Source organism: Hohaiivirga grylli, assembly GCF_039655745.1.
Taxonomy (GTDB): Bacteria; Pseudomonadota; Alphaproteobacteria; order Rhizobiales; family Beijerinckiaceae; genus Hohaiivirga; species Hohaiivirga grylli.
In genome coordinates this window covers 749,731-865,073 of record NZ_JBBYXI010000001.1, presented here as the reverse complement: position 1 = coordinate 865,073, position 115,343 = coordinate 749,731, and the positions used below count along the sequence as shown (strand labels likewise).

The following is a 115,343-nucleotide window of genomic DNA, read 5'->3' as shown; positions in this document are numbered from 1 at the left end:
AATAACCTTGGCGATACTACCATCTCCCCACTCAATCCCCTCAGGCGCGATGACCGTATAAACAGCCGTTTTACGAGCCATGAGACCAAGGGCATGCGGAATAGCAATACCATCCCCCAGCATCGTACTCAGGATGCTCTCACGTTCCCTGACGGAATCCGCAAATTCTTTATCAACATATCCTTCTGCCGCCAGTTTAGCGCAGACTTCACTGAAGAGCTCTTCCTGCGTCATTCCCTTTCTGGCGACCATGAAATGCTTGGCAGCAAAATAACGCTTGAGCATATAGGGGCGCGTTCTATCGACTGAAACAAGCTTTTCCAGCTGCTCTATCTGATAATCTGACGGAAATGGAGAAACCACGGCCACAGGCCTGTTTTTCTCCTGCAGACGTGACGTTGCAATCACGAAGTCAGCTGTCACAGCTTCAAGCTGATCATACTCCTGTCCGGTCATTGTCGCACAGATATCCATCTGCGGAAAACGCCGGTGCAACAAAGCCTCCAGTGTCCGAAGGGTTGCATTACCACCATCATTAACAAGAAGCGCCTGTGGTCTTCTCAAATAACCAATCTGGTAATGGCGCTCGAGCCCCACACCGATGTGTAAAACCAGATAACCGATCTCGTTTTCAGAGATACGGTAAGGCGAATGTTTCGCCCAGCTGCTAACCGCAGAGAGTGTGAAATCGAATGCCAGTGCGTAGTGCTGTTTAATATCAGCCAGCACAGGATTAGGTAGATTAATCTGATATCGTACCCTTGTAATCATTGTTTTTACATGGGTGATCATATCTGTTCTGAGCTGCTCATCATGGCGCAGGTCATAATGATAATGTCTATTGATATACTCAAGAATATAGCTGACCAAAGCCCCGGCATCATCCGCATTAATCTCGCTTGGCAGAATGCCCTGTACGCTTCTGGCTGCAATATTTACGCAGATAAAGGCTTCTTCAGATGCGGAAATATGTATCCCTGTCATACGCCGCATCATTGCAATTATATGGCTGGCAGCATGACGGATATCATCGACCGGCTCTTCCGCCTTAAAATCCTGAAGCGGGAATCCCTCCATGATACGGCAGACAGCAATGGCACAATAAAATGTCATAAACTGCGCCCCCTCATCTGTCAGCTTCAACCCGGCACGTGACAGACAATGAGGCAGTTCGGCCCTGACGATTGCCAGAGCAGCTGAAAGTTTGTGTTCATCCTGAAAGAGAGTCAGATCGGGGCTTTCAGATGAAATCTCTGACATCAGATCGGCGAGGCATACACGAATAGCCGTTTCCTCACCGATCAGCTTCATGCCGTAATGAGGCTTAACTTCAATTGAGAGCTGGTACCGTGCAAATCTCTCCCGCACATCTGCCATATCAGCCTGCAACGTTGCACGACTGACATTCCATTCATCAGCAAGGTCCTGAAGTTTCAGAGCATAAGCGGAGCTCAAAAAACGAATAAGCAGTTGTCTGACACGTTTTGCTGCACTTTGAGGAACCGGTGCAGCACTATCAAGCGTCCCTTTTATTGCTTCTTCAAACTTTGCGGGATCATCGATATTAAGGCTGTATCCCTTACCCCTTTTCAAAACAAACTGGGCACCATGTCCTGAAAGAATATCATTCAGGATATCAATATCACTACGAACTGTACGCGTTGACACAGATAGGCGGCGCGCAAGTTCTTCCTGCGGTAAGGACTCGGCATGCAACTCCGAGAACATCTGCGCCAGTCTCTGGTATGGGAACTTGACCATCCCACCTCTATCCATGCAATGACCATTACAACAAGGCACGGGAAGCTACTCAAAGCCTCCTCGTGCCTTATAATTCAGGTCCGCCCTCAAAAAATAATCAGAGCAGCTCTTTTACCATCTGTAACAGCTTTTCAACATCATCAGGACGAGTGTCTCCACTGGCCTCATCAATGATTGAGCTGTAGACATGCGGAATAACCTTTGACACGCCTGCTTCAAGAGCAATCTGAACGATCTCTTTAAAGTTGTCCAGCGTAATTCCGCCCGTTGGCTCCAGCCAGAAATCATCTTTAGCGCAGGCATCGGCAACAGCTTTATACTCATCACGATGCTTCAGACCACCCATTGGGAAGTACTTGATTGAGCTGCCGCCCATATCTTTGAGCATCGCAATGGCCGTCGAAACCGGCACGATTGCATCTTCAGCCTTTGAGCTTAGCGGCCCCGTCGAAATCTTGACCTTTCCAACCTGACCTGTCGGAGAAACAAGACCATTAACAACAGATTCATTCTGACCAAGCAGTGCACGACTTGCACCAACGCCTGTGAAAACCTGATTGACGTGCTGTGGCTGCAATTCTCCTGAAATGGCACTAACCATTTCAGACTGTTTGGGATCGCCTGCACCAAGGCCGACAGAGATCGCGTTTTCAATCAAACCGGCATAGTCACACATGTCAGCTACGGCACTGGCAACATCCGGGTAGTTCTTGGAAAGAACACCAACCAGAACGTGCCCCTGAGCAGCCTTGTAGACATCTACGGCGTTTTGCTTTGATCCGGCCAGCACATTGAGGCACACGCGATCAGCATAATAGTTGGGCTGTAGCTTCATTTTATTTATCTCCATTTACAACGCGACGGATATTTTGGCTGATTGTTTTCAGCTCTTCGTCGCTGACACTTCTGACATCAACTTCAACCTTGCCTTCATTGGCACGATATTCACGAAAGTAGATGGCAACATCACCTGATTTGAGGTCTTTGATCAGCTCTTTGGTTGTGCGGCCGATTTTCTTTTCATCAAAGCTCACTTCTCCGCGGGCGATATCACGACCGGCGGAATCCCAGACAACCCGAGCACTCACACCATCAATTTTACTGACATCTTCAATGAAAGGTGTCAGCTTGGCTTCCATTTCAGCGCCCGTTTCCTTGGCACGCTTAAGGTAACTTTCAATGGCAACGGTCAAGCCAAGGATACCTTCCTTGCCAACCTTCATCGCGCGGCCAATCCCCTGTCCCTGCAGCTTGACCCATTCGATAAAATCTTTCTTGCCGACAACCAGACCACTGGTTGGGCCTTCTATGGCCTTGGCGCCGCTATAGATCACAAGATCAGCACCCATATCGTAATAGCAGCGCAAATCTTCTTCAGCAGCCGCATCAACGATCAATGGCAGCTTATGCTTGCGGGCAACCTCAACAGCCTCTTTCACACTCAGTACACTCTTCTGAAGCGCATGATGCGATTTGATGTAGAGGATAGCGGCTGTATTAGACCCAACAGCGGCAGAGAGCTGCTCAGCCGAGCACTCATTACCCCAACCAGCCTCAACAGCCTTACCGCCGCCAAGCGCAATCATTGTACCAACAGGTGCGCCATAATTAACGTTATGCCCTTTCGGCAAAACAATCTCGCGTGGTCCCTCAACCGGTGTTGCATGAAGGTTAACCAGCATCCATGGATCATTTTTGACGATGACAGCAGCAACGGAAAGGGCAATACCGGCAGATGCAGATGAAACAACAGTCGCTGCTTCTGCTCCCAGCAATTTTGCAATGTAGTCACCGGTTTTATTGACCAGATCCTTCATCTCAAAATAGCTGCCCATGGCAAGCGTTACGGCATCAACAACATCCTGAGGCGGCGTGGAGACACCAAGAATGGTCATCCGACCGGATGCGTTGATAACGGGCTTGAGATTATAACGTTCATAGATTGAAGCCATTGGCTCTCTTCCTTAAATCTTGCCGGAACCGTGCTCGGTAACAAAAACCTCACCCGCAACAACCGCTGCCAATGGGATGAGATTTGGACTGCACATCTCAACACCACCTTCACAGTCATGTGCCTCAAGCGCAGTCTCATCAATATCGAAGAGTGTCAGATCAGCATCAGCACCTACTTCAAGACGGCCTTTGCCATCAAAGCCAAACATATCGGCAGCACGCGATGTCACGCGTTCAATAACCTGCGGCAATGTCATACCAAGATAGAGGAACTTGGACATAACAAGCGCCAGACTGATAACCGGGCCATTCATGCGGTTCTTGTAATAGATATCGGTACTGATGGTATCGGGCAGAATGCCCTCATTGATGGCCTGACGTGCAACCTCAAAACTGAAGCTCGCACTCCCATGGCCAACATCAAGCAACATACCGCGATTAACGGCCTGCTTAACGGCATCGCGAAGCCTGCCATCACCATCAAGAATTCTGTTTGGCTTGCCATTAAAGCAATGGGTCAGAATGTCGTTCTTACCCATCAGATCAACAATCTCTTCCAGAGTTGGTGGCGGGTTACCGACGTGAACCATCAGAGGCAAATCACCATTGGCGCTCTGAATATCCTTTGCCAGACGCAAGGGTTCAATACCATTTGAGCCAACAACACTGCCACTCATACGCGCCTTGATACCAACAATGAAATCACGGTGCTGGGCGATTGTCTCGGCATCCAGCTGCGCATTGATATCATCCATATTGGCAAGCTCATGCTGAACGATCATTCCAATTCTGGAGACATTCAGGAGAGCTTTGACGTTTGTCTTGCAGTTTGCGGCAATTCTTTTGAAATCAGCGATGTCTGTCGCACCTGTGCTGCCTGCATCAACGATTGTGGTCACACCACCTGCAATACCGATCAGATCAGGCTCATCATAATAAATTGGAGATGAGGGATAGGCATGAACGTGGTTATCAATCCAGCCTGCACTCAGATAATATTTCTGTTTCAGGTCAACTGTCTTTGCAGCGGCCCCTTCTCCCAACTGACCGAGCGCCGCTATCTTCCCATTCTTAACAGCAACATCCGCTGTCGTGTCATCAGCTAATCGCGCATTTCTAATCAGCAAGTCATACATAGTATTACCTCTTTTTTGGAAACCGGAGGCGAATTGTTCCGCCTCCGGCCGTTGCCCCCGGATTTTGCGTTTTTATAGGGCAACGGGGAAGAAGTATCCGAAGACCATCGCACCAAGAATGGCACCACCCGTAATCGGCTTATTCCACACGTAGAAGATCAAAGCACCAATCAGGGAACCTACACCGATCGGGATAGATGCGCTGATAGCAGACAGGATGATCAACGGGCCAAGGAAGCGGCCAGATGAATTACCAGCCCCCATCATCACGTCAGCGCCGTAGGTCACATTACCCTGATTGACCGTAAACTTACGGGCCAGAATAATGATGCCACCAATGACCAGACCAATAAGAAGGCCTGTGATAACGGCCGGAATGAAGTTCTCAACCGGATAGACCCAGCCAGCACCCAGTAAAAGCGCTGGAATACCAAGGCCGACACCTGTCATGATCGCGCCACCAATATCGAGAATACCAACGAGCGACCCTTCAATGATACGGGCGAAAAGGAAGCTGGCACCGAAGGCCGCAACCGCACCATACCCACCTGTATCAATGCCTGTACGCAGCATGGATACGAAGGCAACCTCGTTAAATGCACCGATCTTATAGACGTAGTACATATGGGTACCGGCAAAGACGCCAGCAGAGAGCAAACCGACGAAAATCGGGAAAGACCAATCTGCAAACCAGAAACCGGTGTTTTCTTTGGCTGTCTGTTCTTGTTCAACCATTGTCATATCTCCCCAATTACTTTCCACTCATGGAATTGTGGATCATTTCCAGCCAACCCGGCACACCGAGATTGAAGGATGTCAGGAATTTCATATCGAAGCCACGGAAGAAGGCACTGAGTACGAAGAGCAGAATAACTGCAGCCATCATACTCTGGGTAATCCGGTTCCAGCCGCTTTCATCAACGCCCTTACCGATCAGAATACCAAGAACGATACCCGGAACAGCGTTACCCATGATCATCTGGGCAAGACCACCAAAAATAGTACCCCAGAAACCGGCCGAACGACTAGCAGCAATAGCGGCAAGCCAGAAAATAACCGGCATCACTGTATTGACCAGAAGGTTTGCAGCAGGAACCAAAACCTTAACAGCGGTGATCTGCAAGGCTTCCGGAATGGCCGATGCTGTTGTATTCAGGAAGGCAACCAGTACCATACCGATGATACCACATACGATTGCCATCTTTTTAGGATCATGCATCGTCTCTCCGATATTGCGGTTCTTCATAAGCAGAACGGCAGCACCCCAGTTCGGGATAACACGGTGGTCGATGTCCTGCGTGAAAGAGCCCGCAGCAACAGAAGAAGCCCAGGCGTTAAAGAAGAAGCCCAGACCGAAAGAGAAGTGAGAGGCCGGATCGCCTTCACACGAGTTCATTTCACCAAGAGTACGGAACGCGCCCATACCTTGAACCGTCGGCGCATGGAACATACGAGCAGCGCCCGCCCCCACGGCAACGCCAACGAGCCCTCCAATCACCAAAGATTTGATTAGAATTATCAGCATCATTTCTTATCTTGCTCCCTCATCATCAAGACCAAGTGTCATAAAGACGTTAAATGTCATGCCTGACGAACATCGAACTGGACGGCATCCGCATCGATCCCCGTAACATTAACGACCACATCCAGCGTTACGGAGAACTTGCTCCGTATCCGCGGCAGGAACAGAAAAAGAAACCGCTCTTTAATCTGGACTTCTTCCGCCTGCACAACTTCAACGTTCTGCGGTTCAATCCGCAGCAAGACTTTCACGCCATCATTCATTACGGCGCGCTGAACGCCATTGAGCGCATCGGCAAATGCCTGTGCTCTCGTGGCTCCGCGCCCCTTAACTCTGACAGTAGTCTCAAAGCGCTTCAGCATGTCATTTACCGTGCTTTTTCTGGTAAGCCTCTACGAGTGCCTTGCCGAGCTCCTCAACATCCATGAAGCCGAAGCCAAGAACATTGTAGCCTTCGCCGATAGCAGCAACGCCTTCATCAATGGCGCGCATGCTGTGCTTTGCCTTGTAGCCGTATTTTGTCTGGGCTGTGATGGCACCAGCACCGCCACTACCGCAGAACGAAATACCGAAATCGGCATTCTCTGCCTTCATGACATCACCAAGCTTCATATCCGCAGCCACACCGGGGATAACCACAACGCGCGCACCTGCAGCCTCTGCGCCAGCAGCAACTTTCTGCCCCTTACCCAGACGGTCGCCGATTACAACGGTAATCTGTGACATAATATTCTCCTCTTTATGTATGCGCCGATATTCAACTCGGACAGCAGTCAGTAAAAATCAGTTCTTGGATTGTGCTGTTTCAAAATGGATGGACAGCAACAGAGCCTCTTCCACTGGCAGATTGCCAAAGAGATCTGTGACTTCCTGTGCCAAAGATTTTGAAATTGGAGACACTTCATCAAACAGGCTTGTGTCGAATTCAGGCAGACTTTCTGAAGTTAAAGAGCGACGTGCCATTGCCTGCATGTGGGATTCCAGCTTTTCCATCTGGACATCCGTCATGAACTTGTCAGCCTTATCAAGGATAGCTGGAATCTGCGCCATAACTTTTGCAGAAAGTGCGTTGATTGCAGCTTCATCAGGATTACCCTGGTTACTCATCGAGGACACCTCTTTGCTAAATTTACTAGCTGCCCCAAAGAGTATTCCCCTCTTAACGAGGTGTTGACCTGTTTTTTTTCCGCTTCGAAACGGAAATAATCTCAGCGCTGTGATTTCCAGCACACGTCACTTTTTTTTCAGGCTACATCAAATAAAAATCATCGAATAGTCTTATTTTTCAAGCCTGCCAGACCTATCAAATAATCGCAATTATCAACTTGCATAGTCCCGCCATGATAAAAAACCCTATTCCAACATTTCGCCCTATCGGAATGAGCCGCTTGTAGCCTTAAATTACACAGACAACTGCCCTAGATTTAATGACAAGCATGAGTGTTACACGCATTCATTCAGACAGTTTGAACAGGAGTATGAGCTATGCGTCATGGTGCTTTTATTTCAGCAGTTGTCGTTGGAGCCTCTTTGCTAGCCTCGACCTCTGCATTCGCAACGGCTGCCGATGAATTATCAATGCATGAATTCAGCAATGCTGCCTGTAAGCAGATGCCAAGTCAGGCCGGATGCTTTGGCTACACCAAAGCTCAACCTGCAATGCAAATGCATGATGAGCACTGGAACGCCCAAAAATCAAAGCAGCATCGGACACATTACAAGAAGAGAGAAATGCATAAGCAGATGATGAGCCACTGATTATATATCTATAGCGTACAAAAAACAAACGCCCGGAAACTCCGAGCGTTTTAATTTAATTTAGATATTGCATAACTCAAGCTATATTATGCAGGAATGCTTTCTGTATACTTCTTAATTGAAGACATTAATCTCTCTGAATATTGATAGATATCATCCAGAGATTCTATAAGCATTTTTTCCTCTTCAGCACCATCAAATAAGCCTATATATTTCTTCGATCGATTTAGATGGAGTCTTGCGATTGGCTTTCTATTATTATCATCCAAGAGGATTGCACAATAAGATTTGGCATCTCTAATTGCTATTCTGGCAGGAGATATTTCCTCACGAAGGATAGCCTTTATAATCATATATCCTTGGATTTCTTCTTCTGTTGGTTCAATTTCGTCATTAGTTTCAGCTGAAACCTTTTCTTCATCTGGAATTGGTAAAGATGGATCAACTAATGCACTTGATATCCGGAGTTTTACAATCTCAGATATCAATTCACGAAATGCTGTTTTTGTAACGCCTTGAAGCATTTCACGATTTGCAGCAGTTAGGCGACCTTCATAAACATTTGCAGAAATAAGCCTTACAAAATCCTCTGTTGGATTTTCCATCAAATTTTCAATAGCTTGTTTAATTCCTGATGTATATTTCAGTCGTTCAGCTGTCAGAAGAATATTTGGAATATCAAAACTATTTTTCTCGAACTTCTTAATTTCTATTAAATCAGAATTCTTTAATTCCATTAAATCAAACGTAAAAAATGGCTTCATATCCATTTTGTTTTTTTCTTCAAGATCAGTATAGAAATTAAACTGCCGCCCATTGGTTAGAATGCCAAACTTTGCCTTTGTAACACTGAAATACCGAAATAATTGGCCTGCATGCTTAGCCTCTAACTTAAAAGAGATAGGCTTACATTCTATCAAAATCTGGACATCATTTTCTAGAGAGATTGCATAATCAACTTTTTCACCTTTTTTACCAACAGTATCAGCAGTAAACTCTGGAATAACTTCTGAAGGATTGAATATATCATAACCTAAGGCACGTAAGACAGGCAGCACGATAGCTGTCTTAACTGCTTCTTCTGTAGCTAACAGATTAGCTTGTGCTTTGAGTTTTTCAGCTACAATTTTTAATGATTCTTCCAAACCGTTCATGCCACTCACCCAGTAAAAAAGTTAGGTTATCTGACACTAGAAAACTGTCAACGCGGGGGAGATTGTCACAATTTGAGAAAGTAAAATAAAAACCTAAATCTCTTCACGTATGAAGAAAAAAATCTCCAAAGAATAGCAACAACTTCGGATTAAAAATATTAAACACACACAATAAAATAACGCCCAATTTTATTGTGTGTGTTATTCATCTAATTCGTACTATATAGAACTACAGCAATGGAACGATTGCGAAACCCGTCATGGAACGCTTGCTGCTGCCTATTTTGGTAATCTTGACCTTCATGACACCATCTGCACCCGCAGGTTCCAGAATGTCATATTCAGATTCACTTCCAATCGAATAGCACTTGCCAGTCATTTCACCGACCTTGACTTTATCCATGGCGGTGACAACAGCATCTTTATATACCTGCACCTGCTCCTTTGCAGTGCAGAATGCCATTCCACCTGCCGGTACAACTTCAGCAGAAACAGAAGAAGCGACAAGCAATACGACAGAAGCAATAGACAGCTTTGCAAGCATTATAAACCTCACGAGCGGCGTGCTTTAAGAGCCTTAACGAAGCCCCATACACCAATACCGAGCAACACTGCACCAAAACCGAACTGGATCATGGTTGCAGTTTCAAATTCAACTGCATCGTACAGAAAGCTCAGGATTTTAGGAATACGGACATTTACGCTACCGCCTTCAGCGGCAGCTGCCCACTTGAAATAATTATCGATTGTATATGCTAAAATACCACCGCCGATCAGCACCCAATAAAGAGGAGAAATCAGAGACGGCTTCGCCTGTTCAGAAACATTCTGAGCGTCAGCATTAATTTTATCAGACATTGCACCCAACTTGTATAAATTATAGGAGAATTTTGTATTACAAAAACCACCTCATATTACCAAGCCCAGCTAAAATCAAGGCAGGTCCACTGGTCTACACAAGTAAAACGCTAATTTTGATGGAAGAGAATGGTGCTGCGAGAGAGGATTGAACTCTCGACCTCTCCCTTACCAAGGGAGTGCTCTACCACTGAGCTACCGCAGCATCTGGTCATCCGGTGCGAAGGTTGTGCGCATCTGGAGATTGGCGGTTAGTGCCACAAGGCGGCGGACTAAGCAAGACGGCAAATGTGGAGAAATCAAAAAAAGATCAGATTCAGCGAAGAATAATGTCATTCGCTCATGACTTATGGTTCCGACGCCGCATTGCCGGATCCAGCATGTCCCGTAAACCATCCCCAAGCAGATTAAGTCCAAGAACAGCAAAAGCGATAGCGCAACCCGGTACAAGAATAAGATGCGGAGCAATACCGATATAGGTCTGGGCTTCTTTCAGCATCCGGCCCCAGCTCGGATCAGGTGGCGCAAAACCAATACCGACATAACTGAAGCCTGCTTCCATAATAATGGCCATAGCCAGCTGCACCATCAGCTGAATGATGATGACACCGGCAATATTAGGCAGGACATCTTCAATTGCGATAGCCCACCTGCTTTTCCCAAGCGCCTTAGCCGCAAGGATATAATCCATCGCCCAGATTTTCTGGGCAGCGCCGCGGGTCACACGCGCGAATACCGGCACATTAAACAGAGCAATAGCCCAGATAGCAGCCAGAGGTCCGCCCCCGTAAACTGCACCAATCATGATAGCGATTAATAAAGCAGGAAATGCGAATGTCACATCACAGACACGCATAATAATACGGTCAACCCTGCCACGACGACTGGCAGCAAAGGAACCCAGCAAAATGCCGACACAGGCCCCGGCAAGAACCGCAGGCCATGCCACAATCAATGTATTACGTGCACCGATCATAACGAGTGAAGCCATATCTCGTCCCAGTTGATCGGCACCCAACAGCCCAGCTTCAAGTGGCGCTTTCAACCGCAAAGCAATTCGCAGACGAACAGGGTCTCCGGGCGTCCAGACGAATGAAACCAGAGCTGCAGCAATAAGCAACACCGTCAGCACCAGCCCACAAAGCAGCGTCGGATGTTTACGGATACGGGATAAAGCTATCATCACCGTGCCCTCAATCGTGGATCAAGAGCTAACTGCACCAGCTCAATCAAGGCGTTGATAATAATGACCCCACCGGCCAGCAGTAAGGCAAGGGCGCGAATGACAACAAAATCACGCTGCATCATGGCATTGATGATCAGCTGCCCGATACCCGGGAGGTCAAAAACGCTTTCAATCAGAACCGTACCTGCCACCAGCAGAGAAATCTGCAATCCAAGAACTGTCAGAATTGGATGGAGACTATTCGGCAAGGCATGGCGCCACATAATACGAAATCGCGAGACACCTTTTGCAAAAGCCGTACGTACAAAATCTGCCCGGATCACATCAATCATCACAGATCGGGATACGCGAAACAGAACAGAGGCAAGAGAGGCTGCAAGTGCAAGTGCCGGTAACAGCAAGGCGTATAACGCAGGCATAAATCCAGCGGACCATCCGGGAAAGCCACCGGGTTGTAATGAACTGAAATGCCGGGATACCGTCAAAATCAGGACAAGCCCTAAACAGAACCCCGGAATAGCAAGGCCAGCATGGGCAAAAATGCGGGATAGACGATCAAACAGGCCATTGCGATAAAAGGCGGCAATTGCCCCACTACCAATGCCAATAATACCGGCAATTACAACCGCCAGAAATGTTAAGGGCAGTGTAACACCAAAACGCTCAGCTACGAGTGTCGAAACCGGAATATGGTAGATCAGGGAAGTCCCCATATCTCCTCGAAGCACATCCCCGACCCAATTCAGATAACGTGTTATCAGCGGCAGATCGAGGCCCATCTGCTGGCGTAAAGCCGCCAGTGTATCTTCCTGTGCAGCCGTTCCCAAAAGAATGGCTGCCGGGTCACCAGGCAGAAGATCAAGAATGAGGAAAATCACAACAGAGACCACAAGCAGACTTATGGTAACTGAGACCACCTTCCCGGCTAACAAACGAAGCATGGGCTTTTCAAATCACATACTGCGTACGACCAACATGCCGCCCGCTTTCGATTATGCAATACCCGCAAATCTCATTCGCTCCAATAGGCTTCACTCATATCGTTCACGGGAATCGGCGCAGTTTTCCATAAACCTTTCAGCTTAGCGTTCCAAACACCAAGTTTTGGCCATTGATACAGAAACAGCGCGGGCACGTCATCAGCCAGCATCTCCTGAGCCTGACGGTAAAAAGAGAAGCGTTCTTTTTCATCTGTTGTCTGGTCAATTTTATGCATCAGCTCACGAAAGGCCGGGTTATTATAATTGAAGTAATACCCCTCACGCGCATAAATTCCGATATCAAGCGGCTCGGCATGCGCGATAATCGTCATGTCGTAGTCTTTCTTCTGGAAGACGTCTGATATCCACTTTGCCGGATACTCCGTAATCTCAATTCGTGCTTTCACACCAATGTCCGCAAAGAAAGCTACCAGTAATTCGGCTGGACGGCTGGCATATGCCATCTGTGGTGTCTTGAGTGTGAAAGAGAAACCATCTGGGTACCCAGCTTCTTTCAGCAATGCACGTGCCTTCACCGGGTCATAGGGTATACGATCAGCCAAATTCTCATAAGCTGGATGATTGGGCGAGAAATGGCTGCCAATTGGTATGCTGTAGCCGTTATATGCCCCTTCAATCAAAGCATTACGATCAACCGCATGCATCAGTGCCTTACGGACGCGGACATCATCGAATGGTTTACGGGCATTATTCATGCCTGCCACAACCTCACCCTCGGTATAACCAATGGCCGTTGTGAACCGTTTATCCTTACGCCACTGATCAAACAGCTCCGGTGTCGTAATATTGGGGAAAGCATCAACCGTTCCGGCATTGATTGCAGAAACCTGTGCCTGCGGGTCAGCAATAAAACGAAAAGTCAGGCTCTCAAGCTTAGGCTTACCCTTTTGCCAGTAGCTCTCATTTTGGACCATTTCAACCTGACTTCCCCGACTCCAGCTTTTGAATTTGAATGGGCCCGTCCCGACCGGATGAGAGCGATTATCAGCAGCAGTATTGGGAGCAACCATCACCGCATCACCCCAGCCAAGATAATATATAAAATTACCGGAGGGCTCTTTCAGGTGAATGACAACTTCTGTTGGCGAAGGCGTATCAATTTTCGTAATTGGCGCAAATATCTGTTTCTGCGCATTTGTTGAATCTGGTGAAGATGCACGCTCAAAAGCATATTTCACCATAGAAGAATTAAACGGCGTCCCGTCATGGAACTGAACATTCTCCTGAAGAGTAAATGTATAGGTCAGCCCATCTGGCGACACTGTCCAGCTTTTGGCCAGTAACGGCTCGGTTTTACCCTGCTCGTTAATGCGAACAAGCCCTTCAAAAATATTGAGGTGAACCACATCCCGAATAACCGTTGGCGCAGCAATTGTCGGATCAAGCCCAGGTGGCTCAACAGCAACTCCAACAATAAGATTGCTTCGTGGCATAGCCATCGCCACATTCCAGAAACCAAGACCTGCAAGCAAAACAGCAAGAACCCTGAAGATACGTAACCCCATATTTTAAAACCCTATTGTCTGATCATTCAGGCGATCATTTTTCAAAAAAACGTGCACGGGTTACCGCCAGATTGACGGGAGCCCCAATCTCAATGGTCGACCATAACGGCAAATCTATCTCAACCGCATTATTATCATCGAGGGAGACCTGTGCACGACGGACGTTCCCGACGCGACGGCTTGAGCGGATTATTCCTTCAAGATGAGCAGGTTCATCTAAACCAACGGGGCGTAAATCCCATGGGCGAATATAAAGCTCAACATCACCAGTAAGCGTATCAGGCGGGGAAATTGGCACTTTACCACCATTGACCCAGACGGCACCTTCATGCACCTCAGCCTTGATTTTAGCGGTTTCCCCAATAAAAGACATAACAAAAGCGGTTTCTGGATCGTCATAGACTTCGTCTGGTGTTCCAACCTGCTCCAGAAGCCCCTTATTCAGAATGGCAACCCTGTCAGCCAGTTCAATCGCCTCATCCTGATCATGGGTGACGAAAATGGTTGTCTGTCCTGTACGTTCATGGATTTCTCGCAGCCATCGCCGCAAATCCTTACGAACCTTTGCATCAAGCGCCCCAAACGGCTCATCAAGCAGAAGAACATCCGGCTCAACGGCCAGAGCCCGAGCCAGCGCAACACGCTGACGCTGACCGCCCGATAGCTGTGTTGGGAAACGTTTCTCAAGCCCTTCGAGCTGAACGAGTTCCAGAAGTTTCAAAACGCGCCCACGAATATCTTTGGCAGAAGGGCGCAGACTACGTGGCCGGCAGCGCAAACCATAAGCGATATTATCAAATACGCTCAGGTGGCGAAACAGTGCATAGTGCTGAAATACAAAACCAACATTGCGTTTCTGGACAGGAAGACTGGTGGCATCCTGCCCTCCAAATAGTACATTGCCCCTATCCGCAGCCTCAAGCCCGGCAATGACACGCAACAACGTCGTCTTGCCAGACCCCGAAGGGCCAAGCAGGGCCATAAGCTCACCTGAGCGGATATCCAGATCAATACCACGTAGAGCGGGCGTTGCGCCGTAGTTTCTGGTGACACCGGAAATTTTAATTTCCACGACTACTCCTTCATTACCAAACCGACAGACACAATCAATGCGCCCCCCGACCAGATAACTCATTCCCATAATGCCATTCCAGCAAAGCCTTAGCGACCAGCGTCAATATGGCCAGCATCGCAAGTAATGAGGCCATGGAAAATGCTGCAACAGCATTATACTCGTTGTATAATATCTCAACATTCAGGGGCATGGTATTGGTTAATCCGCGAATATGCCCAGAGACAACAGAGACAGCTCCAAACTCACCCATTGCCCGGGCATTACAGAGTAAAACTCCATAAAGTAAAGCCCACCGAGCATTGGGTAATGTAACAGTAAAGAACATGCGCCACCCCGATGCCCCCAATGTCAGTGCCGCTTCCTCTTCAGAGGTCCCCTGCTCCTGCATCAGGGGAATAAGCTCACGTGCTACAAACGGGAAAGTCACGAAGATGGTAGCCAGCACAATGCCCGGCAGCGCAAAGATAATCTGGATATTATAAGCGGAAAGCCACTTTCCAAACACGCCCTGAGCCCCAAACAGCAGAATATAGATAAGCCCAGCCACCACAGGAGAAACTGAAAACGGCAGATCAATCAAAGTGATGAGCAGACTTTTCCCGCGAAACTCAAATTTGGCAACGGCCCATGCCGCTGCAACCCCAAAGATCAGATTAAGGGGTACGGAAATACCGGCAACCACCAGCGTCAGCCAGATAGCGGCCTGCGCATCCGGATCAGCAAAGCTTTCCCAGTAAGCATTCCATCCCCGGGACAATGCTTCAAAGAACACCAAAGCCAGTGGTAAAAGTAAAACGAGAGCCAAAAACATAACCGTAATGGCAATCAGAAGCCGCCGTATGAGTGTCGTCTCTTCAACAACACGATGGAATTTTTTAGAAATCTGTTCAGACATCACCAAACCTCCTGCGGCTGTATGCCTGCAACAGATTGATGAAGAGCAGAGTGAAGAAGGACAACATCAACATGATTGTTGCAATCGCCATAGCTCCCGGCAGGTTATATTCTTCTAATCGGATAACAATCAGCAATGGAGCAATCTCTGAAACATAAGGCTTGTTTCCGGCAATAAAGATAACCGACCCATACTCACCAACAGCGCGTGCAAAAGCCAGAGCGAACCCTGTTAGAATTGCAGGAATCATCGGTGGAATAAGAACCGTCCAGATTGTGCGCGCACGACTGGCACCAAGTGTTGCGGCCGCCTCTTCCTGCTCGCGGTCAATCTCGGCAATCAGTGGCTGCACAGTACGAACGGAAAACGGAAGCCCGACAAAAACCAGCGCAATAAAGATACCCAGTCGCGTATAGGCAACCTCTATTCCGAGAGGAGATAACAGGCTGCCAATCCAGCCATTGGCACTATACAATGTAACTAAAGCAATACCGGCCACAGCTGTCGGCAGGGCAAAGGGCAGATCTACAACTGCATCAAGCAGCTTGTGCCCCGGGAATTTATAACGGGTCAGAACCCAGGCAATCAGAAATCCAACAATTGCATCAACCAGAGCAGCTGCCAGAGAAATACCAAAAGACACCCTAAGTGCCGCCACGGTCCGCTCATCCGTCAAAGCCTGCCACATCACCTGCCACCCGGACAGGGAAACCTGTGTGATCAGAACAGCGAGAGGAATGAGGACAATCAGGCTGAGATATAAAATCGTATAGCCAAAAGCCAGTCCGAACCCGGGCAAGGCACTGGGCTGCACCAGAGACTTACGCTTTTTCATAACGGGGGGGCTTGTCCCGATTGTATCTGGTAACTGCGCTGTCACGTAATTCCCTGCGAATGAACGATGGACACAATCATCTACGACGAATGCACTTGTAACCGCACAAACTCTATCTGGAAAGTTGAAAATTAAATACAAGGAGGTGCCAAGCCCGACCTTCGCCCTATGTAAATGAACAAATGTCACTTTGTCGTAAAATATAACAGATAGGGGTTGACATTAACTGGGAACGAGATCACTTTCGCCCTGCTTTTGCAACAAGATTTCCCTCCTTGCAAAAGCTTCATCAACCCGGAGTTCTCAACCCCATGCCAAGCGACAGTTACAGTCGATTGTTTAAGCCGTCTCAGGCGATCATGGTCTAGCCCCGGTGGCTCGCATGATCTGCGTAAGACGGCAGATCGAAATAAAGGCGAGCCCATGAATACCGACCGTTTCAATATGGAAGCTGCAGCTCTTGCCGGTTACACCAGTGCCGACGCAGTTGAGCATCTTAATACATTTGAGCCAGCAGATGCTGCTTCCCTTCTGGCTGTTCTGCCCCAAGAACAGGCTATCGAAATTCTCGAACAGCCTGAACTTCAGAATGCTCCCGAAATTATTAACGAGATGCGCCCGAACGTTGCTGTGCGTCTCCTTAATGAAGTCGCGAACGACCGTCTGACAGATATTTTTCAGGAACTGGATGAGACAAGCCGTGCCCGGCTGATCTCCGGCCTTGACCATAAAGTCCGCATCGCAATTCAAAAGCTGATGCGCTACCCGGAACGAACAGCGGGTAGTCTTATGACAACCGAGTTTGTGTCTGTTCCCGGTGACTGGACTGTTGGCCAGACTCTCGATCTGGTTAAACGTGTACAGGGAACGCGCGAAACTGTTTACGCGATTTATGTCCTTGATCCGGATAACGGCACACTTCAAACCGTTGTGACCTTGCGTCGTCTGATTACGGGCGAACCGGATGATCCTGTACTCAGCGTTGCCCAGACCGATACACTTGTGACCGTCTCACCTCTGGAAGATCAGGCAGATGTGGCTCACGAAATTCGCCGCCATAACATGCTGGCATTACCTGTTGTCGATGAGAGCCGCCATATTCTCGGCATTGTCACCGTCGACGATATGATCGATGCGATGATTGAGGACAGCACCGATGATGCCCTCAAATTCGGTGGTATGGAAACGCTCGACAAGCCTTACATGAAGATTGGCTTCTTCAGCATGATCAGGAAGCGGGCTGGCTGGCTGGCTGCACTCTTTCTGGGTGAAATGCTGACGGCAAGCGCCATGCAGCATTATGAGATCGCTCTGGAAAAAGCGATTGTTCTGACCCTCTTCATTCCCCTGATCATGAGCTCAGGTGGTAACTCGGGCTCACAGGCAACATCCTTGCTGATCCGCAGCTTAGCCCTCCAGGAAATTCGCTTACGCGACTGGTGGCGCGTTGCCTTAAGGGAAATTCCAACGGGTATAACTCTTGGCGCCATTCTTGGTGCTATTGGCGTTATCCGTATCATCATCTGGCAAAAAGCCGGATTCTATGATTACGGTGAGCACTGGGTTCTGATTGCCATTACAGTTGGCTTTGCCTTGGTCGGAATTGTTACGTTCGGCTCATTTACAGGCTCAATGCTGCCGTTCATTCTGCAAAGGATAGGTTTTGACCCGGCCAGCGCTTCGGCACCATTCGTCGCAACCCTTGTCGATGTCACCGGCCTCATCATCTATTTCAGCGTCGCTGTTGCGGTCTTGAGCGGGACCCTTCTATAGGCCCCGCCCTCTCTGGTTAAACTGGTGTTTCTATCCCGACAACTCCGTTATCGGGATAGCGTGCACCTATCACTTTATCAGGGGTAAATATCTGATCCAGAGCAGCAATATCCTCTGCTGTGAGCATGACATCTGCTGCACCAATATTTTCCAAAAGACGATCTTTATTTCGCGTTCCGGGAATAGGAACAACATTGTCGTGTTTGGCTAATAACCAGGCCAGCGCCAACTGAGCTTCGGTCGCCTTTTTCTGTTCAGCAACCTCTTTCAACTGCTCTGCCAAGGCAAAATTCTGCTTAAGGGCTTCTTCCGAGAACCTTGGATTAAAGCGCCTGAAATCACCGGCTTCCAGTGCATTGATATTTGGGATCTTCCCACTCAGAAAACCTCTCCCAAGCGGGGAATAGGCAACGAAGGTCACCCCTAGTTCACGGCATGTCGGCAAAACATCGTCTTCAGCGACACGGCTCCACAAGGAGTACTCACTCTGAATGACGGAAACCGGGTGTACAGCATGCGCACGCCGCAATGTCTCAGCAGTCACTTCAGACAAGCCAATTCCCTTGATTTTACCGGCCTTAACCAAGCCAGCTAAAGCCTCCATCATTTCTTCGATAGGGGTGTCCTGATTACGGCGATGGCAATAATAAAGGTCAATGTAATCCGTTCCCAATCGTTTAAGAGACGCTTCACAAGCCTGTTTGATATAGGCGGGGCTATTATCAACAGTTCGCTCATAAGCATCCGGCTTTCGGACAATGCCAAACTTTGTTCCCATAACAAGCTGTTCTCGCTTCCCCTTTATAAATTTTGCGAGCAGCTCTTCATTATGACCTGTGCCATACATATCCGCAGTATCAAAGAAGTTGATGCCATTTTCAAAAGCGAACTCCAGCGTATCTAAGGACTGGGCATCATCAGAAGTGCCGTAGAATTCTGACATTCCCATACATCCCAAACCGATGGCAGAGACATCCTGTTCGAGCGCTTCAATTTTTCTTTTCTGCATAACCAACTCCTGCTTCCCAGATAAACGCCCTTTGCGACATCCGAAGAGTTACTATGCACCACTCAGGATTGTGCTATAATCCGCACAATTATTCATGACCTATTGAGAAATTTTCATCAATGAAAAGTGAGAACCTAACCAATCTGGTGGCCTTCTCAAGTATTGCAACTCATCTTAATTTCAGAAGAGCTGCAATCGAACTGCAAATTTCACCCTCAGCCCTGAGCCATCGTATTCGTAATTTAGAAGAACATCTGGACATCAGACTTCTCAATCGCACCACCAGAAGTGTTTCTCTGACGGAAGCTGGTGAGACCCTGTTAAAAAAACTACAGCCTGCCCTTCTGGATATAAATAATGCTCTTGAAGCAACGAATGCATTCAAGAATACGCCCTCCGGACATATACGTATTTCTGCCCCACAGTCTGCAATACAGTTGGTTCTTGCGCCCTTAATCCGAGATTTCAGAAGGCAGTTTCCATCCATAACCCTAGAACTCGTCTCTGATGCAGAGCTGGTGGATATCGTTCAAAAAGGTTTTGATGCAGGCATACGGTTCAGTGAAAGGCTGGAACAGGATATGATTGCAGTTCCAATAGATATGGGGCAGCGGTTTACTGTTGTCGGTTCGCCGGATTATTTAGAAAAGAATGGCATCCCCCAGACACCGCATGATCTGTTAAAGCACGACTGCATCAGAATGCGTTTTCCCAGCGGTAAAATCTATCAATGGGAATTTTCGAAGGATGGTCGGGATATTCAGATTGCAGTCAAAGGGTCTATCACATTATCTCATAACCATCCGGCCATGCTTAAACTTGCAGACGATGGGATTGGTTTGGCTTATACATTTGAAGACTATGCCAAACCGTATCTTGAGCAGGGTTCACTCATCAGAGTGTTGGAAGACTGGACCACACAATCATCCAGTTTTTATCTGTACTACCCAAGTCGCAACCGGATATCCGCAGCATTGCGAGCTTTTATTGATACGGTCAAAGTTAAACGATAATATAAAAAACCCCGCTGAAAAGCGGGGTTCAATCTCTTAGCCTTGAAGGGATTAACGCCCCATTGACATCAATGGCTTCATGGCCTGCAACAGTGCCATAGCTGACTGATTATAAGTGTTCATCAATGTCTGAAGCTCAGCTCTCAGCTTATTGTCGTTTGTATTCACTGTCATACCAGAAATTGTGAGCTTGCTCTTATTGTCATCAAGGAACTTACCCAGCGCTTCCAGAGCCTGCATTGTCGTATCAATTGCAGGGGCAGCATTTGCAAACAGGCTAGCTGGCATTTCAACTGACTTACTAAAGGCTTCAGCAAAAACTGGCTTCAGATCATCAGGCTGCTTCAAAGCAGCGACTTGTCCCTTGATCTTCTCAAGGTTCACTTTCAGATCAGCAATAACCTTATTCATCAGAACATTGCGGAGCTCGGAAATTTCTTTCCAGTTCTGCTGAATACCCTGCATATTTGTCATTTTGCTACGCAAGGCGCTGAACTTGTTCATCACGCTTGTCGTTTCATTCTGGGTCGTGTTGAAATCAAGAATCAGCTGATAATGATCAGCATAAGGACCAAAAGCTTTTTTCTGCTCGTCCTTCATATAAATGACATTAGGCGCACGCGGAATAACATCCTTTTGCAAGAACTCAATGAAAGCCTTACGCTGTTCTGGTTCCTTGTCGCCACATGCTGTCAGTGCACCGACCGATAAAAAAACAGTTGCGACGATTAACAGACGCCGAGAAATGAAAGAAAACACAATAATACCCCTATGTAGAGTTTAAAAAATATACTTATCTACCCTTTAATAACGAAATCACCATTGAACTCAAAACTTACTCAGTCAATGGAAAATACAACCTGTTGATAGCCACTCAATGAAAACTTAAGGCAAGAAATAACAATCCTAAAAATTCTTCAACAAGAACGATTGTTCTTTATTACGAACGGCGTTATATAGTTGAGTGAAGACAACACCAAAGGAAATGTCATCATGTCGTGTCGTAAAACTTATCGTCCAGAAACGGCTCTTATTCACGATGGAACTTCACGTTCTCAGTTTGGAGAAACGAGTGAAGCTCTCTATATGACTCAGGGTTTCATTTATGAAACGGCAGAACAGGCAGAACGCCGTTTCCTAAATGAAGAACCGGGTTATAGTTATTCGCGTTACGCAAACCCCACAGTCACCATATTTGAAGAACGTATGGCTGCTCTTGAAGGTGCAGAAGCCGCCCAAGCTACCGCAACAGGTATGGCAGCTGTTACCGCCGCATTGGTCGCACAGGTTAAAGCAGGTGACCATATCGTGGCTGCCAGAGCCATGTTTGGTTCAAACCGCAATGTCATTACCGATCTTCTGGCCCGTTTTGGTGTAACCTCAACACTGGTTGACGGCAGAGATATCAATGCCTGGAAGGCAGCTGTACGACCTGAGACAAAAGTCTTCTTTTTGGAAAGCCCTGCAAATCCGACACTTGAAATCATTGATATTCAAGCCGTTGCCGATATTGCCCATGCTGCCGGTGCCACACTGACAGTTGATAATGTTTTCGCAACACCGCTCTTTCAGAAGCCCCTTAAACTAGGTGCTGATTGTGTGGTTTACTCTGCAACCAAACACATTGATGGACAAGGTCGCTGTCTGGGCGGTGTGATCCTTGGCACCAGGACATTCATTGAGGAAACCATCTGGCCTTTTGTTCGTCTCACCGGGCCAACGATTTCACCATTTAATGCATGGGTTTTACTCAAAGGACTTGAGACACTTGCAGTCCGTGTAGAACGGCAGTCTCAAAATGCGGCAAGAGTGGCTGACGCTCTGGCAGCACATCCTAAAATTAAGCGCATCGTCTATCCCGGGCGGGCTGATCACCCACAGGCTGACCTCATCAGGCAGCAAATGAGCGGTCATTCAACAATGATTGGTTTGGAAGTGAAGGGTGGACGTGCAGAAGCATTCCGTTTTCTGAATGCGCTCAAACTGATCCGCATTTCAAATAATCTGGGTGATGCAAAAAGCATTATCACTCATCCGGCAACGACAACACATATGAGCTTTAAGCCGGAAGAAAGAGAAGTTCTTGGTATTTCAGAAGGGTTTTTACGACTTTCTATTGGACTTGAACATTTTGAGGACCAGATAGAAGATATCGTACAGGCATTGGAAGCCATCTGAAGTTTGAACAAAATCAGGAGAAAAACCATGTTACGTCGCGGGATTAAACTTTTTACGACATCTGCTCTCCTGTTTTGCATGGGTACGGCAGCAGCTTTTGCCCAGACACAACTTCTAAACGTCTCTTACGACCCGACCCGTGAGCTTTACAAAGAAATCAATCAGATTTTCACGGAAAAATGGAAGAAGGAAACGGGTGAAACAATCAATATCCGTACCTCTCACGGAGGCTCTGGCAAACAGGCACGCTCCGTGATTGACGGGTTGGAGGCCGATGTGGTCACATTGGCCCTTGCTGCAGATATTGACGAGATTGCAAAAGCGACTGGCAAGCTGCCTGCTGAGTGGCAAAAGCGTCTTCCGCATAACTCATCCCCTTACACATCAACCATTGTTTTTCTGGTCCGCAAAGATAATCCCCAAGCGATCAAGGATTGGGATGATCTCGCGAAACCCGGCATTCAGGTTATTACCCCAAATCCCAAAACTTCAGGCGGTGCCCGATGGAATTATCTGGCAGCCTGGGGCTATTCAATGAAGAAATTAAATGATGAGGGACAGGCAAAGGAATTCCTTAAAGCCATCTTCAAAAACGTTCCTGTGCTTGATACGGGCGCAAGAGGTGCAACCACAACCTTTGCTCAGCGTAATATGGGAGATGTTCTGATTGCATGGGAGAATGAGGCTTTGCTTGCGCTCAATGAGTTTGGCAAAGATAAGTTTGAAATTGTTGCTCCCTCCATATCAATTCTGGCTGAGCCCCCGGTTGCCATCGTCGACGGGAATGCTGAAAAGCATAAGACAGGTAAAATCGCACAGGCCTATCTGGAGTTTCTCTACACCCCTGAAGCACAAAAAATCATTGCAAAACATCATTATCGTCCCTCTTCACCGGAGGGTATAGATCCAACCGTTCTTTCCCAGTTCCCGAAAGTTGAGCTGCTGACAATAGACAAAGATTTTGGTGGCTGGGCCGCAGCCCAGCAAAAACACTTTGCAGACGGTGCGATATTTGACGCAATTCTTAAAGAGAATGCAGGCAGATAAACGGAAAAGACAACATCTGAGAACCATGTCACAATCCAGATTAAAAACACTCTTGCCAGATATTGAGAAACGCGTTCTCGTCATGGGCATATTAAACGTCACGCCGGATTCATTCTCGGATGGCGGCTTGCATGACAGTATTCTCGCAGCAGAAGCTCACGCACGCCTTATGATTGAGCAAGAAGTCGATATTATTGATATTGGCGGAGAATCCACGCGCCCAGGCTTTAGCCCTATCAGCGCAGAAGAAGAGATCAGGCGGATTGAGCCAATCATTTCCCGTATCGCACAAATAACGGACAAGCCTATTTCAATTGATACTTATAAATCAGAGACTGCCCGCACTGCCTTGAAAGCCGGTGCACATATTATCAATGATGTTTGTGGCTTGCAGCATGACCCTGTCATTGCAGATGTTGCAGCTGAATTTGGTGCCCCTGTCATCATTATGCATAACCGGGCAGAAGAAGACCCCGATCTGGATATTCTTGATGATATGCGATATTTCTTTGATCGCTCCCTCAGCATTGCTTATAAGGCTGGCATTGCCGAGCATAATATTATTCTGGATCCAGGTATCGGATTTGGAAAGACAGATAAACAGCATTTTGAAATCATCCAGAGACTGCCGGAGCTCCGTGCCTTTGGCTTTCCCATGCTGGTTGGAGCATCGCGAAAACGGATGATCGCCAAAATAGTCAATCGCCCTCCTCAGGAACGAATGGCTGGGACACTTGCAGTTCATACACTTGCTGCGATAAATGGGGCTTCTATTATCAGAGCTCATGATGTTGCAGAACACGTTGATGCCATGCGGGTTACTGATACTTACAAGTGTTTTGCAAATGAAAGTGCCCAAGAGTGACCGATCTGATCAAAGTTCAGCGTATCGCCGTTTATGCCTTCCATGGCGTGATGGAAGAAGAAGCGAAATTAGGGCAGAAGTTCTTTATCTCACTGACAGTTGAAGCGGACCTTTCCAAGGCCGGAACGACTGACAATCTGGACTACACAATCAACTATGCCAAACTGACAGAGCTGGCTATTCATATTGCAACCCAACAGCGCTTTCAGCTGGTCGAAGCCTTGGCAGAAGCCATCGCAACACAGGTTCTTGACGCTTTTCCACTGGCGCATAGCATTGGCGTTGAGATTGAGAAACCCTCTGCACCAATTCAGGCAACATTTGATACTGTCAGTGTAACAATCTTCAGAAAACGTACAGGCTCATGATTCCAGAAGACAAGATGGATGGCATCTGCACAGCCTATCTTGGGCTGGGCTCCAATATGGGTGATAAAGCCGCCAATATTTTTGAAGCGCGTAACAGACTGAATGATACGGACGGTATATCCGTCAGTCAGGTCTCTCATCTCTACAGAACTGCCCCATGGGGAAATACCGATCAGGACTGGTTCATCAATGCCTGCCTGAGAATCGAAACCACTCTGGAAGCTCATCAGCTTTTAACAAGCTGTCTGGATATTGAACATGCAATGGGGCGCAAACGCCTGCAAAAGTGGGGCCCCAGACTGATTGATATTGATGTACTCGTCTATGAAGGCATGGAGCTTGAGAGTGAAAGGCTAACCCTCCCCCATCCATATATTCTAAACCGGTCTTTCGTACTTGCTCCGCTCAGCGAAATTGCCCCTGATTTATGCATAAAAGGGGAGATGGTCAGCACAGCTCTTGCCAGACTTGATACCAGCGATATCAGTATCTTTAAATGCTGAAGCCCGGATACTGCCGGGCTCCAGATAAATTAAAGTAATTAATCTTTCTCAGGATCAGCTTTTCTTGGCAAGAATATCCTTGATCTCGCCAAGCAGCTTTACATCAGCGGGAACCTCAGCAGGCTTTGGAGCACCCTGAACCTTGTTGATGGCCTTGATCACCATGAACAAAATCCAGGCAATAATCATGAAGTTAATGAATATTGTCAGGAAGTTACCCCATGCAATGACAGCTCCCTGAGCTTTGGCCGCAGCCAGCGAAGGCGCCGTAACATTTGAGGACAGAGCAATAAAGTAGTTTGAAAAATCAAGACCGCCTGTCAGGGCACCAATAATTGGCATCAACAGGTCATTCACAATAGAATCCACAAGCTTGCTGAACGCTGCGCCAATAATCACACCGATTGCCAGATCCAGCATATTGCCACGCAGGGCAAATTTCTTAAATTCTTCCAACATACTATCACTCCCATACTAAAAGCTGTTTCCGCAAAGTAGCATATTTTCCAAATACGCTGACTGCAGAGCAAGGATTTCCCACTTAAACTATATCGTGAAGAAAAATTGACTAGTGGTGGTGTATATAAATACAGGCTAAGCTATAAGAATAAATCTGTGTAGCAAGCATCACGAGATGACAGAGCGAGGCAACATTTTATGATTGAAAAATGGTTTGTACTTCTTGCTGCATCCGTTTACCTTATTGTGCTTCTTGGTATCGCGTACTGGGCTAACTCCAAAAATTTCAAACTTCTTCGTGGTTCCTCTCGCTCAACCATTTATGCGTTGTCTTTAGGAATTTATACGACAGGCGGGATTTTTTATGGCTCAGTCAGCCTAGCGAGCTGGGAAGGGCTGGATTTTATCGCCATTTACTTTGGCCCTGCTTTTCTGGTTTGTTTTGGCAGCCCGCTTATCAGACGCGTCATCCATATTGCAAAAGCACAGAACGTCACGTCTATCGCCGACTTTATCGCAGCCCGTTACGGGAAAAGCGTTCCCATTGCGGCCTTAACATCAGCCGTCGTCTTTATAGGTTCCATTCCCTACATCAGTTATCAGCTGCGTATGGTCGCCGCTTCATATGAAGCCCTCGTTATTCCAAGAACCTCTAACCTATTACCACCCAGCTTCCCCTCATCTCATGTATCCCTTTCGATCGTAACTTTAGCGATCATTATCGTTACAATACTGATCAACATTAAGAGGGCAACGCAAGGGGAGAAGAACGACGGCCTCCTCACGATTGCAGCTTTTGATTCACTCATTAAGCTGGCTGCATTTCTGACGGTTGGAATTTACGTTACATACGGTCTTTTCAATGGCTTTACGTCAATTGTTACGGCGGCTGAAAGGCTTGGGTTTGACCCAACACTCACGAAGCGAACTTCCAATTTTTCCAACTATATTATTCTGTTCGCATTCTCGGCACTGTGCGCCTTATTGCAACCGCGCAACTTCCATATGCTTATCGTCGAAAATAGAGACGAAAGGGATATTCGCAAAGCTGCCTGGCTGACGCCCCTTTATTGTATTCTTCTGCTTCTTTTCATTCTGCCTATTACGCTCGTTTCACTGATAACCTTCGGCTACCCGTCCAACTCAGGCAGCATGGCGCTCGTTTCCCTGCCTCTGCTCAGTGGCAACATTCCCATTGCCATGATTGCATTCATTGGCGGTCTTTCAGCTGCAACTCTCATGGTTGTCGTTGAAGCAACAGCACTAGCAATCATGGTATCCAACCACATCATATTGCCAATGTTGCTACGGGATACCCTCATCACGGAGGCGGCATCGTCTTCAAAGCAAAGAAGCTTAAGCACGCTTGTGCAGCTGATCCGCTATTTTGCAATCATTCTTGTGATTGGGCTGGCATTTATCTACCAGCTTAACCCGGTAAGTATTCCCCTATCGCAATCAACCTATTTTGTTTTCGGGGTATTTGCTCAGCTTTTCCCTGCATTCATCCTTGGGCTTTTCTGGGCGAGAGGCACGGCTCTTGGAACGGTCGCAGGCATCGTGGCCGGCACTATCACTAATTTCTATATGATGTTTCTACCCAACCTCATCCGCGATTCCAGTCATTGGAAATTCATATTGGATGAGGGGCCTTTCGGGATCAGCCTGCTTAAACCCATTCCGTTACTAGGCCCTGGTTTCTCACTTTTAAACAGCGCACTCCTCTGGGGGCTCGCAGTTAATACGCTGTTCTATATTGTCTTCTCTCTGGTGAGAGCTCCAAGACCAATGGAGAAGATTCAGGCCAACGCCTTTGTTGGGATTCAGGAAACAGCCTCGCCACTGAGCTTCCGGTTTTTCAGATCCAGTATCACGGTTGGGGAGATCAGAGCAGCCGTTGCCCGCTATCTTGGCAATGAGAGAACAGATCGTTCATTCAAAAGCTTTGCACATAGCCAGAACATGATTCTGGATGACCGTGAAGAAGCTGACCTCCACCTTTTACGATTTGCAGAGCATCTGCTTGCATCTGTTATCGGAGCCGCCTCCTCCCGGCTGGCACTATCACTTGTTCTGCGCCGACGAACCGTCTCAACCAATGCTGCACTCAAACTGCTTGATGATGCCTCAGCTGCTCTTCAATATAGCCGGGATCTTCTACAGCACGCAGTTGACCATGCACGTCAGGGAATTACCGTTCTTGATAAAGACATGACGGTTTTGACCTGGAACCATGCCTTCGTGGAACTTTATGAACTGCCCCCAAGCATGATGCACATCGGGATCGGGCTTGATGAGATCATACGCTTTAATGCAGAGCGCGGATCATATGGCCCCGGATCAGTAGAAGAGCTTGTCTCCCAGCGCATGCGCAGCTTCATCTATGATATGGAGCCTGTTCGCCTTAAGCTGCTTCCGTTTGGCAAAGTTATCGAAATCAGAACCAACCAGCTTCCGGAAGGTGGTTACGTCACAACCTATACCGACATTACCGATACGGTTACTCAGGAAGAAGAGCGTAAAAAAGCGAATGAAACTCTGGAACTACGCGTCAAAGAAAGAACAGAAGAGCTGACCCGCCTAAATGCGGAACTGACACATGCCAAATCTGAGGCAGATGAAGCAAACATCTCGAAGACACGCTTTCTTGCCGCTGCCGGACATGATATTTTGCAGCCCCTCAATGCAGCACGCCTTTATTCAACATCACTTATCGAAAGGGCGAAAGGTGGTGAGATTGAATCACTGGCTGAAAACGTCAATGCTTCACTGGATGCCGTTGAAGAAATTCTAACAGCACTGCTTGATATTTCCCGCCTTGATACCGGTGCCTTACGGGCTCAGCTTTCTGATTTCCGAATTGAAGAGATACTGGTTCAGCTTCAAAGAGAGTTTGAGCCTGTTGCCAAAGTTAAAAATCTCAAACTTCACTTTGTGAAGAGCTCTTTGACCGTCCGCTCAGACCGCCGCCTGCTACGCAGATTGTTACAGAACCTTATTTCTAATGCCATCAAATATACGCCATCAGGAAGCGTTCTGGTTGGTGTTAAACGAAATAAGGGTAGGATGTCGCTTCAGGTCTGGGATACGGGCCTCGGCATTCCAGAAACGCAGCAGAAAATTGTCTTCCACGAGTTCAAACGCCTTGATCAGGGAGCCAAGGTCGCACGCGGACTAGGGCTTGGGTTGTCTATTGTAGAGCGCATATCCCGCGTTCTGGATCATCGTATTGATTTGTTTTCAGAGCCGGGAAAGGGTTCTGTCTTTCGCGTTGACATACCGATTGTTGCAAATGTTCCGGTATTGCAGCAGCAGGATGAACCAAAGCAAGCTCCAGCAACGCCTCTGGCCGGCATGAAAGTTCTGGCTATTGATAACGAGCCTGTCATTTTGGAAGGAATGAAAGTTCTGCTTCAGGGCTGGGGATGTAAAATCATTACCGCGGCCGGTGTTGAAGAAGCCCTTAGCATTGCGGAGAATGATCCAACCATCATTGACGCTGTTATTGCGGATTACCACCTTGATGATGGTGATGGACTGCAGGCCATAAAAGTCGTCAGAGAAGCGTATCAGGATGATATACTGGCTGTTCTCATTACAGCTGACCGCTCACCAGCTGTGCGGGAAATGGCGGCAGCTGCAGAAGTTCATTTGCTCAATAAACCCCTAAAACCTGCGGTTCTCAGAGCACTTCTCGGTCAATGGAAATTGACACACGTCCCATCATAACGGACGTGTGTCATAAAGAGATAACTTAGCAGAACTCCATTTTGTATTTCTGCAGCTCTTCTATGGCCATTTCAACTTCTGCCTTTTGCGTCTCCAGAAACTGCAGCTGTTTATCAACCAGCCGTACAGGTATTTTAAGCTCGGCAGATTTATCGACATTCTTTGGGGACCGAGCAAGCATTTCGCTGATTTCTGTCAACGTAAAACCCAACTGTTTGCCCTGTAAGATTGCAGATAAACGCTGGCGATCATTTTCACTATAAAGTCTGTTTAGACCATCGCGATAAGGCGAGATTAATCCACGGCTCTCATAGAAACGTAACGTTCGCAAAGAAACAGAGAATTCTGTTGCCAGATCTTTAATGGAATATAGCTTTTTACTTCCAACTAGATTTTTATTTTCATCCATGACCCTAAACTCATCCCATGGTTTTAAACACACCACGAATTTGGCAGTGACATGCCAACAATCAAATATGTTTTTGTGATTATATTTTTTTATAAATTACATTGCAAATATTAATGAATAGAATTTTTCGATGTATTAAAAACAAACTATCTCAATGATTATAAAAGTTAATTTATAACCTATTAGAAAAAAATCTTACCAAATCTAAGAAAATAATTTTATCACGGTAATTTTCATAATGTTTAACGCCTTATTTACCCTGATGAGGCATCGTTTAGATGGAATTCCACCAGAAGCGAATGTTGTCATGAGCAACATTTCGTTTCTCATTGAGTATGTAAGCGGCGATGAAATCCCAAATGCGGGCCAGGACAGTCAAAACGCCCATCAGGCGCTCCAATTTGATGAAGCCCGTGGCAGCAGCCGCGAAGGTTGGAAAAAACGAATTCTCCACCAATATCCGTGTATCCTCTATCCCTTCAAACAAGATCGACCGATTGCTTTATGCCATCGCCAGTAAGGATGATTCTTTCAAAGAAACCCTGTCACATCAATCGGGGAACACAGCTGTTGCACTTGATAGTATTACCCGCTGGATGAACAAGACCGAGACAAGACTCTCCTCAATCCAGCACGTCATGGGGCAACACCAAAAGCTGCTGGTGGCTCTGTGTGATTTCCTGACTGAAAAACGGGCAGCCCCCGTAAACACGCGTGCACAAAAACGGCCCATAGCAGCTAATGCTGTACGATTAAATTCACTTACTCATGCAATCAGTGTTTTAGAAAGTGGGATTACCAGACTAGAGCAGCGCACCCGCACGCACTCTATTCTTATACCCCTTTCACCAGTTACCGCTTTACCAAACACTGTTTCAGTTCATCCCTCAACAAAGGTTGAGCCATCTCAGGCACCTGCGCATTATTTCGCCAGGATGACAGCACAGCTGGAAATTGTTGGGCAGGAACTTCAGCGTATTAAAGCAGCCCGAGCCGTTAATAAGCAGGCAGAACAGGCCATACCTCTTCTCCTTTCAAAGATAGAAGCACTCGCCTCTGCACAGTCTCCAAATAATCTGAACAAACATCTTTCGGAAATTGTACACCTTAGCGATACAGTTGGTGGAAAGCTGCAATCTGTCATTGAAACCATCAATCAGATATCAGTTCGTTTTTCAGATACCCAGAAAGCTGAAGAAGCTTTAAAAGCTGATATCGCCGCACTTAAAGAGCATATCACAGCTCTTGACCAACGTTCTGATAATCGCCCAGATAAGGCAGTGCTACCACAACCTGAGCTTCCCTCGTCAACATCTCAGAATGTAGACAGTGCTGATCATGTTGTTCTGAATGATTTTATTACGGCCGCCCGCTACGCCAATCACCAGACAACACCTCGACACAGCCGTTTCCTGCGATCAGAAGTTTCTCATCAAAATACCTAAAGTATATTATTGTCTGGAAACTACTGCCTGGACAAGAAATTAAGACTTTCAATAGAAAAGCTTAGCTACTAAGCTCAAGTACGGCTTGAACTAGGGAAGTAGCGTGCAGATTTACCTGCCCATAGCAGAAATGCCTGTCGATGTGCTGTTTGTTCTTGGAATGAGCGCTATCGTCGGCTTCATTTCTGGCATGTTTGGAATTGGCGGCGGTTTCTTGATGACCCCGCTTCTGATCTTTATCGGTATCCCGCCAGCTATTGCCGTCGCAAGCCAGACCGCACAGATTGTTGCTTCTTCAACAACCAGCTCCATAACTGCTTTTCACCGACAATCCATCGACTTCAAATTGGGCAGCGTACTGGTTGCAGGTGGTTTTATCGGTTCAATCCTTGGTATTTTCATGTTTGCGGCGGCACGTAGAGCCGGACAGCTTGATCTGGTTATCGTCGTTTCATACGTGCTGCTGTTCCTGATTGTCGGCAGTCTGATGCTGAGAGAAAGCATCAAGGATCTTTGGTTCAAATATTCAGGCCGTCCGAGACAACTCAGTACAGCTTCACATCACGCCTCTTATCTGGGCTGGCCTCTCCGGATGCGGTTTCCGCGTTCTAAGCTTTATTGCAGTGTTATCCCAGTTGTAGGCCTTGCCTTCTTTATTGGCTTCATTGGTGCACTGCTTGGCGTCGGGGGTGGTTTCATTCTCGTCCCTGCATTGCTCTATCTGTTTCGTGTTCCAACCAGCGTTGTTGTTGGAACTTCACAGTTCCAGATTGTCTGCACATCTCTTGTTGCCCTCATACTCCATGCCCTGACCAATCAGGCGGTTGATATCATTCTTGCTCTTTTGCTGATCATTGGTGGTGTTTTTGGCGCTCAGATAGGAGCACGCATTGCAAAACATCTAAAGGCGGAAATGTTTCGGCTGTTACTGGCCTTACTTCTGCTTGCAGTTGGTATCCAGTTTGCCTTTGATCTGTTTGTGCCTCCTAAAGAGCCGTTCTCAATCAGTGCTTCGGAGCGACTGCCATGAGAACGTCCCTCTCAATCAGAAACCTGATTATTGGTATTCTCTTCTGCCTTGGGACAAACCCTGCACAGGCAGAGAAGATCATTGCGGCCCTTTCAAATACACGTGTTGAAATTTCTTCTGAATATACGGGTTCTTCAATCACGGTTTTCGGAACAATTGAACGGGATGCTCAAACCGTACCACGCGTTGGCCCCTATAATCTGGTTGTAACAGTTCGTGGCCCTCGCCAGACAATGACAGTTCGTGAACGTCAACGCCTTGGCTTCATATGGCTTAATCGTGATCAGCAGAAATTTCAGCTAATGCCGGCTTTTCTAAGTGTTCTTTCTTCCCATCCGTTAGAAGAAATTACCAGTGATGCCCTCCGTCTCAAATTCAGAATCGGGATGGATGCCATTGCAACGGCTCAGGACATAAATCAGTTTCAGAACCCCAATCAGGAAAATCTTTTCCGCACGGCATTGCTACGCCTGAAGAAACAGGAAAACCTGTACCATCAAAGCACGCAAGGGGTAACCTTCCTGTCGCCCAGCCTCTTCAGTGCTCCGGTTATCCTACCTGCAACTGCTCCCACGGGCATCTATGATGTTGAAGTCGCGCTATTTGTCGACAACACCTTGCTTGACCGCCATTACTCAAATTTTGAGCTGATAAAAACCGGCTTCCAGCAAGAGGTTGGAGATATGTCTAAGGATTATCCTCTGTACTATGGCCTCGCGACAGCTCTGGCAGCTCTCTTTTTTGGCTGGCTTGCCAATATCCTTTTCCGACGCGACTGATAGATAATGATGACCCGTATTACGAATATTCATAAATCAGATGTAAAAATACAGCTGACCGCACAGATGTCGCTGAAAACGACTGGAACAGGGCTGTTTGAATTCACAGATGACATTAGACAATGGGCTAAGAGCCATAGTCTAAACAATGGACTTTTATGTGTCTTTTGCCAGCACACTTCCGCCTCTCTGACAATTCAGGAGAACGCCGATCCTGATGTCCAAAAAGATATTCTGACATCACTGGATTATCTTGCCCCACGTCATAACCATTATATTCATAGCTATGAAGGCCCTGATGACATGCCGGCGCATATAAAAACAATGCTGACCGGGTCAAGCCTGACACTACCAGTTATCGATGGCAAACTGGCACTGGGCACTTGGCAAGGGGTCTATCTGCTTGAGCATCGTGATGCTGGACATAGTCGATATATCCTATTGCACTATATTGGTAATTAGCTGATTTAGTTCTATAATATGAGCGTTATGTAGTTAGTAACTGCCGCACCTCTATGCGAAATTGGTCGGATAAGGACTTTTTTCTCATTGGGAAATAAGGCACAGTCCGATGTGCTCTATGCCGTGACAGTTCGCCGATTGCAGCATTACTGTGCATGGAAGACAATTCCTGATACTGATGGTATAACAACCAAACACGCAGGGTTCCTTCCGAAACTGAAACTGGGGGAGATGTAAATTGCCTACCACGATTATAATAGCTGACGACCATCCGCTTTTTAGAGGCGCCCTTCATCAGGCCCTTGCGTCCCTCATGCCCTCAGCCAGTATTATTCAGACCAATGGGATGGACGCGCTCTCCAAAACACTTGGAGAGGAACGCGAAGTTGATCTCGTTCTGCTTGATCTTTCAATGCCGGGCGTTCAGGGCTTTTCTGGCCTGATGTACTTAAGAGCTCAATACCCCGGCGTTCCGGTTGCCATTGTTTCTGCAACAGAAGATGGCAATATCATTCGTCGGGCGATGGATTTTGGTGCATCAGCCTTTATCCCGAAATCTCTTGATATCGAAACAATCGGCAATGCCATCAAGGTTGTTCTTTCAGGAGATTCATGGACACCACCAGATATTGATCTGAACGCGACAGAAGATAAAGAAACCGCCAATCTGGTTCGCCGCCTGTCAACTTTGACACCTCAGCAGGTTCGCGTCCTCATGATGCTGTCAGAAGGCTTGCTGAATAAACAGATCGCTTATGAACTCAGCGTTTCAGAAGCAACCGTGAAGGCTCACGTTTCTGCTATTCTTGATAAGCTTGGTGTTGATAGCCGCACACAGGCTGTGATTGTGGCCTCCAAGTTCGCGATTGGTAGCCGACAGACAGGCCACATTGACTGATAGATTGCCATTACGGCAATGTTCAAAAGCGTATCATCTCAGGATGATACGCTTTTTTATTATCTGCTGCGCTATACCTTCATCAAGTATGCGTCGATACTGGCATAACGCGCTAAAATCGATTATCCAGAGTTCTGATTTTTAAAAAGGTTTGAGGTTCAACATGTCCATGCAGCGTTTTCTGGGAGGTTCTCTCGGTTCAGTTTTGGTTAAACTGATTTTTGTATCGCTGCTGGTTGGGGCCTTTATGGCAGCTCTCGGCATTACACCAATGGGCTTAATTGATCGTCTGGGTAACATGCTTCAGGGCATACTCAACCTTGGCTGGGGAACTGTTAAGCAGGTCGGGCTTTGGCTGATCTATGGTGCCATGATTGTTATTCCAATCTGGCTCATATTACGAATTATCGGCTACTTCCGCTGATCAGATATAATTTGGCAGATATGCGACTGTAATCTTATGCGCGTTATCGAGATAACGAATAAGCGGGTCATTCTGGTGGCCCTACCCATGGTTTTATCCCATATAACCACTCCCCTTCTTGGTGTGGTCGCAACCGCAGTTATTGGGCAGCTTGGCTCTGCTGAGCTTCTTGGAGCCATTGCTCTGGGGGCTATTGTTTTTGATTTTTTATTCTGGGGTTTTGGTGCTTTCCGGATGACCACTGCTGGCCTGACAGCTCAGGCCACAGGCGCGAAGAACAAGCCTCAGATAGACCTGATCCTTGCCCGCTCTTTTCTGATTGCCATTACCGCAGGAGCCTTTCTCATCCTCAGCCAGTCCCCCATTAAAATACTGGCAGGGTGGTTTTATAGTGATGCAAGCCCTGCCGTTATGGAAGCAATGTTCACTTACTTCAGTGTACGCATCTGGGCGGCCCCTCTTACGTTATCTAATTACGTCATTCTTGGTTCAATTCTGGGACGTGCAAGAACCGACATCGGCCTTTGCCTTCAGATTGCGATTAACCTCAGCAACATCGCACTTTCACTACTACTAGTGCTGGTTCTGGATTTTGGCATTAAGGGCGTTGCGCTAGCCTCAGTACTCGCAGAAGCAACCGGCGTTCTGCTTGGTATTATTGCCCTCAAATATCTGGGCTCAAACCCATTCAATACACTCTGGAAAAATGTCATCAACAAAACCGAGCTCTGGCATATGCTGGCGGTCAATCGTGATATCATGATCCGGACAGCATGCCTTCTAATGGCTTTTGCATTATTCTCCCGACAAGGTGTAAAATTCGGAGCGGTTGCACTGGCTGCAAATGCCATACTCTATAATATGTTTCTGGTTGGCAGTTATTTTCTTGATGGTTTTGCAACGGCAGCAGAAACCCTTGGCGGTCAGTCCATCGGCGCCAGAAACCGGGCTGCATTTGAGCGTGTTACAAGGCTGTGTCTCATCTGGTGTATGAGCATAAGTCTCTGTATTGCAGCATTCTTCATGATCATCAGCCCCTGGTTCATTGATATGCTCTCAACCAATGAAGATATCCGGACCTTTGCCCGTTCTTACGTTATATTTGCCGCCTTTGCCCCACTGATCGGGTCGGCCGCTTTCGTCTTCGATGGAATATTCATTGGAGCAACATGGAGCGCAGCCATGAGAGATCTCATGGCTATATCATTCGGGATATTTGTCGCGGTACTCTTACTGGGCCAGTCACTTGGCAATACCGGACTGTGGATTGCATTCGTGACATTTCTGGGAGCGCGAGGTCTGGGGCAGGCCCTACTCTATCCGAAGCTAACCAATCGAACATTCAACAGGCTAACTTCAGAAAAGCCTTAAACATCAAAACCAAAGTTGCCCTTGGCGATCTCTTCAGCACCAGAACCAATGACCTCAGAGAGAGATTGGGAGCCAAGATTGTGCAAGATGCCCTGCTTAATCTCCTCAATCAAATCTGGCCCCTTATAGACCAGCCCCGTCATCAGTTGGATCAGTGTTGCGCCAGCCCGAACCTTGGCCCAAGCGGTCTGTGCGGAATCGATACCACCGACACCAATGATTGGTATTGTTTTGCCAACCCGCAAATAAGCCTCTGCCAGCAGTTTGGTTGATGGTACAAAGAGCGGCTGGCCAGACAAACCACCTGTCTCATTTTTTCGGGTCGTATTTTTAAGTGTCTCCGGCCGAGCAACAGTTGTATTTGCAATCACCAAACCATGAATCTTTCTGCGTTCCACTGTTGCAATAATCCGGTCAAGGAATGGCAAATCAATATCCGGAGAAATTTTAAGTAAGATCGCCGTATCTTTACAGACAGCCCCCTTTGATTTCTCAGCCAGTACGGTTGAGCGAATATTCATAACTCGTGCCAGCAGATCATCAAGGAAAGCCTCGCCCTGCAAATCGCGCAGGCCCGGAGTATTTGGGGACGATACGTTGATTGTCAGAAAATCGACCAAACCGCTTAACGCACTGGTACATGTTATATAGTCGGCAATCCGATCTTCTGAGTCTTTGTTTGCGCTGATATTAACGGCAACAATACCTGGCTTTTGCGCTCTTTGCTCCAGCCTGCTTACGACCGCATCCAGCCCATGGCTATTCAGCCCCATGCGATTGATAACAGCCTGATCTTGCGGCAGTCGAAATATACGGGGTTTAGGATTTCCAGCCTGGGGTCTTGGTACTACACCACCCACTTCAACAAATCCGAAACCGACATTCAGGAGGGGGTCAACAACCTCAGCCTGCTTATCGAAACCAGCAGCAATACCAATCGGGTTAGAGAACTGAATACCGAATGTCTCAATCGATAATGATGGGGCATCAGCTATTTTACATTTTCCGGGAGCATACTTTAAAGCCTGAATAGCCAGACTGTGCATATATTCGGAATCCATGCTGTTCAAGAAAGGGCGTGATAACGAGAACAACATGGACTGCATTATAATCCTCCAGGAAATATGTGAACACCATCCTCCCCCATGGGGAGAGGCTGAACCCAAACAACAGCCGCGAGAGATAGCGGCTCATAAAGATGAGGAAACAGATCACCGTTCCGTGCAGGCTCATAACGCAGCTGCTCGGATAGACGGGATTCATCAATTGCAATCAGGAGAAGATCGGTTTCGCCAGAGAAATGCTTGGCTGCTGTCTCACGGGCCTGAGACGCTGTTGAGAAATGGATGAATCCATCCTGCAAATCAATGGGGGCGCCGAAGAAGCAGCCCTGCTTCTCGGCTTCCTGCCATAAATCCTGCGGACAGATTTTATAAATCATCCATTTCCCTTCGTAAGAATTTTAAAGGCTGCCAGCCTCTTTGCGTTCTGCAAGGAACGCCTCATGTTCTGTTATCAACTCTCCGGCCAAAGCCTTGGAAATAAGGGCACGTGTCTCAGCAACTCCATAAAGAGCAGCAAACGAGCCAAAACGTGGTCCTCGTTCCTGACCAAGAAGAATTTGATAAAGCGTTGCAAACCATGTCTGCGAAACACCCGGGCGACCATCCGGACTTTTGGATTTACCGGAGAGATCAGGGAAGTGGCTGCGGCCAATCTCGTAAACAACATTCTGCAATGCTTCAGCATCTGTTGAGCCTTCCATAGGCTGCAAAGCACTTAGCAATTCTTCCAGAGCTTTTCGTTCTTCAGGCGTAGCCGGACGATAAACCTTGGCAGGGCGAACGAAATCGCGGAAATAGCGGATCGCATAACCAACAAGCTGATCCAGTCTTGGATGCGTCTCAGGAGAAACACCCGGCGCATAACGACGAATGAAACCCCACAGAACAGCTGGCTCTTCAGAGTTTGCCACAGCAACCAGGTTCATCAGCATTGAAAAGGAAAGCGTTGTTGCTTTCTCGCTATCAGCAGATACCAGAACCTCTGGTGCAGGCGGATTACCAGAGTGGATATGCCAGACCGGGTTCATCAGCTTCTGTTTCTCATCCTGCCCCGGGAACTTCTCAAGGAAGGTGAGATAATCATCCATGTGACGTGGGATCACATCAAAATAAAGGCGCTTCGCTTCGCGCGGCTTATTATACATGAACAGAGCAAGGCTCTCTGGCATGCCGTATGACAGCCATTCATCAATTGTCAGGCCATTGCCCTTGGACTTGGAAATCTTCTGTCCCTTGTCATCAAGGAAGAGCTCATAGTTGAAGCCTTCTGGTGGTTCGGCATCAAGAGCACGGGCAATCTGTCCGGAAAGCTTGACGGAATCGATCAGGTCCTTCCCGGACATTTCATAATCCACGCCAAGAGCAACCCAGCGCATAGCCCAATCTGGCTTCCACTGGAGCTTAACCTGCCCGCCTGTTACAGGCGTCTCAAAATGTTCACCTGTTTCAGGGTCACGCCAGATAATCGTGCCAGCATCAACATTACGTTCTTCAACCGGAACCTGCATCACCATGCCTGTTTTTGGATGGATCGGCATGAATGGTGAGTAGCTCTGACGACGCTCCTCACGCAGAGACGGGAGCATGATGGACATGACTTTATCGAAACGCTCAAGAATTTTCAGAAGCGTCGCATCAAAATCTCCAGCCTTGTAGCAATCGGTAGAAGAACGGAATTCATACTCAAACCCGAAAGCGTCAAGGAAGCTACGTAGACGGGCGTTGTTATGACGTCCAAAACTGTCATGTGTTCCAAACGGGTCTGGCACAGCGGTCAAAGGATAGCCGATATATTTCTCCAGCATTTCCTTGTTGGGCACATTATCTGGAACCTTACGCAGACCATCCATATCATCGGAAAAGGCAATAAGACGTGTTGGTATCTTATCATCCGTCAGCAAACGAAATGCCTGACGAACCATGGTTGTGCGTGCGACCTCACCAAAGGTGCCAATGTGCGGCAATCCTGACGGACCGTAACCAGTTTCAAATAAAGCTTCTTTTTTGCCAGTCCGTTTTAACCGCTCAACGATTTTACGAGCCTCTTCAAAAGGCCATGCGGTTGCAGTCTGGGCGGCAGTTATCAAAGCTTGATTAGTCACGGTCATTCTGTCTGGTGGTAAGTTTCCCGACATCCAGCAAAACAGAATGTCGAAAAATTGAGGTTTCTATAATCTGACGCAACTCACGCCAGCAGTTAAAACTGCGGCAACTTAAGAACTTCCTGAGCTGCGGTCAATGCATATCCGTATAATACATGAAAGACACTAAAACCATATCCTGAGGCTCAAGATTCCCGGGCAAATTTATTGTTATCCGTATTTTTAGACTAATTATGGATTTTTCAACAAATTGATTGTCAAACGACTTCCAGGGTGAAAAACAGCCCTTCTCACCCAAATAACAAATATATCAATATAGCTTACAGTTATTTACTGCCATTTTTCACTTGCTTTTTCAAAAGTGATATATTAGTATCAATTAACTTATGAAGAATACGCATAAGCCCTGCTTCATTTGAGGCTGGTAGTTTCGAGACCATTTCAATAGAGCTTTCAGTAAGGCAAATATGAATTGCTGATGGGGAAAAATTGAGGCTACGAATGCTAAAACCAGTTCAGAAACAAATGAAAAGACGCAGGGCAACAAAGCTGACGGAAACTCTTCTGTCGACCAAAGCTAAACCCAAACGCATTACATCCGCGGTACGAATTCTGGGAAACCTTCGTCAGGAAATTATGACTCTCCAGAGACCACCCGGATCAGCAATCAACGAAAAGGAAATTGCAACAGCCTATAGTGTCAGCCGTACACCGGTTCGCGAGGCCTTGCTGAAACTTTCCGAAGAAGGACTGGTTGATATCTTCCCTCAGTCAGGGACATTCGTCTCACGCATCCCTCTTTTTGCATTGCGTGAAAACATTGTGGTCAGACAAGCACTTGAAATGATGAGTGCACGCCTTGCTGCGGCAAATGCCAATGAAGAAACGTGCCTTCAACTGGATGAAACCATGCGTCAGATCAAGCTTGCTGCAGAAACAGCTGACAACAATATGTTCCATGAGGCGGATGAGGCGTTCCACGCCATCATCGCGGATATCGCCGGCTACCCGGCACTCTGGCGGATAAGCCAATCTGTAAAATCACAGATGGATCGTTGCCGTCGTCTGACCTTGCCACAAGCTGGTCGACTGCAGCGCATTATCTCAGAGCACCAGAGTGTTGTTGATGCAATCAGGAAAAAAGACGCCGAAGCAGCCTCCAGACAAATGGCGGAGCACCTTGAGAAGCTCATCGCTGATCTGGACGGTATTCGGGATCTCGACCCTGATTATTTTATCAGTGATCCGCAATAACCGCAGGAAAGAGGAACATCATGGCAATAGAAGTCAGACAGGTCTGTCATCCAGATGCAGTCAAACGTTTCGATACAGATGAACTGCGTAAGCATTTTCTGATCGAAAAGGTTTTCGTCAAAGACGAAGTCAAACTGACCTATAGCCATATTGACCGTATTGTTGTCGGTGGTGCTATGCCGGTTAACTCAAAACTTGAATTAACCGCTCCCTTCTCTGCCATCGGCACCAACTCCTTTATGGACAGAAGGGAACTTGGCATCATTAATATTGGCAATACAGGCAAAGTAACGGTTGGCAATGACACTTTTGAGATTGGCAACCGCGAAGCTCTGTATGTTGGCATGAAAGCTGGCGAAGTCAGCTTTGCAAGTAATGACCCGGCAAAGCCAGCTAAGTTCTATCTTGTCTCCACACCGGCTCATCATACCTATCCAACCAAAAAGGTTGGCATGGCAGAAGCTAAGAAGATGGCTGTCGGTGATCAGGAACATGCCAACAAGCGTGTTATCAATCAGCTCATTCATCCTAATGTTCTGGAAACCTGCCAGCTTGTTATGGGCCTGACCTATTTTGAAGCAGGCAGTATGTGGAACACCATGCCATGCCATACCCATGACCGCCGTTGTGAAGCATACCTTTACTTTGACATGGATGCAGAAACCCGTGTCGTTCACCTTATGGGTGAACCAACAGAGACGCGTCATCTCATGATTTCAAATGAAGATGCCATTCTCTGCCCGGGCTGGTCCATTCACTCGGGTGTTGGCACAGCAAGCTATGCCTTCATCTGGGCTATGGGCGGCGACAACATCGATTACAATGACATGGACATGGTTCCAATGCAGACACTGCGTTGAGGAGTGATGAGAATGACAACGAATCCATTTAATCTTTCTGGAAAAACTGCCCTCGTTACAGGAGCGGATACTGGCCTTGGTCAGGGAATGGCTCTGGCCCTTGCTGAAGCTGGCGCAAATATTGTCGGCGTGTCCATTGTTTCCATGGATGAGACAGCTAAACTTATTGAAAAGACAGGCCAGAAATTCCACGGCATTCAGGCAAACCTGATTTCGCAGGAACCAATTGACGGTATTATCGCGGAAACCCTCAAACATGGCCCACGCATTGATATTCTCGTCAACAATGCCGGCATTATCCGTCGCAATGATGCAATTGATTTCTCAGAGCAGGATTGGGATGATGTCATCAACATCAACCTGAAAACGGTCTTCTTTCTGTCGCAGGCAGTAGCCCGCAACATGATGGCAGACGGCAAGGGCGGCAAGATTATCAACATTGCCTCCATGCTATCCTATCAGGGTGGTATTCGTGTTCCATCCTATACCGCTTCAAAAAGCGGTGTTGCCGGCCTGACCAAGCTGATGGCCAATGAATGGGCATCGAAGAGCATCAACGTTAATGCGATTGCCCCCGGCTATATGGCCACGAATAATACGCAGGCCCTTCGTCAGGATGAGGCCCGCAGTTCCGAGATTCTTGGCCGTATTCCAGCAGCGCGCTGGGGTAAGCCATCTGATCTTGGTGGCGCTGTCGTCTTTCTGGCCTCGGCTGCATCAGATTACGTGCAGGGCATAACATTACCTGTCGATGGTGGCTGGCTCGCCCGCTAATCCAAAAAAGGCCCGGTTAACCGGGCCTTTTCTTTTATGCCTATTTATTTTTCGGACATAACATCCCACATCGCCTTTAGCCCATCTCTATAGGTTGGATATCTCAATTCAACTCCAAGCTCTTCTTTGATGCGTTTGTTACAAATACGTTTGTTTTCTGAATAAAAACTACGTCCCATCGGGCTTAGCTCTGCCTTATCGAACGGAACCTCAGCAGGGGCATTCACATCCATCAATTCAGCAGCATAGCGAATAACATCCTGCATGGGCGCAGGCTCATCATCAGAGACATTATAAATCCGTCCGGCATTCGGCCGTTTGATGGAGGCCATCAATGTCCCACAGATATCCTCAACGTGGATACGGTTAAAAACCTGCCCTTCCTTGATAATGTTTTGCGCACGGCCGCGTAACAAATTTTCTAGCGGATTGCGTCCCGGACCATAAATTCCGGTCAGTCTGAAAATATGAACAGCCTTATGGTGTTTTGCGCCCCAATCCAGCCAAAGCTGCTCGATCTGAGCCCTGTCTTTGGAATGCGCAGAAACGGGACTGATCTCAGTCTCCTCATCAGTCCATTCTCCGTCCCGATCTCCGTAGACACCTGTTGTTGAGAGATAGCCGAACCAATGCCCCTGCTTGAGCTGAGCCATCTCACTACCAAACTGCTCAAGGACGGGATCATGACCCTCCAAGGGAGGGATTGATGACAGAACAACTCCGGCATCAGCCAATTCCGTACTGACCATCGGATCATCGAACGATAAAGCCCTGATACCAAACCGCTGCAGCTGTTGCGCCTTCTCTACAGAGCGAACGGTCCCTGCAATTTCAGAGAACAGATGCCCGTAAAGTTCAATGAAACAAAGGCTGGAATACCCCATGCCAAAAATAAAAAGCTTAGGTGGGTCAATCGTCATGACAACATCGTTCCTATTAAAGAATCTGGATATTTATTTCCAAACTCAAAAAAGCATTTTTACTTCTGGAAATTCGTTTCTGCTAACCTAATTAACGGTGAGACTCATTAGAAAACTTAAAAACAAGCATTCCCCGCAACGATCATAAGAAAGAATGCCATGCATTACGAAGCAGCATTTCTATCTGCAATCCAGAAAGTCAAATCAGAGGGACGTTATCGCGTCTTTGCACGGCTGGAAAGGGATAAGGATATTTATCCTCTTGCACGTAACCATGGCCCCGGACCCGAGCATGTCGTTATCTGGTGCGGGAATGACTACCTGGGGCAAGGCTTGAGACCAGAAGTTATTGATGCCGGCAAATCTGCTCTTGATCGTATGGGGGCAGGCTCTGGTGGCACACGCAACATATCAGGAACGCACCAGCTCCATATTGCTTTAGAAAAAGAGTTATCTTCTTTACATAACAAGGAAGCAGCCCTGCTCTTCACATCCGGCTATGTATCCAACAGCGCAACACTTTCAACGCTTGGTAAAATCTTTCCGGATCTGATCATCTTCTCGGATGAAAATAACCATGCCTCAATGATTGAGGGCATTCGTTTTTCCGGAAGTGAACGCAAGATATTCCGTCATAATGACCTTGATCATCTGGAAGAGCTGCTCAAAGCAGAACGTTATGACAGACCAAAGCTCATTGCCTTTGAATCTCTGTACTCAATGGATGGTGATTTCGGCCCCATCAACGAAATCTGTGATCTGGCTGATCAATATGGCGCGATGACATATCTTGATGAAGTCCATGCTGTCGGCATGTATGGCCATAACGGGGGCGGTGTCTCCCAACAGGATCATGCAGAGAAAAGGCTGACAATTATTGAAGGTACGCTTGCCAAGGCTTTTGGATGCCATGGTGGTTATATCGCAGCTTCAAAAGCCGTTATTGATGCAATCCGCAGTTATGCGGCCGGCTTTATTTTCACGACTTCCCTGCCACCTGCAACGGTTTCAGCTGCAATTGCAAGTATCCGTTCCCTCACACAGGACAACAAAATCAGATTACGCCATCAGGAACGTGCAGCGCGTCTGAAAAGAATGTTGCGTGAAGCAGAGCTTCCCCTGATGGACAGCCCATCACATATTGTTCCGGTCAAAGTGGGCTGTCCGGTACTGACCAAAAAGATATCTGATACTCTGATGGTTGAATACGGAATATACGTTCAACCGATCAATTACCCAACAGTGCCGAAGGGAACAGAGAGATTACGTCTCACACCGAACCCGTTTCACACGGACAAGATGATGGATGATCTGGTCTTAGCTCTGGGAGAAACCTTTGCACGCTATCGCGTTGCCAATGACAGACAGCAGGTTCAACCAGCCCAATGCCCTTTTGGTGGCAAGCTATGAGCCTGATCACCCTTCGTAATCAACACCAATGAGATAAAGCCCGGTGGATGGGGCCATTGGGCCGCAGCGGCTGCGGTCTCTGGCATCGAGGGCAGCTCTGACATCTGCAACACTCCAGCGACCTGCTCCAGCTTTGGCTATCGTCCCGACCATAGAGCGAACCTGATGGTGCAGGAACGAACGTGCAGACGCGAAGATACGGATTTCATCACCGATGCGCTCAACATCTAACCGATCCAACGTCTTGATCGGACTCTTTGCCTGGCACTCAGAAGACCGGAAAGTTGAAAAATCATGATGCCCCAGCAGAGTCTGCGCAGCCTCATGCATAATATCAGCATCCAGCTGCCACGGCACATGCCAGACACGGTTGGCATCAAGAGCAGGCAAGGAGCGGCGATTAAGAATGCGATAAAGGTAATGCCGTTTCCGTGCGGAAATGCGTGCATTGAAGCTTTCGTCAACCAGTTCTGCCGATAACACAGAAACCAGTTCCCGGGCATTTTTTAGGTGCGCGTTGCAAGCATCACGTACCGTATCGGCACGCATATCCTTTTCCAGATCAACATTAACGACCTGACTGGTCGCATGGACACCAGCATCTGTCCGGCCTGCACATTGTACCCTGACAGGGTGACCTGAGAACTTTTCAATCGCGGCTTCAAGTGCCCCCTGAACAGAAGGGTGTTCAGCCTGAAGCTGCCAGCCATAGTAAGGCGTGCCATCATATTCGATGACCAGTTTATAACGTGGCATCGGATAACTCCGTTAAAGCCTTCAACCTGCTCATACGAAAAAACGTGTACCGGCACCAATACGTGCCCCACGCGCAAACTCATCAAAAGCCATGGGCGATTTACCGGAACGCTGCACCTGAACCAGCTTCAAGGCACCATTTGCACAACCAACGGTTCCATGCTCATCCAGCAAAACACCAGCCTCACCCTTGGCATCGACAAGCTGTGTCCGCAGAACTTTGACACGCTCCTTACCCTTCCCGAAATCAGCCTCAAAGAAAGCACCGGGAAAAGGAGACAGTCCACGGATATGATCATGTAACTGTTGCGCAGGCATAGCCCAGTCAATGCGTGCCTCAGCATTGGTGATCTTCTGGGCGTATGTCACGCCTTCCTCAGGCTGAGGTGTAAAACCAAGAGCATTACGCGAGAGTGCAGCCAGAGCCCGTACCATAAGGTCGGCTCCCAGCACCATCATACGGTCATGGAGCTCTGAAGCCGTCATATCCTGTGTAATGGCAATACGCTCAACCATGGCAACGGGGCCCGTATCCAGTCCCTCTTCCATTTTCATGACAGCAACGCCACTTTCGGCATCTCCAGCCATGATGGAACGCTGAATAGGGGCCGCTCCTCGCCAGCGTGGCAGCAATGATCCATGAAGATTGAGACAACCTAAAGTCGGCGTATCAAGAATAGCTTTTGGCAGCAACATTCCATAAGCCACGACAACAGCAACATCGGCATTATGGGAGCGGAAAAGCGCCTGCTCTTCCTCTGTCCTGAGCGTACTCGGCGTAAAAACAGGAATACCGTATCTGTCAGCCATTTCATGTACAGGAGAGCGGCGCAGCTCCATACCACGTCCCGCGGCAGCAGGCTGACGGGTATAGGAGGCGACCACTTCATAACCCTGCCCGACAATCTCGGAGAGCGTCGGAACGGCAAAATCGGGTGTTCCCATAAAAACGACGCGCAGGCTCATCAGAGATTTCCCTCACGTTTGGCAATTTTAGTGAACTTGCGAATGACCAGCTCACGCTTAAGACGAGACAGGTGATCAATGAACAGCACGCCATTCAGATGATCAAGCTCATGCTGAACACAGACAGCCAGCAAGCCATCAGCCTCGCGCTCAATTATTTTGCCATCCAGATCCATATAGCGGAAAGTCACTTCAGCCGGACGCTCAACCTCGGCATAATACTCCGGAATAGACAGGCACCCTTCCTGATAAAGCTTTGTTTCTTCTGAAGAAGCAATAATCTCAGGATTGATGAGAACCAGAGGTTCCGGCTTTTCTTCCTCATCGGCCACATCAATCGTGACGACACGTTTTGGCACGCCAATCTGGATTGCGGCCAGACCAACACCCGGCGCATCGTACATCGTCTCCAGCATATCTTCTGCCAGAGTACGGATTTCGTCAGTAATTGTCTCAACAGGCTGCGATTTCAGCCGCAGCTGCGAGTCCGGTAAAATAACAAGAGGTCTGATAGCCATAATGAAATGCACATAAGCGTTTATGAAAGCCCGGTCAAACAGGACCGTCGAAAACAGATAAACCAGTCTGCCATAAATGCAAAAGATATCTGTTCTAAATATATTTTAAATACCCCATTAATACGCATAAGGCTGTTACCCTGTTATCTGATATTAGATATTACAGTAGGCGGGATGTGGTGGGTAAGTGTTGAGAGATAAGGCATTCGGGCGCGCGGTAACCGGGTGCTTTTTTATTATCCCATTTTTACAGTGGCACACAGTATCAGGAAATACTGCCACTTGGATTTACAGTTAGGAAGATTGTCCCGGACGGGCTTCAAAAGGCTTTCGAAAGCGCCTCGAATAATCTTATCAATCAGATACTGAAATTACAGATAATGAATCCTGCTTTTTCTCAGAAAAATAACGGAAATCGCCAAATCAGACTTTTGTATACTGTCAAATATGACTGGGTCTTTTCATTTCGCTAGGACGCAAGATCAATAAGTCAATAGCTGATTTAAACTTCAAGTCTTGATTAGTTTCAAGCCGAGGCTTTGCTATTGTTTGAACTGCTGGCCGTTGTGGAGATATCCTTTTCAAGCCACGCCTTTAACAGAGAGAGAAGCGCTAAGCGCTCATCTTCTGTTCCTGTCACAGAGATTGCCCGCAGGCGGTCGTAGTAAGGCACCCCAATGCGTATGACATCAGACATGGACAGGTTGATGCCGTTAATTCTGTAAACGCTTTCAACCATGCCTGTCGTGCGCACCATCAATTCAGGGTCGGTACCTGTCACAGTCACAGTTTCACGCATAGCCTCGTGCGGGCTTTGGGATGTTTCGGAAGGCTTAGGATCCTTGTTTTTAAAGGATTCGATAGCCTGCACGTAAGGATTGAACTCTGTTCCCAGTTCCTGCCCAGCTTCGAGAAGCACGCCATCATCAAAGCGCATTGAGCCTTGCCCTGTCAGTATCCAGTCAGCACTAAACCCAAGCTCTGTAAGCTTTGTGAGTGTTTGAGCACTAGGAGCAGCCTTTGGTGTTTCAAGCAGTTGCCACCCCTTAACACTCATGAACATATGTGCAGCCATTTCAGCCTGCTTAAGCGCAAGCTGTTTTCGGATGCTTCTTAAGCGCTCACCAACAGAAGAACCCATTACACTTCTCCATACCCTATGAAACTCTTTTTACCATTAAACGTATTAGGGGTGGCGTATGAAAGATAACAAGAGTACATTTCGTGAACATTCTTGAGAGCACGATTCGAACAGATGAATGAAATAATTGTTACAATAGGTTCCCATCCCCTCACCTGGGGGCAGCTGACGCTTTATGGCGGACTGGCAATTATCATCCTGCTCATTACGCTCATCATTATGCAGAGCCGCTCCCGGCGTGAACAGGCCTTTACGCAGGCTATGGAAGTTGAACGCACGCGAGAAATGGAACAGCACGTTAATGAACTTAATCGCCTGCAAATGGAAATGAGCGGGCGGATGCAGACCATTGCCGAGGTTTTCGGTTCGCGCCAGAGTGATATGGTTCGCGCTCTCGCTGAGCGACTGGATGGCTTGCAGCATCGCGTTGGCCAGAGTTTAGAAAGCACCAGCCGTCATCAGAACGAGAACCTTGCAAAACTAAATGAACGCCTTGCTCTGATTGATGCAGCCCAAAAGAACCTCTCAAACCTGACTGGCGAAATTGTCGGCCTGAAGGATGTTCTGTCCAACAAGCAAACCCGTGGTGCCTACGGGCAGGGACGCATGGAAGCGATTATCAGGGACGGGTTGCCCATCGGCTCCTATCAGTTTCAGGTCACCCTCTCCAATGGCAAGCGGCCAGATTGCCTTGTTCATTTACCCGGTGATGAACGGGGTCTCGTTATTGATGCAAAGTTCCCGCTCGAAGCGTTTAATCTACTTCGGGAAGCAAAAACCGATGACGCACGCAAACTTGCCTCTGCACAGGTACGTAATGACCTCAACACACATATCAAGGCCATTTCGGAACGCTACTTCATTGCCGGAGAAACACAGGATATTGCCCTGCTCTTCGTTCCGGCAGAGTCCATTTACGCCGATATTGCAGAATATTTTGATGATATCGTCCAGAAGGCCCACAAAGCCCGGATTATGATTGTCTCACCTTCCCTGCTGACCTTAGCCATTCAGGTCATGCAGTCACTGGTGAAGGACGCCCGTATCCGTGAAGAAGCACATATCATCCAGACAGAAGTCCAGCATCTTTTGGTGGACGTCACACGCCTGTCTGACCGTGTTGCCAAACTTGATACACACTTCCGTCAGGCACAGGATGATGTTGCGATGATCCGCACATCAACCGACAAGATCACCAAACGCGGCCAGAAAATTGAAGCGCTTGAGTTTGAAGAAAAGCCCAGCATAGCTAAACATCCGGAGCCGGATACAGAGAGACTACCGGTTCAGCAAAGTTTGCGGATTGTCGATTGATTATTGGTCTATTACCCAGATAGGAAGTGTTTCCCAATCTTTTGGAAAGCCTGCGTCAGAAAGAGACAAGCAAGATCCAGCTGGAAAACTCTGCATATGCAAGATAAAATCTTTCAGCCAATCTGCTCCGAAAGACATACTTCTCATAAAATAAGCGATACATAAAAAAGTACTATAAATTTTACGACAAGACACTTTATTCATTAATATGTGACACAAAAATTCATTGTCGGAAAGCTGTTCCCATTCTGGATAATTTACGACTCCGCGATCCCATAACCTTCCATGATGAGCACAAATATTACGACAATCATTTAGACTCCGTATCCACTTGGAAAGTAAAAGTCCATTTGGAATTTTATACTTTAAAGCTATATTATTTTGATCTTCAGGTTTCATTCCTTGGAAAAATACTGACAACAAACCAAAGTCCCAAGCCTCAACAGCAATCCAAATAGGTGGATGGGCATCTGAATTGTATTTAGTTTTAAAATGCTGGGCAAATATCTCTTTTGATCTTAAGAATAAGTGATCTTGCCTCTCTAACCATTCAAAATGTCTTGTATTATTTTTTTCTTTTGGAATATGCCTTGTAAAGTTACCATTTAAGTATTGTTGATGTCTATGCGCAACAGGACTCAATTTTCCTAAAAGCAATGCAACATCAGTACGCAATGCAATCTCAATTCTCTCTAAAGCATCTAAGATTATTAGTCGTAATTTTCTATCAAAATTATAAATATCTATAATATTTTGAAAATTTGCATCCTCAACAAATTCATCTAAAACCATATACCGACCTGTTATACTCGGAGCAGGCACTGGAGAACTTGGGATTTTCTTCCTAAAAGGAAACCAATAGGCACTTAACCTATAATATCCTATCCCCACCAAATATTGCTGGGCTACATCCGTATCTTGAACATGCATACCACGGCTAACAAGAAGCTCAATTTGTTCAGATGGAGATAAATAAGGTTTAGAGTATTTCATTATGCCCTACGACAAAACCGCCCCGTACAAATAGACTGATACCAACGAAGGGCTGCTACTTGAAGAGAGGGCGGTCATGTCATTGACAACTATCTACTAGCTTCAAAATTTTGCAACAAGTAAGTTTTTTGACATTAAAACATGATAAGAAAAGATAAATCTTTTCTTATCATGTTTTACCTAATATTTCAACACACTATATCATTGATTTTTAAAATTTATTTTTTATAAGTAATTTCATTAATGTTTCAAAAAAGAGAAATGAAACAAAATGAATACCATTGAAGGCCATGCTTACGAAAAACGTCTCTTAGAAGAAATTGAAAAAATAGGACATCAAATTTTAGAACTGGAGCAGGAGAAACATGCTTTAGAAAGGCAACTTATTAAAGCTAGACATGAAAGCTATGCCTTAAGAGATGTTAAACGTAAAAATAGCATCACCCGTGCTTTAGTTGAGGATATTATTATTAAAGAGCTCTCTAGCTCAAAAAAACCTATGAAATCGCAAGAATTATTTCATGCAGCTCAATATGCAAACTTACACATGAAGAACAATACTTTCAGGACATACCTACATCGAATGCTAGAGAAAGGTATGATTAAACGCATTAAGACAGCTACATGGGTCTTATCAGGTTATGAAAAGACAAAATAAAAAAGGCGCCGCAAGCGGCGCCTTAGTTTTATAAGGAGACACTTATTCCGCGTCTGCCTGAATAGCTGTCAGGGCAATGGTATAGACGATATCGTCGACCAGAGCACCGCGAGACAGATCGTTGACTGGCTTGCGCAGGCCCTGAAGCATCGGGCCAACCGATACAACATTGGCAGAACGCTGAACGGCCTTATAGGTCGTGTTGCCTGTGTTCAGATCAGGGAAGATGAACACATTGGCGCGACCGGCAACCTGACTGTCCGGAGCCTTCTGCTTGCCAACGCTGAGAACGCTGGCAGCATCATACTGCATCGGGCCATCGATCAGGAGATCAGGGCGCTTTTCTTTAGCCAGAGCCGTTGCCTGACGCACCTTCTCAACGTCATCACCACTACCGGATGAACCTGTTGAATAGGAGATCATGGCAATGCGTGGCTCAATGCCAAACTGCTTTGCTGAATCGGCCGACTGAATGGCAATATCTGCCAGCTGCTCAGCTGTCGGATCAGGATTAACGGCACAGTCACCGTAAACCAGAACCTGATCAGGCATCAGCATGAAGAACACGCTTGATACGATGCTGGAACCCGGAGCTGTCTTGATCAGCTGCAGAGCTGGACGGATTGTGTTGGCTGTCGTGTGAACAGCACCAGACACAAGACCATCAACATCACCATTTGCGAGCATCATGGTGCCGAGAACAACGGTATCCTCAAGCTCTTTTTCAGCCTGCGGTTCTGTCATGCCTTTTGCCTTGCGCAGTTCCACCATTGGCGGAATGTACTTGGCTTTAGCCTTGTTCGGATCAACAATCTCGATATCGGCTGGCAGCTCAACACCCTGAGCGGCAGCGATATCGCGGATACGATCTTCATCACCAATCAGAACGCAATGAGCGATCTTCTTTTCGTGACAGATAGCAGCAGCCTGCAATGTGCGTGGCTCGTCACCTTCTGGCAAAACAATACGCTTGTTAGCCTTACGGGCACTTTCCACCAGACGATGGCGGAAGGCTGGAGGTGGCATACGCAGTTCAGAAGGCTCACCGATCTTCTTACGCAGACGATCTGTCTTGACGTATTCTGATACGAAATCAAGCACCTGCTCGGCACGCTCTACGTCATCGGCACCAAGATGGGCGCGATAAGCGGCAATGCGGGCACTGGTGTCGAATGTATCACCATCGCTGGACAGAATTGGCAGACCGGCCAGACGGGCAGACTGCATCAGTGGTTCAATCTTTGGTGAGATTGTATGACCACATGTCAGCAGAAGCCCAGCGAGTGGCACACCACGCAGAACCGACAGAGCGGTTGCCAGCATGACATCAGAACGATCGTTCGGTGCAACAACAAGTGCACCCGGACGCAGGCGGTCAATCAGGTTTTCGACAGCACGGGCTGCAACAACAACCTCATGAACGCGGCTGCGGGACATATTACCGGCATGTTCAACACGCAGGTTCAGAGCCGTTGCAACGTCCAGAAGACGCGGTGCATTCAAGCGATCTTCTGTCGGCGCAGCAGCCAGAACCGGGGCAGCTGAATAGAGACGACGGAAGTCAGACATGAACTGCTCGCCTTCCGCACCAGACGGAATGCGATTGATCAGAATGCCAACGACATCACTTGGCTTGAGATCATCACCAAACTGCTGCGTTGTCAGCTCAATGCTTTCAACCAGTTCACTCGGTGTATGACGGCTGGCATTAACAACCAGAATAAGCTCTGATGCCAAACCGCGAGCCATCTCAACATTGACGCGCGCATCAAACTGGCGATCGCCATCAGGCAGAAGACCTTCAATAATAACAACATCATTGTCATTACGGGTCGGTTCAACAATATTGACGACCTCTTCCATCAACTGAGACATCCGACCTGTCCGCAGCAATGTTTCCATATGTGCGGAAGGAAGTGGGGATGGAGCATCAATATGACAAATGGTGCGTGCAAAATGTGTCGAGAAAACCGAACGGCCGAGGCCAACGCGCTGGGCGATCGGTTTGACAAAACCAGCCTTGATACCATCTCTCTGCAGAGCCCGGACAAGACCGAGGCCCATGGAGGTCAGAGGCGCATCGCTACCAACCGGAACAAGGAAGAATGTCTTTGCTTTCTTTACCATTCTGGTGTGCCTTAAGTTTGGCCTCCCGATTAACGGGAGGCGTTGGCAATCGCGAGGGTATCGCGTGCAATCATCAGCTCTTCATTGGTTGCAACAACAAGTGCCTTAGGACCTGTTGCACCACTGATGACACCTGAAGTACCACGAACACACTTTTCGTTAGCAGCATCATCAAGAACGATACCAAATGGCTTCAGACGTTCAATTGTCATCTTGCGGAGCAGTGAGGAGTTTTCACCAATACCACCTGTGAATGTCACGGCATCCAGACGATCAAGAGACATGGCCAGACCACCGATCAGGCGGGCAAGACGGTGAGCAAAAACGTCAAGAGCAATCTTGGCACCCGGATGACCCTTTGCAGCTTCTTCTTCCAGTGTACGGCAGTCATTCGAAAGCTCAGACAAACCAAGCAGACCACTCTTGCGGTTCAGCATGTTGTCGAGGTCATTGATTGACATATTGGCGCGGTTAGCAAGGTAAACCAGTGCACCTGGATCAACGTCACCGGAACGGGTACCCATGACCAGACCTTCGAGAGGTGTCAGGCCCATTGTTGTGTCAACGCTTTCGCCATTCTTGACGGCTGTTGCTGATGCACCATTACCGAGGTGGGCAATTACGATGCCGTGATCTTTTGGATCAAGAGCCAGCATGCGACGTGTTTCGTCAGAAACGAAGCGATGGCTTGTGCCATGGAAACCATAACGACGTACACCGTATTCACGGTAGTATTCCATTGGCAGGGCATAGAGGTAAGCCTGTGGCTCCATTGTCTGATGGAAAGCTGTATCAAACACGGCAACCTGTGGCAGAGCTGGCAGCTTTTCACGGGCAACGCGAATACCAAGCAGGTTTGGTGGGTTATGCAGAGGAGCCAGTGGGCTGCAACGCTCAATTGCTGCAATGACCTTATCGTCGATCAGAACAGACTTATGGAACTCTTCACCACCATGAACGACGCGGTGGCCAACAGCAGTAACAGAAGCCAGAAGGCCTTTCTGATCAATATGGTTGATCAGGGCTTCAAGAGCAGTGGCATGATCACCACCATTCAGGCTCTCTTCTTTTTTGCCTTCTGAAGACTTGTAGGTAATTGAAGCATCAGAATCGCCAAGGCGTTCGGCAAGACCGCTCAATACCGGATCTTCACCGCTTTCATTCGGCATAAGGGCAAATTTGAGAGAGGAACTACCACAGTTGATGACCAGCGTCAGAGTTTTATTCATCGTTCTACACTTTTCTTCCAGTGATTGCCCTAATGACAGAGCATCAAATACATACGACCTCTCCCAGAACAGGATCAGTCATTTTCCAATTCACACCCCAAAGGGAAAATCTGCAGAGCACTTACGTATCAAATTACTATAATTTTGTACAAGTGTCCAATTTTCTAACATTATGAGTCGGTGCTTCTATAGCACCTCTACTAAAGTTAGAGGAGTCCAACCTCACTGCACCAAAAAGCCGCGGTCTGCAAACTGCTTTTTCACACGATCGACAAGTTCTGGCGTTGGTGTTGGCGTATCTTTCAGCGCGTATTCCATTCCCACCTCTTCCCATTTATGGGCACCGAGCTGGTGGAATGGCAGGACATCGACACGGGTGACAGCTTTTCCAAGCGTCTCAACGAAATCAACCAGCCTCTCAACATCATCGACATCATCGGTCCAGCCGGGAACCAGCACATAACGTATCCAGATTTCTTTGCCGAGACGCACCATACGATTGGCAAAATCAAGGGTTGGCTGCAGCTCCTGGGCTGTCAGTTCCTTGTATTTAACCGGATCACTATGCTTGATATCCAGCATGACAAGATCGACAGCATCATAGAAACTGTCATCTGTATCGTGATGCAGGAAGCCCTGAGTATCGAGTGCCGTATGCAGGCCCAGTTCTTTAACCTTCCGGAAAAGCGCTCCAACAAATTCCGGCTGCATGAGTGGTTCACCACCCGAAATGGTGACCCCGCCAGCAAATTTAAAGAAACCGGCCAAAGGTTTCAGCTCTGCAAGTGCCTCATCAACCGTCACCTTGCGGCCACGATGGAGTTTCCACGTATCAGGATTATGGCAGTACAGGCAGCGAAACTGGCAGCCAGAGGTAAAGAAGACAAAACGCACACCGGGGCCATCAGCCGCAGCGCCCGTTTCAACGGAATGGAGATACCCGACCACATCACCGTCAGCGATGCTGCCTGCGGCGGCCTCTTTACGCTCGGGAGATGTATCCGGGGTATTTGCCATTCTTACCACTCCTCAAAATCAACGGCCGGATAAACCGGCCGTCAATATTATATCATAGAACCGTCAGGTGCTCCATTACATGGAGGCATGGAACGTACGGCTGATAACGTCAAGCTGCTGTTCACGGGTCAACTTGATGAAGTTGACAGCATAACCAGACACACGAACTGTCAACTGCGGATAGAGCTCTGGATGCTCCATGGCATCAATAAGCGTCTCGCGGTTGAAAACGTTGACGTTAACGTGGAAGCCACCGCCACCCGAGAAGCCATCAAGGCAATTTGCCAGGTTACGGCTACGCTCTGGAAGTGAGCGACCAAGGGCATCAGGTGTTGCCGAAGCTGTCCAGCTGATACCATCAAGGGCACATTCGTAAGGGATCTTGGCAACCGAAGCACCGGCAGCTACGAAGCCCTTCACGTCACGACCATTCATTGGGTTTGCACCCGGAGCGAACGGCTCACCAGCACGACGACCATCAGGTGTATTACCTGTCTTCTTACCATAGACCACGTTGGATGTGATCGTCAGGACAGACTGGGTCGGCATGGAGTTACGGTAGAAATATGGCTGAGCCTTGATCTTCTCCATGAAGGAAGAAGCCAGAGACACGGCAATATCATCTGCACGGTCATCGTTATTACCATAAGCAGGGTAATCGCCTTCGATTTCGAAGTCTGTTGCCAGACCTTCTTCGTTACGAATAACCTTTACCTTGGCAAACTTGATGGCTGACAGGGAGTCAGCAGCAACCGAGAGACCGGCGATACCGCAAGCCATGGTGCGCAGGATATCACGATCATGCAGCGCCATCTCAATACGCTCGTAGGAATATCTGTCGTGCATATAGTGAATGCAGTTCAGAGCCTTAACATAGGTAGCGGCAAGCCAGTCCATGAGCGGATCGAACTTCTTCATGACGGTATCATAATCGAGCACGTCATCTGTGATTGGTTCGAAACCATGGGCAACCTTTGTGCCTGTCTTTTCATCAACGCCACCGTTGATTGCGTAAAGAAGGGCCTTGGCAAGGTTTGCACGAGCGCCGAAGAACTGCATCTGCTTACCGATACGCATCGCAGAGACACAGCAGGCAATGCCGTAGTCATCACCCCACTTAGGACGCATCACATCATCGCTCTCATACTGGATCGATGATGTTTCGATTGAGACCTGAGCCGCATAATCCTTAAAACCCTGTGGCAGCTCTGTGCTCCACAGAACAGTCAGGTTTGGCTCTGGTGCTGGGCCAAGATTGTAAAGCGTCTGCAGGAAGCGGAAGCTGTTCTTTGTAACCAGAGGACGACCGTCTTCACCGACACCGGCGATGGATTCTGTAACCCAGGTTGGATCGCCAGAGAACAGCTGATCGTAATCAGGTGTACGCAGGAAGCGAACGATACGCAGCTTAATGACCAGATCGTCAATCAGTTCCTGAGCTTCAGTTTCTGTCAGAACGCCAGCGTTCAGATCGCGCTGAATGTAGACATCAAGGAATGTCGAAACACGGCCGAAGGACATGGCAGCGCCATTCTGTTCCTTCACAGCTGCGAGATAGGCAAAGTAAACCCACTGGACAGCTTCACGAGCATTTGTTGCAGGACGGCTGACATCATAGCCATACTTTGCAGCCATCTGCTTCAGCTCATCAAGAGCGCGCCACTGTTCGGAAAGCTCTTCACGTAGACGCATGACGTCTTCGGTGAATACGCCGTTATCAAGCTCATGGAATTCACGCTGTTTGTCTTTACGGAGGAAATCAACACCATAAAGAGCAACACGACGGTAGTCACCGATAATTCGACCACGGCCATAAGCATCTGGTAGACCGGTGATCACACCAGACTTACGAGCAGCCAGAATTTCTGGAGAGTAAACATCGAAGACGCCCTGATTGTGGCTCTTACGGTAATGTGTCCAGATTTCATCAACAGCAGGGTCAGACTTGAAGCCATAAGCTTCGAGACCATTCTGCACCATGCGCAGACCGCCGTTTGGCATGATTGCGCGTTTCAAAGGTGCATCGGTCTGAAGACCGACGATTAATTCAAGATCACGATCAATATAGCCAGCATCATGTGCTGTGATTGTTGAACCGCGATCAGCGGAAACATCAAGTACGCCGCGCTTGCGTTCTTCAGCAAGCAACTTGGAAAGCTTCTCCCAAACGGCTTTTGTGCGCTCTGTTGCGCCGGCAAGGAAGGCGCTATCGCCTTCATAAGGAGTGTAGTTCTTCTGGATGAAGTCGCGTACATCGACGCTTGTATTCCAGTCACCTGCATTAAAGCCGCGCCATGGATCAATGACGACATCAGGCTTATTTACGGTAGCATCCATTTCAGTAGCCTCCTGAGGAAACACGTATGCTTCTTAATGTGCCTAATATAGGACATTTTCACGCAGCCCGCACTTTAAATTATACTCAAAATCAGGCCCAAAACCTTTGCAGCGCAACGATTCTTGCCTTAACAGCGCTATCATCAAAACACATACCAACTACTACGAAAGCACAACCCATTACGTAGCTTAGAGTTCAGAGAATTTCCGAAAATTTCGCAGCGCTATTTATGTCAACACATATATGTGCGACAAAATAGCACAACGTCAAGACTTATTGGTGAAGAGATCTGAATACAGAAAGGAATTTCATACAATATTGGGCGGAATAATCACATTACTCCACCCAATATTGTATATGGCTATATGAGTAAAATCAGGGTCTCTTAGAATCGCGTCCGCTGCTTGATAGCAGCAGAAAGAGTTCCCTCATCCAGATAATCAAGTTCACCACCAACCGGTACCCCATGGGCCAGTTTGGTGACATTCACATCACAATGAGAGAGTAGCTCAGTCACATAATGGGCTGTGGTCTGTCCATCCACTGTCGCACTGAGAGCCAGAATGACTTCTGTTACGGAAGTATCAGCCGCACGCATCACAAGCTTGTCGAGATTGAGATGTTCCGGCCGGACACCATCGAGCGGCGATAATACGCCTCCCAGAACATGATAGCGTGCATTGAGAGCCCCTGCACGTTCAAGCGCCCAAAGATCGGATACGTCCTCAACCACAACCAGAATTGAGTTATCACGGCTGGTATCACAACAGAGCGTGCAAGGATTAGCCGTATCAATATTTCCGCAGTTATCGCAGACCATAACGCGCTCACATGCCACCTGCATTGCCTCACCAAGTGGCTGCAGGAGCTGCTCACGTTTCTTGATCAGGTGTAAAGCAGCACGACGTGCAGACCGCGGCCCCAGCCCGGGAAGTCGGGCTAAAAGCTGGATCAATCTTTCGATTTCCGGTCCTGCAACAGAGCGCGCCATAATCTAAGCCTTAGAACAGCTTCATACCGGGAGGGAGCTGTAAGCCACCTGTGACATCGGCCATACGTTCCTGCATAATGCGCTCAGCTTTTGTACGAGCATCAGCCATTGCGGCAACGATCAGGTCTTCGAGAATTTCCTTTTCATCAGGAACCATCAGAGTTGGGTCAATAGCAATGCCTTTCATGTCACCTTTGACAGAAAGGGTTACTTTAACCGCACCACCACCAGACGTTCCTTCAACGGTCATCTGTTCGATTTCGGCCTGCATATCCTGCATTTTCTTCTGCATGGCCTGAGCCTGTTTCATCAAACCCATCATATCGCGCATGGCTTTATCTCCTGAAGGATGTATCTGTTTTATAGTTCGTCGAAATCGCTGCCTGTATCAGGCTCATTATCGATTTCCGGATCAGCAGTCGGAGCGATTTCTTCACGACGGTCTCTCACGTCTGTAATCTGCGCACCGGGAAACTGAGATAAAATTGTCTGAACCAGCGGATGCGCCGTCACGGTATTGCGACGTTCGGTAGCTTTCTGCTCACGGACATTTCTGACCGTTTCCTGACCATCATTTGAAGATAAGGCAACAATCCAGCGCTGACCTGTCCAGTCATGCAGCAAACGGGCCAGCTCATTGGCAAGTGTCTGGCTACCCCCCTCTGCCAAACGAAACTCTATGCGGCCTTCTTCAAAATGAACCAGATGAACATCACTCTCGAGAGCAACCTTAATGCGCATCTCCCGCTGTTCACCAGCATAAGCTATGACATCTTCAAAGCGACGCAACCGGACGCCACCCATTGGCTGAGCCTGTTCGGCTTGAGCCACAGGCACAGGTGTAGGAGCAGACATCGGTACAGGCATTGGAGCTGGTCTGCCACCACCGGAAACCGCCATCATTGTTGGCGCACCGCCCATGGGTGGGGGAGATTGAACAGGCACCGACTGAGCAGAAGCAGACGGTGTAATCTGACCAGCATTCACTGGTGCACTATTGTTACTGACAGCACTATTACGGGCACTTTGCCCATTCGTCGAAACTGATGCAGCCGTGCTTCGGCCATTATTGCGTAAAGCACGGATAGCCTCATCAGGTGTCGGCAGATCTGCTACATAGGCAAGGCGCACAAGAACCATCTCAGCTGCGGCAACCGGACGGGCAGCATTCTGAACCTCAGGAATACCCTTGAGCAGAATCTGCCATGCACGGGAAAGAACACGGACAGAAAGCTTCTCAGCGAATTCCAGCCCTCTTGTTCTCTCAATTTCCGTCACAGACGGATCTTTAGCCGTATCAGGCACCAGCTTGAGGCGCGTAACCAGATGAATGAATGATGCAAGATCGGACATAATGACAACCGGATCAGCACCTGAATTATACTGGTTACGCAGTGCTGCAAAACTGGCCGGCATATCACCACGCATAACGGCTTCGAACAGATCAATCACCTGCGTACGATCTGCCAGGCCAAGCATATCGCGCACAGTATCTGCCACGATATTACCACCACCATGAGAAATCGCCTGATCGAGCAGCGAAAGGCTGTCACGAACCGAGCCTTCTGCAGCCAAGGCGATTGCACTTAAAGCGGCAGGCTCTGCGCTGACACTTTCCTTCTCACAGATACGGCCCAGATGATTCACCAGCTGGTCTGCCTCGACACGTCTCAGATCAAACCGCTGACAGCGGGAGAGAATCGTGATTGGAACTTTACGAATTTCAGTTGTTGCAAAAATAAATTTGGCGTGTGGCGGCGGCTCTTCCAGAGTTTTCAGAAAAGCATTGAATGCCTTTTCCGACAACATGTGGACTTCGTCGATGATGTAGACTTTATAGCGCGCTGACACCGGAGAGTACCGGATACCATCAATAATCTGACGAACGTCCTCAATACCCGTATGCGACGCCGCATCCATCTCCAGCACGTCAACATGACGCGATTCCATAATCGCTTCACAGTGAACGCCAAGGTTTGGCATATGAATTGTTGGCGCACCTGTGCCATCAGCCAGTTGATAATTGAGTGCACGCGCAAGAATGCGGGCTGTCGTGGTTTTACCGACCCCACGAACACCTGTCAGCATCCAGGCCTGAGGAATGCGTCCCGTATCAAAAGCATTTGAGAGTGTACGAACCATTGCCTCCTGACCGATGAGATCCTCAAAGGTCAATGGTCGATATTTACGGGCCAGAACACGATAGCCACTGGCACTCTGCTGTTGAGGTGCAGGTGCAGCAGGTTCTCCCATCAGAGACAACTGATTAGGATCATCAAAATGATTTACGCCTGTTTCGGTATCTTCCATCGGGCCAGTTCAACGGGGTTTCAGTATTGGAGCGTTATAATAGCCCCTAGCCACGAATTCGCAATCTTTCAAAGAATGGCCCGAACCCCAAGGGTACCATTGCAAGAAAGGTGGGAAGCTGGACGAAGACCCGCTCGAATTCGTTGGGGCTGCTTCCTTCCGGACCTGACCCGGTTGGCGAATGAAACGTCCCTCGCCAGCCTCCCGTCGCTTATATGGGGGTTTGTGCAAACAAACGCAAGTATCTTTGGGATGATGTGGGGAATTTCACACAAACACGACACAGTTTTTCAGGGAAACATTTCAATATTTATCAGGACACTTTAGTTATCATCATCATGATTGTGCCTAGGCTCACATCCTCTGGCCCCCACATATGTACAAACATCAGTGATTTCGTTTTTGAGGTTCTTTATGGCACCGCTTGGTTTTTCTTCTCGTCCGTCACTTGTGCGCCACACCGTACAGCAGGACCCGCTGGCGCTTGAGCATACCTTAAAAGCAGGTTCCTATATTTCGATCTTATGTGCAGAAGACAAAGTTATTGCCCGTAAAGGCCCACCACTAACAGCTTTGCTCAGTCGCCATGATTTCGAAATGCCAGACGACCATAAAGAGCAGGTTTTACTCGGCGACTACAATGATGTCCCCGTGATTGCGACGCTGATTTCCAACGAAAAAGCAGAAGTATTTGCGGCAAACACCTCATTTATCGTCAACGATCTGCGCAGTCTGGCAACAGATATGCTTTTGCCGGAAGCCGAACTTGGCCTGCTGGCCTCTGCCAAATCAATATTGACCTGGCATAACCGCAATCGTTTCTGCGCAAATTGCGGCCACCCAACCTCTCATGCGTCATCAGGCTTCAGGCGGGATTGCTCCTTCTGCAATGCCCAGCATTTTCCGCGAACAGATCCTGTCGTAATCATGTTGATTACAAAAGGCGACCAGTGTCTGCTTGGGCGCTCACCCCATTTCCCACCCGGACGCTTTTCGTGCCTTGCAGGCTTTATTGAACCGGGCGAAACCGTTGAAGCGGCGGTCCGCCGTGAAGTCTTTGAGGAAACAGGGGTTCGTGTCGGAGAAGTCCGTTATCTGCAATCCCAGCCATGGCCCTTTCCATCAAGCCTGATGATCGGCATGCATGGCATCGCCGATAGCTCAGATATTGTGATTGATGAAGAAGAGATTGAAGAGGCTCACTGGTTCTCAAAAGAAGAGGTGCGTCAACTCTTTGAAGGCAATCATCCGGAAGGGCGAAGCGCCCCTCCTCCCGTTGCGATTGCGCATCATCTGTTGCGCATCTTTCTGGAAAACTGATTGTTTTTTATTCAGCTGGTCCGAGATCCAGACGCTCCCGAAATGGATGCGCTGCATAAACACCCAGAACACGCAGTTCCTTTGAGAAGTAGTCCAGCTCCTCAAGGGCACGCTTGAGAGCTGGTTCTTCAGGGTGTCCATCGACTTCAGCATAGAACTGCGTCGCCGTGAACTGTCCGTCAACCATGTAACTTTCAAGCTTAGTCATGTTCACGCCATTAGTGGCAAAACCACCAAGCGCTTTATAAAGAGCCGCCGGAATATTGCGGACCCGGAACACAAAACTTGTTACCGTCGGCCCTTTGCCAACCGGCACCCAATCAGGTGTTCTGGACAGAATAACGAAGCGTGTTGTGTTGTAGACCTCGTCTTCGACATCTTCGAGAAGAATCTTCAACCCGTACAGGTCAGCCGCCATGCGTGGTGACAATGAAGCACGAGTGATATCCTGCGCATCACGAATTTCGCGCGCTGCACCCGCCGTATCACCAGCGATAACAGCCTTGAAACCAAGCTTGCGAATAATCTTACGGCATTGTCCAAGCGCATGAATATGGCTGTGAACCGACTTGATCGTTGACAGATCAGCCCCGGGCAATCCCATCAGCTGGAAGTGGATGGGCAGAAAATGTTCGCCAATGATATGAAAACCGGATGTTGGCAGCAGATTATGGATATCAGCGACACGCCCTGCAATTGAGTTTTCAATCGGGATCATAGCCAGTTGGACAGTATCATCAGCAAGGGCTGCAAAAGCATCCTCAAAAGTCGGGCAAGGCACGGCTTCCCACTTAGGAAAGACTTCCTGACAGGCACTATGTGAGTTAGCGCCGGGTTCCCCCTGGAATGATATTCTTAGTGGCATATTCAAAACCCGTATTTAAAATACTCTCAAGACTTATATCAAGCGAACAGCTTACTTTGCAGTCTGACGTTCGGCAATAATCTGTCGAGCCCGTTCAAGATCGGCAGGTGTATCCACCCCTAAAGGTACATCATCAACAACCATCGCATCAATCCTCATGCCTGCCTCAATTGCGCGAAGCTGTTCAAGCTTTTCGCGAATCTCAAGCTGTGAAGGCGACATCGTTACAAAACGCTCAAGCGCCATACGGCGATAGGCATAGAGACCAATGTGATGATAAAGCGGCCCATCACCATATGGAGCGGTTGCCCGTGTAAAATACAAAGCCCGATAACGGTTTGGCGCAAACAGTTTGGTGCCAACCATTTTCACGACATTGGGATTGCTGCGCTCTTCATCAACCTTGATCTCGGCAACCAGTGTCGCAATAGAAACAGCAGTATCGTCAAGTGGCTGAATGGATGCAGCAATCGCCTTAGGATCAATTGTTGGCAAATCACCCTGAACATTCACAACCACATCATATTCACGAGCAGGATCAAGCTTCTGCAAAGCTTCGTGAATACGATCAGAGCCTGTTGTATGATTAGCGCTTGTCATCACAACCTGCGCACCAGCCTTGGTTACAACCTCCGCAATCTCTTCAGCATCCGTTGCGATGGCAACCGGGCCGATATCAGCCTCACAGGCGCGGCGCCAGACATGAACAATCATTGGGTCACCGGCAATATCTGCCAATGGCTTATTGGGAAGACGCGTTGCAGCAAGACGGGATGGGATAAGAACAAGCGGTTTCATTGTGATTCCAGAACACATAATTGTAATGATCTCGCAGAAAACACATTTATGTGTCGTTATCACTGCAAAAATCAGACTTTCAGTATCTCTGCCCTTAGAGAACAGTTTTTCAGATAAATCTCCTTAGCAATAAACTACCTGCTTGTCATTCAAGGTTTTTTCAGGCTGCATCAGGCATTCACACGATTGTTGGCAGAGCGGTTTATACAAATTTACGAGAAGATAGATTTGGCAATTATGCCAAATTGCCGCATTAGCCATTGTCAATTTTTTCTGGAAGAGGTAAGCAACGCTTCCATATGGCATGTGGTCGCGCAACCCGCTGTTCGGGGAAACGTAGCTACATGAGTTTGCCCAACAGCCGGAACAGATTTCCTACCTGTTACCGCCTTTGCAGACAAAACGGGGAGAACCCTTACGATGGTTATGGAAATCAATAAATTCCTCGGGGCACTCTTTGGTTGCCTTCTTGTGGTCGTTATCATCCACCTGACGGGTCAGTTTATCTTTACATCTGCCCCACCTGCAGTTGCAGGCTATAACCTGCCAACAGTTGCCGGTGAAGTCGTTGAAGATCCAAACAAGCCCGCAGATATTCCTCTGCCAACCCTTCTGGCCAGTGCAGATGCCGATAAGGGTAAGACAATCGCCAAGCAGTGTGTCTCCTGCCATACCTTTGACAAGGGCGGCAAGAATGGTATTGGCCCGAATCTCTGGGGTATTGTTGATCGCGTACCTGGCTCCCACGAGGGCTTTGCCTATTCCAAGGTCGTTAAGGAAAAGGGCGGAAAATGGACTTACGAAGACATTGATCACATGATCAATACACCAGCAAAATACCTTAAAGGTACAAAGATGACCTTTGCTGGTCTCAAGAATGCCAAGGATCGTGCAGACGTTCTGGCTTACCTGCGCACTCTGTCTGACAATCCTGTTCCATTCCCTGAAGCTCCTCCTGCTGAAGGCGCAACAGAACAGAAGTAATCAAACCGATTACATTCAAGAATATGAAGACCGGGGTTTCTCCGGTCTTTTCTTTTTGTCCCAACAGATCGACTGTCACCAGCATCTTTTCGGCAAGAGCAAGAATAGGGTTCCTATTTCTTCAAAACAGAATAAATTCACTTTCAAAGTCACAAAATGGGAGATGCGTGTGTTTCGCCAGCTTATAATCCTTGCCTTTTCTGCAGCTCTTTTGCTTCCCGCACAGGCTCAGGCACAGAAAGACCTGCTCAGACACGGATTGGCTCTGGTTGGTGAACCCAAGCTTCCAAAAGATTTCAAGCATTTTGATTATGTAAATCCTCAAGCTCCAAAAGTCGGAACCGTCCGACTGGCAACACAGGGAACGTTCGACAGCCTCAATATTGTCGTTGCAGGTGTCAAAGGGCAGGTGCTTGGTGGCATTGGGCTTATTTATGAAAGCCTGATGACGTCATCTCAGGACGAAGTTGATGCGATGTATGGACAGCTGGCTGAAACTGTCAGCTATCCGGATGATTACTCTGGTGTCACATACACTCTGCGCGAAGGTGCCAAATGGCATGATGGCACACCAATTACTTCTGATGATGTTATCTTTTCATTTGAAGCTTTCAAGCAATACAGCCCAATGTATAGCTCCTATTATGCAAATGTCGACAAGGTCATAAAAAACGGCCAACGCAGCATTACCTTTACTTTTAAAGAGAAGGGAAATCGAGAGCTTCCCTTCATTGTCGGGCAGCTGACAATCCTACCCAAACACTGGTGGGAAGGAGCAGATGCCAATGGTAAAAAGCGTGACATTTCCCAGACAACCCTTGAAATACCGCTGGGGTCTGGCCCTTATAAACTGAAATCCTTTGAAACCGGGCGTTCAGCCGTCTTTGAACGCGTTGAGGATTATTGGGGCAAAGACCTGCCCGTAAATGTGGGCCAGTATAACTTTGATGAAATCCGGTATGAGTACTATCGGGATGCCACTGTTCTGGTCGAGGCCTTCAAGGCAGACAAGTATGATTTCCGGGCAGAGAACATCGCAAGAAACTGGTCAACTGCTTATAATTTCCCAGCCCTTGAACAGGGACGTGTCATCAAGGAAGAGTTTGCGATGCGCAATATCGGCATCATGCAGGCTTCTGTCTTCAATCTGCGCCGTGACAAGTTCAAGGATGAGCGCGTACGCCGCGCTTTTAATCTTGCCTTTAACTTTGAAGAAACAAACAAGAACCTGTTCTATGGCTTGTATTCCCGCATCAATTCCTACTTCTTCGGAACAGAGCTTGCCTCTTCCGGCCTGCCACAAGGACGAGAACTGGAAATATTAGAAAGCCTCCGCGGGCAGGTTCCGGACAGCGTGTTTACAGCTCCCTATCGTAACCCGGTCAACGCCACAGCGGATCAGGTCAGAGAGAACCTTCGTCAGGCTTTGGGCTTACTGAAAGAAGCTGGTTATGAACTAAAAGGCCGAACACTTGTCAGCACCAAAACAGGTGAACCTTTCAAGGTGGAATTTCTATCTGATAACGCAAGCTTTGAAGCTTATGCCCTGACTTACAAACAGGCCCTTGAGAAGCTTGGCATAACGGTCACAATCCGAACAGTTGACCCGGCTCAGTATAAAAACCGCACGCGCAACTTTGACTTCGATATCCTGACTGCCGAGAACTGGGTACAGACATTATCACCAGGCAACGAACAGCGCAGCTATTGGGGCTCCGCATCAGCTGATGAGCAGGGTAGCCGTAATCTTGCTGGCATTAAGAACCCAGCGATTGATACCCTGATTGATAAAATAGTCTTTGCCAAAGACCGGGATGAACTGGTCGCCACAACCCGCGCCCTTGATCGTGTCTTGATGGCAAACAATTATGTAATGCCACAATGGTCCTCAGCCACCTCACGGACATTGCGCTGGAACCGTTTTGGTCGCCCAGACAAGCTGCCCAACTATGGCAGTTCAGGCTTCCCGATTATCTGGTGGTACGATAATACCTTGGCAGAGAAAACAGGAGCTGCTCGATAATGCCCGTCTCACGTCGCGACCTCCTTCTGACAGCAAGCGCTGCCGGAGTCCTGGCTCAACTACCGTTTAAAGCCGCTTATGCAGCCTCCACCACAACTCATGGTCTTTCAAGTTTTGGAGACCTCGCACTCCCGGCTGACTTCAAACATTTTCCATACGTAAATCCCAATGCTCCCAAAGGCGGTCAGCTGACCCTGCAAATTACTTCAACAGGCGGAAATCAGGCATTTGATACCTTCAATACCCTGAATATTTTTGCCTTCCGTGGGCAAGGTGCTGCCGGCATGGGCATGGTCTACGACAGCCTGATGTCATCATCGAGCGATGAACCCGACTCCGCTTACGGGCTCGTTGCGCAATCAGTATCAATCTCAAACGATAAAAATACTTTCCGATTTCGCCTGCGTCCGGAAGCACGTTTCCATGATGGCTCAGAACTAACTGCGGAAGATGTCGCTTTTTCACTAAATACACTCAAAAATGATGAGCAGGTTTATCCAACCTACCGCCTCATTTTGAAGGATATGGTTTCAGCAGAAGCAGAAGCCAAACATATCCTGAAAGTTACACTCTCCCCTCAACGTGCACGCGACTTGCATCTGACGGTTGCTGCAATGCCCATTTTCTCAAAAGCCTATTACACTGGACGGGAATTTGGTGCTGCTTCACTGGAGGCCCCACTTACATCAGGGGCCTATAAAGTCTCCCGCTTTGAGCAGGGCCGGTTTATAGAATTTGAGCGTGTCACTGACTATTGGGGTAAAGACCTCCCCGTGAATGTCGGCCTCAATAATTTCGACCGTATTCGTTACGAATATTTCCGCGATCGACAGGTTGCCTTTGAGGCCTTCAAGGGTGGGATCCTGAGCTATCAGGCAGAATATACCTCGCGCATCTGGGCCACCGGGTATGATTTCCCTGCTATCAAGGATGGGCGCGTTCTCAGAGACAGCATTGAAACTGAAGCCCCCGTTTCAGCTCAAGGATGGCGTTTCAATCTGCGCAGGGATAAATTTAAAGATGCACGCATTCGCGAAGCCATCGGTCTTGCTTTTGACTTCGAGTGGACGAATGCCACGATCATGTATGGCTCCTACCAGCGTGTAACATCTTATTTTGAGAACTCAGTCATGAAGGCGAAAGGAAAGCCTTCACCTGAGGAACTGGCGTTACTGGAACCATTCCGCAAGGATATCACGGAAAGCGTTTTTGACGAGGCCTATCTGCCTCCTGTATCTGACGGTTCAGGACAGGACAGAAACCTTTTGCGAAGAGCCGACCAACTGCTGATGGAGGCAGGCTGCACACGTAAAGGGCGCTCACTCCTCTTACCAGACGGCTCAGCATTTGAGATTGAGTTTCTGGATTTTCAGCCGACACTGCAACCCCATACCCAGCCATTCATTGCCAACCTTGGCCGGCTTGGCATTAATGCCCGGTCACGGATCGTTGATGCTTCACAATACCAGCAGCGGCTGAATTCTTTTGATTTTGATATTATCAGCCTAAATGCAGGCGGCTCATTAACACCCGGGGACAGCCTCCGCCTTGTCTATGGTTCTCAGGCGGCGAAAACACCAAGTTCACTGAACTATTGCGGCATTAGCAACCCGGCCATTGATGCCATGATTGAGCATATCTCAGCAGCCAAAAGCCGGGAGGAACTGAATATTGCCTGCCGTGCTCTTGATCGTATCCTGCGTGCAGAAAAATACTGGGTCCCCATGTGGTACAATAACAAAAGCTGGGTTGCCTGGTGGAATATGTACTCACGACCAGACAAACGCCCCCGCTTTGATACCGGTGCCCCAATGACATGGTGGTATGATGCCGAGAAGGCGAAGAAAATCGGTAAAGGCTGACAGAAATTTTGCACAATCCGTTTACGGTAAACAATCCGTTAAGGCTTTCAGCTTAAACCTGAAGCTGAAATGCATTCTGAACGGCTTGATTAATGGCTTCATACATCCTGCGCCGCCTGATCCTCATGGTCTTCACCATATGGGGTGTTCTGACGGTTACATTTGCAATTGCCCAGTTTGTGCCCGGTGGCCCGGTTGAGCGCGTCATTGCGCAGTTACAGGGGCAAAATCTGGGTGCAACTTCCCGTATATCGGGAGGTGGCGGTGATATCGGCAGCGCGGCTATGAGCGGCAGCGAAGGCGGCTCATCTTATCGCGGTGCGCAGGGCCTCGACCCGAAGTTTATCAAAAGCCTTGAAAAACAGTTTGGTCTCGATAAGCCATGGGACGAACGCTACGTCAAAATGCTTTCGGACTATGCCCGTTTTGATTTCGGCAAGAGCTACTTCCGCGATATTGACGTCCTCTCACTCATCAAAGAGAAATTGCCGGTTTCCATTTCGCTCGGGATATGGATGACCCTTCTCTCATATCTCATCTCTATTCCGCTTGGGATCAAGAAAGCAGTCAGGGACGGCACCAGTTTTGACAGCTGGACCTCCATGGCAATTATTATCGCCTATGCCGTTCCGGGCTTCATGGTCGCAATCTTTGGGCTTATTCTGTTTGCGGGTGGTTCATTCAATATGAGCTTCCTGCCAATGCGCGGCCTGACCAGTGAAAACTTTGCCCAACTATCGTTGTTTGGTAAAATTCTGGATTACTTCCACCACCTCATCCTGCCATTGTTTGCCATGTCATTATCGGCCTTTGCGACACTGACACTGCTGACCAAGAACTCCTTTCTTGATGAAATTCGCAAGCAATACGTTCTGACAGCCCGGATGAAGGGGCTTAAGGAAAACCAGATTCTGTACGGACACGTTTTCCGCAACGCCATGCTGATCGTGATTGCCAGTTTTCCCTCAACCTTTATCTCGGCATTCTTTACCGGCTCACTGCTGATTGAAATGATCTTCTCACTGGATGGGCTGGGGCTCTTGTCCTATGAGTCAATTGTTGGCCGTGATTACCCTGTTGTCTTCGCCAACCTCTTCATTTTCTCGCTGCTTGGCCTCATCGCCAATCTGGTCTCCGATCTTGCCTATACCTGGATCGACCCGCGCATCGACTTCGAGAGCAGGAAGGTGTGATATGACCAGCGATATTCAATCCGTTCATTCAGCCTCAACAGCTGCACCGGTTGCACCACCAATCGACAAGTCCGGCTTCCTGAGGCTCTCACCAATCACGCGCAGACGCTGGAACAACTTTAAATCCAACCGTCGCGGGTACTGGTCTCTCTGGGTCTTTATGATCCTGTTTATTGGCAGCCTGTTCGCAGAGTTCATTGCCAATGACCGACCAATTATTGCCTATTACAAAGGCGAAGTTCTGTTTCCTGTCCTGATTGACTATCCGGAAGAGAAATTCGGCGGCTTTCTGGCTGAAACCTATTATCGCGACAAGGCAATCTCGGATGAGATCAATGCCAACGGCTGGATGGTCTGGCCACCAATCCGTTTCTCGTATTTCACCAACAATTACGACATCCCGGTTCCGGCTCCCTCACCGCCCACATGGATGCTGAGCGATGAACAGTGCAAAACCGTTGCTGAACGCAAAGGTGGCTCAACCTGCAGGGATCTTGAATGGAACTGGCTGGGCACAGATGATCAGGCCAGAGATCTTCTCGCCCGTCTGATATATGGCTTCCGCCTCTCTGTTTTATTCGGTCTGATACTGGCTGCCCTTTCGTCTGTCATCGGTATTGCGGCCGGTGCGGTACAGGGGTACTTCGGCGGCTGGGTTGATCTGATATTCCAGCGCGTCATTGAAATATGGACAGCCATTCCATCGCTTTATCTGCTGCTGGTTGTTTCCTCATTCATTGCACCAAGCTTCTTTGTCCTGCTCTTCATCCTGCTACTGTTCTCGTGGACAGCTCTGGTTGGTGTTGTCAGAGCAGAGTTTCTGCGTGGCCGCAATTTTGAATATGTACGTGCCGCACGCGCCCTTGGCCTGCGTGACCGGACCATCATGTTCAAACACCTGCTGCCCAACGCCATGGTTGCGACCCTGACCTTCATGCCCTTCATTCTGAATGGCGCCATTTCCACCCTAACATCGCTCGACTTCTTAGGCTTCGGTTTACCGCCCGGTTCACCATCACTTGGTGAAGTTCTGGCACAGGGTAAGGCCAATCTTCAGGCTCCTTGGCTTGGTTTGTCCGGCTTCTTTACAATTGCTGTTATGCTGAGTTTGCTGATCTTTATTGGTGAGGCTGTCCGCGACGCCCTTGATCCGAGGAAGACATTCCGATGAATAGCCCTCTCCTCTCCATCAATAATCTCTCCGTTGCTTTCCATCAGGATGGCAAGGATCAGCTGGCTGTCGACAATATCTCATTCCATATCAACAAGGGAGAGACGGTTGCGCTGGTTGGAGAATCCGGCTCAGGCAAATCTGTCTCATCGCTCTCAATCCTGCGGCTTCTTCCCTATCCATCAGCAAGCCACCCCTCTGGTGAAATTCTCTTTAAAGGCAAAGACCTGCTCAAAGCCTCAGAGAATGATCTCCTGAAGGTTCGCGGTAATGACATCACAATGGTGTTTCAGGAGCCGATGACATCCCTTAACCCGCTTCACACCATTGAGAAGCAGGTTGGTGAAATCCTGAAAATCCATAAGGGTCTGAATGACCAACAGGCCCGGAAAAGAACACTGGAACTGTTGAATCTTGTTGGCCTGCGCGATGCAGAAAGCCGTCTTGGCGCCTATCCGCACCAGCTCTCGGGCGGTCAGCGCCAGCGTGTTATGATTGCAGTTGCCCTCGCCAATGAGCCGGAACTGCTGATTGCGGATGAGCCAACCACAGCCCTTGATGTCACCATTCAGGCCCAGATTCTGGAACTGATGGCAGATCTCAAAAAACGGCTCAACATGTCGATGCTGTTTATCACCCATGATCTCGGCACCGTCCGCAAGATTGCCGACCGCGTCTGTGTGATGCTCAAAGGCAAGATTATTGAAGAAGGGCCTGTCTCAGAAGTCTTCAACAACCCGCAACATGAATATACCAAGCGCCTGCTGGCTGCCGAGCCCAAAGGTCGGGCTAATCCGATAGAGGATAATGCCCCGACAATTGTTGAGGCTGGGCCACTCAGGGTCTGGTTCCCAATCAAAAAGGGCTTCTGGCGCCGCACCGTCGGGCACGTTAAAGCCGTCAATGATATCTCCCTCAGCATCCGCGAAGGTGAGACGCTTGGCATTGTTGGAGAATCCGGCTCCGGTAAAACAACCCTTGGTCTGGCAATCCTGCGCCTGATTTCATCAGAAGGCCCGGTTGCATTTCTTGGCAACCGCATTGACAGCCTGACAGCCAAACAAATCCGCCCCCTACGCAAAGACCTGCAAATCGTCTTTCAGGATCCATACGGCTCACTCTCCCCACGTATGTCAGTTGCCGAGATTGTTGCCGAAGGCCTGAGCGTCCAGCAGCGTAACCTCTCTTATGAAGAGCAGCGGAATATCGTTGCACAGGCTCTGCATGACGTAGGGATTGATCCAAAAGTCATGGATCGGTACCCTCATGAATTTTCAGGCGGCCAGCGCCAGCGCATTTCCATTGCCCGCGCAGTCGTCCTCGAACCACGCTTCATCATGCTGGACGAGCCAACCTCAGCGCTTGATATGTCTGTTCAGGCCCAGATCATTGAGCTCCTGCGTGAGCTGCAACTCAAACGCAAACTCACCTATATGTTCATCAGCCATGACCTCAAGGTCGTCCGCGCCATCTCCAACCGCATTATCGTGATGCGCAATGGTGATATTGTTGAGCAAGGTGATGCTGAAAGCATCTTCTCAAATCCGCAGGAAGATTACACCAAGGCTTTGTTTGCTGCGGCGTTTAATCTGGAAACGGTGAAGTGAAATCAACTATATAGCCGTGTGCTTAAAACATGGATTATATAGCAGCATCCAGTTTCATGTCTCTCTTGAGTACTTAGCAAGCAAGAGGGGCATGATCGAATACTACTCTAACGGCTAGTTCCTCAAAAGAGAGTTGTTGTGAAAAACAGCCTATGTGCTTACTTCAAGTCTATGGAATTTGCTTTTTGAATCAGTTCAACAAGCGCCTTTATTTTCTGTCTTAAATCAAGCACATCCAAATTAGCTTCTTCTTCACACACCAAACGGGCAATATCGACTTTATCTACTTCCTTTTGCAGCTCTTTTTCCTGAGATTTTCCAATTTTCTTATAGAAGAAAAGTGAATGATCATATTTTCCACCATCTGCTGGGTGTGAATATTTTGAATGATATTTCTTAGCTACAACCCTTTGAAGTTGAGTGTGTTCAATATAGTTTTCAATTTCACGCCCATCTGTAATCCAGCACATACCATGACCATCACCAAATTCAGCTTTAATGCGTTTCTTTGTATCATTAATATGCTGTCTAGAGTTTGGTTTATCACTATCAATAACTATAGCAATATTTCGATTTAATGCCCTTAAATCGATAAACTCATTAATTTCTTCATCGTTTGCAGACAGATGGCTTAATAGCCGTCCCCCATAAAACATTATGGAATAATGCATTCCTTCAATGAGATCTGGAGCATAAGCTTTTATCCAGTGATTAAGATAAATTCTATCAGATGGTCCTTCGACCCATATCACCATATTTGCCTGTAAGATATCAGAAGCCCGGTAGCCTAACTGTCTACATATTTCAAAACGTTCAGCCTTAAGCGCACTGTTACGAACTGTTGTTTGCTTACCATCATTTTGAACGTGGAAGATCGCAGCGCCTTGAGTATCTATAAAACTCGCTGAATGTGTTGCAATAAAATACTGGTTTTTAGTATTCTCTTGAAGATACTTAATTAGTTTTTTCTGCAAAACAGGGTGTAAATGCAGTTCAGGCTCTTCAATGCACATTATACACTCAGAACTAAGAGTACAAAATGCAGCAATCATAATAACTTGATGAATACCAGTACCTAATGAGGTAAGCGGCAGCTCCTTATTATCCATTTTTACTAAGATATATTCTCGATCATGAGGAATTTCTATTTCTGCATCCATTTTCCCTGTAACATTCTTGAGAAAATTATTTATTTTATTAAAAATATAACGTTTTTCTCGCTCTTCAAGAGAAGGATTTTGAAATTGCGCCAGTCTTTTAATTAAACCATTCCCGCTATAGTCTGAAAATTCTGTTTCTTTTTCACCTACTTTCCTAATTGCCGGTATAAACTCAACAATTGGCACCTGAAAATTCTGTGCTTCAAATATCCAATCTAATATTTTAAAAATCCAACTCTCAACATCCCCCCCCTGAATAGTTAGGATACAATTCTCTATACAATGATTGCCATTTCCAATGTTTCAAAACTGATTTCAACTCATTAAAATCATGGAAAATGCCAATACTTTTATTATATCTAAATAAAAACTCAAACCATATATTATTATTCTCATCTGAAATTAGATCAACAACTTCATTAAAATACAAAACATCTTTAATATTTATTCTTTTATTCTTACCATATTCTATACAATTCGAAATTAATTTAGATTTTGAAATACAGAACTTTGCTAAAAAATTACCTGTAACTTGCCCTTGATGAATATCAAGAAATGTTAAATTTAAAGTCTTTTGAGGATTTGCTAAACACTGATGAAGGAAATGCAATAAGGTTGATTTACCAGAATTATTTTCACCTATAAAAAAATTAAAATCTTTAAAACCAAATATTTTTTGCTCATCAGCTCCGATTGATTTGTAAAATTGTATAGCAATACCATCAATATAAACTGACATCTTTACCCCACCACAATTCAAAAAAGAGAATATATTACTAATACAATAAAAACGCTTAATATTTCAAAGCTTATTATTGATATCTAAGATTCTTCGCATGTATCGCAGCCTCACAGAGCAGCTTTCCACCTCTGTGGAGCTATCGCGACAAAAAGACAGTTTCTTTAAGTGAGAATCGCGATAAAGTCCGCCAGTTCATTTTTAAAGGGAGAGGCCTATGTCCGGTGTCGTTGTTGTCGACCATCCGTTGGTTCAGCACAAGCTAACACTCATGCGTGAGAAGGAGTGTTCGACCCAGGTATTCAGATCCCTCGCCAATGAAATCGGTATGCTGATCTGCTATGAAGTCACACGCGATCTGCCAACAGAACTGGTCACCATTGAGACACCAATCACCGAGATGAGTGCTCCAAAGCTGGCTGGCAAGAAGCTTGTGCTTGCCCCTATCCTGCGCGCAGGCGTTGCTTTTCTTGATGGCATGCTTGATCTCGTTCCATCTGCACGTGTTGCGCACATCGGGCTCTATCGTGACCCGAATTCGCTTCAGGCTGTTGAATATTACTTCAAGGCCCCTTCCGATATTGCAGATCGTCTGACACTCGTCCTCGACCCAATGCTGGCAACCGGAAATTCCGCCGTTGCTGCGATTGATCTTCTGAAGAAGCGCGGCGCAAAAGATATCCGCTTCGTCTGCCTGCTGGCAGCTCCTGAAGGTATTGAAGTCATCCGCAAAGCCCATCCGGATGTCATGATCTGGACAGCCTCCATCGACAGCCATCTTGATGACCACGGCTATATTGTCCCGGGTCTTGGAGATGCCGGCGACAGAATGTTTGGTACACGCTGATAATTCCACGGGCATGGCATAAATATACGCCATGCCCGATTAATTTTATTTTGTTCATCTGGCATTAAACTGCGCCGGTGTTATGTGCTATTAAGCAGCAGGTATTCTGTTCGCCTGCTACTCCCTTGAAGAATAAAATTTTGCTATAGTTGTGAAGCATCTTTGCATAGCCAGCGAGAGATTGATCATGCTCCCTAAACCACAGTCTTCCCTTCAGCCAAATACATACGAATATGAAAGCCAGCCGCTTGTTAAGCCAACAGGTTTTCGTGAGTATGATGCGCGTTGGCTTTTTGAAAAAGAAATCAACCTTATGGGCATTCAGGCCCTTGGCATGGGTATCGGTACGCTGATCCATGAAATGGGCGTGCGTCCGGATATCGTCACGGGTCATGACTTCCGTGGTTATTCATCCTCCATCAAATATGCCCTGATCTCTGGCATGATGGCCGCAGGCATGCGCGTAAAAGACGTTGGCCTCTCCCTCTCTCCAATGGCCTATTTCGGGCAGTTTGCTCTTGATTGCCCATGCGTTGCCATGGTCACGGCCTCCCACAATGACAACGGCTGGACAGGCGTAAAGATGGGCGCCAATCGCCCAATGACTTTCGGCCCCGACGAAATGGGACGACTGCGCGATATCGTTCTCAATGGCGAATTTAAAACCCGTGAGGGTGGTTCCTATACCTATGTTGATGGCTTCCGCGAAACATATCTTGCAGACCTCACAAACCGTCCAAAACTGAAGCGTAAGCTAAAGGTTGTTGCTGCCTGCGGTAACGGCACGGCAGGTGCTTTTGCACCTCAGGTTCTGGAAGCGATTGGCTGTGAAGTCATTCCGATGGATACAAACCTTGATTTTACATTCCCACGCTATAACCCGAACCCGGAAGACATGAAGATGCTTCATGCCATCGCTGAAAAGGTTCGTGAAACAGGCGCCGATGTTGGCCTTGGTTTTGATGGCGACGGTGACCGTTGCGGTGTTGTCGACAATAACGGTGAAGAAATCTTTGCTGATAAAATCGGCGTGATGCTGGCCCGTGATCTTTCCAAGTTGCACCCGAATGCAACCTTTGTGGTGGACGTGAAGTCAACAGGCCTGTTCACAACAGACCCGGTTCTGAAGGCACAGGGCGTCAAGGCAGATTACTGGAAGACCGGTCACTCCTATATCAAGCGCCGCGTTAATGAGCTTAATGCTCTTGCAGGCTTTGAAAAATCCGGCCACTTCTTTTTCAACCAGCCGGTTGGCCGTGGTTATGACGACGGTATTCTCACCGCTCTCGCCGTATGTGACATGCTGGATCGTAACCCTGATAAATCGATGGCTGATCTCTACAATGATCTGCCAAAGACATGGGGCACCCCAACGATGGCACCACATTGCCCGGACGAAGTTAAATACGAAGTCGTTGATCGTGTCGTAAAACGCTTCACCGAGATGAAAGACAAGGGCGAACAGGTTGGCGGTCAGGCTATTGATAGCCTTGTGACAGTCAACGGTGTCCGTGTCACCACATCCGATGGCACATGGGGCCTCGTTCGTGCATCTTCCAACAAGCCAGAGCTGGTTGTCGTGGTTGAAAGCCCGGTCTCAGAAGCCCGCATGCGCGAAATGTTCCATGCTGTTGACAGCATCCTGCGCGAGAACAAGGAAGTCGGCGCCTATAATCAGACGATCTGATTTTGATCTGAACGTATAAAAAAGGCCCGGTTTTAACCGGGCCTTTTCATTAAAAATGACGAAGTACTTACTTCGCACCATCCAGACCAATACGCAGGTTCTTGCGGGCAGTCTGCAGGCTCTTACCCATACCTGTGATCATGCGGACTTCATTGCCGTTAATACCGACACGGGAAACACTGTAGTATTTACCCTTGCGACCTGTATAGGAAGATACGGTTTCAAAGCCGGCAGCTTCTTTGTTTGTCAGATTACGCACATTCAGCTGACGATACTGGCCATCTGTCATATCGGAAACAGTATCGCCAATTTCCTGGACGAGTTCTGAACTGACAACCTTTTCACGAACCAGATATTCTGCATCCGCATTAACACGTGCCACGGAATAACCAATAGCACCGGGTTCACGGCAGCGGCTTGCGGGGCAGATATAGGCAATGGAACCACCTCTGGAAACAACAGCCCGCCAGTTATCAGACACGGCTGGCTGCACGTTGCCATAAACTTCCTGCGTGATATTCACGGGGCCATTGGTTGTCTGACAACCAGCAGCGAGAAGGGCCAGAGCAGCAGGAGCAAAAACTTTTAAGAGTGACATTGCATATCCCTTTCTAAGGTTCGAGGCCAAATAATCGGTAGCAGCTGTCTGCTATTCAGCAGACATAATGCATAATTGGTAATTTAATTATGCAGGCTGACTATAGGCTACATAAAATAAGATGCCAATAACCGCGCGCTAACGCACTTCCACTTCTCTATAATTTCTGGCACAACATTCCCGCTCAATTTCTGGATCATGGTCTTTAAAAATGCCTCACCACCTTATTGCTCCTGCTGGTTTTCCTGCTATCCCTGTCTGGCTTGTTCATGCGCATAATTGGGAGCAGGTCTTCCATGACCTGCCGGAAACAGGCAAAAACTTTGCTCAGGCTCAGGGTTTCAAACCCAAGGCCGGACAGCTTTGCCTGCTCCCGGGCACAACCGGGAAACTGGAAGCTGTCCTCTTTGGTATTGGTGAGCCAGACCTGTCTGATCCATTTCTGATTGGAAAACTGCCTGCGGTTCTTCCAGAAAACAGTTATCGCTTTGCAACTGCCGTCGAAAAACCGGATCTTGCATTATTAGCATGGCTGCTTGGCTCCTATGTCTTTGACCGGTATACATCCAAGCCGGAACGAACAGCTAAAATCGTTCCGCCACAGGGCGCTAATATTGATGAAGTGACCCGCATTTACGAGTCCGTTGCACTTGGCCGTGATCTGATCAATACCCCTACCAATGACCTTGGCCCGGATGGTATTGAACTTGCAGCACGAAAGCTTGCGGAAAAATATGGAGCAACCATCAATGTCATAACAGGTGATGATCTGCTGGCCCAGAACTTCCCGATGGTTCACGCTGTTGGCCGTGCATCAGCGGTTGCACCACGGTTGATTGATATCGTATGGGGCAAACAGGATGCACCTCTGGTGACCCTCGTTGGCAAAGGCGTTGCTTTTGATACCGGCGGCCTGAATATCAAACCAGGCAACTCCATGACCCTGATGAAAAAGGACATGGGTGGCGCAGCAACAGCCATGGCAGCCGCAGATATGATCATGGGTTCTAACCTGCCTGTCCGTCTGCGCGTAATTATCCCGGCTGTCGAAAATTCCATTTCGGCAAATGCCTTCCGCCCCGGAGATATCCTGCCGAGCCGTAAGGGCATCAGTGTTGAAATTGGCAATACGGATGCCGAGGGGCGGCTCATTCTCGGTGATGCACTGGCGCTTGCTGATGAAGAGAAACCAGAGCTGATCATTGACTTCGCGACCCTGACAGGTGCTGCACGGGTTGCAACAGGGCCAGATTTGCCGCCATTTTACACCGACAATGATACGCTTGCCGCAGATATCTCCCGTATAGGCATGGCAGAGAATGATCCGGTCTGGCGCCTGCCATTCTGGCAACCTTATACGCCCTGGCTCGATTCCAAGATTGCCGATATCAATCATACGGCAAGCCAGCCTTTTGCCGGCTCAATTACAGCAGCTCTGTTTTTGAAACGTTTTGTTGAGCACGCAACCGACTATGTCCATTTTGACATCTATGGCTGGACAGCATCCGACAAGCCGGCCCGACCCACAGGTGGCGAGGTTCAGGCAGCACGTCTTGTCCACAAACTGTTGAAAGAACGCTTCGCCCCTTAAGACTCTGTAAAGCATGTTGCCAAAAGCAGGTTTGTCAGCACAGGTTCGGCATTACAATGGCTGGACTTGTTCTGAACCGGAGTGGCTATGTCCACCGATCTGCGCCCTATACAGGCTATAAAGCTGTGGCATGATGTTAATCTGTCTCTTGTCCATGACGAGGGACAGAACTTCTCTGCACGTCAATGGGCCATTCTCCTGACAATTTATCTGGAGCCCCCACCCCATACGGTCAGAGGACTGGCCCACAAACTAAACGTGACCAAACCGGTGATTACACGTGCTCTTGATACGTTAGGCGCAGCAGACCTCGTCTCCCGCCGTCGTGATAAAGAAGATGGTCGAAACGTTATTATCCAACGGACTGTGAAAGGCGCTCTTGCCGTTGAGCGTCTGGCGGATATCATAGTTTCAAAGAGCAGGACCCTCTCGGTCTGATTTGTCATCTGCAGGAAGCTTGAAATGTCTCTTGATCCACGCCGCAACGCCTATCGTGCAGATCTGGCAGATGAACGCCTGAAAGGCCATGTTGAAGCAGCGCGGTTCATCAAGGGAACAGCAGGATCCATTTCAGCACCCGTCTCATCACTGCATCGCTCCGCATCCTACGACAGTGGTGTCGATACACAGGCCCTGTCTGGTGAAAGCATTCTGATTTTTGAGCAGAAGGATGACTGGGCCTGGATCCAGCTGACGACTGATAATTATGTTGGCTATGTCCCACGAAGTGATATCAGCACTGCAATTTCTGACATTACCCATAAGGTTCATGCCCTGCGGACATTCGTTTACCCCGATGCAAGTTTGAAAACACCGACTGACAGATACCTCAGCATGGGTAGCCTTGTCTCAGTTACAGGGCATGAGGGTGATTATTCTGCACTTTCCAATGGTGGTTATGTCTACACCAGGCATCTGGCCGCAATTGATACGCATGCTGCTGATTTTGTAACGGTTGCAGAAAGCCTGCTGAACACGCCGTACCTCTGGGGCGGCAAATCCAGTCTCGGCATAGACTGTTCCGGCCTTGTCCAGCTTTCTCTTGCTCAGGCCGGTATTCAAAGCCCACGCGACAGCAGCATGCAGGAAGAAGAACTGGGTAGTGAAATCACTATTCCGGATAATCTCTATGGTCTGAAGCGGGGTGACTTTGTTTTCTGGAAAGGACACGTCGGAATCATGATCAATCCGCGTCGGATGATTCATGCCAATGGCTGGACAATGTCTGTTGCCGTGGAAGAACTCGCAGCAGCTGCCTTACGCATCCGGGAAAGTGGTGGTGGGCCAATTACCCGGATACGGCGTCTTAAAGATTACTGACGGTAAGTAAGGCCGAGCTTTTTACCAAATCTGGATGCATAAAACTCACCGACGATACCACGGCGGAAGATCAGCACGCAGACCATGAAGACCAGCCCGGTAATAATGGTTACCGGAAACTCAGATGTTGCCAGATAATCCTGCAGGGCAATCACCAGCCAAGAGCCAAGGATCGGGCCCAGAATAGTGCCGATCCCCCCCAGAAGCGTCATGAGAATGACCTCCCCCGACATCTGCCATGTAACATCGGTTAAGGTTGCAAACTGGAAGACAAGCGCCTTAAGCCCGCCTGCAAGCCCCGCAAGCGCTGCTGACATCACAAACGCACCCAGCTTGTAGCGCGCCACGGAATACCCCAGTGAAATGGCTCTCTGCTCATTCTCCCGGATCGACCGCAAAACCATGCCGAATGGTGAGTTTACAAAGCGCCAGATCATGAATATCCCAATCAGGAAAACCGCCAGCACAAAGAAATACATTGTGAGCTGATGGTTCAGATCAATGAACCCGAAAAGCTTGCCGCGGGGCACTCCCTGCAAACCATCCTCGCCCTTTGTAAACTTGGCCTGTAAACAGAAGAAGAAAACCATCTGCGACAGAGCAAGCGTGATCATAGAGAAATAGATGCCCTTACGCCTGATCGCAAGAAACCCGATCAGAAGCCCGAGAAAGGCAGCCCCAGCCATTCCAAACAGAAGACCAAGCTCGGGAGGCACCCCCCATTCCTTGACAGAATGGGCGGTCATGTAGGCGGCCCCTCCGAAGAACGCAGCATGCCCGAAAGAGAGTAATCCGGTATACCCCAGCAACAGATTGAAGGCGCTCGCAAACAGGGCAAAGCAAAGTAACTTCATCAGCAGCGGCGTATAAACAAAATACGGCGCTATGCTCAGCAGAAGAATGCCCGGAAGGATGAGATAGCCAAGACGTATGGGCATAAGCGTACCCCTTCCCAGAGCTGCTGTTTGTGTCATGTCTTGATTTGGTGCGAGCATATCAGGCATCCCGTCCAAAGAGGCCAGCAGGTCGCGTAAGCAAGACTATAGCCATGATGATAAAGATCACGATATTGGATGCTTCCGGATAGAAGACCTTGGTCAGCCCTTCTGCAATACCGAGCATATAACCGGTAACAATCGCCCCCATGATTGAGCCCATGCCACCGACAACTACAACAGCAAAGACGATAATAATCAGGTTGGATCCCATGGAGGGCGAGACCTGATAGATGGGGGCAGCCAGAACACCGGCAAAAGCGGCAAGCCCTGCTCCAAGGCCATATACGAGCGTCAGCAATAGCGGTACATTGATACCGAAAGACTGAACAATAACAGGGTTTTCGGTTGCAGCTCTGAGGTATGAGCCAAGCTTTGTTTTTTCAATCAAAAGCCATGTACCGATACAGGCGACCAAAGAAATCACAACCACCCAGCCACGATAGACAGGCAGGAACATAAAACCGAGATTAAAGCTTCCTGTCAGCAGTTGGGGTGGGGCATAGGGCTGACCGGCAGATCCGTACAGGTATCTGAAAGTCCCCTCGATCACCAAAGCCAGCCCAAAGGTAAACAGCAGGCCGTAAAGATGGTCGAGATCATAAAGACGACGCAACATTGTCCGTTCAACAATTGCGCCAAAAGCGGCAACGATGACGGGTACAGCAAGAATTGCAACCCAATAGCTGACCTGCCAGTGCTTGAGAAGCAACAGAGCAAGAAAAGCCCCGAACATATACTGGGCACCATGGGCAAAGTTGATCACCCGCAGTAACCCGAAGATGATCGCAAGACCAAGGCTCAGAATGGCATAGAATGAACCATTGATCAGGCCAACCAGCAGCTGCCCGAGAAAAGCCTGTAGTGGAATTCCAAAAATCATTGTCATGATCAGACCCCCAAGACCCTGTTCAGCATCGGCATCTGGTCTGGCAGCTCCTGAACCGGAAACTGGCCAACAACCTCACCATGGTCCATCAGATAAAAGTGATCTGTTACTTTACTGGCGAAGCGGAAATTCTGTTCAACAAGAAGAATTGTCATTCCGCGTTCTTTTAACGCTTTCAGCACCTCACCAATTCTTTGGACAATTACGGGGGCAAGCCCTTCTGTCGGCTCGTCCAGAATGAGCATATCCACTCCGGTTCGTAAAATACGAGCAATGGCCAGCATCTGCTGTTCACCACCGGAGAGCTTTGTCCCCGGGCTTGTTTTCCGTTCATGGAGATTGGGAAACAGGGCATATATCTCATCAAGCGACATACCATCTCCGGCCACGACAGGCGGCAGAAGCAGGTTCTCCTCAACAGTCAGGGTTGAGAAGATGCCTCGTTCTTCCGGTACATAGCCAATTCCGTAACGGGCCGTGCGATGCAGAGGCACCGGTATCATATCCCGCCCCTTGAATGAGATATGCCCTTTTCTTTGGCGCAGTATCCCCACAATGGCACGTAAGGTTGTTGTCTTGCCAACTCCGTTACGTCCCAGGATTGTCACAACCTCGCCATCAGAGATGGAGAGATCGACACCATGAAGAACATGGCTCTCGCCGTACCACGCATTCAGATCTCTGACGTGAAGCATCTCTCCCATGTCAGTTCTCCTCTGTGCCCATATATGCAATCCGGACACGCTGATCCTGACTGACCGTTGCGTAATCACCCTGAGCCAATATCTCACCACGCTGCAAAACTGTGATGTGGTCACAGATATCGGATACAATCTTGAGGTTATGCTCGACCATAAGAACAGCCCTATCCCGCGCCACGGATTTAATGATCTCCGCAACCATCGCAACATCTTCAAGCCCCATACCTGCCATAGGTTCGTCGAGAAGAAGAACGCGCGGATCAAGCGCAAGTGTTGTCGCGATTTCAAGGACACGCTTGCGGCCGTATGAAAGGTCCTCGGCAATCGCATCGCGTTCACGGTGTAACCCGACCCGATCAATCAAAGCCTCTGCCTGTTCATTGAGGCGATCAAGCGCGGACAAGGGTTGCCAGAATTGCGTTGCCAAACCATTTGGCCTTTGCAAGGCAACACGCACATTATCCAGAACACTCAGATGCGGGAACACGGCAGATATCTGGAATGAACGCACCAGTCCTTTACGGGCCACCCTGTCAGGAGCCGTTTTAGTAATGTCCTCTCCGAGCAGTTCAATACGGCCGCTCGAGGGTTGGAGAAACTTGGTCAGTAAATTGAAGACTGTTGTTTTCCCTGCTCCATTAGGGCCGATAAGAGCATGTATCTGCGTATCCAGAACATCAATATCCACGTTCTTGACGGCATGAAAACCGCCAAAACTTTTGCTAAGACCACGAGCCGATAAAACAACTCGTGGTTCCTTTCCTGAGAGATGAGCAGATGTCTGCATTTAGCATTATCCGCTGTTAATTCGTGACCAGCGGGCAACCGCTTTTGGCAGGATCCATAAAGGCTTCCTTACCAGGAATTGTTGCAAGAACCGTGAAGTAATCCCATGGAACATCACTCTCACCCGGCTTCTTGACCTGTACAAGATACATGTCATGCATCATGCGGCCATTCTTTGCCACGGTACCGTTTTCAGCGAAAATATCATTGACGGGCATTTCATGCAGTACCTTGGCGACAGCATCAGCATCATCGGTACCGGCCTTCTGAATGGCTTTCAGATATTGCGTAACGGCTGAGTATGTGCCGGCATGAACCATGTTAGGCATAGCACCTGTACGGTCAAAGAACCGCTTGCCAAATTTGGCTGTCTCAGGTGTGCGGTTCCAGTAGAACCCTTCCGTCAAGGTCAGCCCCTGTGCTGCTTCCAGGCCAAGTCCATGAACCTCTGCTATTGTGAAGAGCAGCGCAGCCAGTCTCTGACCGTTTGCAGTCAAACCGAATTCTGCAGCCTGCTTAATCGCATTCGCTGTATCAAGGCCAGCATTTGCCAACCCAATTACTTTCGCTCCGGATGATTGAGCCTGCAACAGGAAGGATGAGTAATCTGTTGTCGCCAACGGGTGGCGAACAGAACCAAGAACCTTACCACCCATCCCCTTGATAAGGTTGGAGGTATTCTGTTCAAGTGAATAACCAAAAGCATAATCGGCTGTCAGGAAGAACCAGCTATCCCCACCCTGTTTTACAAGAGCAGCCCCTGTTCCCACGGCAAGAGCGTAAGTGTCATAAGCCCAGTGAAAACCATAAGGTGTACATTGCGGGCCCGTTAAGTCTGTTGTGGCACCACCAGTATTGATCGTGATTTTCTTCTTGTCCTTGCTCAGAGCCTGAACAGCCAGAGCCACAGAAGAAGAAGTCAGTTCCATAATCGTATCGACCTGCTCGGTATCATACCACTGTCGTGCAATATTTGAGCCAAGATCAGCCTTATTCTGGTGATCTGCGGTGATCACTTCAACCGGTGCCCCTAGAACCTTTCCTCCAAAATCTTCAACAGCCATCTTGGCTGCCTCGTAAGAATACTTGCCGCCATAGTTTGCATAGACCCCTGACTGATCATTCAGGATGCCTATCTTGACCTTGTTATCACTGACCTGTGCCTGAGCAGTAAGGGTTGGAATCATTAATAGCGCTGCAAAAAGAAGAGACCTTTTATCCACGAGCGTTCTCCCGAATGGTTATCATTCCACCGGGTCATACTGTTTAAAAATCTGGATAAAATGTTCCCCTGCCACGGCCCTTCAAACTGACCGCATACAGAATACAACCTTCCACCCCGACCCTATCAACACAACCCAATGTTGATAAGGAACTGGGGCAGGAGAAATACCCTTCAATTGTACTTTCGACAGGGTTGCGCCTTGTGCAATGCCGCGCTGAAAACTCTCAAGTTTCAGCCTTATTATTACTGCCTTGAATCAAATCTCAGTTTTATTTCTTTCCATTGCCCATAGTATTCTTTGTATTTTACAAGAAAACTAAAAGGTGAGCAGTTCTTGACTGCTGTGATTGCACTCTCTCCTAAAATTTTTGAATACATCTGATTTCCCTGCGTCTTCAAAAGCACAGGCCCACTAGAGATGCTGCCATCCATTGCCAGCGCAAATCTGATATGAACAATAGCACGATCTGTTTTATTTATTTTGCGTAGGCTGGCCGGTACTTTCCAGCACTTACGTATGTTGTCCGAAACTTCCTTTAAAACTTTTTGAACAATCTCAGGCGGCATTCTGGGGCCATCGTCAACCTTCTCAGTTTTTGCAGAAGCAAAATGCATTTGTGTAACTAAAGCCAAGACAACTGCTAAAACCAGCCGCAACATCACAAGCCCCCGCGTATGAAAAATTTTCTACACGAAGTCACTTATAGCTAATACCCCAATGACCGATCAACCTTGCCCGGCACATCTTTTCCAGCTTCAAGCAATTTAATCTGATTAGCAATATATTTAGCCGTTTTCACAGCTTCACTTGCAGCAGCGATATGTGGTGTCAAAATCACCTTGGGATGAGCCCACAAAGCAGAGTTTTCAGGGAGAGGCTCAACATCAAAAACATCCAGTGATGCACCTGCGAGAATGCCATCATCAAGAGCTTTGAGAATATCCTCTTCAACCTGTAAGCCGCCACGACCGGGATTGATGAGAACAGGGCCAGCCAGTTTGCCATCACGTGCCAGCTTTTCGAACAGTGGCAGATTTAATATCCCTCTTGTCTGATCAGTCAATGGTAAGAGAGAGACAAGAATATCTGTTCTTTTAAGGAGAGCTTCAAGCCCGTCTTCTCCTGCAAAGACCGGGATATCAGGAACAGATTTTGGTGCTCTGCTCCAACCTGCAACATCAAACCCTAAAGTCTTCAGCTTATAGGCTGCATCAGTACCGAGCACACCCATTCCCATAATACCAACCCGTACTTCAGAAGCAGTCGGTGGCGTACTACCAACAATCCATTCATGCTTCTGCTGCTGCAAATCAAACCGACGCTGGTCGCGTAGATGCATAAGGCACTGCAGCACGACATATTCACTCATCCGGAATGTCAGATCATCCTGAGCAACACGGTATAAGGCGACGTCTGGCAAACGTTCATCCTTGAACAGAAAATCAACACCTGCCCCAAGCGAGAATATCGCTTCAAGCATCGGTAGATTGGCAAGTGCTCCGGGTTTATGTTTCCATGAAACAGCGTAAGAAACAGCCCGACGGTCGAACAGGTCACCGCTTAAAACAAACTCCCTCTCCGGCAGCTCTGCCTTAAACGTCTCAAGAACATCTTTCACCAAAGGGTTTTCATTGTCGCTGACAGCGATAAGTATGCTCATGATGACCTCAACGCGTACAAGTTAAATTAAGCTCATTTGTCTTCTGGAAAGACGGCAACAACATGTCTAGAATACAAACATGAATGAAACTACCCCGTCTTTGGACAGCTCAGAAGTTGAACGCTATGCCCGTCACATCATACTGCGGGATATTGGCGGGCCGGGTCAGCTCAAGCTGAAGCAGGCCCGTGTTCTGGTTGTCGGAGCCGGAGGAATTGGTTCGCCTGTTCTGCAATATCTGGCTGCGGCCGGGATTGGGACAATCGGCATTGTCGATGATGACAAAGTCACACTCTCCAATCTACAGCGTCAGATTATTCACGGAACATCCGATATTGAACAGCTCAAAGTTGATAGTGCAGAGGCAGGTATCACGCAGCTGAATCCGCATGTAAACGTCGTATCCTATCCACTCCGTTTAACGCAGAACAATGCCAGAGACATTATCAGCCAATACGATATTATCGTCGATGGTTCCGATAACTTTGAAACACGTTATCTGGTAGCAGATACCTGCCTGGTTGAAAAAAAGCCTCTCATAACGGCAGCACTCGGTCAGTTTGATGGAAGCATAACAACAATAAAGGGTTATGAGAAATCTGCACAGGGGCAACTCAATCCGACATTCCGATGTATTTTTCCTGAACGATCAGATTCTCTGACAGTACTTCCAACCTGCTCGACAGCAGGTATTATTGCATCATTACCAGGTATTATTGGTTCTATGGCAGCTACCGAAGTTATACGTGAGCTTACCGGTTTCGGAAGCGATCTCATTGGCAGATTGATACTGATTGATACATATCACATGCGCTTTGAAACTATAAAATACAAAAGAAATACCTAAAACCTAATTTAAATAAGATAATCATTCAAACTAAAATAAATGAGCCATTTCCATGAAGAGATGGCCAAACTAGATATCAGCTGCAAGTACAGCAATGTCATCATTGAGGGGCCATATGAGAAACAACAGAACTTGGACACAAAGCAAACGCTATTCATTATTATCAGGCGTTTCCGCTACACTTCTGATTGCAGCAGCTTTTACAGCAGCGCCATTAAATCAGGCACAAGCACTATCAGAATGTAGTGGTGGTATTGATCCAGGTCTTACACAACTGTTACATGCTCACCCGGTACATACTCATCCATTATCTATAGAACTGAGAGTGGCGTAGAACTAGTGGCTGATGCAGGCGTCATCGTTGATGCCGTTGCAACTGATGGTATCCACCTCGCCAGAAATCTGACAATCAGCAACAACAACATTCCCCGCAATGAATATGCAGGGACGTGGTCTTTCATTGCCAACAACGGTTTGACATTAAGAGTTGATGGTACAGGTGCGACGGCTCCTGTCGTGGGGATATCCGCTATCGGCAACTCACGCTCCATCAAACTCACCAACGCAGATATTGATGTTAACGCAAACTGGGGCGTTGCACTTTCTGCAGGCAGCTATGATGGGCAGGCCTACATTGAGATGAACAACAGCCGAATTGTGGTAGGCGGCAACGAATCCTGTCCGGCAGTCCTTGCTGTTGCCTATAATGAAGGTGAGGCCATCATTCAAATGAATGGTGGCGAGGTCATCAATAACAATACAACGCAATATAATTCTGTTGGTCTGGAGGCCAAGACGCACGGACAAGGCGCTGCTATTGTCCGCATGACGGCAGGTACCATAACCCTCAGCGGTGGTATTGGTATTATATCCTGGAATACCAATGATGACAGTTCCATCAGTCAGGGTGAGGGAACGGGCGACATCATTATTGATACCTCAGAAGGCACCATTATTAACGCAGGTGCCCGCGTTATGTACGCAACAGGTGACCTTGTCGATGTGACTTCCCGGTCCAACATTACAAGTAATGAGGGGATCGTTGCAGGTGGTGGCCAGTATGGCGTTTCCATTAATGTAAGGCAGACTGCCGGTTTCATCGAAGCCGGATATATCGGCGTCTACACAATAACATTTCTTTCCGGCAACCCTGTGACACTTAGTAATGATGCCCGGATTACAGTTTCCAATTCCGGCACCGCATCTTCACTTTCCTATGGTATGGCTGCGCTCACGAGTGGTACAGGACTGACCACAGTCTATAATACCGGTACAGTCGAAACACGTGGTGACTACTCCCACGCGACCTACGCCAAATCAGATGGTGGTGCTGTTGCCTTTAATCTGGCAGGCACAGTAACCTCACAGGGCACAAACTCCCTCGCAGTCTATGGAATTGCCGAGACAAGTGCAGAGGTCAAATCATCAGCAGCGATCTCATCACAAAATTATGGCATCTACCTCACAGCAACAGGAACAGCGACAACAGCAGATGTTCAGCTGACCGGTGGCTCTGTTACATCAGCGACAAGGGCCATCCGTATTGAAACCCCGGGTGATATCTCTGTCACCAACACACAGGGTACAATTACGGCGACAAATGTTGGTATATCGGCAGAAGGTACAAGTGCCATCAATATTTCCAACAAAGGAAATATCACAGTAACAGATGCATCCTCTATTGGTATTGTGGCGAATTCAACGACCGCAACAGCTGAAGTTACCGTTACCAATACTCAGGCGACAATCTCGGCCGTAGATACCGGTATTTTGGCAACAGGCACCCATACCGTTACTGCTTCAAACGGCGGTGAAATCAACGTCTCCGGCACATTAGCCCACGGGATTGAAGCGACCTCGACAAGTGGCAATGCCAATGCTGCAGTTTCCGCCGGCGGCATCATCCGCATGACCGGAGAAGATGCCACAGCAGTCTCCATCAACGCTCTTTCTGGAACAGCAGATGTCAAGGTTGATGGAACGGTTGAAACTCTTGCGAAGAATGGTAGGGGCATTCGTGCCACAGCGGCACATACAGATATACTGGTTGACACAAACGGTATTTTCACCGGCGGCTGGGAAGACGGCAGTTCTGCTGCCAATCCGTCAGCAGCTATCGTTCTTGCAAGTGCCACATCCCGTGCAACAGTCACCAACAATGGTCAGATTGGTGCTTTATCTGATCGTGCCATTTATGCGCCTGACAGCTTTGCATCAGCAACAAATATCACGAATAATGGGCACATCACCGGTTATGTAGACCTCGGAAACCAGCAGAATACTTTCGGAAGCTGGCATATCAGGGATTACTCTGACACAAACGGAGATGGCATCCGTGAGCGCAGGCTATCAGTGTTTCAAATTTTGGGACATCCGGTAATAATACTGTAACGAACAGCGGTACAATAACCCTGAAGGGCACAGAAAGTGGCACTGTTTTCGCTATAGAAACAACAGGTTACTACCTGCCCGCAGGTTATTCATTCAACACAATGGCTGTTGACGGACCTGTACAGGGACACATCATGGGTGTCTCTACCTTTAGCAACTCAGGTGTTATTGATCTGACAGATAATGCTGTTGCAGGCGATGTGCTTGTTATTTCCGGTGGCCATACTGCCGGGGTATCAGGTGGAGGTGTCTTTATCGCCAATGGCGGCGTAATCAACCTCAATACAGTGCTGAACGAGGGTGGGTAAACTCACAATGTGACGTTCTGGTCGTCGATTCAACGGCTCAGGGTGCATCAAGCACCATGATTAACGTTATACCCGATGCAGCCAGTGCCGGAGCTTATACAACCGGTAACGGTATTCTTCTGATTGAGGTTCTGGATAATACAGCCTCGGCAGCAGGTATTTTCATGCTAGCACAGCCTGTCATTTTAGGCGCATATGAATATACCCTCTACCATAACGGGCGGGGTACAGATGCTTCAGACGGCAACTGGTATCTGCGCAATACCGCACCAGACATTATTGATCCGGTAGACCCGCCAATCACTGTCATACCTCCGGTTGGTCCTGATCCAGATCCAGGTGTTGTTACACCTATTGAAACAACCCGCCCCAACATTCAGCCGGGTGTTCCTGTCGCAATGGCAATGATTCTACTGGCCACACAATATGGCTATGCGATGCTCGATACTCTTCACGAGCGCGTCGGGGAAACTTATCCGCAGCAACCCATACCGGTTATCAAACAGTATTACGTAACGGATAAACTTGGTCAGCGTCAGCTAGTCAAAATCATGCCCAGAAATCAGGAACGCGAAGCCTGGTTCCGGGGTGCATGGGCCCGCCTGATTGGTGAGCGTGGATTGCGTGATCGTGGCAACTTTACGCGCCATGGAGCAGATTACGTTTATAATTTCGGCGGCATTCAGGCTGGTATTGATGTTTATGCCAGAGAGCAGTCAGATCAGACACTGGATAAAGTAGGTCTCTACGTCGGTTATGGCCAGATCCGCTCTAAGGTAACGGCAGCCTATGGCGGCAAAGCCGGAACCATTGATATGGATGCCTATACCATCGGTGGGTACTGGATACATTTCTCCCCGAACAACTGGTATACAGATGCTGTTGTGCAGGGAACATGGTACTCCTCTGACTCCAGCACGGTTACCGGACAGCGTCTGAAATCCGATGGATTGGGTCTGATAGCCTCCCTTGAAGGGGGTTATACATTCAATCTGAAGGATGGATGGGCTATTGAGCCTCAGGCGCAGGTCGTCTACCAGAATGTCAGCTTTGACAAGTTTAATGATGGCAGAGCCCTGTATGATGTGAACAGCGGTGACTCTTTACGTGGCCGTGTTGGTCTGCGTATCAAGAAAGACTGGAATACAGCCTTCGATCAGGCCAAACCACGACTGATTACGACGTGGCTGCGCGCAAATGTATGGCATGAATTCCTTGGGAACTCCAAGCTGACCGTACCATCAACACAAGGATATAAACCCGGTTCAGTTCTCCACACCGCTCAGCGGAACATGGGGTAAAATCGGAGCCGGTATAACCGCCCAGCTCTCAGACAACATGAACGTCTTTGCATCCGGAGCTTAGAATCACTCTCGGGATAATAAAGTCATTTATGAAACTAAAAAGCGGGGCAAATGCCCCGCTTTTGTAATCAACGCAGTGTTGCGCCTGTTTTCTTGCCGACTTCCTCAACGATCTTAGTTGCAACGGCCTCGATTTCGACATCAGTCAGTGTCTTTTCCATCGGCTGCAATGTCACGCTGACAGCAACAGACTTCTTACCCTCTGGCAGCCCTGTACCTTCATAGACATCGAAGATATCAATGGCGCTGATGAGCTGACGATCGGCAGATGTCACAGCGCGGACAATATCCTGTGCTGCAACACTCTGATCCACGACGAAAGCAAAATCGCGAGACAGAGGCTGGAGGTCAGACAGAGCCAGCTTTGCTTTTGCCTTTGTCGGCTTAGCTTTCTGTGGCGGCAGGGCTGACAGGTTGATTTCAAAGGCAACATGAGGGCCTTTAAGATCAAGTGCGCGGGCAATTTTTGGATGAATCTCACCAAATGCACCAACCACAACTTTTGGTCCAAACTGTAGAGTTGCAGAACGACCGGGGTGGAACCATGCCGGACCACCGGGCACAATCTGCAGACCTGCAACCGGTACGCCAAGAGCGGCTAACATGCCAACAGCATCAGCCTTGGCATCAAATGCATCAACCGGCTCATTACCGCGCCATGTACGGCCCAGAGCCTCAGCTTTTGCCAAACCACGACGAACGGCAGTTGCAAAAATCTTCTGTCCATCAGGCTCATCAGACAAGAAGACCTGACCAACTTCAAAGATTGCAACGTTCGGGATACCGCGATCAGCATTACGCTGGGCTGCTTTCAGCAAGCCAGGCAGAAGGCTCGGACGCATATCTGAAAGCTCAGCGGCAATCGGATTTGCCAAAGCCAGTTTCTCATCTCCTCCGCCGAAGAGTTTTGCTTCTTCGCGAGAAATGAATGACCATGTGACGGCTTCTACGAGACCACGTGTTGCAAGATCACGCTTTGCCTGACGCGTACGTTTCTGGATAGGTGTCAGAATAGCCTTTGGCACAACAGCTTCAAGACGAGGCAGTGGCGCAGGTGCAATCTGATCAAGCCCGGCAATCCGGACGATTTCTTCAACGATATCAGCCTTGCCATCAATATCTGGGCGCCAGCTTGGTACTGAAACCTTCACGACATCGCCCTGCCCTTCAACCGGGAAACCGAGCTTTTCGAGAACAGCTTTCATTTCCGCGACAGGCAGATCAAGCGTTGTGAGGCGTTTAACTTCGGCCCATGGGAAATCAATAACCTTTTTCGGCTGCGGGATAGCCCCTTCAAGGATAACCTCGCTTGGCTCACCACCACAAAATTCCAGAACAAGCTTTGTTGCCAGTTCCAGACCGGAAATGCAGAAAGCCGGGTCAACACCACGTTCGAAACGGTAACGGGCATCAGACACAATACCAAGCTTGCGACCGGACTGGGCAATATTGTATGGATCCCACAGAGCAGATTCAATCAGCACATCAGTCGTGTTCTCATCACATCCAGAGAACTCACCACCCATGATGCCACCAATGGACTCAACTTCCTTCTCATCAGCAATAACAACATTTGTTGGTTGCAGCTGATAGGTTTTCTGATCCAGAGCAACAACCTCTTCACCCTCACGAGCCAGGCGAACTGTCAGGTTACCTTTGACTTTCTTGGCATCAAAGACGTGCAGTGGGCGCCCCTGATCGAATGTCATGTAATTGGTAATATCAACCAGAGCATTGATCGGACGAAGACCAATGGCTCTTAGACGCCGCTGCATCCATTCTGGTGAGGCAATATTCTTGACACCACGCACATATCGTAAGCCAAACGCAGGGCAGAGATGCTTGTTTTCATCTGCAAATTCCAGCGCAACAGAGACCGGGCTCTTGAAGGCACCTGCAACAGGCTTGATTTCCGGCGTCTTCAGTTTGCCAAGACCAGCAGCAGCCAGATCCCGGGCAATACCGTAGATTGACGTGCAATCCGGACGGTTCGGCGTGAGACCAACATCAATGACAGGATCATCCAGACCAGCATATGAAGCATAGGGCTCCCCAACCGGGGCGTCAGCAGGAAGATCAAGAATACCGTCATGGTCTTCTGAAAGCTCCAGCTCTGCACCAGAGCACAACATACCCTTGCTCTCAATACCACGGATTGAGCCAACGCCCAGCGTGATATCCTTACCCGGAATATAAGTTCCCGGGCCAGCAAAGACACTCTTCATGCCAGTACGGGCATTTGGCGCCCCACAAACCACCTGAATTGGTGCACCTTCGCCAATATCAACCATGCAGACACGCAGCCTGTCAGCATTTGGATGCTGCTCAGTTGAAATGACATAGGCAACCTTGTAGGGAGCCAGGATCTTGCCCTTATCTTCGACTTCTTCAACCTCGAGACCAACGGCTGTCAGTTTCTCAACGATCTCTTCCAGAGTTGCCTCTGTTTCAAGATGATCTTTCAGCCAGGAGAGTGTGAATTTCATGATTTTATCTCCTCACTTCAACTGGAAAGGCCGCCAAGCAGACTTGGCAGATCAAGTGGGCGGAAACCGTAGTGATTGAGCCAGCGCAGGTCAGCATCAAAGAAAGCACGCAGATCGGACATGCCGTATTTCAGCATCGCAATACGGTCGATACCCATACCCCATGCAAAGCCCTGATATTCATCCGGGTCGAGATTACAATTGCGCAGAACATTCGGGTGAACCATGCCGCAGCCGAGAATTTCCAGCCAGTCATTACCTTCCCCGAAGCGGATTTCTCCACCATTACGCGAACACTGAATATCAACTTCCATAGAAGGTTCAGTGAACGGGAAGAAGGATGGGCGAAAGCGCATCTTTACCTGATCGACCTCAAAGAAGGCCTTGCAGAATTCTTCCAGAATCCACTTCAGGTGAGCCATATTGGCGCCCTTGTCGATAACAAGGCCTTCAACCTGATGGAACATCGGGGTATGCGTCTGATCAGAGTCATGACGATAGGTGCGGCCGGGTGTGATAACGCGGATCGGAGGCTTCTGCTCCAGCATGGTACGAACCTGAACAGGGCTCGTATGCGTACGAAGAACTTTACGCTCACCCTTTTCATCAGGCTGCATGAAAAACGTATCATGCATTTCACGGGCAGGATGCCCTTCAGGGAAGTTCAGAGCCGTAAAGTTATAATAATCACTTTCGACATCGGGACCTTCAGCAACAGAGAAGCCCATATCAGCAAAGATTGCTGTCAGCTCGTCAATGACCTGTGAAATCGGATGAATGCGGCCACGCGTCTGCGGGCCTTCCGGCAATGGCAGCGTCACATCAAGCCGTTCAGACTGGAGACGGGCATCAAGAGCCGCATCTGCCAGAGTTTCTTTGCGCTGGCTTAAAGCATTCGCTACTTTATCTTTAAGACCATTAATCAGCGGGCCTTTTTCTTTCCGCTCTTCCGGGCTCATGGCACCAAGAGTTTTCAGAAGTTCTGAAACAGAACCCTTTTTGCCAAGTGCAGCAATACGCACAGCCTCAAGTGCAGCCTCATCGGATGCTGCCTCAACCTGACTGAGCAGTTCATTTTCAAGTTTTGAGAAATCGGTCATCGGTCCCTGATCCGTTCAGTATCTGCTGAAGGGTGCGGCGCGGGGACCTATTCAAGCCATCCGAGCCGCAAAAATAAAGCGATGCCCTGCATCGCACGCGGATGGTCTCGGTCAAAAGCAAAGAGAGAAACTGGCGAGGTGTCGAACACCTCGCCAAGAAGATGCAAAGCGCTTAAGCAGCCTTTGGCAGAGCGGCCTTAGCCTTCTCTACGTATGCCTGGAAAGCAGCCGGCTCATGGATTGCGAGCTCAGACAGAACCTTGCGATCAATTTCGATCCCAGCCTTGGCGAGACCATCAATAAATCGGGAATAGGTCAGTCCATGCTCACGGACAGCAGCGTTCAAACGCTGAATCCACAGAGCGCGGAATGTGCGCTTCTTATTCTTACGATCGCGATAGGCATACTGCATGGCGCGATCAACAGCAGCCTTAGCTGTGCGGATCGTATTTTTACGGCGGCCGTAAAAGCCTTTAGCTGCCTTCAGAACTTTTTTGTGTTTGGCGTGGCTGGTCACGCCCCGTTTTACGCGAGCCATTTTAAAGCTCCTTCAAAATCAAATGCTACAGGATATGGGGAACGTGCTTCAGCCGTTTGGCAGGAAGTACTTCTTCACGTTATAGGCGTCTGTTTCAAACATAGCCGTTGTACCGCGCAGATTGCGGATCTGCTTGTTTGTCCGCTTAATCATCCCGTGGCGCTTACCAGCCTGGGCATACATAACCTTGCCAGTACCGGTGATCTTGAAGCGCTTTTTGGCGCCAGATTTGGTCTTCAGCTTGGGCATTTTGCTCTCCTTAAGTTGGCTGGAACCTGAAGATCGAAACCCTCAAACTCCGAATTATGCTACTATGAGCAAACGAAACCGCCACGGCAGCCCTAACAGCCGGACGGTTCGGAAGTCAGGCTTATGACAGAGATAGCAGCTAAAAACAAGAGCATTTGACTCAAATTCCGCAAATTTTCAGCTCTTTTACTTAAAACAAAAAGCCCGGCATATAAGCCGGGCTTTCTAAACCCAAAATGTAGCGACTTAGGCGTTCTTAGCAGCCAATTCCGCTTCGACCTCGTCAGATACACTGATCGGGTGTGCCATGACGTGGTTCAGAGCTTTGACATCAAGCTCACCTTCCCAGCGGCTGACAACAACACAGGCGACACCATTACCAATCAAATTGGTCAGCGCACGGCACTCACTCATGAACTTGTCGATACCAAGCAGGATAGCAACAGACGCAATCGGAACATCCGGAATAACCTGCAGTGTCGCAATCAATGTTACGAAGCCGGCACCCGTCACACCAGAAGCCCCCTTAGAGGTGATCATGGCAATAAACAGAATCAGAAGTTCCTGACCAAGGGTCAGAGGCGTATTGGTTGCCTGCGCCAGAAACCAGATCGACAGCGTCATATAAATGTTCGTACCGTCAAGGTTGAAGCTGTACCCGGTCGGAATGACCAGACCAACAACAGACTTCGATGCCCCGAGATGCTCCATCTTGCGCATCATGTGTGGCAGCACTGTCTCAGATGAAGATGTTCCAAGAACAATCAGCAGCTCATCCTTGATATAGGCGCAGAAACGGATGATTGAGAACCCTGAGAAATGCGCAATTGCACCAAGAACTATCAGCACGAACAGCAAGCTCGTCAGATAGAACGTACCAATGAGCCAGATGAGGTTCACCAGCGATGCAATGCCATATTTACCAATCGTAAAGGCCATCGCACCGAATGCACCAATCGGGGCAACCTTAACGATGATCGCGATAATGCGGAAAAACATTTCGCCAACCATATCAACGCCACGGGTAATTTTGCGCCCCGTTTCGCCCATATTGGCCAGAACCACGCCACTGAAGATGGAGATTAACAGAACCTGTAGAAGATCGCCCGTTACGAGCGCGCTGATAAAGGTATCAGGAATAATTCCCAGCAGGTGAGCTGTCAGCGAGTCTGCTTTGGCAGCCTTCACGAAACTGGAAATGGAATCCATGTTCATGGATGCCGGATCAATATTGAAGCCAGCACCTGGCTCAACAACACGGCCGACAACAAGTCCGATAACCAGAGCGATGGAAGAGACGACCTCAAAATAGAACAAGGCCTTGATACCAACGCGCCCAACCTTTGAAAGGTCAGACACAGAAGCAATACCGTGCACAACGGTACAGAAGATGACCGGAGCAATCATCATCTTGATCAATTTGATGAAGGCATCACCAAGCGGCTTCATCTGCTCTGCATATTGCGGGCTGTAGTAACCAAGCAGCACACCGGCAATAATGGCAATGATCACCTGAATGTAGAGGATTTTATACCAAGCATTTTTCTTCATGGTTCCCCCCTGAGGAACTTGCTTCTGCGTCAGGTCTATAAGAGCGCTCAGAAGCGACGACGATTTTCAGAAACCTGATAAATCTGGGAAACTAAAGATCACCATTTATGATTATCGACGCTAAATGCCTGTATAATTTACATCATTACAGCAATACGACTTTCGTGCTATTATGTCGCACCACTACCATTTAAAACACTGAAAAAAATAAATTATTTATATTTATCACTATATATTTTTTTCCCCAGAATACCCCACTGAAACACACAAATTCACACCACAGAAATAGTACATCCGACCAAATAAAAACCGCACTCCGGAACCGGAATGCGGCTTAATCATTCAGTCTGACAAGTATCAGAATTAACGGGGAGCAAGCACCATGACGACCTGACGGCCTTCAAAGTTTGGTTCAAGCTCAACCTTGGCGAAATCAACAGTTTCAGCCTTGATACGCTCAAGAACACGTAACCCGAGATTCTGGTGAGCCATTTCACGACCACGAAAACGCAGTGTGACTTTGACCTTGTTACCGTCTTCGAAGAAGCCCTTCATGGCTTTCATCTTGACCATATAGTCATGCTCATCAATACCGGGGCGCAGTTTGACTTCTTTGACTTCAACGGTCTTCTGCTTCTTGCGAGCTTCTGCTGCTTTCTTCTGCTCAAGGAAGCGGAACTTCCCATAATCCAGAATTTTACAGACAGGCGGATTCGCATTAGGAGAAATCTCGACTAGGTCGAGCCCTGCATCTTCTGCGATCTTCAACGCGTCAAGAAACGGGACAACACCGCGATTTTGTCCTTCGTCATCAATCAACTGCACATCGCGAACACCTCTGATATCACGGTTCGCGCGCGGACCCTCTTTCTGTGGGACCGCCATGGTTCTCATTGGCCTACGAATGGCTGTAAACTCCTCTGAAATTAAAACAACAAGGTCTTCATACGCCTACTATCGTTTTAATGCTACGATATTTTTTATCAATTTCAACCAATTTAGCGCTTATTTTTTCTTTCCAGCAAATTTGCGTAAACCTCAAGGGTGTCCGCAACCATCCGCTCTAGCGAAAAATTGGTCTGTACATGATTGCGTGAACGACGTCCAAGCGCGGTTCTTGCACTTGCTCCTAAGGAGAGTGCCTCACCAATGGCCATTGCCAATTCATTGGAATCAGCAGGTGGGACGCGCCAGCCTGTTCTCTCTGAAGGTTCAACAGCAGGCGGTGCGAGAACCGTTTCAGGAACAGCACCAAGATCAGAAACAACAACCGGCGTTCCCATCGCCTGTGCTTCAACAGCTGAGCGGCCAAAGGCTTCTGGCTCAGTAGAAGGAACCGCAACAACGGAAGCCGCCAGAAATGCCGCAGGCATATCCGTGCAGTGCCCGACACGACGGACAATACCTTCAAGACCGAGGCTGGAAATCATACCATCCAGCTCTTTGACATAACCATCCCGCCCTTGCGGATCACCAGCCAGAACGAAGGTCACATCATGGAAACCCGCAGCCCGCAGCTTGGCAGCAGCATCAATCAGAACTTTCTGACCTTTCCAGTTGGTCAGACGGGCAGCTAGCAGAACAATACGTTCATGCGGTGCAACACCCCATGATTTACGCAGATTTTCAACGCGCTCAATCCCAACCGCTTTTGAACTGAAAACCTTAAAGTCAGTACCACGGTGAATAACGGTAATCCGTCCATCAGCCTGCGGCTGTAATGACCGGATCAGGCCCGCAGTATAATGTGAATTCGCAATGACCCGATCCCCGCGAGCCATCACCGAGTTATAACGGAGCTTAATCGCGGAACGACCTGCGTAACTGCCATGGTATGTTGTAACAAAGGGAAGGTTCAGGCTTCTGGCAGCCCCTAGTGCAACCCATGCAGGTGCGCGGGAACGGGCGTGTAAGAGGTCAACACGCTCATTATGGCAAATACGGGCAAGCTTGCGAACGTTCAGTACCATTGAAATTGGGTTTTTGCTGGCGGCCGGAAATGGAATCCATACACCACCCTTTGCCTGTAACTCACCAACAAGGCGGCCACCTTCGGTTGCAACAAGAGCACGTGCGCCAACATGAGCAAGACCTGCCGCAATATCAACAGCCGTTCGTTCCGCGCCACCAGCTTCAAGCTCCGGAATAATTTGTAAAATCGTCCGCCCGGCAAGGGGATGCTTCTTATTACCGATAAATTGATGACTCATTGCGAATGAGGACTGGCTCACAGAACAGGCTACCTTTAAAACGAATCGTTACATGCACGTATAATGTGACATATAGATAATATACAGGCTTAAGTTGCAAACCTGTTAAGCCATCTCATTTTTTCAATATAATAATTAGCCTGAGTTTTATGAAACACCAGATTAATGGTGATTAAGATGGGCAACCGTACAGAAAGACTATAAAAAAGGCGGAGGCTCACGACTTTGAGCCATATCCGCCTTCTCTAAAATAGTTATTTTACTGGAGTGAAACCGTCATAAGTTCCTGCTCCCAGGCATTAGCAACAGCAGCCGTTTCGCTATCAGCCAGTAAAATTGGCTGCCCGCTGGCAGACAGCAGTGCATAGAACTTCATACCTGGTTCCAGTGATTTAATCAGTGGAAATGCCTTTGTGATTTCCTCAGAACGCATCTGTTTCACATAGGCAATCGCACCTTCTCCAAGCACTTCAAATTCGCCCGGATCAAGATTTTTGAATTCACAATAATCCATCTTCGATTCCTCATTCCTGTCGCCTAGATCAGAGTAAACTCTACTCATAAGAGACGATGTTAATTGTACGGACAGTTTTCTCGATTTCCGGACGGATCAAATCAATAGAAAGCAAACCATTCAACATGTCTGCGCCAATGACTTCCATTCCGTCAGCCAGAAGAAAACTGCGCTGAAATTGACGGGCGGCAATGCCGCGGTGGATAAAATGACGGGCTTTGTCTTCATTCTGCCGACCACGTACCACAAGCTGGTTTTCCTCAAGGGTTACTTCCAGCTGATCCCGTGTAAAGCCGGCAACGGCGATTGTTATACGTAAACGCTCAGGTGTCTCCCCATCTCCGGGAAGCCGTTCGATATTATATGGCGGATATCCTTCACCACCGGATTTTGCGACACGATCCAGCGCCTGCTCAATCGCGTCAAACCCGAGAAGGAACGGATGTCCAAAAGGTGACTGACGTGTCATACCGAAGCCCATCTTGCCAAGGCACTTCGAAAGAAACGGGCCCACACCATGCGGCACCCAGCTACAGGCAGTTTGGCAACCCACCTGCTTTTTTCATATGGTTATGGCCCTGATGTGTATCAAGGGTTTATGCTGAGATTAAGGCACAGCTTACTTATTCTTCATTGTCCTGAACCATAAGCGGGAAAGTAATCCGATACTCTGAAGTACCGACTGTTGGGGGAACCATCTGGCCCCCAATCTGGTCAACCAGCTTACCAACAAGGTTCAATCCCAGAGGTTTACGTTTCTTCTCTGCGGGTACCGGAATACCGACACCATTATCAGAAATAATCAGTAGACCCTGACCATCTTCAATACGGCGCGCAACAATACTGATCTCCCCTTCACGTCCATCAGGGAACGCATGCTTAAATGCATTTGCTAAAAGCTCAATCGCTATAAAAGCGATCGGAATGGCAGAATCCAACGGAACCCGCATCGTCTCGGCGTCCAGCCTTGTACTTATGCCTCGTGCTTCTGCGCCAAAACCTTCGGAGGTTTCAGATACGATACTTGCCAGATAATCTTTCAGATCAATCGAAGCGAGATCAGGTGAATTATAAAGCAAAGTATGAACACGAGCCATCGCACCAATACGACGAACTGCTGTCTCAAAAGGCTCACGCTGCTCTGGTGTCAGATCCCTTGAACCAAGACGCAGCAGACTCTGGATAATCTGAAGATTATTTTTAACCCGATGATATAGCTCACGCAGCAGTACTTCACGTTCACTCGCCGCCCTGCTCTGCTCATCCAAAGCTTCACGTGTCTTGGTCAGGAGTCTGGCCTGAAGTTCACCAACCGCCTGAGAAGCTGTTTCACGCTCCGTTCCGATACGGCGCAGCACCATGTTGTAAATAACCATAATGGCCAGAATAGCGGCCAAGATCAGACTGAGGGCGCCGGTTGCCAGCAGAGCCCATCCAGACTGAGACGATAATGAATTCGCACTATCTGCCCCAACACCGGTGATAACACCCCACCTTGTTACATTCGAACGACTGAAAGCTCCTTTCTTGACACTTCCCTGCAAAGCATCTCCGGAAAAAGAGCCGATCATTTGATCATTCGGTTTCTGGCTTAGGCGCAGCTCCTGCTCTTTACCACGCAGGTTCAAGGAAACATCGGATATTGCGATGACAGCATCATTCTCATCAACAATACCTATTTCATAATAGGGTGCAGCAGCAGCCGTAATCAGGCGCTGAATGGTGTCATAACGAATGGTTGCAGAGAGCACATATTTGACCTGCCCTTCCTGATAAACCGGAACATACACATGGACACCATGTTTTACGTCATCGGTATCTTCCTTGATATAACAGGTACAGACAGTTGCCTCACCGGTTTCAACTACACGACGAACCCACTTCGCCAATCCCGGTGTTGATGGCTGATTGGTATTTCCCAACGTATCAAGGATGACGGTTTTGCCGCTGGTATCGAATAGCGCCACCACTTTCCATTGGGGCATATAGCCCTTCATATTGGTAATGTTTCTCTGGAAGACTGACAGATTACCGCTTTTCAGACTAGGGAGAGAGGCAATAGCACGCAAAATGGAGTATTGTTCCGTAATAACGGCATCAACCTCATGCGTAACCTGCACAGCTCTGACCACGATATAGTTTTCTATTTCCTGCTTACTCTCGGACATTGCTGTCCAGATCCAGAGCCCGGCGATAAGAATAAGCGGAACGGTTGTCGTGAAAATACAGGTAGCAACAATATAAAGACGCCGTAACCAGTCTTTTTCAGCAACGGCATCGTTTAAATTTGACTGGCTTTCCAAAAGATCTTCCGGTTCTTTGGTTTCTGCCGCCATACCCTACCTCTAAGCCACTGGTGTCATAAGAAATAAGCGCTTCCCTAGCTTTTACTGAAAGTGTTCAGACTTTCAGTAAAGTCAAGCTTATCGGCGAAACTGTCGCACTTAAAGTACTCAGATTTTTTCACGCCAGTATGCAACCTGTTCAGCAACACGCTTCGGAGATGTTCCGCCAAAGCTTGTACGGGAATGAACCGATGCAGCCACAGTCAGCACACCATAGACGGCATCCGTAATACGGCTATCTGCTTTCTGCATAACCTCCAGAGGCAGATCAGACAGATCACATCCCTGTTTTTCAGCTTCAGCCACGAGATGACCCGTAATATGATGGGCATCACGGAATGGAATATTAAGCTCACGAACCAGCCAATCTGCAAGATCAGTTGCAGTTGCAAAACCGGCTCCGGCCGCTGCGGCCATACGCTCTGGTACAGGCTGAATATCCTCAATCATGCCAGTCATGGCTGCGAGAACAATCTCAATCGTGTCGGCAGCGTCAAACACACGCTCTTTATCTTCCTGCATATCCTTTGAGTACGTCAAAGGCAGCCCCTTCATTGTTGTCAGAAGGGAAACAAGTGAGCCGATAACACGTCCGGTTTTACCGCGGACAAGCTCAGCCGCATCCGGATTGCGCTTTTGCGGCATAATGGAAGAGCCGGTTGTCCAGCGATCAGGCAGTTTTATAAAATTGAACTGCGGCGTCATCCAGAGCGTAATCTCCTCTGCCAGACGCGAAAGATGCATGGCACAGATTGAAGCAAGACTCATAAACTCCAGCAGAGCATCGCGATCTGCAACAGAGTCGAGAGAATTGCGCGTTGGCCCGTCAAAACCAAGAGCCAAAGCTGTCATGTGTCGACTGATCGGGAATGATGTCCCGGCTAGCGCACAGGCACCAAGCGGCGATTCATTAAGACGAGTACGGGAATCTCTGACACGTGTCAGATCACGGCCAAACATCTCGACATAAGCCATCAGATGATGTCCAAAAGTCACTGGCTGCGCACTCTGGAGATGCGTAAAGCCAGGCATAACGGTATCCGTATTTTTCTCAGCCTTATCAAGAAGAGCCTTGATCAGCTTTGTAATCTGCTCTGCAGTTCTGTCATGGGCATCGCGTATCCAAAGCCGGATATCAAGAGCAACCTGATCATTACGGCTACGCGCCGTATGCAAGCGACCTGCTGCATCACCAATAATTTCTCGCAGACGTCCCTCGATGTTCATATGAATATCTTCAAGGGATTTTTTGAAGATGAATTCTCCATCCTCAATTTCTTTACGTATCTGATAAAGCCCATTGAGAATGGACTCACCATCTTCCTTGGAAATGATGTCTGAGGCAATTAACATCATGCAATGTGCAATCGAGCCTTCGATATCCTGAAATGCCATTCGTTTATCAAAATCAATTGAGGCATTGATGGCTTCCATCAATGCACTGGGAGATTGAGAGAAACGTCCTCCCCACATGACATTCGCAACAGATTTTTTAGAATCTTCAGACACGGCACTATCCTTGCAATCAGTTTACGGGCAGATCGCTCACCCTTCCAGAACACATCTTATTAAGGTCCTCTTCGTTAAAAGAGAGCCTTTCAAAAGATCTTTAAATATCAAGGTATTTTCTTCTCAGGGAATTCTGCCTGAGCAGCAGCGATATCAGCCAGCGTTGGCAGACTATTCTCGTTACCAAGATGCTGAATTGAATGGGTTGATGCGCCACGCGCAAAGATCAGATGCTCTTTCCAGCTCCAGTCTGGATGGGCAACGGCAGAATAGATATAGGAACCGTGGAAAATATCACCGGCACCATTCGTATCAACGATCTTGCTATTCGGGACATCCAGAGCTGGCAGAACCTGCTCCTGCCCTGTCTCATCATACCAAACAGTGCCACGTTCACCCAAAGTAACAGCACCAATCTTACAACCACGGGATTTCAGATATGAAAGCATTTCCGTTGGGGTCAGATCCATCTGTTCACAAAGGCGCTCGGCAACAACCGCAACATCAATGAACTCAAGAAGCTCATGGGTATTTTCGCGCAAACCACCACCATCAAGCGAGGTCAAAATACCTTTTTCCCGGCAGGCTTTGGCATAATGCATTGCAGCATCAGGCTGGTGTCCATCAAGATGCAAGGCCTTACAGTCGCCAAGATTAAGCGGCGCAAACGGATGCAGGTAATTATCATCACGGCAGCGAACAATAGCGCGCTTGTTGCCGGTCGGCATGATGAATGAAAGCGAAGATTCATGAACCTTGCGCTGGTGAACCGTAATGCCGTATTTGGATGCCATATCGATAAACATACGGCCAAGCCAGTCATCAGCAATGGCTGCAAGCATATCGGGGACAACACCAAGTTTGGCACAGCAGAACCCGGCAGTCACCGCATTACCACCGAACGAGATTGAGTAGTCTTTGGCCACAGCCTTTTCATCGCCTGTCGGAATAACATCCGTCAGAAAGGTGACATCAATATAGGCCTGTCCAATAAATAATGCTTTCATCAGCCGTTCTCCTGAGCATCTGCATTTCGTATATGCCATATTGCAGATGCTAAACCTAGCACAGGGACACGATTTTAAGTAAAAAACTGCTAGAACAAAAGCCTACCTTCAATCATAGGCCTTTTATCCTTACTCTCCGGAATTTACGCTCGGGATAACGCCCGCGCCATCAGCGGCCACGATCTGTCGTAACGATAATCAAGAGAAGAGTGATTATCCGAAAATTCCTCATAGATATGGGCAACGCCTTTTTCTTCGAGCTTCCGCCGCATGATACGGGCTCCGTAGAGCAGGTTATACTGGTCAACCGTTCCACAATCGACGAAAAGGAACTTGAGACGGCTCAAGCCGTCACGATACTCCGGCTTCTCGATCATCTGCAACGGATCCCACTTCAGCCAGTTTGCCCAGTATTCAGGGATAAGCTCGCATGTATCCGTCGTCACAGGCAGGCGCACTCCACAGAAAGCATCTGGATCAGGATCAAATGATGCACATTGTGCCAGCATCATCATTGTTCCCCAATCAGAGCCCGATGCCTTTGGCCCCTCTTCAAAAGCATAGATGAAAGCTTCAATAGAAAAATCATATTTGGCGAGAGACCGCAGTGTATTGCAGAATTCACTGCGATACATCAATGGGAAGTCCATATCACCAGAGTGGCAGGCAATAGCAGACCAGACCTCTCCACCATGACGCATACCATGGATTATTGAACCATATCCGCCAGATGAACGGCCGAACAATCCACGCTTACCAGCCCCCCCACATTCAAAACGGCTTTCAATTGCGGGCAACATATCTTTGATCATGAAATCTTCCCAGTTCCCCATCGCCAGACTATTGACGAACTGGTTGCCACCAAGCCGCGTGAAACTGTCAGGGAAAGCCATCACAACCGGTAACATGGTACCACTGCCAATCAGACGATCAAGACGCTCTGGAATATTCTCTCCATAATTCCTCCAGCCGGTATGCGCTAAAGCCGAGGATGTGAAACCGGCAAGATCAATCAGAAGAGGCAGGTCTTTGCCAGTGTGTCCAGCAGGGATATAAACATCGACACGACGGGAAGAAGCATCCCCTAAGAGGTTATCTGCAAGACTCGCACTCTCAATCTGCAGACTGAAAATCTGGCCTTGTGGCCATTGTTCAGCTCCGTGTTTTCGCATGATCCGATCCCCGGTAGACATATCCATATTAATCAATTGAAACAGTATACTACCACAACAAATGACAACAACAATTTTTCATATAAATGAAGAGTATTACAAAATATAAGATATATAATTCTATTATTCTCACACTTACTTTTTAAGAAATGCAAAATTCATCCTTCTATATTCCGGACAAAGCAACTAAATTTACAATTAAATATACCTGAGAAACTGCATTATTAATTGTTGAAACTGTGTTTCAAAGATTGATCAGAAAATTAAAACCTCTTAACCTCACCCCGAATTGACTGGGTTCTATTCAATAGATCAAACATATTTTTTTAGGGGCATACCATGCGTAAATTTATTCTAGCTCTTCCTTTCATGTTCGTTGGAGCTCAGGCTTCAGCTGCTTGCTCTTCTGCAGAAGACATGCAGGCAAAGGCAATGGAAATGATGACAGTTGTTCAGCAGCTTGCTCAGAAGAATCCAACAGCAGCTCAGGAATGGAGCCAGAAGACAATGAAGGCTGCTCAGGACATGGCCGATTCCGGCATTAAGCCTGATGATTTCGACAAGGCTTGCAAGTTCTATGATGACCTGATTGCAGATGCGAAAAAAGGCCTCTGATATCCAGACAGCCAAAGCAAAGGAAAGAGCGCTTTATGCGCTCTTTTTTGTTATAAAACATCATCATGTAGTTTATGTTCTTTATCTCTTAAAATCCGTCAGAATAAAGTGAAGCTAAATTGAGGAAATGACAGCAATGTTTAGAAAATTATTTAATGTCTTACTTATAAGCTTCATTATCCTGATCCCATCTCTGGCAAGCGCTGAAAAACTTTATGTCCGCAAAGACATGGATTATGATTTTGCCCAGCTCGAAGCACTTCTTCTAAAGAATGCCTCACAACGGGAAGCAACAGATGATAAAAATCTCTATGTCGCCCGAACAATCATAAATAGTAATCGGGCTCAGGCCTTCTCAATACTGGGTCATTACCTGCTTGAAAATCATAAGTCTTCAGCTTCCTGGCTCGAAGTTTCCAAAACCCTGTACGCCATATCTACTTCTGCACAGTCCGACCGCTATACTTTTTCCAGACAAGCACGTACAGCCGCTTATCAGGCTTATATTGTCGCCAAAACACCATCTGAGGAAGCAAATGCACTTGTCCTACTCGCTCAACAGTATGAAGCAAGATATGATTGGCGCGACGCTCTCAATGCATATTCAGCAAGCCTGAAGATAGAACACAACCCGCGCGTTGCCGCGACCTATGCAACGCTTCGCGAGAAATACGGCTTCAAATATAACGACTACCAACTTGAGTCGAACACAGCCAATCCAAAGATTTGTTTCTCGTTCTCGGAAAACTTAGAACAAGGCCGCATTGATTATTCTTCATTTGTAACCGTCAGAGAAGTTACAAACCCTGCCATTGCCATATCTGGTCGCCAGCTTTGTGTTGAAGGTCTGAAACACGGACAGACCTACAACATCACTCTTCGTCAGGGCATCCCATCAGTCGTTGACGAGACTCTGAGAAATCCTGTCAATATTACAGCAGAAATTCCAGATCGCGCCCCACAGGTCAGCGTTATCGGTAAAACTTATGTTCTCCCTGCAACAGGTCAGAACGGTTTGCCGCTGACCAGCGTCAATACGACAAAGCTTGATCTTGAAGTATATCGAATTGGTGACAGAAATATTGTCCCGGCTATTCGTTCGGAAAACTTCCTCAATCAGATATCAGGCTATACAGAAAAAGATATTGGCCTGAATTCGGGTGTTAAAGTATGGAGTGGCACACTTGATACCCAGTATGACCTGAACAAGGACGTTGTCACAACATTCCCGGTTGCTGAAGCTCTCGGAAAGATGGAACCGGGTGTTTATGTTCTAGTCGCAGTACCGCATTCTGAGAAAAAATCTACGGATACAAGTTCTTCTGAAGATGAGTATGACGAAAGCGCGTGGGAGCAGAAGGCCACCCAGTGGTTTGTCGTATCTGATCTTGGCATTACGGCTTTTAAAGGCAAAGACGGCATCCACGTCTTTGCCCGGTCCCTGTCTTCTGCTCAGCCCATTGGCAAGGCTGAAGTCCGTCTGCTTGCACGCAACAATGATCTGCTTGCGACCAAACAGCTTGAAGCTTTCGGACATGTTGCTTTTGACCCGGGTTTATCCCGTGGCACAGGCGCACTTGAGCCTGGAATGGTCGTCGTAGCAACAGAGAACGACTATAACTTCATCAACCTTAACCAGACGGCTTTTGATCTTTCTGATCGTGGCGTTAAAGGCCGCGTCGCATCAGGGGCCATTGATGTTTACACTTATACGGAACGGGGTGTTTATCGCCCCAATGAAACCGTTCACATCACAGCTCTCATGCGTGATGGTCAGGGGCTTGCCGTTGAAAAACTCCCTCTGACAGCCATCATCCGCAGACCGGATGGTGTCGAGTTCCGCAAAGTACAGGTCGAGGATATGGGGCTTGGCGGCCGGACGCTTTCACTAGCCATACCCGCTGATGCGTCTCACGGAACATGGCGGGTTGCCTTTTACACAGACCCAAAAGCAGCTCCTGTCGGTAGCACAACGTTTCTCGTTGAAGATTATGTTGCTGAACGACTGGAGCTGAATTTAACCTCACAACAAAAAGCGCTTCATAGTGGTGAGACAGGTTCTATCGATATTGCAACACGCTTTCTCTTCGGCGCAGCCAGTAACAATCTTCGTGTTACTGGGGAATATTCAATAACTCAGGTCAGCAATAGCTCCCTCCCTGCTCTTGCTGGCTATGTAACCGGGCTATCGGATGAAGAACCTCAAACAATCAATGGTGAAATTGAAGGTGAAATCTATACAGATGAAGAAGGTAAGGCATCGCTCTCTTTTGCAGTACCGGAAATCACTTCCACAAAGCCAAGCGAAATTACAATCTCTGTAGAAGTTGCAGAAGATGGTGGCAGGGCGGTTCGCCGTTCACTTACCTTACCAATCCTGCCAAGTGGTGCGATTGTTGGCATCAAATCTGCGGCAGAAGAAATCGAAGGTGACAAGCCAGCAGCCTTTAATGCCATCATCGCCAATCAGAATGGAGACACACTGGCTGCAGGTAAAATCAAATGGACACTGTTTCGCATTGAACGCAATTATCAGTGGTCTAACTCCGATGGTCGCTGGAGCTACGATGCAATTAAAAACAAGATAAAAGTTTCCGAAGGTATTGTCAGTTCCGATGGAAAATCTCCTGCTGTCATCAGTACTGATGTGGGATGGGGCAGCTACATTCTGGAAGCTTCTGCTCCCGACTTCGGACAAGCAGCTCAGGCAAGCATTCAGTTTTATGCCGGATACTCCGGCGACCAGACAGCCGATACGCCTGATCTTCTTGAAATGACGTTGGATAAGGCCGCTTATCAGGCTGGTGAGCAGATGCAGGTTAAACTGTCATCCCGTTTTGACGGGCAGGCCACTCTGGCTGTTGTCAGTGATAAGGTGCGGGATATTCAGGTCATCAATGTTTCAAAGAACGGAACAAACGTAACCTTACCTGTAAAAGCCGAATGGGGAGCAGGTGCCTATCTAGTTGCCATCGCCCATCGTCCTCTTGATACGGTTGCCAAACGTCTACCCGGTCGTGCCCTTGGCTTAACATGGTTTGAAGTTGATCAGGACAAGCGCAAGCTAAGTGTTCAGATCAAGGCACCCGCCTCAACTCTCCCCGGTCAGGAAACAATAATTCCTGTCGAAATAAATGGTGCAGAGAAAGACGAAGACTTATATGTGACCTTAACGGCTGTTGATGTCGGCATTCTCAATCTGACCCGTTACGACAGCCCCAATCCAACCAAATATTTCTTTGGTCAGAAACAGCTTTCTGCGGATATTCTGGATCTGTATGGCTATCTGATTGATGGCATGCAGGGAACAAGAGGTGCTTATCGTTCAGGTGGGGATGAACTGCCCAACAAGTATGATGCCCTGCCTCCAACAGAGGAACCGCTGGCACTATTCTCCGGCATCGTCAAAGTCGGCCCGGATGGCATTGCCCATATCCCTCTAAAGCTCCCAGCTTTTAACGGTAGTGGGCGCCTGATGGCTGTCGCATGGACAAAGAGCCGTGTTGGTAATGCCTCCTTTGACATGGCAATTCGTGACCCTGTTGTAACTCTTGTGACTTTGCCGCGTTTTCTATCGATTGGTGATCAGACAAATCTGTACCTTCAGATCAACAATGTCGAAGGCCCGGATGGTGATTATATCGCAGAGTTTACTGTTGATGAGCGGCTAACAGCTAGCCCTGCTGATCTCAAGAAAAGCCTGACACTCAAAAAGGGACAAAAGACGTCTCTTACTGTTCCTGTTGCAGCTCTTGAGTATGGAAAGTCCGTCATTAACATGACCCTTAAAGGGCCCCAGAATGACGACACCCCGATCAATATTCACCGCAGCTACAATCTGGGTATTCTGCCCGGAACAATCTCAAATACGCATCGTATTACGCGTACCCTGAAACCCAGTGAAAGCCTGACACTCTCAAGTGATCTGCTGGAGAACATCATTCCGGGAACGGGTGCAGCAACCGTTTCTGTTTCCATGTTGTCAGAGCTTGACGTTCCCGGTCTTCTCAGAGAGCTGGACAGATATCCTTATGGCTGCACCGAGCAACTTGTCAGTCGTGCCTTGCCGCTCCTTTATCTGAACTCTCTGGCCGTTACCAATGCCATGGCCACAGACGATGATGTTAATGAGCGCATAAACAATACGATTGACCGTATCCTGACACGTCAGAATACGAATGGTTCGTTCAACACCTGGTCAAATGGCAGCAATTACTGGCTAGATGCCTATGTTGCAGACTTCCTCACCCGTGCCCGTGAAATGAAGTTCTCTGTTCCGGATCAGGCTTTTAACCGTTCATTGGAACGATTAAGAAATCTTGTTGCGAACACAACGCAAATTGAACAGAACACTCCATCTCTTGCCTATGCCACATATGTGCTTGCCCGCAATGGCCGTCCGGTCATGGGTGATCTGAAATATATGGTCGATACCAAGATGACGGCATTCAAATCTCCAATGGCACTGGGTCAGCTCGCCTCAGCCCTGTCCATGCTGGGCGACCAGGAACGCGCAAACAAGGCATTCATGGCTGCTGAGAAGGCCCTTGGCAATAAAACGGAGGAGCGTCTTTACTATTACAATTATGGCTCGACCCTGCGTGATACCGCTGCCGTACTGGCTCTTGGTACGGAAAGTAAATTCTCGAAAGAGAGCCTGTCGCGTCTTTCAAAAGAAGTCGCTATCATGACGGCTCTGCGCAGATACACCAGTACTCAGGAAAAGAGCTGGATGGTTCTGGCTGCACAGGCCCTGACAGAGGCTTCAAAAGATATCACCCTTGATATTGATGGGACTTCAAAACAGGCCCCGCTTTATCGGTCCTATCGTGATACAACTCTTGCCAGCAAGTCTGTAAAAGTCACCAATACCAGCAAACAGGATATCAAGGCCATTATCAATGTTCTTGGTAATCCGCTGGTTCCTGAGCCTGCCGTATCGCAAGGCTACAAGGTTGAGCGTAACTATTATGATCTTTCTGGGGAAAGAGTTAATCCCGCAACCGTTATACAGGGAACACGACTTGTCACGGTCATTACTGTAACTGAGCAATCAGCGACTAATGCCAATCTTCTGGTTGTCGACAGATTGCCTGCCGGTTTTGAAATTGACAATCCAAACCTCGTCGACGGCTCCAAATCCGATAAACTGGGCTGGGTTAAAAATACCGTTGATGCTACCCATACGGAATATCGGGATGACAGACTGGTTGCATCCTTCGACAGAACGTACCAATCACCAAGAACCTTCAACATTGCCTATATTGTTCGGGCTGTTTCAGTCGGCAAATACATGCACCCTTCAGCAACAGCTGAAGACATGTACGCCCCAGAGAAATTTGGCCGCTCAGAATTTGGCTCTGTGGAGGTCATATCATCAGAACCTTAAAAACCGCCAGTGTCTGACATGAACCGGTTTAGGAAGCTACTGAAGCGAAGTATACTGATCTTGCTCTCCTGCGCGGCCCTCTGCGCAGGAGTAATATTGATCTATAAACTCTCACTTGGTGAGCTTGACCTTTCAGCCAGCAAGCAAAACTCAACCGTCGTCATTGACAGAAACGGGCAGCTTCTTCGCCCCTTTACGACCAGTGCCGGGCGCTGGCGCCTTCCTGTCAGCATGAAAGACGTCGATGAGCGTTATCTGATGATGCTCAAAGCATATGAAGACAGGCGTTTTGAACAACACCACGGAGTTGATTTTCGCTCACTCGCCCGCGCAGGTTTGCAGCTCCTGAGTAACCAGAAAGTAATCTCCGGTGGCTCGACCTTAACAATGCAGGTTGCCCGTCTTTTAGAGCCCCGTGAACAACGTACGTTAGGCGCAAAGTTCCAGCAGCTCGTGCGTGCATTTGAGCTGGAGCGACGTTTCAGCAAGACAGAAATACTTGAATTATACCTGATGATGGCCCCTTTTGGCGGCAATCTTGAAGGTATTCGGGCCGCAAGTTTTGCCTATTTTGGCAAAGAACCACAGCGACTATCATATGGTGAAGCAGCTCTTCTTGTCGCTCTTCCGCAATCTCCTGAAACACGCCGTCCGGATCGTTATCCCAATACAGCTCTCAAAGCACGAAATCGCGTTCTTGATAAGGTCGTCGAGGCCGGTATTATCTCTGAGGCGGAAGGAGAGCGCGCAAAACTGGAACCAATTCCCAACGCACGTTTTGCGTTTCCAAATCATGCCGCACATACAGCGGAAACACTGGTTGCAGCGAAACCGAAAGCCAGCATCATTCGCCTTTCAATCAATAAATCACTACAGCAGTCATTGGAAACACTGGCACGTGATGCCCTCCTCACGATCGACCCAAAAGCCAATATAGCGATCTTCGTTCTGGATAATAAAAGCGGAGAAGTCCTCGCCAGTGTTGGCAGCTCAGATTACATGTCGTCAGAGCGAAGTGGAGCCATTGATCTGACCCAAGCTGTCCGCTCTCCGGGCTCTGCCCTGAAACCATTTATCTATGCGCTCGCGTTTGAAAACGGCATCGCTCATCCTGAAACATTTCTGGATGACAGCCCATCCCGTTTTGGAGACTATCGCCCTGAGAATTTCGACCTGGGGTATCAAGGTAATGTCACAGCCAGAAAAGCTCTTCAGCTCTCACTGAATATCCCTTCGGTTGAATTATTGAGTGAGGTAGGTGCGGCCCGCTTCATTCAACGATTACGCCAGGCCGGGGCAGATATCGCCTTACCACAGGAAAGCGCACCGGGTCTGGCTGTTGGCCTTGGTGGACTTGGCATCTCTCTTGTCGACATTACCCGCCTTTACTCCGGCCTTGCCCGTTATGGTGTTATGCCAGAACTTGTCTGGGAGGCAGATGCTACGAGCCATGCCCCCATTGCAGAGAGCATAATCACAACAGATGTCGCAGCTTGGTATGTCTTTGATATTCTTCAGGGTGCTCCACCACCTGAGAATGCACTGGCTGGGCGTATCGCTTTCAAGACAGGCACATCCTACGGCTACCGTGATGCCTGGGCGATTGGGTATGATCAGCGTATTACAATTGGTGTCTGGGTTGGCCGGGCCGATAATACACCTGTTGCAGGCCTTGTCGGGCGACAGATTGCAGCCCCTGTTCTGTTTGATGCTTTCGCTCACTATGGCGGTGAGATGCAACCACTTCAACGCCCGAAGTTTGCCCTTATCGCAACCTCTTCAACCCTACCACCACCTCTTCGACATCTGCGCAAGGACATCCCAAAAACCCTCGATGCCGCTTTGAAGCCAAGCCTCAAGATTGCCTATCCACTTGATGGAGCCCGTGTTGATCTAGGTTATTCCGGCTCACAAACTGATCATACGGATCTCGCAATGAAGGTTCTTGGCGGCAAGCCACCTTTTATCTGGATAGCCAATGGTGTCCCGATTGGGGAAGCTGATATTCGCAGACAGGCTTTCTGGAAGCCTGATGGTGCAGGCTTTGCACGTATTTCTGTTATGGATGCCGATGGCCAGGTAGATAGCGTTACTGTCAGAATTGAATAAGCAGATTATGCGAGGCAGTTGACCGCACCAATTATGCCAGAAGATAAGATACTAATATTTGCCTTTTATGCTTTTTCCATATATTCCAACGAAAATATCATGATTTCAGGCATCTGGAATAAGCATAAAAGAACACGTCAGTATCAAAGGAGTTGCCTGAAATGGGCGTCATCCATGTAACGGATAGAGATGGTCAGCGTCACACCCTCGAATGCATCGAAGGATGGCGGATTATGGAGATTATCCGTGACTGGGGCCTGCCAGTTGAAGGCACCTGCGGTGGTTCCTGTGAGTGTGGCACCTGCCATGTCTACATTAACGAAGAATGGCTTCCTAAGCTGTACCCGGCATTGGAAGAAGAAGAGTTGCAGCTTGATATGCTGCCTCTTGTCATGGGCAACTCACGCCTTTCCTGTCAGATTCTCTGGACACCGGATCTTGACGGCCTTGAGCTGACGCTCGGCCCGACAGGCT

The 115,343-nt window shown here is 48.2% G+C and carries 105 protein-coding genes, 1 tRNA gene and 1 other RNA gene (2 of these 107 only partly in view); 42 read left to right on the top strand and 65 right to left on the bottom strand.

The annotated features are described in order from the left end of the window. From WJT86_RS03765 to WJT86_RS03725, 9 genes are all read right to left on the bottom strand, one after another. On the bottom strand, positions 1 to 1,761 hold the 5' portion of the coding sequence (locus tag WJT86_RS03765; protein ID WP_346336142.1) for a BglG family transcription antiterminator. It extends 159 nt beyond the left edge of the window; only the first 1,761 of its 1,920 coding nucleotides appear in the window; the start codon lies at positions 1,759 to 1,761; its stop codon lies off the left edge, out of view. Between the two features lie 97 nt (positions 1,762 to 1,858). Next, positions 1,859 to 2,596 (bottom strand): 2-dehydro-3-deoxy-phosphogluconate aldolase, encoded by a 738-nt coding sequence (gene dagF, locus WJT86_RS03760; protein ID WP_346336141.1) that lies wholly within the window; start codon positions 2,594 to 2,596, stop codon positions 1,859 to 1,861. Position 2,597: 1 nt separating this feature from the next. Continuing rightward, positions 2,598 to 3,713, bottom strand: a complete 1,116-nt coding sequence (locus WJT86_RS03755; RefSeq protein WP_346336140.1) for a DgaE family pyridoxal phosphate-dependent ammonia lyase — start codon at positions 3,711 to 3,713, stop codon at positions 2,598 to 2,600. 12 nt (positions 3,714 to 3,725) lie between these two features. After that, positions 3,726 to 4,850: an amidohydrolase/deacetylase family metallohydrolase gene (locus tag WJT86_RS03750; RefSeq protein ID WP_346336139.1), complete on the bottom strand. Its 1,125-nt coding sequence runs from the start codon at positions 4,848 to 4,850 to the stop codon at positions 3,726 to 3,728. Positions 4,851 to 4,922: 72 nt separating this feature from the next. Continuing rightward, on the bottom strand, positions 4,923 to 5,585 hold the full coding sequence (locus WJT86_RS03745) for a DUF4310 family protein (RefSeq protein ID WP_346336138.1): 663 nt from the start codon (positions 5,583 to 5,585) through the stop codon (positions 4,923 to 4,925). 16 nt (positions 5,586 to 5,601) lie between these two features. Beyond that, on the bottom strand, positions 5,602 to 6,378 hold the full coding sequence (locus WJT86_RS03740; protein ID WP_346336137.1) for a DUF4311 domain-containing protein: 777 nt from the start codon (positions 6,376 to 6,378) through the stop codon (positions 5,602 to 5,604). Positions 6,379 to 6,431: 53 nt separating this feature from the next. After that, entirely contained in the window at positions 6,432 to 6,734 is a 303-nt protein-coding gene (locus WJT86_RS03735) for a DUF4312 family protein (RefSeq protein WP_346336136.1), read from the bottom strand. A gap of 1 nt (position 6,735) precedes the next feature. Continuing rightward, positions 6,736 to 7,098, bottom strand: coding sequence for an SFCGS family glycine-rich protein (locus WJT86_RS03730; protein WP_346336135.1), 363 nt, complete (start codon positions 7,096 to 7,098; stop codon positions 6,736 to 6,738). Positions 7,099 to 7,155: 57 nt separating this feature from the next. Continuing rightward, complete coding sequence (locus WJT86_RS03725) at positions 7,156 to 7,479, bottom strand: hypothetical protein (protein ID WP_346336134.1); 324 nt, start codon at positions 7,477 to 7,479, stop codon at positions 7,156 to 7,158. Between the two features lie 378 nt (positions 7,480 to 7,857). Between WJT86_RS03725 and WJT86_RS03720 the strand changes: the two genes are divergently transcribed. Then, positions 7,858 to 8,130: a hypothetical protein gene (locus WJT86_RS03720; RefSeq protein ID WP_346336133.1), complete on the top strand. Its 273-nt coding sequence runs from the start codon at positions 7,858 to 7,860 to the stop codon at positions 8,128 to 8,130. 86 nt (positions 8,131 to 8,216) lie between these two features. On the opposite strand, the gene WJT86_RS03715 is transcribed toward WJT86_RS03720, so the two are convergent. The 10 genes from WJT86_RS03715 to cysT form a co-directional block, all read right to left on the bottom strand. After that, positions 8,217 to 9,284, bottom strand: a complete 1,068-nt coding sequence (locus tag WJT86_RS03715; protein ID WP_346336132.1) for a type I restriction endonuclease — start codon at positions 9,282 to 9,284, stop codon at positions 8,217 to 8,219. Between the two features lie 229 nt (positions 9,285 to 9,513). Next, complete coding sequence (locus WJT86_RS03710) at positions 9,514 to 9,828, bottom strand: hypothetical protein (RefSeq protein WP_346336131.1); 315 nt, start codon at positions 9,826 to 9,828, stop codon at positions 9,514 to 9,516. 8 nt (positions 9,829 to 9,836) lie between these two features. Continuing rightward, positions 9,837 to 10,142, bottom strand: coding sequence for a hypothetical protein (locus WJT86_RS03705; RefSeq protein ID WP_346336130.1), 306 nt, complete (start codon positions 10,140 to 10,142; stop codon positions 9,837 to 9,839). Positions 10,143 to 10,272: 130 nt separating this feature from the next. After that, positions 10,273 to 10,347: transfer RNA gene (locus WJT86_RS03700), tRNA-Thr, on the bottom strand. Between the two features lie 135 nt (positions 10,348 to 10,482). Continuing rightward, the gene (locus WJT86_RS03695; RefSeq protein WP_346336129.1) at positions 10,483 to 11,325 is read right to left on the bottom strand and encodes an ABC transporter permease; all 843 of its coding nucleotides are present in this window, start codon (positions 11,323 to 11,325) and stop codon (positions 10,483 to 10,485) included. Next, positions 11,325 to 12,269 (bottom strand): ABC transporter permease, encoded by a 945-nt coding sequence (locus WJT86_RS03690; RefSeq protein ID WP_346336128.1) that lies wholly within the window; start codon positions 12,267 to 12,269, stop codon positions 11,325 to 11,327. The genes WJT86_RS03695 and WJT86_RS03690 overlap by 1 nt, the downstream gene beginning before the upstream one ends. 71 nt (positions 12,270 to 12,340) lie before the next feature. Further along, entirely contained in the window at positions 12,341 to 13,834 is a 1,494-nt protein-coding gene (locus WJT86_RS03685; protein ID WP_346336127.1) for an ABC transporter substrate-binding protein, read from the bottom strand. Positions 13,835 to 13,868: 34 nt separating this feature from the next. After that, entirely contained in the window at positions 13,869 to 14,906 is a 1,038-nt protein-coding gene (locus WJT86_RS03680) for a sulfate/molybdate ABC transporter ATP-binding protein (RefSeq protein WP_346336126.1), read from the bottom strand. Between the two features lie 34 nt (positions 14,907 to 14,940). After that, positions 14,941 to 15,804, bottom strand: coding sequence for a sulfate ABC transporter permease subunit CysW (cysW, locus tag WJT86_RS03675; protein WP_346336125.1), 864 nt, complete (start codon positions 15,802 to 15,804; stop codon positions 14,941 to 14,943). Continuing rightward, positions 15,797 to 16,639, bottom strand: a complete 843-nt coding sequence (gene cysT / locus WJT86_RS03670) for a sulfate ABC transporter permease subunit CysT (protein WP_346336299.1) — start codon at positions 16,637 to 16,639, stop codon at positions 15,797 to 15,799. The genes cysW and cysT overlap by 8 nt, the downstream gene beginning before the upstream one ends. A 423-nt stretch (positions 16,640 to 17,062) precedes the next feature. On the opposite strand from cysT, the gene mgtE reads away from it, so the two are divergent. Further along, the gene (gene mgtE, locus WJT86_RS03665; protein ID WP_346336124.1) at positions 17,063 to 18,412 is read left to right on the top strand and encodes a magnesium transporter; all 1,350 of its coding nucleotides are present in this window, start codon (positions 17,063 to 17,065) and stop codon (positions 18,410 to 18,412) included. 16 nt (positions 18,413 to 18,428) lie between these two features. On the opposite strand, the gene WJT86_RS03660 is transcribed toward mgtE, so the two are convergent. Beyond that, positions 18,429 to 19,421: an aldo/keto reductase gene (locus tag WJT86_RS03660; protein ID WP_346336123.1), complete on the bottom strand. Its 993-nt coding sequence runs from the start codon at positions 19,419 to 19,421 to the stop codon at positions 18,429 to 18,431. A 119-nt stretch (positions 19,422 to 19,540) separates the two neighbouring features. On the opposite strand from WJT86_RS03660, the gene WJT86_RS03655 reads away from it, so the two are divergent. Next, positions 19,541 to 20,434: a LysR family transcriptional regulator gene (locus WJT86_RS03655; RefSeq protein WP_346336122.1), complete on the top strand. Its 894-nt coding sequence runs from the start codon at positions 19,541 to 19,543 to the stop codon at positions 20,432 to 20,434. A gap of 51 nt (positions 20,435 to 20,485) precedes the next feature. On the opposite strand, the gene WJT86_RS03650 is transcribed toward WJT86_RS03655, so the two are convergent. Continuing rightward, positions 20,486 to 21,193, bottom strand: a complete 708-nt coding sequence (locus WJT86_RS03650) for a DUF3053 family protein (protein ID WP_346336121.1) — start codon at positions 21,191 to 21,193, stop codon at positions 20,486 to 20,488. 234 nt (positions 21,194 to 21,427) lie between these two features. Between WJT86_RS03650 and WJT86_RS03645 the strand changes: the two genes are divergently transcribed. From WJT86_RS03645 to folK, 5 genes are read left to right on the top strand one after another with little or no spacing between them, the layout of a single operon-like run. Then, positions 21,428 to 22,612 (top strand): O-succinylhomoserine sulfhydrylase, encoded by a 1,185-nt coding sequence (locus WJT86_RS03645; protein WP_346336120.1) that lies wholly within the window; start codon positions 21,428 to 21,430, stop codon positions 22,610 to 22,612. A 27-nt stretch (positions 22,613 to 22,639) separates the two neighbouring features. After that, on the top strand, positions 22,640 to 23,659 hold the full coding sequence (locus WJT86_RS03640; RefSeq protein ID WP_346336119.1) for a sulfate ABC transporter substrate-binding protein: 1,020 nt from the start codon (positions 22,640 to 22,642) through the stop codon (positions 23,657 to 23,659). Positions 23,660 to 23,684: 25 nt separating this feature from the next. Then, positions 23,685 to 24,524, top strand: a complete 840-nt coding sequence (gene folP, locus WJT86_RS03635; protein WP_346336118.1) for a dihydropteroate synthase — start codon at positions 23,685 to 23,687, stop codon at positions 24,522 to 24,524. Beyond that, positions 24,521 to 24,892 (top strand): dihydroneopterin aldolase, encoded by a 372-nt coding sequence (folB, locus tag WJT86_RS03630; protein ID WP_346336117.1) that lies wholly within the window; start codon positions 24,521 to 24,523, stop codon positions 24,890 to 24,892. The genes folP and folB overlap by 4 nt, the downstream gene beginning before the upstream one ends. Beyond that, entirely contained in the window at positions 24,889 to 25,395 is a 507-nt protein-coding gene (gene folK / locus WJT86_RS03625) for a 2-amino-4-hydroxy-6-hydroxymethyldihydropteridine diphosphokinase (protein WP_407066898.1), read from the top strand. Before folB ends, folK begins: the two co-directional genes overlap by 4 nt. Before the next feature lie 54 nt (positions 25,396 to 25,449). Here folK and mscL read toward each other — a convergent pair whose 3' ends face one another. After that, positions 25,450 to 25,854, bottom strand: a complete 405-nt coding sequence (gene mscL / locus WJT86_RS03620; RefSeq protein ID WP_346336116.1) for a large conductance mechanosensitive channel protein MscL — start codon at positions 25,852 to 25,854, stop codon at positions 25,450 to 25,452. A 198-nt stretch (positions 25,855 to 26,052) separates the two neighbouring features. Between mscL and WJT86_RS03615 the strand changes: the two genes are divergently transcribed. After that, a complete protein-coding gene (locus WJT86_RS03615; protein ID WP_346336115.1) occupies positions 26,053 to 29,583 on the top strand; it encodes a NahK/ErcS family hybrid sensor histidine kinase/response regulator in 3,531 nt (1,176 codons plus the stop codon). Positions 29,584 to 29,608: 25 nt separating this feature from the next. Here the strand turns inward: WJT86_RS03615 and WJT86_RS03610 are convergent, their stop codons facing one another. After that, on the bottom strand, positions 29,609 to 29,992 hold the full coding sequence (locus WJT86_RS03610) for a MerR family transcriptional regulator (RefSeq protein ID WP_346336114.1): 384 nt from the start codon (positions 29,990 to 29,992) through the stop codon (positions 29,609 to 29,611). A 404-nt stretch (positions 29,993 to 30,396) separates the two neighbouring features. On the opposite strand from WJT86_RS03610, the gene WJT86_RS03605 reads away from it, so the two are divergent. From WJT86_RS03605 to WJT86_RS03575, 7 genes are all read left to right on the top strand, one after another. Then, positions 30,397 to 31,437 (top strand): hypothetical protein, encoded by a 1,041-nt coding sequence (locus WJT86_RS03605; protein WP_346336113.1) that lies wholly within the window; start codon positions 30,397 to 30,399, stop codon positions 31,435 to 31,437. A gap of 103 nt (positions 31,438 to 31,540) precedes the next feature. Beyond that, complete coding sequence (locus WJT86_RS03600) at positions 31,541 to 32,467, top strand: sulfite exporter TauE/SafE family protein (protein ID WP_346336112.1); 927 nt, start codon at positions 31,541 to 31,543, stop codon at positions 32,465 to 32,467. Continuing rightward, on the top strand, positions 32,464 to 33,246 hold the full coding sequence (locus WJT86_RS03595) for a TIGR02186 family protein (RefSeq protein ID WP_346336111.1): 783 nt from the start codon (positions 32,464 to 32,466) through the stop codon (positions 33,244 to 33,246). Before WJT86_RS03600 ends, WJT86_RS03595 begins: the two co-directional genes overlap by 4 nt. Positions 33,247 to 33,255: 9 nt before the next feature. Beyond that, positions 33,256 to 33,708 carry a secondary thiamine-phosphate synthase enzyme YjbQ gene (locus WJT86_RS03590; RefSeq protein WP_346336297.1) on the top strand — a complete coding sequence of 151 codons (453 nt, stop codon included), beginning with the start codon at positions 33,256 to 33,258 and terminating at the stop codon, positions 33,706 to 33,708. Positions 33,709 to 33,946: 238 nt separating this feature from the next. Next, positions 33,947 to 34,606, top strand: a complete 660-nt coding sequence (locus WJT86_RS03585; protein ID WP_346336110.1) for a response regulator transcription factor — start codon at positions 33,947 to 33,949, stop codon at positions 34,604 to 34,606. A gap of 163 nt (positions 34,607 to 34,769) precedes the next feature. Next, positions 34,770 to 35,030 carry a DUF6460 domain-containing protein gene (locus WJT86_RS03580; RefSeq protein ID WP_346336109.1) on the top strand — a complete coding sequence of 87 codons (261 nt, stop codon included), beginning with the start codon at positions 34,770 to 34,772 and terminating at the stop codon, positions 35,028 to 35,030. Between the two features lie 87 nt (positions 35,031 to 35,117). After that, entirely contained in the window at positions 35,118 to 36,401 is a 1,284-nt protein-coding gene (locus tag WJT86_RS03575; RefSeq protein ID WP_346336108.1) for an MATE family efflux transporter, read from the top strand. Here WJT86_RS03575 and WJT86_RS03570 read toward each other — a convergent pair. Genes WJT86_RS03570 through WJT86_RS03560 form a run of 3 tightly spaced genes read right to left on the bottom strand, consistent with a single transcriptional unit; the run spans position 36,398 to position 39,567 of the window. Then, complete coding sequence (locus tag WJT86_RS03570; RefSeq protein WP_346336107.1) at positions 36,398 to 37,507, bottom strand: quinone-dependent dihydroorotate dehydrogenase; 1,110 nt, start codon at positions 37,505 to 37,507, stop codon at positions 36,398 to 36,400. The two genes, WJT86_RS03575 and WJT86_RS03570, sit on opposite strands and share 4 nt — an antisense overlap. After that, positions 37,507 to 37,842: a DUF952 domain-containing protein gene (locus tag WJT86_RS03565; protein WP_346336106.1), complete on the bottom strand. Its 336-nt coding sequence runs from the start codon at positions 37,840 to 37,842 to the stop codon at positions 37,507 to 37,509. The genes WJT86_RS03570 and WJT86_RS03565 overlap by 1 nt, the downstream gene beginning before the upstream one ends. A 21-nt stretch (positions 37,843 to 37,863) precedes the next feature. Next, entirely contained in the window at positions 37,864 to 39,567 is a 1,704-nt protein-coding gene (locus tag WJT86_RS03560) for a lysine--tRNA ligase (RefSeq protein ID WP_407066897.1), read from the bottom strand. Positions 39,568 to 40,092: 525 nt separating this feature from the next. Between WJT86_RS03560 and WJT86_RS03555 the strand changes: the two genes are divergently transcribed. Genes WJT86_RS03555 through kduD form a run of 3 tightly spaced genes read left to right on the top strand, consistent with a single transcriptional unit; the run spans position 40,093 to position 42,455 of the window. Then, entirely contained in the window at positions 40,093 to 40,821 is a 729-nt protein-coding gene (locus tag WJT86_RS03555; RefSeq protein WP_346336104.1) for a GntR family transcriptional regulator, read from the top strand. A gap of 20 nt (positions 40,822 to 40,841) precedes the next feature. After that, positions 40,842 to 41,681, top strand: a complete 840-nt coding sequence (gene kduI / locus WJT86_RS03550) for a 5-dehydro-4-deoxy-D-glucuronate isomerase (protein WP_346336103.1) — start codon at positions 40,842 to 40,844, stop codon at positions 41,679 to 41,681. 6 nt (positions 41,682 to 41,687) lie between these two features. After that, positions 41,688 to 42,455, top strand: coding sequence for a 2-dehydro-3-deoxy-D-gluconate 5-dehydrogenase KduD (gene kduD / locus WJT86_RS03545; protein WP_346336102.1), 768 nt, complete (start codon positions 41,688 to 41,690; stop codon positions 42,453 to 42,455). A gap of 44 nt (positions 42,456 to 42,499) precedes the next feature. Here the strand turns inward: kduD and WJT86_RS03540 are convergent, their stop codons facing one another. Beyond that, on the bottom strand, positions 42,500 to 43,375 hold the full coding sequence (locus WJT86_RS03540) for an SDR family oxidoreductase (RefSeq protein ID WP_346336101.1): 876 nt from the start codon (positions 43,373 to 43,375) through the stop codon (positions 42,500 to 42,502). 159 nt (positions 43,376 to 43,534) lie between these two features. On the opposite strand from WJT86_RS03540, the gene hemA reads away from it, so the two are divergent. Beyond that, on the top strand, positions 43,535 to 44,785 hold the full coding sequence (gene hemA / locus WJT86_RS03535; RefSeq protein WP_346336100.1) for a 5-aminolevulinate synthase: 1,251 nt from the start codon (positions 43,535 to 43,537) through the stop codon (positions 44,783 to 44,785). A 6-nt stretch (positions 44,786 to 44,791) separates the two neighbouring features. Here hemA and truA read toward each other — a convergent pair whose 3' ends face one another. The 4 genes from truA to WJT86_RS03515 form a co-directional block, all read right to left on the bottom strand. Next, a complete protein-coding gene (gene truA / locus WJT86_RS03530) occupies positions 44,792 to 45,541 on the bottom strand; it encodes a tRNA pseudouridine(38-40) synthase TruA (RefSeq protein WP_346336099.1) in 750 nt (249 codons plus the stop codon). A 30-nt stretch (positions 45,542 to 45,571) separates the two neighbouring features. Continuing rightward, entirely contained in the window at positions 45,572 to 46,507 is a 936-nt protein-coding gene (gene fmt, locus WJT86_RS03525) for a methionyl-tRNA formyltransferase (RefSeq protein WP_346336098.1), read from the bottom strand. Next, on the bottom strand, positions 46,507 to 47,025 hold the full coding sequence (def, locus tag WJT86_RS03520) for a peptide deformylase (protein ID WP_346336097.1): 519 nt from the start codon (positions 47,023 to 47,025) through the stop codon (positions 46,507 to 46,509). The genes fmt and def overlap by 1 nt, the downstream gene beginning before the upstream one ends. Positions 47,026 to 47,551: 526 nt before the next feature. After that, positions 47,552 to 48,166, bottom strand: a complete 615-nt coding sequence (locus WJT86_RS03515; protein WP_346336096.1) for a helix-turn-helix domain-containing protein — start codon at positions 48,164 to 48,166, stop codon at positions 47,552 to 47,554. A gap of 114 nt (positions 48,167 to 48,280) precedes the next feature. Here WJT86_RS03515 and WJT86_RS03510 point away from each other — a divergent pair, with 114 nt between their 5' ends. Next, the gene (locus WJT86_RS03510; RefSeq protein ID WP_346336095.1) at positions 48,281 to 49,480 is read left to right on the top strand and encodes a DNA recombination protein RmuC; all 1,200 of its coding nucleotides are present in this window, start codon (positions 48,281 to 48,283) and stop codon (positions 49,478 to 49,480) included. Here the strand turns inward: WJT86_RS03510 and WJT86_RS03505 are convergent, their stop codons facing one another. After that, on the bottom strand, positions 49,481 to 50,473 hold the full coding sequence (locus WJT86_RS03505) for an Abi family protein (RefSeq protein ID WP_346336094.1): 993 nt from the start codon (positions 50,471 to 50,473) through the stop codon (positions 49,481 to 49,483). A gap of 271 nt (positions 50,474 to 50,744) precedes the next feature. Between WJT86_RS03505 and WJT86_RS03500 the strand changes: the two genes are divergently transcribed. Then, positions 50,745 to 51,131 carry a hypothetical protein gene (locus tag WJT86_RS03500; RefSeq protein ID WP_346336093.1) on the top strand — a complete coding sequence of 129 codons (387 nt, stop codon included), beginning with the start codon at positions 50,745 to 50,747 and terminating at the stop codon, positions 51,129 to 51,131. A 42-nt stretch (positions 51,132 to 51,173) separates the two neighbouring features. Here WJT86_RS03500 and pta read toward each other — a convergent pair whose 3' ends face one another. The 8 genes from pta to ffs form a co-directional block, all read right to left on the bottom strand. Then, a complete protein-coding gene (pta, locus tag WJT86_RS03495) occupies positions 51,174 to 53,258 on the bottom strand; it encodes a phosphate acetyltransferase (protein WP_346336092.1) in 2,085 nt (694 codons plus the stop codon). A 29-nt stretch (positions 53,259 to 53,287) separates the two neighbouring features. Beyond that, positions 53,288 to 54,487: an acetate/propionate family kinase gene (locus tag WJT86_RS03490; RefSeq protein WP_346336091.1), complete on the bottom strand. Its 1,200-nt coding sequence runs from the start codon at positions 54,485 to 54,487 to the stop codon at positions 53,288 to 53,290. A gap of 222 nt (positions 54,488 to 54,709) precedes the next feature. After that, positions 54,710 to 55,504, bottom strand: coding sequence for a pyruvate formate-lyase-activating protein (gene pflA, locus WJT86_RS03485; protein WP_346336090.1), 795 nt, complete (start codon positions 55,502 to 55,504; stop codon positions 54,710 to 54,712). Between the two features lie 75 nt (positions 55,505 to 55,579). Further along, positions 55,580 to 57,841: a formate C-acetyltransferase gene (pflB, locus tag WJT86_RS03480; protein ID WP_346336089.1), complete on the bottom strand. Its 2,262-nt coding sequence runs from the start codon at positions 57,839 to 57,841 to the stop codon at positions 55,580 to 55,582. 386 nt (positions 57,842 to 58,227) lie between these two features. Beyond that, entirely contained in the window at positions 58,228 to 58,833 is a 606-nt protein-coding gene (gene recR / locus WJT86_RS03475; RefSeq protein WP_346336088.1) for a recombination mediator RecR, read from the bottom strand. A 10-nt stretch (positions 58,834 to 58,843) separates the two neighbouring features. Next, positions 58,844 to 59,164, bottom strand: coding sequence for a YbaB/EbfC family nucleoid-associated protein (locus WJT86_RS03470; protein WP_346336087.1), 321 nt, complete (start codon positions 59,162 to 59,164; stop codon positions 58,844 to 58,846). 29 nt (positions 59,165 to 59,193) lie between these two features. Beyond that, the gene (locus tag WJT86_RS03465; protein ID WP_346336086.1) at positions 59,194 to 61,143 is read right to left on the bottom strand and encodes a DNA polymerase III subunit gamma/tau; all 1,950 of its coding nucleotides are present in this window, start codon (positions 61,141 to 61,143) and stop codon (positions 59,194 to 59,196) included. 108 nt (positions 61,144 to 61,251) lie between these two features. Further along, positions 61,252 to 61,350: signal recognition particle sRNA small type (gene ffs / locus WJT86_RS03460), an RNA gene on the bottom strand. Positions 61,351 to 61,557: 207 nt separating this feature from the next. Here ffs and nudC point away from each other — a divergent pair. Continuing rightward, the gene (gene nudC, locus WJT86_RS03455) at positions 61,558 to 62,463 is read left to right on the top strand and encodes an NAD(+) diphosphatase (protein WP_346336085.1); all 906 of its coding nucleotides are present in this window, start codon (positions 61,558 to 61,560) and stop codon (positions 62,461 to 62,463) included. Positions 62,464 to 62,470: 7 nt separating this feature from the next. On the opposite strand, the gene WJT86_RS03450 is transcribed toward nudC, so the two are convergent. Further along, positions 62,471 to 63,328, bottom strand: coding sequence for a prephenate dehydratase (locus WJT86_RS03450; protein ID WP_346336084.1), 858 nt, complete (start codon positions 63,326 to 63,328; stop codon positions 62,471 to 62,473). A gap of 51 nt (positions 63,329 to 63,379) precedes the next feature. Then, positions 63,380 to 64,126: a 3-deoxy-manno-octulosonate cytidylyltransferase gene (locus tag WJT86_RS03445; RefSeq protein ID WP_346336083.1), complete on the bottom strand. Its 747-nt coding sequence runs from the start codon at positions 64,124 to 64,126 to the stop codon at positions 63,380 to 63,382. Between the two features lie 420 nt (positions 64,127 to 64,546). Here WJT86_RS03445 and WJT86_RS03440 point away from each other — a divergent pair, with 420 nt between their 5' ends. The 6 genes from WJT86_RS03440 to WJT86_RS03415 all read left to right on the top strand — a co-directional run bounded on the left by WJT86_RS03440 (position 64,547) and on the right by WJT86_RS03415 (position 72,966). Beyond that, complete coding sequence (locus WJT86_RS03440; protein ID WP_346336082.1) at positions 64,547 to 65,110, top strand: c-type cytochrome; 564 nt, start codon at positions 64,547 to 64,549, stop codon at positions 65,108 to 65,110. Positions 65,111 to 65,273: 163 nt separating this feature from the next. Then, complete coding sequence (locus tag WJT86_RS03435; protein ID WP_346336296.1) at positions 65,274 to 67,133, top strand: extracellular solute-binding protein; 1,860 nt, start codon at positions 65,274 to 65,276, stop codon at positions 67,131 to 67,133. Further along, the gene (locus tag WJT86_RS03430) at positions 67,133 to 68,995 is read left to right on the top strand and encodes an extracellular solute-binding protein (RefSeq protein ID WP_346336081.1); all 1,863 of its coding nucleotides are present in this window, start codon (positions 67,133 to 67,135) and stop codon (positions 68,993 to 68,995) included. The genes WJT86_RS03435 and WJT86_RS03430 overlap by 1 nt, the downstream gene beginning before the upstream one ends. 92 nt (positions 68,996 to 69,087) lie before the next feature. Continuing rightward, complete coding sequence (locus WJT86_RS03425) at positions 69,088 to 70,188, top strand: microcin C ABC transporter permease YejB (RefSeq protein ID WP_346336080.1); 1,101 nt, start codon at positions 69,088 to 69,090, stop codon at positions 70,186 to 70,188. Between the two features lies 1 nt (position 70,189). Beyond that, entirely contained in the window at positions 70,190 to 71,359 is a 1,170-nt protein-coding gene (locus WJT86_RS03420) for an ABC transporter permease (RefSeq protein WP_346336079.1), read from the top strand. Continuing rightward, positions 71,356 to 72,966 carry an ABC transporter ATP-binding protein gene (locus tag WJT86_RS03415; protein WP_346336078.1) on the top strand — a complete coding sequence of 537 codons (1,611 nt, stop codon included), beginning with the start codon at positions 71,356 to 71,358 and terminating at the stop codon, positions 72,964 to 72,966. The genes WJT86_RS03420 and WJT86_RS03415 overlap by 4 nt, the downstream gene beginning before the upstream one ends. 158 nt (positions 72,967 to 73,124) lie before the next feature. Here the strand turns inward: WJT86_RS03415 and WJT86_RS03410 are convergent, their stop codons facing one another. Both WJT86_RS03410 and WJT86_RS03405 read right to left on the bottom strand, forming a co-directional pair. Next, positions 73,125 to 74,312: an ATP-dependent nuclease gene (locus tag WJT86_RS03410; RefSeq protein ID WP_407066896.1), complete on the bottom strand. Its 1,188-nt coding sequence runs from the start codon at positions 74,310 to 74,312 to the stop codon at positions 73,125 to 73,127. Positions 74,313 to 74,364: 52 nt separating this feature from the next. Next, complete coding sequence (locus WJT86_RS03405) at positions 74,365 to 74,865, bottom strand: hypothetical protein (RefSeq protein ID WP_346336077.1); 501 nt, start codon at positions 74,863 to 74,865, stop codon at positions 74,365 to 74,367. A gap of 217 nt (positions 74,866 to 75,082) precedes the next feature. On the opposite strand from WJT86_RS03405, the gene upp reads away from it, so the two are divergent. Both upp and WJT86_RS03395 read left to right on the top strand, forming a co-directional pair. Then, positions 75,083 to 75,712, top strand: coding sequence for a uracil phosphoribosyltransferase (gene upp / locus WJT86_RS03400; RefSeq protein WP_346336076.1), 630 nt, complete (start codon positions 75,083 to 75,085; stop codon positions 75,710 to 75,712). A gap of 187 nt (positions 75,713 to 75,899) precedes the next feature. Then, positions 75,900 to 77,399, top strand: coding sequence for a phosphomannomutase/phosphoglucomutase (locus WJT86_RS03395; RefSeq protein ID WP_346336075.1), 1,500 nt, complete (start codon positions 75,900 to 75,902; stop codon positions 77,397 to 77,399). A 67-nt stretch (positions 77,400 to 77,466) separates the two neighbouring features. On the opposite strand, the gene WJT86_RS03390 is transcribed toward WJT86_RS03395, so the two are convergent. Beyond that, positions 77,467 to 77,997, bottom strand: a complete 531-nt coding sequence (locus WJT86_RS03390; RefSeq protein ID WP_346336074.1) for a hypothetical protein — start codon at positions 77,995 to 77,997, stop codon at positions 77,467 to 77,469. A gap of 211 nt (positions 77,998 to 78,208) precedes the next feature. Between WJT86_RS03390 and WJT86_RS03385 the strand changes: the two genes are divergently transcribed. The 3 genes from WJT86_RS03385 (at position 78,209) to WJT86_RS03375 (ending at position 80,908) form a co-directional block, all read left to right on the top strand. Next, on the top strand, positions 78,209 to 79,588 hold the full coding sequence (locus tag WJT86_RS03385) for a leucyl aminopeptidase family protein (RefSeq protein ID WP_346336073.1): 1,380 nt from the start codon (positions 78,209 to 78,211) through the stop codon (positions 79,586 to 79,588). A gap of 87 nt (positions 79,589 to 79,675) precedes the next feature. Beyond that, positions 79,676 to 80,026 carry a MarR family transcriptional regulator gene (locus WJT86_RS03380; RefSeq protein ID WP_346336072.1) on the top strand — a complete coding sequence of 117 codons (351 nt, stop codon included), beginning with the start codon at positions 79,676 to 79,678 and terminating at the stop codon, positions 80,024 to 80,026. 24 nt (positions 80,027 to 80,050) lie between these two features. Next, on the top strand, positions 80,051 to 80,908 hold the full coding sequence (locus tag WJT86_RS03375) for a C40 family peptidase (protein WP_346336071.1): 858 nt from the start codon (positions 80,051 to 80,053) through the stop codon (positions 80,906 to 80,908). Here WJT86_RS03375 and WJT86_RS03370 read toward each other — a convergent pair. The 7 genes from WJT86_RS03370 to WJT86_RS03340 all read right to left on the bottom strand — a co-directional run bounded on the left by WJT86_RS03370 (position 80,902) and on the right by WJT86_RS03340 (position 87,165). After that, positions 80,902 to 81,882: a branched-chain amino acid ABC transporter permease gene (locus tag WJT86_RS03370; protein WP_346336294.1), complete on the bottom strand. Its 981-nt coding sequence runs from the start codon at positions 81,880 to 81,882 to the stop codon at positions 80,902 to 80,904. The two genes, WJT86_RS03375 and WJT86_RS03370, sit on opposite strands and share 7 nt — an antisense overlap. A 22-nt stretch (positions 81,883 to 81,904) precedes the next feature. Further along, positions 81,905 to 82,792 carry a branched-chain amino acid ABC transporter permease gene (locus WJT86_RS03365; RefSeq protein ID WP_346336070.1) on the bottom strand — a complete coding sequence of 296 codons (888 nt, stop codon included), beginning with the start codon at positions 82,790 to 82,792 and terminating at the stop codon, positions 81,905 to 81,907. 2 nt (positions 82,793 to 82,794) lie between these two features. Then, positions 82,795 to 83,496, bottom strand: coding sequence for an ABC transporter ATP-binding protein (locus tag WJT86_RS03360; RefSeq protein WP_346336069.1), 702 nt, complete (start codon positions 83,494 to 83,496; stop codon positions 82,795 to 82,797). Position 83,497: 1 nt separating this feature from the next. Further along, positions 83,498 to 84,280, bottom strand: a complete 783-nt coding sequence (locus WJT86_RS03355; protein ID WP_346336068.1) for an ABC transporter ATP-binding protein — start codon at positions 84,278 to 84,280, stop codon at positions 83,498 to 83,500. A 16-nt stretch (positions 84,281 to 84,296) separates the two neighbouring features. After that, positions 84,297 to 85,466 (bottom strand): ABC transporter substrate-binding protein, encoded by a 1,170-nt coding sequence (locus WJT86_RS03350; protein ID WP_346336293.1) that lies wholly within the window; start codon positions 85,464 to 85,466, stop codon positions 84,297 to 84,299. A 281-nt stretch (positions 85,467 to 85,747) separates the two neighbouring features. Beyond that, a complete protein-coding gene (locus WJT86_RS03345; RefSeq protein ID WP_346336067.1) occupies positions 85,748 to 86,164 on the bottom strand; it encodes a hypothetical protein in 417 nt (138 codons plus the stop codon). A 47-nt stretch (positions 86,165 to 86,211) separates the two neighbouring features. After that, complete coding sequence (locus tag WJT86_RS03340) at positions 86,212 to 87,165, bottom strand: 2-hydroxyacid dehydrogenase (RefSeq protein ID WP_346336066.1); 954 nt, start codon at positions 87,163 to 87,165, stop codon at positions 86,212 to 86,214. Between the two features lie 79 nt (positions 87,166 to 87,244). Here WJT86_RS03340 and WJT86_RS03335 point away from each other — a divergent pair, with 79 nt between their 5' ends. The 4 genes from WJT86_RS03335 (at position 87,245) to WJT86_RS03320 (ending at position 92,012) form a co-directional block, all read left to right on the top strand. Further along, on the top strand, positions 87,245 to 88,012 hold the full coding sequence (locus WJT86_RS03335) for a HesA/MoeB/ThiF family protein (protein WP_346336065.1): 768 nt from the start codon (positions 87,245 to 87,247) through the stop codon (positions 88,010 to 88,012). Between the two features lie 339 nt (positions 88,013 to 88,351). After that, positions 88,352 to 90,403 carry a beta strand repeat-containing protein gene (locus WJT86_RS03330; protein WP_346336064.1) on the top strand — a complete coding sequence of 684 codons (2,052 nt, stop codon included), beginning with the start codon at positions 88,352 to 88,354 and terminating at the stop codon, positions 90,401 to 90,403. Between the two features lie 134 nt (positions 90,404 to 90,537). Then, a complete protein-coding gene (locus tag WJT86_RS03325; RefSeq protein WP_346336063.1) occupies positions 90,538 to 90,711 on the top strand; it encodes a hypothetical protein in 174 nt (57 codons plus the stop codon). After that, positions 90,639 to 92,012, top strand: a complete 1,374-nt coding sequence (locus tag WJT86_RS03320) for an autotransporter family protein (protein WP_346336292.1) — start codon at positions 90,639 to 90,641, stop codon at positions 92,010 to 92,012. The genes WJT86_RS03325 and WJT86_RS03320 overlap by 73 nt, the downstream gene beginning before the upstream one ends. A gap of 131 nt (positions 92,013 to 92,143) precedes the next feature. Here the strand turns inward: WJT86_RS03320 and pheT are convergent, their stop codons facing one another. The 13 genes from pheT to WJT86_RS03255 form a co-directional block, all read right to left on the bottom strand. Then, entirely contained in the window at positions 92,144 to 94,561 is a 2,418-nt protein-coding gene (gene pheT, locus WJT86_RS03315; protein WP_346336062.1) for a phenylalanine--tRNA ligase subunit beta, read from the bottom strand. A 17-nt stretch (positions 94,562 to 94,578) separates the two neighbouring features. After that, positions 94,579 to 95,661 carry a phenylalanine--tRNA ligase subunit alpha gene (pheS, locus tag WJT86_RS03310; RefSeq protein ID WP_346336061.1) on the bottom strand — a complete coding sequence of 361 codons (1,083 nt, stop codon included), beginning with the start codon at positions 95,659 to 95,661 and terminating at the stop codon, positions 94,579 to 94,581. A 172-nt stretch (positions 95,662 to 95,833) separates the two neighbouring features. Then, the gene (rplT, locus tag WJT86_RS03305) at positions 95,834 to 96,199 is read right to left on the bottom strand and encodes a 50S ribosomal protein L20 (protein ID WP_346336060.1); all 366 of its coding nucleotides are present in this window, start codon (positions 96,197 to 96,199) and stop codon (positions 95,834 to 95,836) included. Between the two features lie 48 nt (positions 96,200 to 96,247). Then, complete coding sequence (gene rpmI, locus WJT86_RS03300) at positions 96,248 to 96,448, bottom strand: 50S ribosomal protein L35 (protein ID WP_346336059.1); 201 nt, start codon at positions 96,446 to 96,448, stop codon at positions 96,248 to 96,250. A gap of 246 nt (positions 96,449 to 96,694) precedes the next feature. Further along, positions 96,695 to 98,032, bottom strand: a complete 1,338-nt coding sequence (locus tag WJT86_RS03295; protein ID WP_407066907.1) for a dicarboxylate/amino acid:cation symporter — start codon at positions 98,030 to 98,032, stop codon at positions 96,695 to 96,697. A gap of 330 nt (positions 98,033 to 98,362) precedes the next feature. Then, positions 98,363 to 98,884, bottom strand: coding sequence for a translation initiation factor IF-3 (gene infC / locus WJT86_RS03290; protein ID WP_346336057.1), 522 nt, complete (start codon positions 98,882 to 98,884; stop codon positions 98,363 to 98,365). A gap of 113 nt (positions 98,885 to 98,997) precedes the next feature. Then, a complete protein-coding gene (locus WJT86_RS03285) occupies positions 98,998 to 100,209 on the bottom strand; it encodes a glycosyltransferase family 4 protein (protein WP_346336056.1) in 1,212 nt (403 codons plus the stop codon). Between the two features lie 259 nt (positions 100,210 to 100,468). Continuing rightward, positions 100,469 to 100,723: a BQ00720 family protein gene (locus WJT86_RS03280; RefSeq protein WP_346336055.1), complete on the bottom strand. Its 255-nt coding sequence runs from the start codon at positions 100,721 to 100,723 to the stop codon at positions 100,469 to 100,471. Positions 100,724 to 100,763: 40 nt separating this feature from the next. Next, positions 100,764 to 101,192 (bottom strand): Hsp20 family protein, encoded by a 429-nt coding sequence (locus tag WJT86_RS03275; protein ID WP_346336291.1) that lies wholly within the window; start codon positions 101,190 to 101,192, stop codon positions 100,764 to 100,766. A gap of 154 nt (positions 101,193 to 101,346) precedes the next feature. Further along, positions 101,347 to 103,059: a sensor histidine kinase gene (locus WJT86_RS03270; RefSeq protein WP_346336054.1), complete on the bottom strand. Its 1,713-nt coding sequence runs from the start codon at positions 103,057 to 103,059 to the stop codon at positions 101,347 to 101,349. Positions 103,060 to 103,176: 117 nt separating this feature from the next. Then, positions 103,177 to 104,541, bottom strand: a complete 1,365-nt coding sequence (gene argH / locus WJT86_RS03265; RefSeq protein WP_407066906.1) for an argininosuccinate lyase — start codon at positions 104,539 to 104,541, stop codon at positions 103,177 to 103,179. 143 nt (positions 104,542 to 104,684) lie between these two features. Next, positions 104,685 to 105,584 (bottom strand): sugar kinase, encoded by a 900-nt coding sequence (locus tag WJT86_RS03260; RefSeq protein WP_346336052.1) that lies wholly within the window; start codon positions 105,582 to 105,584, stop codon positions 104,685 to 104,687. A 143-nt stretch (positions 105,585 to 105,727) separates the two neighbouring features. After that, on the bottom strand, positions 105,728 to 106,756 hold the full coding sequence (locus WJT86_RS03255) for an alpha/beta hydrolase (protein WP_346336051.1): 1,029 nt from the start codon (positions 106,754 to 106,756) through the stop codon (positions 105,728 to 105,730). 339 nt (positions 106,757 to 107,095) lie between these two features. Here WJT86_RS03255 and WJT86_RS03250 point away from each other — a divergent pair, with 339 nt between their 5' ends. The 4 genes from WJT86_RS03250 to WJT86_RS03235 form a co-directional block, all read left to right on the top strand. After that, positions 107,096 to 107,371 (top strand): hypothetical protein, encoded by a 276-nt coding sequence (locus WJT86_RS03250; protein ID WP_346336050.1) that lies wholly within the window; start codon positions 107,096 to 107,098, stop codon positions 107,369 to 107,371. 136 nt (positions 107,372 to 107,507) lie between these two features. Continuing rightward, on the top strand, positions 107,508 to 112,760 hold the full coding sequence (locus WJT86_RS03245; RefSeq protein WP_346336049.1) for an alpha-2-macroglobulin family protein: 5,253 nt from the start codon (positions 107,508 to 107,510) through the stop codon (positions 112,758 to 112,760). Between the two features lie 96 nt (positions 112,761 to 112,856). Further along, positions 112,857 to 114,869 (top strand): penicillin-binding protein 1C, encoded by a 2,013-nt coding sequence (gene pbpC, locus WJT86_RS03240; protein WP_346336048.1) that lies wholly within the window; start codon positions 112,857 to 112,859, stop codon positions 114,867 to 114,869. Between the two features lie 161 nt (positions 114,870 to 115,030). Further along, positions 115,031 to 115,343: the 5' portion of a 2Fe-2S iron-sulfur cluster-binding protein gene (locus tag WJT86_RS03235; RefSeq protein ID WP_346336047.1), read on the top strand. It continues 2 nt past the right edge of the window; 313 of the gene's 315 nt are visible here — the first part of the coding sequence; it begins with the start codon at positions 115,031 to 115,033; the stop codon is cut by the window's right edge — 1 of its three bases falls inside, at position 115,343.

Coding starts and splice junctions, on each gene's coding strand:
- WJT86_RS03280 (WP_346336055.1), bottom strand. CDS start 100,723: ATGGATTATTGTGAATTCAAAAATCTTGATCCGGGCGAATTTGAAGTG.
- WJT86_RS03365 (WP_346336070.1), bottom strand. CDS start 82,792: ATGACAATGATTTTTGGAATTCCACTACAGGCTTTTCTCGGGCAGCTG.
- WJT86_RS03640 (WP_346336119.1), top strand. CDS start 22,640: ATGTTACGTCGCGGGATTAAACTTTTTACGACATCTGCTCTCCTGTTT.
- WJT86_RS03720 (WP_346336133.1), top strand. CDS start 7,858: ATGCGTCATGGTGCTTTTATTTCAGCAGTTGTCGTTGGAGCCTCTTTG.
- WJT86_RS03420 (WP_346336079.1), top strand. CDS start 70,190: ATGACCAGCGATATTCAATCCGTTCATTCAGCCTCAACAGCTGCACCG.
- WJT86_RS03580 (WP_346336109.1), top strand. CDS start 34,770: ATGTCCATGCAGCGTTTTCTGGGAGGTTCTCTCGGTTCAGTTTTGGTT.
- hemA (WP_346336100.1), top strand. CDS start 43,535: ATGCATTACGAAGCAGCATTTCTATCTGCAATCCAGAAAGTCAAATCA.
- WJT86_RS03450 (WP_346336084.1), bottom strand. CDS start 63,328: ATGCCACTAAGAATATCATTCCAGGGGGAACCCGGCGCTAACTCACAT.
- WJT86_RS03335 (WP_346336065.1), top strand. CDS start 87,245: ATGAATGAAACTACCCCGTCTTTGGACAGCTCAGAAGTTGAACGCTAT.
- pflB (WP_346336089.1), bottom strand. CDS start 57,841: ATGGATGCTACCGTAAATAAGCCTGATGTCGTCATTGATCCATGGCGC.
- nudC (WP_346336085.1), top strand. CDS start 61,558: ATGGCACCGCTTGGTTTTTCTTCTCGTCCGTCACTTGTGCGCCACACC.
- WJT86_RS03275 (WP_346336291.1), bottom strand. CDS start 101,192: ATGACACGTCAGTCACCTTTTGGACATCCGTTCCTTCTCGGGTTTGAC.
- WJT86_RS03740 (WP_346336137.1), bottom strand. CDS start 6,378: ATGATGCTGATAATTCTAATCAAATCTTTGGTGATTGGAGGGCTCGTT.
- upp (WP_346336076.1), top strand. CDS start 75,083: ATGTCCGGTGTCGTTGTTGTCGACCATCCGTTGGTTCAGCACAAGCTA.
- WJT86_RS03270 (WP_346336054.1), bottom strand. CDS start 103,059: ATGGCGGCAGAAACCAAAGAACCGGAAGATCTTTTGGAAAGCCAGTCA.
- WJT86_RS03725 (WP_346336134.1), bottom strand. CDS start 7,479: ATGAGTAACCAGGGTAATCCTGATGAAGCTGCAATCAACGCACTTTCT.
- pheS (WP_346336061.1), bottom strand. CDS start 95,661: ATGACCGATTTCTCAAAACTTGAAAATGAACTGCTCAGTCAGGTTGAG.
- WJT86_RS03660 (WP_346336123.1), bottom strand. CDS start 19,421: ATGCAGAAAAGAAAAATTGAAGCGCTCGAACAGGATGTCTCTGCCATC.
- WJT86_RS03555 (WP_346336104.1), top strand. CDS start 40,093: ATGAAAAGACGCAGGGCAACAAAGCTGACGGAAACTCTTCTGTCGACC.
- WJT86_RS03370 (WP_346336294.1), bottom strand. CDS start 81,882: ATGACACAAACAGCAGCTCTGGGAAGGGGTACGCTTATGCCCATACGT.
- WJT86_RS03360 (WP_346336069.1), bottom strand. CDS start 83,496: ATGGGAGAGATGCTTCACGTCAGAGATCTGAATGCGTGGTACGGCGAG.
- WJT86_RS03375 (WP_346336071.1), top strand. CDS start 80,051: ATGTCTCTTGATCCACGCCGCAACGCCTATCGTGCAGATCTGGCAGAT.
- WJT86_RS03605 (WP_346336113.1), top strand. CDS start 30,397: ATGAAGCCCGTGGCAGCAGCCGCGAAGGTTGGAAAAAACGAATTCTCC.
- WJT86_RS03325 (WP_346336063.1), top strand. CDS start 90,538: ATGGGTGTCTCTACCTTTAGCAACTCAGGTGTTATTGATCTGACAGAT.
- WJT86_RS03695 (WP_346336129.1), bottom strand. CDS start 11,325: ATGATAGCTTTATCCCGTATCCGTAAACATCCGACGCTGCTTTGTGGG.
- cysW (WP_346336125.1), bottom strand. CDS start 15,804: ATGTCTGAACAGATTTCTAAAAAATTCCATCGTGTTGTTGAAGAGACG.
- WJT86_RS03285 (WP_346336056.1), bottom strand. CDS start 100,209: ATGAGTCATCAATTTATCGGTAATAAGAAGCATCCCCTTGCCGGGCGG.
- WJT86_RS03710 (WP_346336131.1), bottom strand. CDS start 9,828: ATGCTTGCAAAGCTGTCTATTGCTTCTGTCGTATTGCTTGTCGCTTCT.
- rplT (WP_346336060.1), bottom strand. CDS start 96,199: ATGGCTCGCGTAAAACGGGGCGTGACCAGCCACGCCAAACACAAAAAA.
- mscL (WP_346336116.1), bottom strand. CDS start 25,854: ATGTTGGAAGAATTTAAGAAATTTGCCCTGCGTGGCAATATGCTGGAT.
- WJT86_RS03505 (WP_346336094.1), bottom strand. CDS start 50,473: ATGAAATACTCTAAACCTTATTTATCTCCATCTGAACAAATTGAGCTT.
- WJT86_RS03405 (WP_346336077.1), bottom strand. CDS start 74,865: ATGTCAGTTTATATTGATGGTATTGCTATACAATTTTACAAATCAATC.
- WJT86_RS03690 (WP_346336128.1), bottom strand. CDS start 12,269: ATGCTTCGTTTGTTAGCCGGGAAGGTGGTCTCAGTTACCATAAGTCTG.
- folK (WP_407066898.1), top strand. CDS start 24,889: ATGATTCCAGAAGACAAGATGGATGGCATCTGCACAGCCTATCTTGGG.
- WJT86_RS03380 (WP_346336072.1), top strand. CDS start 79,676: ATGTCCACCGATCTGCGCCCTATACAGGCTATAAAGCTGTGGCATGAT.
- WJT86_RS03385 (WP_346336073.1), top strand. CDS start 78,209: ATGCCTCACCACCTTATTGCTCCTGCTGGTTTTCCTGCTATCCCTGTC.
- WJT86_RS03655 (WP_346336122.1), top strand. CDS start 19,541: ATGAAAAGTGAGAACCTAACCAATCTGGTGGCCTTCTCAAGTATTGCA.
- WJT86_RS03590 (WP_346336297.1), top strand. CDS start 33,256: ATGACCCGTATTACGAATATTCATAAATCAGATGTAAAAATACAGCTG.
- WJT86_RS03595 (WP_346336111.1), top strand. CDS start 32,464: ATGAGAACGTCCCTCTCAATCAGAAACCTGATTATTGGTATTCTCTTC.
- WJT86_RS03340 (WP_346336066.1), bottom strand. CDS start 87,165: ATGAGCATACTTATCGCTGTCAGCGACAATGAAAACCCTTTGGTGAAA.
- recR (WP_346336088.1), bottom strand. CDS start 58,833: ATGGCGCGCTCTGTTGCAGGACCGGAAATCGAAAGATTGATCCAGCTT.
- argH (WP_407066906.1), bottom strand. CDS start 104,541: ATGTGGGGAGGACGTTTCTCTCAATCTCCCAGTGCATTGATGGAAGCC.
- WJT86_RS03575 (WP_346336108.1), top strand. CDS start 35,118: ATGGTTTTATCCCATATAACCACTCCCCTTCTTGGTGTGGTCGCAACC.
- infC (WP_346336057.1), bottom strand. CDS start 98,884: ATGGCGGTCCCACAGAAAGAGGGTCCGCGCGCGAACCGTGATATCAGA.
- WJT86_RS03355 (WP_346336068.1), bottom strand. CDS start 84,280: ATGCAGACATCTGCTCATCTCTCAGGAAAGGAACCACGAGTTGTTTTA.
- fmt (WP_346336098.1), bottom strand. CDS start 46,507: ATGAGCCTGCGCGTCGTTTTTATGGGAACACCCGATTTTGCCGTTCCG.
- WJT86_RS03565 (WP_346336106.1), bottom strand. CDS start 37,842: ATGATTTATAAAATCTGTCCGCAGGATTTATGGCAGGAAGCCGAGAAG.
- WJT86_RS03610 (WP_346336114.1), bottom strand. CDS start 29,992: ATGGATGAAAATAAAAATCTAGTTGGAAGTAAAAAGCTATATTCCATT.
- WJT86_RS03715 (WP_346336132.1), bottom strand. CDS start 9,284: ATGAACGGTTTGGAAGAATCATTAAAAATTGTAGCTGAAAAACTCAAA.
- WJT86_RS03345 (WP_346336067.1), bottom strand. CDS start 86,164: ATGTTGCGGCTGGTTTTAGCAGTTGTCTTGGCTTTAGTTACACAAATG.
- WJT86_RS03750 (WP_346336139.1), bottom strand. CDS start 4,850: ATGTATGACTTGCTGATTAGAAATGCGCGATTAGCTGATGACACGACA.
- WJT86_RS03395 (WP_346336075.1), top strand. CDS start 75,900: ATGCTCCCTAAACCACAGTCTTCCCTTCAGCCAAATACATACGAATAT.
- WJT86_RS03260 (WP_346336052.1), bottom strand. CDS start 105,584: ATGAAAGCATTATTTATTGGACAGGCCTATATTGATGTCACCTTTCTG.
- WJT86_RS03350 (WP_346336293.1), bottom strand. CDS start 85,466: ATGATTCCAACCCTTACTGCTCAGGCACAGGTCAGTGATAACAAGGTC.
- dagF (WP_346336141.1), bottom strand. CDS start 2,596: ATGAAGCTACAGCCCAACTATTATGCTGATCGCGTGTGCCTCAATGTG.
- WJT86_RS03250 (WP_346336050.1), top strand. CDS start 107,096: ATGCGTAAATTTATTCTAGCTCTTCCTTTCATGTTCGTTGGAGCTCAG.
- WJT86_RS03425 (WP_346336080.1), top strand. CDS start 69,088: ATGGCTTCATACATCCTGCGCCGCCTGATCCTCATGGTCTTCACCATA.
- WJT86_RS03465 (WP_346336086.1), bottom strand. CDS start 61,143: ATGGAAGATACCGAAACAGGCGTAAATCATTTTGATGATCCTAATCAG.
- WJT86_RS03435 (WP_346336296.1), top strand. CDS start 65,274: ATGCGTGTGTTTCGCCAGCTTATAATCCTTGCCTTTTCTGCAGCTCTT.
- WJT86_RS03445 (WP_346336083.1), bottom strand. CDS start 64,126: ATGAAACCGCTTGTTCTTATCCCATCCCGTCTTGCTGCAACGCGTCTT.
- WJT86_RS03685 (WP_346336127.1), bottom strand. CDS start 13,834: ATGGGGTTACGTATCTTCAGGGTTCTTGCTGTTTTGCTTGCAGGTCTT.
- rpmI (WP_346336059.1), bottom strand. CDS start 96,448: ATGCCCAAGCTGAAGACCAAATCTGGCGCCAAAAAGCGCTTCAAGATC.
- truA (WP_346336099.1), bottom strand. CDS start 45,541: ATGCCACGTTATAAACTGGTCATCGAATATGATGGCACGCCTTACTAT.
- cysT (WP_346336299.1), bottom strand. CDS start 16,639: ATGAAAAAGCGTAAGTCTCTGGTGCAGCCCAGTGCCTTGCCCGGGTTC.
- kduD (WP_346336102.1), top strand. CDS start 41,688: ATGAGAATGACAACGAATCCATTTAATCTTTCTGGAAAAACTGCCCTC.
- WJT86_RS03745 (WP_346336138.1), bottom strand. CDS start 5,585: ATGGTTGAACAAGAACAGACAGCCAAAGAAAACACCGGTTTCTGGTTT.
- WJT86_RS03515 (WP_346336096.1), bottom strand. CDS start 48,166: ATGGGTTCTTCTGTTGGTGAGCGCTTAAGAAGCATCCGAAAACAGCTT.
- WJT86_RS03430 (WP_346336081.1), top strand. CDS start 67,133: ATGCCCGTCTCACGTCGCGACCTCCTTCTGACAGCAAGCGCTGCCGGA.
- WJT86_RS03735 (WP_346336136.1), bottom strand. CDS start 6,734: ATGCTGAAGCGCTTTGAGACTACTGTCAGAGTTAAGGGGCGCGGAGCC.
- WJT86_RS03500 (WP_346336093.1), top strand. CDS start 50,745: ATGAATACCATTGAAGGCCATGCTTACGAAAAACGTCTCTTAGAAGAA.
- mgtE (WP_346336124.1), top strand. CDS start 17,063: ATGAATACCGACCGTTTCAATATGGAAGCTGCAGCTCTTGCCGGTTAC.
- WJT86_RS03705 (WP_346336130.1), bottom strand. CDS start 10,142: ATGTCTGATAAAATTAATGCTGACGCTCAGAATGTTTCTGAACAGGCG.
- WJT86_RS03510 (WP_346336095.1), top strand. CDS start 48,281: ATGAATGAAATAATTGTTACAATAGGTTCCCATCCCCTCACCTGGGGG.
- WJT86_RS03440 (WP_346336082.1), top strand. CDS start 64,547: ATGGTTATGGAAATCAATAAATTCCTCGGGGCACTCTTTGGTTGCCTT.
- WJT86_RS03615 (WP_346336115.1), top strand. CDS start 26,053: ATGATTGAAAAATGGTTTGTACTTCTTGCTGCATCCGTTTACCTTATT.
- kduI (WP_346336103.1), top strand. CDS start 40,842: ATGGCAATAGAAGTCAGACAGGTCTGTCATCCAGATGCAGTCAAACGT.
- WJT86_RS03255 (WP_346336051.1), bottom strand. CDS start 106,756: ATGCGAAAACACGGAGCTGAACAATGGCCACAAGGCCAGATTTTCAGT.
- WJT86_RS03390 (WP_346336074.1), bottom strand. CDS start 77,997: ATGTCACTCTTAAAAGTTTTTGCTCCTGCTGCTCTGGCCCTTCTCGCT.
- WJT86_RS03245 (WP_346336049.1), top strand. CDS start 107,508: ATGTTTAGAAAATTATTTAATGTCTTACTTATAAGCTTCATTATCCTG.
- pta (WP_346336092.1), bottom strand. CDS start 53,258: ATGGTAAAGAAAGCAAAGACATTCTTCCTTGTTCCGGTTGGTAGCGAT.
- WJT86_RS03490 (WP_346336091.1), bottom strand. CDS start 54,487: ATGAATAAAACTCTGACGCTGGTCATCAACTGTGGTAGTTCCTCTCTC.
- def (WP_346336097.1), bottom strand. CDS start 47,025: ATGGCTATCAGACCTCTTGTTATTTTACCGGACTCGCAGCTGCGGCTG.
- WJT86_RS03470 (WP_346336087.1), bottom strand. CDS start 59,164: ATGCGCGATATGATGGGTTTGATGAAACAGGCTCAGGCCATGCAGAAG.
- pheT (WP_346336062.1), bottom strand. CDS start 94,561: ATGAAATTCACACTCTCCTGGCTGAAAGATCATCTTGAAACAGAGGCA.
- WJT86_RS03570 (WP_346336107.1), bottom strand. CDS start 37,507: ATGCAGTCCATGTTGTTCTCGTTATCACGCCCTTTCTTGAACAGCATG.
- WJT86_RS03730 (WP_346336135.1), bottom strand. CDS start 7,098: ATGTCACAGATTACCGTTGTAATCGGCGACCGTCTGGGTAAGGGGCAG.
- WJT86_RS03755 (WP_346336140.1), bottom strand. CDS start 3,713: ATGGCTTCAATCTATGAACGTTATAATCTCAAGCCCGTTATCAACGCA.
- WJT86_RS03540 (WP_346336101.1), bottom strand. CDS start 43,375: ATGACGATTGACCCACCTAAGCTTTTTATTTTTGGCATGGGGTATTCC.
- folP (WP_346336118.1), top strand. CDS start 23,685: ATGTCACAATCCAGATTAAAAACACTCTTGCCAGATATTGAGAAACGC.
- WJT86_RS03645 (WP_346336120.1), top strand. CDS start 21,428: ATGTCGTGTCGTAAAACTTATCGTCCAGAAACGGCTCTTATTCACGAT.
- WJT86_RS03415 (WP_346336078.1), top strand. CDS start 71,356: ATGAATAGCCCTCTCCTCTCCATCAATAATCTCTCCGTTGCTTTCCAT.
- pflA (WP_346336090.1), bottom strand. CDS start 55,504: ATGGCAAATACCCCGGATACATCTCCCGAGCGTAAAGAGGCCGCCGCA.